This is a genomic window from Sorangium sp. So ce1504 (assembly GCF_051521635.1).
Taxonomy (GTDB): Bacteria; Myxococcota_A; Polyangia; order Polyangiales; family Polyangiaceae; genus Sorangium; species Sorangium cellulosum_B.
Genome location: NZ_CP150365.1, coordinates 5,136,098 through 5,251,440, shown reverse-complemented (window position 1 = coordinate 5,251,440; position 115,343 = coordinate 5,136,098). Strand labels below are relative to the sequence as shown.

Sequence of the window (115,343 nt, the reverse complement as noted above, 5' to 3'; positions counted from 1 at the left end):
GGCGATGGTCGGGTGCGCGGTGCCGCTCGTGCTCCAGCGCCTGGGCCGCGATCCGGCCCAGGGGTCGAGCGTCCTGCTCACGTTCACCACGGACAGCATGGGCTTCTTCATCTTCCTCGGGCTCGCCAGGGCGTTCCTCGTCTGAGCCTGCCCGCGCGCCGCGCGCTCGCGCTACGATCCTGGCATGGACGCCACCCCCGCCCCGCAACGGCCGCTCGTCGCGATCCGGTATTGCCCCAAGTGCCGCTGGCTCACGCGCGCGGCCTGGCTCGCTCAGGAGCTGCTGATCACCTTCCCTGACGAGATCGACGTGCTCCTGTCGCCGGGCGAGAGCGGCGTCTTCGACATCACGCTCGACGGCGCGCCGCTCTTCTCGCGCGCCGTCGAAGGGCGCTTCCCCGAGCCCAAGGAGCTCAAGCAGGCGATCCGCGACCGCGTCGCCCCGGAGCGCCCTCTCGGCCACTCCGATCGATGAGACGCCCGCTCTGATGAGGAGAGCGCCGCTCTAGATGTCGAAGTCGAGGATGCTGTCCAGATCGGAGGCGCCGACGGCGGGCGTGCCATGGGGCGGCGACGCGACGCGCAGCCTCGGCGCCTCGAGCGCGACGCGCTGGCCGCCGGCGACGCTCTTCGTGAGGAACACCGAGCCGCCCACCACGCTCCCCTGCCCCAGCACCGTCTTGCCGCCGAGAACCGTGGCGTTCGCGTAGATGGTGACGTTGTCCTCCACGGTGGGGTGGCGCTTCAGGCCGCGCGCGCCCCGCGAGTGCTGCGGCAAGGAGAGGGCGCCCAGCGTCACGCCCTGGTAGAGCTTGACGTGCTCGCCGATGTCGGTCGTCTCGCCGATCACGACGCCGGTGGCATGATCGATGAAGAAGCTGTCACCGATGTTGGCGCCTGGGTGGATGTCGGCGCCCGTCCTCGTGTGCGCCCACTCGCTCATGATCCGGGGCATGAGCGGCACGCCGAGGAGGTACAGCTCGTGCGCGACCCGGTGCACCGTCACGGCGAGGAGGCCTGGATAGGCCAGGATGATCTCGTCCATCGAGGCCGCCGCCGGATCGCCGTCGTAGGCCGCCTGCACGTCGAGCAGGAGGCGCCGCCGGACCTCCGGCAGCCGGGCGATGAACAGCCGCGCCACGTCGCGCCCCCGCTGCCGGCACTTCGGGACGTCGAGGCGGCCCGCGTCGACGGTCTCGTCCTGGAAGCACAGACAGCGCTCGATCTGTCGCTCCAGCTTGTCCCGCAGGGTCGAGACCAGGGTGCCCACGTGGTAGAGCAGGTCCTCGTCCGACAGGTCCTGCCGCCCGTGATAGCCCGGGTAGAAGACCTGGAGCAGGAGATCGATGATCTCGGTGATCTCCTGGCGCGACGGGGTGAAGCGCTTGTTGATGTGATGCCCGCGCGCGTCCTCCCGGTAGCTCGCGATCAGCGCGTCGACGATGCCGTGCAGGTCGGCCGTCGCTTCGGAGAGGGCTGCATCACACTTCTTGCTCACGTCGACCTCACGAGGCCTTCATGGCCTCGACCTCGGAGAACATTCCTTCGAAGAGGGGCCCAGAGAGGTACCGCTCGCCGGTGTCCGGGAGGATGACCACGATGGTCTTTCCTTCCCACTTCGGATCCTTCGCGAGCCGGCCCGCCGCGACCATGGCCGCGCCGCAGGAGACGCCGCAGAGGATGCCCTCCTCGGACGCGAGGCGCCGCGCCATGGCGATGGACTCGTCGTTCGAGACCGCCTCGACCTGGTCCACGAAGGAGAGGTCGAGGTTCTTCGGGACGAAGCCGGCGCCGATGCCCTGGATCTTGTGCGGGGACGGGGTGAGCGGCTGGCCGGCGAGCGTCTGCGAGATGACCGGCGAGTGGACCGGCTCCACCGCGACGGAGTGGAGGGCGCGGCCGCGGCCGCGCTCGAAGTAGCGGCTGACGCCGGTGATCGTGCCGCCGGTGCCCACGCCCGAGACGAGGACGTCGACGTTGCCGCCGGTGTCGTCCCAGATCTCGGGGCCGGTGGTGGTCTCGTGGATCGCGGGGTTCGCCGGGTTCTCGAACTGCCGCATCAGCACGTACCGGCCGGGGTCGGAGGCGGCCAGCTCCTCGGCCTTGGCGATGGCGCCGTTCATCCCCTTGGGGCCCGGCGTCAGGAGCAGCTTGGCCCCGAGGGCGATGAGCACCTTGCGCCGCTCCATGCTCATCGTCTCGGGCATGCTGAGCACGCACTCGATCCCCCTCGAGGCGGCGGCGAAGGCCAGCGCGATGCCGGTGTTGCCGCTGGTCGCCTCGACGATCGCCTTGCCAGGGCCGAGCACGCCCCGCTGCTCGGCGTCCCAGACCATGGCCGCGCCGATGCGGCACTTGACCGAGTACGCCGGGTTGCGCCCCTCGATCTTCGCCAGCACCGTCGCGCGCGCGCCTTCGATCACGCGGCGGATGCGCACGAGCGGCGTGCGGCCGATGCTCTGGGTGTTGTCGTCGTACACGCGGGGGAAGCTGGTCATGGGTGGCCCGTGCGGGTGAGTGGGGAGGAAAGAGGAGATCCAGAGGCGCCCCGCGCTGTCAAGGTCCACGTGCGCCCCGCCTCGGTCGCGCCGTATTTCCAGAGGCAGCGCGGCGTCGTCCGTCGCTGACGTCGGGGCGACGCATGCCGCGCCAGCTCGCCCGGCGGGCGCGCGCCGCGCTCAGGGCGTCCCCTCGTCGGTGAGCCGTTGGACGTGCAACGGTTCACCGAGGGGGCCGGCGAGACACCCCGGCGCATGGAGGTCAGTCGGTCTATGAGCGGTGCGGTCGGTACGGTCGATGGCGCGAAGTCGATTACGCGCTCTGCGCGAAGCGCAGGAGCCAACCAGATCATCCTCGGAGGGCGGACTGGCCTGCTCCGGCAGGGCCTCGACCGCACCGCCCCGGCGCTCGGGTGTCCCGAGTTCCGATGAGGCACAGGGGATGACGCAACGCGACCAAGGTGGCGGTGATAGCGGCCAATTCATGAGAGATTTTGCCGGAATGCGTCATTTTCTGATCTGCTGGCGCTTGAACATTCACGTCGTACCACGCCGTGCCACGTCGGAGCACCGGCGGCTCAGAGGTGCTCACGAATCCCGGAACCACGGTGGCTACGTGCGCAAGCAAGGTGCTTCCCTGGGCAAACGATGAACCACCATGGGACTACGTCGGACCAGGTCCACTTCCTTGACGCATGCGCATGCGAACCTATCATGTAGAATTTTAGCTCTTGCCATGAGTGGCATAGGCCTCGCATCATCGCTGACATGTTCCCCGCTGAGCCCCCTTGCGCGGAGGTCCAACTGCCCCACGACGAGGATGAGCCCACTTTAATTTTCCGTCGTCCGCCGGCGTCGATTGGGGGCATGGCGATGCCGTTCGAATCGCCGGCTCCGGTCATGGCATCTCCGACGCGGCGTTCCACGTCGCGCTTGATCGCGTTGAGCGCGGGTGCCGGCCTGGGCTTCGCGGCGGTGGTGGGCGGGCTCGTCTCGATGCAGCTCGGCGCGGCGGGCTTCGATCTCCGCGCGGGCTCGGCGCTCCAGCCTGCCGCGGCCGCCGCGGCCATCCTGCGGTCGACGGGGGTGGCGGCGCGGGTCGAGGTGAAGGCCGAAGCGGCCGCGCCGCTCCAGGCAACGCCAGCAACGGCGGCGCCGGCCCTCGCTGCCGCGGATCGCGCCGACGCGACGCTCGATCGAACGGCGGTGATCCCCATCCCCGACGGGATCATCACCATCCCCGCGTCCTTCGCCTCGGCAGATGGAGCGTACGATCTGGTGATCCACTTCCATGGGGTCAACGACGTCGTGCAGGCGGGGTTCGATCGCGCCCGGCTCAACGCGGTTGTGATGATCATCAATCTGGGCATCAGCTCTGGCGCGTATGAGACCCAGTTCTCGATCCGCTCCTATCTCCCGGCGTTGATGGCGAAGGCGCAGGTGGCGCTCGAGGCCCGTGGGCTGCGCGACGCCCGGCTCCGGCGCGTCGCGCTCTCGGCGTTCAGCGCCGGGTATGGCGCGGTTCGCGGGCTCCTGAACCAGCCGGGGTTCACCGACAAGGTGGACGCCGTGCTCCTCCTGGACGGCATCCACACCGGCTACATGCCGCTCGACCGCAGCCTGGACATGGAGCGCCTCAAGCCGTTCAGCCGCTTCGCCGAGCTGGCGGCCGCCGGCAAGAAGCTGATGTCGATCACCCATTCGGAGATCACCCCGAACGGCGATTATGCCGGCACCCACGAGAGCACGGACGCTCTCCTCAAGCTCACGGGCGCGCAGCGCTCCCCGGGCGCGGGCGCGGACGAGCAGGCGATCTACGACCTGACCGGGGAGGCGAGCGAGGCAAAGCTCCGGTTCGCCCCCCTGTCCGAGGCGCACAGGGGCGCGTTCCACGTCCGCGGCTATCCGGGCACCCAGAAGCCAGATCACGTGAGGCACCTCACCCGCATGGCGGAGACCGCGCTGCCTGATCTGGTGCGCTACTGGAGCGAGCCGCCCGCGCAATGACGGGTCGCGTGTCGGGGGCGCGCGCGCCGCCGGTACGGAGAAGCGTATTACGGAGACGAGGTCGTCTTCGTTTGAGAATTCGTCACGGGGTTGCAGCGAACGAGCTCCCCCTGCGGGACGAGCTGATCGCTTTCCTGGTCGCCCGTTCCGGGCGAGCCCTCGACGAGTTCGGCCGGTGGGTAGCCGGACGCCGGCCCATCGAGTGGGTGCTGGCCATGCTAGAGTACCTGGCGATGTCAGCGACGACCCGAGAGGAGCTCCTGTGGAGGTTCGGCAAGGCCGAGGACCCGGAGGTGGAGGCCCGGCGGCAGCGCATCCTCGAGGTGCTGCTCGAAGCGAGCCCGCAGGTCCAGGAGCGGCTCATCGAGAAGGGCATCGAGAAGGGCATCGAGAAGGGCATCGGCAAGGGACGTCTGGCCGAGGCACGCGCTGCCCTGCCCTCACGGCAGTGCTTGACCCGTTCACGCCGTCCGGGACGACCATCCGACGATCACAGCGGCGGCGACGCGCAGCACCAGCGTTGCAGCGTTCGTTCTATTGCCGATTTCCTCGAGTCCGTCCTTCCTTGATCTAAACCACCCGCGCGGTCCTGCGCACCTGTTCATTCCAGGCGCCGTGGCAGGCGTGGGAACTCGGATGTTGCGCGGGAGCCCGTGCGCCAGGATCCGAGGAGATCCGCTGCGCAGAGCCGCGGCTGGCGCGCCGGGGGTGAGGCCACGTGCGTGGCAGATCGCCGCATTCTGGGGCGCGCATGTCGAGCTCAGCCGGCCGCGCAACGTCCGGGAATCGGAAAACCACCGGGAGGCGACGATGCCATTGCGGTATCGGAATTGCTTTTTCCACCAAAAGCGACGGTGGCATGATGATGGCCGGACAAAAACAGGCACAAGGCGCGGGGCGGCGGACTCAAGCGGTGCGACAAGCAACCCTGACTGCCCGTCGCAAACGCGGGGCAACAGCGGCCGATGTGGACAGCCAGCGCTCGTCCGCGGCGACGGGAGACGCGGACACCACCGCAGCGGTCCCGCGCCCGACGCTGACCTACGCGGATGCGCTCGAGGGCGCCCGGAAAGGGCCGTTCCCGGGCGAGATCGAGCCCCAGCTCGCGACGCTCGTCACCGAGCCGCCCCCGGGCGAGGGGTGGCTCTACGAGGTCAAGCTCGATGGCTATCGCATGCTCGCGAAGCTCCGCGGGGGGCGCGTGACGCTCCTGACCCGCCGCGGCCAGGACTGGACCGAGCGGTTCGCGGGCGTGCGCGACGACCTCGCCCAGCTGCCTGCGCGGGAGGCCGTGCTGGACGGCGAGATCGTCGTCGTGAGGCCGGACGGCGTGACCGACTTCCAGGCCCTCCAGAACGCGCTCAGCGACGGGAATGGCAGGCGCGAGGGGCGCCTGATGTACTTCGTCTTCGACCTGCTCTACCTCGACGGCCGCGATCTCCGCGGGTGCACACAGGTCACCCGCAAGCGGGCGCTCGAGGCGCTGCTCGCAGAAGCGCCCGAGGAAGGGCACCTGCGTTACACGGAGCACGTCGCGGAGGACGGCTCCGCCGTCGTCCAGCACGCGTGCGAGCTCGGGATCGAGGGCGTCATCGCGAAGCGCCCGGAGGCTCCCTACCGGAGCGGGCGCGGCGACAGCTGGCTCAAGGTGAAGTGCGGCCGGCGCCAGGAGTTCGTGATCGTCGGCTTCACCGAGCCGTCCGGCGCCCGGAAAGGGCTGGGGGCGATCCTCGTCGGCGTGAACAGATCAGGCAAGCTCGCCTACGCCGGCAAGGTCGGCACGGGCTTCACGAGCAAGACGCTGACGACCCTGCGCAGCCGCCTCGATTCGATCGTACGCGCCACGCCGGCCTGTTCAGGGGCGCCGCGCATGCGGGGCGCGCGCTGGGTCGAGCCCCGGCTCGTCGCGGAGGTCCGCTTTTCCGAGTGGACGCGCGACGGACGGCTGCGACACCCCTCCTTCGAAGGGCTCCGCGAGGACCGCACCCCGGAGTCGGTCACCGTCGAGCGCGAACAGCCGCCGCCGCGATCGCCGCCCGGCGAGGCAGCGGGCGCGGCGCCAAGCAGGGCGGCCGGCGCGGCGCCGAGGAGGGCCGCGAGCACGACGGGGGGCAAGGCCCCGCGCGGGGGCCGGAGCAGCGGCGGCGCCGAGCGGGTCGAAGTCGCCGGGGTGCCGCTGACGAACCCCGACAAGGTGCTCTATCCCGCGCAGGGGATCACGAAGCTCGCTCTGGCCCGGTATTACGAGCAGATCGCCGAGCACATGCTGACCCACGCCGAGAAGCGGCTGCTCACGCTGGTCCGCTGCCCCGCAGGCCAGGGCAAGCCATGCTTCTTCCAAAGGCACGAGGCCGAGGGGCTGTCCGAGGCGATCCAGCGGATGGCCGTCGAGGAGGACGACGGCGAGCGCACCTATCTCTATATCGAGACCACCGGAGGGCTCGTGTCGCTCGTCCAGATGGGGGCGCTCGAGGTGCACCTCTGGGGGAGCCGCGTGGACCGGATCGAGCAGCCCGACAGGATGGTGTTCGACCTCGATCCAGCGCCGGATCTCCCGTGGGAGCGCGTGGCGGACGCGGCGAGGACGGCGCGGCGCCTCCTTTCGTCGCTGGGGCTACGGAGCTTCGTCAAGACGACGGGCGGGAAAGGCCTGCACGTCGTGGTCCCGATAGCGCCACGCAGGGGCTGGGACGAGGTGAAGGCGTTCACGAAGGCCGTGGCCGACGCGCTCGTGCGCCTCGATCCTGCGCGGTACACCGCGACGATGTCGAAGGCGAAGCGCGCCGGCAAGGTCTTCGTCGACTACCTGCGGAACGGGCGCGGCGCCACCGCGGTGGCGCCCTACTCGACGCGGGCGCGCCCCGGCGCGGCCGTCGCGACACCGCTCTCGTGGGACGAGCTCGACGCGCCGCTCGATCCCGCCTCGTTCACCATCGACACCGTGCCGCAGCGGATCGCCACGATCCGGGACCCATGGGCAGAGCTCACGAGCGTGCGCCAGTCGATCACCAGCGCGATGCTGAAACAGGTCGAGCTCTGACCTTCTTTCCCACGTCCCCGACAAACCCAGGAGCCGGTGAGCTCACCGAAGAAGAACGACACCAACGACACCAACGACACAGCGAATGGCTTTCACTGACGTTCCGTTCAGCGTGGTCGTAATGACGCAGAAAGGTGCCGGGCGCTTGGTTGACGGCGCTGCGCGCGCGCTGCATCGTCCCCTGGGTCGGCCATGGCCAAGGATCGGGACTCCAGCGCCCTTTCGGAAATTGCAGAGCGACTCCAGCAGTTCGATGGTGAACCGCTGCGGGTCGCGTTCCTGGCGCGCGGCATCGACGCGCTCACCCAGGTCGCGGAGCGGCTCGATCAGAGCGAGCTTGGCGAGGTGGACGCGTCGCCCAGCAACGCGGACGCCCTGGTGACGGCGCTCACGCAGCCGAGCGCCGTCGGCCTCTTTTCCGCTGCGGATCCGCTCATGCCGGCCCGCCTCCGCGGCCTGCAGGCGAGGGACGCGCTCCTCGCGGCCGAAGGGGGCACGCTCACCGCCGAGGAGGTCGGCGAGGGGCTGCACCTCTCGCCCCAGGCGATCGAAGCGCGGCGTGCCGCCGGAAGGCTGCTGGCCGTCAGCATCGGCGCTCGTGGCCACCTCTACCCCGCATGGCAGTTCGCGGACGAGGGCCTGCTGCCGGGGATGGAAGAGATCCTGGCCCTCCTCGAAGAGCACCCCCCGCTGGCGAAGGTCCGCTTCTTCCTCTCCGGCAATCTCCGCCTCGACGGCGAGCGGCCGCTCGACTGGCTCCGCCGCGGCGAGCTGGACCCCGTGCGGCTCGCCGCGCGCACCTTCGGTGAGCAAGGCGCGGCCTGAGAACGCGCCGCGATGACGACGACGCTCGGGGCGCATCCGGACCCGCCCCCCGACCTCGCGACGTCGCCGCTCCCCATCGCGATCTACCGGCGGAGCTGGTTCCGGATCCACTGGCTCACGCGTGAACCGCTCCACTTCGGTCGCTCGGGCGACAACCGCTTCGACGCGCCGGACGGCGAGTTCGGCGTGCTGTACGCCGGGAAGGACGCGCGCTGCGCCTTCATCGAGGTGTTCGGCCACGCGACCGGCGTGCGCTTCGTGGAGCAGAGCGAGCTCGCCGCGCGGGGGCTCGCGCGCATCGCGCCGCTGCGGCCGCTGCGGCTCGTGAACCTCACGGGAGAGGGGCTCGCGCGCCTCGGGGCCGACGCCCGCCTGACCTCGGGGGAGTCCTATCGGGCCGCCCACCGCTGGGCGCGCGCGATCCACGACCACCCGAGGCGACCCGACGGCATCGCGTACGTCGCGCGCCACGATCCGACCCGCGTCTGCGCCGCCCTCTTCGAGCGCGTCAGCGCGGAGCTCGAGGTGACCCGGCTCGGCTCCCTCGCGGATCCGGCGCACGCGGCGCTCCTCGCCAGGCTCCTTGATACCTACAAGTTCGGGCTCGTCTGAGCCTGGACGAGCGGACGGCGGCGCCGCGCCTGTGGCGCTCCGCCGAGCGCGATGGCGGCGCAGGGCGCGCGTGCGGGCTCCGCGCGCGCGCGCCGGCACAACCGGTGCTTCTCCCTAGAAGCAGGCGCGCCGCCGCGGCGCCGCGATGGGCGGAGATCGCGGGACGCACGGCCGAGAGGCGGGGGTCCGATGAAAATCAAGAATCTGCGGCTGGAAACTGGCTATCTCGTGGATCCCATCCCGCTCCAGAAGGGGATTTCGGTTCATCAGATCCAGATCACCACGGTGGGCGAAAAGGCGTCGTCTCGGGTCCGGATCTCGCTCGATCCCAACCGCTGCACGGTGGACAGCTTCGGCGAGGCCAAGGCGTGCACGCGGGTGGCGCCGGTCCAGATCGAGGCGGACGTGGAGCTCCTCGAGGAGTGCGACGACAAGCAGCTGCTCGCCCTCAAGTTCGAGGGGGGCAACGGGCCAGCGGTCCGGCTCGCGCTCCTGCCCCTGTGCGGCACGGGCAAGGAGGCCATCGTCGCGCGGCTCCTGATCTTCGGGGAGACCGGGGAGATCATGGCCATCGTGCCGATGCAAGGGTCGTCGGCCGGCTGCCTGATGGCGTGAGCGAGCCCGGCGCGGCACCGCCGCGCCAGGCTCGCCGGGCGCCCTGCCGACCTCAGGGACCGGGACAGGGGCGGTACACGAGGCCGTACTCGAGCCGGACCTGGAGGTCGGTCGTGTCGTTGGTCAACACCCCGGAGCTCGACGGCGCAAGCCGGTTCGTGACATAGAGGCTCGTCTTGATGTTGAGCGGCCGCACGGTGCCGCACTCGGACCAGACCGTGGTCGTGAAGGTGTCCGTGCGGGAGAAGTCGCTCGTGAACGGCCCGATCATGCTCCACATGAGCGGCCCCGAGGTGAGCGGCGACCCCGAGAAATAATACGATGTCTCGTGGAGCCCCTGGACGCCGCCCTCCAGGTCGGCGAACCCCCGGTACGTGGCGTCGAAGACCGCGACTTGCCACCCCGGATCGAACCGGAGATCCACGGCCAGCTGGCAGAACGCGCGGTTCGCGGCGCGGCCGATGCCCGGGCCGGCGTGCGCCTCGAACTGGTCGAAGATGACGGTCAACGCCTTCTGATCAGGCGAGATCACCCCCGCAGCGGAGCCGACAGGACAGCCGCTGCCAGCATAGGTGAAGTTCGCGATCCGCGTATTCTGCGCCAGCGCAGGAAACGCGAAGAAAAACGCCGAACAAAAGCCGAACGCCCATCGCAGGAACATCGTCCCCCCCTTTCGCCGTCAGGCGACATCACGTCGCCGTGCGTCGTCGTAGGCGCGCGCGTCACCGCTATCGCACGCCGGCCGACATGTCGTGACGAGCATGCGATCCCCGCGCGCTCCGCGCAACCCGCGCGGGGCCCCCTCGCCCGGCGCGGCGCCGCAGACTGGCAGGAATCCATCGAATGATGTGAGGCCTGTGGGGCACACGGACATTCGACCAGAGCCGGAGCGCAGGCGAAGCAGACGAAACGAAGGAGAGGCCTGTCACGGCGGCGCGGCGACGCGAAATACCGGGACGAGATTCACGCGCTCGTCCCAGGACGGATGGCGCTTGTAGAAGAAATCGAGGCGAGCCTTCGCGTCCTTCGCAAACGCAGGATCGCGCAGGCGCGCATTGAACTCGCTGCGCAGCGCAGGATCCGCGGCGAGCATGCTGCGCGCCTCCTCCTCGGCCACGTAGGCTTCCATGTACTCCTTGCGCTCGAAGGAGGCGTTGAAGAAGCCCCAGGCGACGAGGGAGTCGGGCGCGAGCGGCTCGAGGAGGTGCAGGACGAGGGGCGCCCGCGGCTGCGCGATGGGAACGAACAGGGAGCCGGCCGGAAGATCCTGCCGCTCCGGCCGGAAGGCGCCCTGGAGCTTCACGCGCGTCCGCCCCTCGAAGGGCCGCTCGAACGTCACCGCGTCGGCCCGGAACGCCTCGACGGCGAAGCCGGGGCGAGCCTCGGGGAGGATCTGGTAACGCACGCCGTGCAGGCGCAGCTTGTCGGCCACCCAGGCCGCGTGCGCCGCCGGGATGACGTAGCCGGCCTCGGGCGCGGTGACCGTCAGGTCCGGCTGGATGCGGTCGAACAGCGGCACGCGCCAGATCTGCGGGCGGGACTCGTCGTAACGGGTCCACGTGCCGCCCGAGATCTCCGAGGCGCGCTTCTCGTAAGCGAAGCCGCGGAACGGGAAGATGCGCGAGGCCGGCCCCGCGCGGTGCGTGAGGGCGAAGGGGACGCCGGCGAGGCGCGCGCTCGCGGCGTCCGCGCGCTCGGCCGCGGCGCGGAGGGCACCCGCGCCGGAGCCGGAGGAGACGCGCTCGAAGAGCGCCGCGAGGAGGTCGTGGACCGCGCGCACGCGCTCGGCGTGGGTGGCCCAGCTGTGCGTCTCGACGAGCACGCCGATGCGGTTGCGGGCGGCGCTGTAGGACTGCGAGAAGCGCGGCGGCCCCGGCTCGGTGGAGATCCCCGACGAGGGGTCGTCGTCCTCGCGGAAGGCCGGGTAGAACGGGAGCGGCAGGTGACCGAGCGCGGAGAGGCGCGCCTGGAGCTCCCCCGAGAGGGCGCGCGCCGCGGCGTCGAGCCCGCCGGGGTGAGGCACCGAGGGCTCCACGACCACCGCGATGTCGTGCTGGAACTTCGCGCCGTCGGTCGTGTGCAGGTCGACCTGGACCACCGGATCCCAGGCGTCGAGCAGCGCCAGCATGGCCCGCATCTCGGGCGCCTCGGCCTTCATGGTATCGCGGTTCAGGTTGAGGTTCTGCGCGGTGGCGCGGAAGCCCATCTCCTCGGGGCCGCGCTGGTTGGGCCGCTGGTTTCGACGGAACCGCTCGTGGCCGTCGACGTTGAACACCGGCACGAACACCGCCGTGGCCGCCGCGAGGGTGCCGGGCGCCATCGCGCCGTCGAGCAGCTCGCGGAGCGCCCAGAAGCCGCCGTCCTTGCCGTCGATCTCGCCGGCGTGGATGCCGCCCTGGAACAGGATCACCGGGCGCCGCCTCGCCCGCGCCGCCGCGGGGTCGAGCGTGCCGTCGTCGGAGGCGGCGATCGCGAGCATGGGCCTGCCCTCGGGCGTCGTGCCGAAACGGACGCAGCGGGCGCGGCCCGGATAGGCCTGCTCGAAGCCGCGGCATAGCCGCTCGACCTCGGCATAACGACCGGTGCGCCGGAAGCCGGTCCGCTCGGCCTCGGTGACGAGCGAGGGCGCCTCGGGACGCGCAGACGGCGCTGGCCCGCCGCCGGCCGGCGCGCCCCGCGCCGGGGCCTGGCGGGGCGCGAGCAGCGCGGCCAGCGCGATCCCGAGGGCGATGTGGCGGCGGCCGAGGGAGTCGAGGCGGCCAGGGGCCGCGATGCAGGGGCGAGACATCGGGGGAGTCGAGCAAATTCCGTGTCGAACGGCAACGGAGCGATCCCAGGCCCCAGGCAGGCCAAGCGCGATGCCGGCCAAACGAGGCGGACGCTGTTCACCCGTGACCGCGCGAATATCGAAAATCATGGTGGAGCACCGGTTCGCGAAGAGCCTGGCTGGCCGTCATCGTGCCCAGCGAGCCCAGCGAGCCTCGAGCGCAGGCCAAGGGGGGCCTCACCGCTGATCTGACAACCAGCGCGTGGGGGAAGCCACCGGCGTGAACGCGGCCCCTTGGATGCATGGAAACCATTGTTGATGCAGCGACATTTCCCAGGAGGAAGGCGTATCGCGCCAGAAAAACTCCTGTCGCCTGAGGTGAGCCTGGCGATTCGCCCTTGGTCTCCTCGAATCGTTTCGCTTTTCCTTTCCCCGGGGCGGCGCGGGTTGGTCGAGCTTGGCGCTGGTATCAGTTCTGCATGAGCGCTCGGTGGGAGCCAACAGCACACTCGAACCAAGAAATTCGATATTCGTTTGATCGCTTGCCATGTGTCACATCCGGTCACTGACGTTACCGTCACCGGTGGCGCGTTGCTGGCGCTCGGACTTGTGTCGGATCACCACACCAGGAGTACCCCGTGATCTGGAAGTCTTCACGCTCTCTCTTCACAACAGCTACCATCGGCACAGCAGCCGTCATCGGCGCGGCGACGGCTCCGCTCGTTCTGGCCACGCCGGCCATGGCCGGCGACGCCGGCGCACTGACCCGGAGCGTATCCACGCCTCTTGTCGTCTTCCGGGGAAGTGTTCCCTCGCAGGAGGAGGGCAGCGTTCCCTCCGATGACGCGGGCGAGGATCTCGCCGATGGCATCGATGTCGAGGAGGTGCAGGGTGATGCCGTGCCGACGCAGGAGGAGGCGCAGGTCGAGGCACCCAGCTCCCGATTCAGCGTGCGATCGGCTGCCGGGAGCGCCGCCGTCCAGACGTTCAGCTACACCATCGGAGGCGCCACCATCAACGTGCCTACCGGGTGCGCCCTCACCCACGTGATCAAGGGCTCCGGACGAAAGATCAGGGACCAGATCGCTGGCGTGGATTGTGTCGGTCCCGCTGCCCTCCTGAGCCGGTTCTGCAACGCCCGGATCGAATTCCACTACGCCGATACGTCCGGCAAGACGTACAGGATCACGCGCGGGCCCCTGCACACCACGTGCAAGGTTGGCACTGTGCCGACCTTCAATATCAAGAAGGACCGCACGCTCCCGAAGTACGGCAAGGCGTGTGCGCAGCTCTTCGTCAACGGCAAGCGCCGCGCCGTCCAGTGCCATTTCATCACCAGGTAGCCCCGTGAGGATGGACATGGCTCGGCCACGGTCGGCCGGCCGATGACGGCTCTTGGTGAGGACGCGAGCGCCTGGCGGGCACAGGGGCACCAGCGCATCATTCCTGATCGCTGGCGTGCCGGACGGCCGCGCAGCGTTCGGATGTTCTTCGAAGGCGTCCGCCGCGGAGGTGGGCGGCGATGGCTAGCACTACTGCGGGAAGTCAGGCGGTGGAGTGAACCGCCATCGCGCCAAGGGCGCCAAGAAAACCAGGGAAATGGGCGGGGAAAATGCCGGGACGGCACTTCCTCTCTCCCTTGGCGTCCTTGGCGCCATGGCGGTGTTTCTGCCGATCCGGGGCAACTTCCCGCAGTAGTGCTAGCCGGTGAACGGCGCGCCGTTCAGTGCGGCGCCGGGCCCCGATGGCGCCGCCGTATCCGTGGGCGCCGCCGTACCGGTCGGCGCCGGCGCCGTCGGGGCAGCGGGGGCCTCGTCTGCCGGCGCGGCGGCGGCATCGCTGGACGACGCCGCGCGGCCCGTGCGGCCCTTGTAGAGAGACGGGGCGATCGCATCGGCGTCCCCCTCGTCCCAGCGCAGGTACGTGACGGCGCGGCGGGTCTGGTCGTAGGCGTGGACGAGCAGCGAAAACGCCCGCGCCCTCCTGTCCGCGGCCTCGGTCGGCCCGGGACCCTTGCCGTGCTCCCTCACGCCGAGGGCCGCGAGGATCTGCGGCCCGATCTCCCCGGCGCGCCTCACTTCTTCCTCGGTCGCCGCCGTCCTGCCGGCGACCTCCGACCAGCTCGCAGTGAAGAGCGCCGAGAGGGCGACGAGGTCATTGGCCGTGTCGATGTACCCTTGTCCGGCGCGGATCTCCGCGACCGTGTCCGCGTCGAGCAGGCCGCGGCGGGCCAGCGCCTCGGCGTCGCTCAGCAGGTTCTCGCGCAGCGGGGCCGCCTCCGCGAGCAGCGGCTTCAGCGCGTTCTCGGCGCCTCCGCTCGACAGCCACGCGAGGTGCGCGTACCAGGCCGCGAGCGCGTAAGCCTCGAGCCGGTCGAGCGACGCGAGCTCGTGCGTCGGCAGGCGCTCCGCGATGGCGGAGCGCAGCGCGAGGAGGCCGGGCAATACGCCTAGCACCTGGGAGACCACACGGGGAATATCGAGGTTGATGGCGATGAGCCGATCGGGGCTGAGCGCCTCGATCTCGGCAGGGTCTCGTCGAACGCCGCCGCCGCCTGGGGCGGGGCCGCGGGCTTCTTGGGGGCAGGCTTCTTCTTGAGTGGAGAAGGCTTCGTCATGAGGGAATGACCTCTCGTTGTTCGTCGTCGCGGAGCAGCGGAGAACAGGTACGGTGCGCTCCTCACCCCCGCGCGCTGGACGTGTCGAGAACGTCAGGCGCACACCGGACGTTCCGGGCAGGGATAATCACCCCCGTTAAGCCGTCAATCGACCTCACGGCTGATTTTCTGACGGCGTGCCGCCGAACGTCGTAATCTTGCGCCATGGCGCTCGGGCCCGCGCGGGGCTGGATAGCGACGTCGCCCTGCCAGAACGGAGCCCGGCCCTTGCGGAGCGCGAGCCGGTGGCTCGGGTGCTGCTCGCTCCGTGACAGGCGCGCTGGATGTGGCGATGGTTGGATAGCACGCGCTGTGCCATGAACCAGAGAGCACCGTTACGGGCCACCGTCTCCCGTGCCACGAAGACTGCGGGGAGCCTCTCCCGGACCGTGTCCGGTGCCACGAAGGCTGCGGGGAGCCTCCCCCCGGACCGTGTCCGGTGCCACGAAGGCTGCGGGGAGCCTCCCCCGGACCGTGTCCGGTGCCACGAAGGCTGCGGGGAGCCTCCCCTGGCCCGTGTCCGGTGCCACGAAGGCTGCGGGGAGCCTCTCCCGGACCGTGTCCGGTGCCACGAAGGCTGCCAGACTGCCCGGTTTCTCCTAAGCTCCGCCAGAGATGAGCGCGCTCCCTTCCCGCCGTGCGCTGACCCTGGGCGCGGCCCTGATCGGCGCTGCGGCGCTCCTCACGCCGCTCGGCATCGCCTCACTACGCCACGCTTCGGAGGAGCGGGTCGATGCCCCCGCAGCGGCGGCGCCCGCGCCCCCCGGTGCAGCGACGGCGCTCGCGGATGGCGGGGACGGCCCTCTGGACGGCGACGCCGGCGCGCCTGCGCCTGCGGGCGGCGCGGCCGCCCTCCTGGACGGCGGCTGGGACGCGGGCGGCGCGCCGTTCGAGCTGCCCGCGTGGTCCGCCTCGTCGCGCGCGGCCACCTACGGTGGGCTCTCGGCCGACGCTTGCGACAGGGAGATGAAGCGCCGGGGGATCCCGCACGCCCCGGCGCGCGGCGCCCCGCTGGTCGACCGGCCGATCAGGATCACCGGCGCGTTGCACGGGGTCACGTTCCGCGGCGACGGCGTGGCGAAGCCCAGGTCGGCCTCCCCGTTCGACATCGCCGATTGCCGGCTGGTCCTCGCGCTCGACGATCTCGCCGCCTTCCTGACGACGCGCGGGATCGCCGAGGTTGTGCATTTCAGCATGCACCGGCCCGGTCCAGCGGGCGCTGTCGCTCCGGCGAAGGCGCCCGCGAAGCCGCCGGCAGGCAAGAAGACCCCGAAGGCCGTTGGCAAGGCGGCGAAACCGGGCGAGCGCGCCCCGAAGAAGCCGGCGGCGGCGCCCGGGCGCCCCAACCAGCACGCCCTCGGGCTCGCCATCGACGTCGCTGCCTTCGTGAAGGCCGACGGGACTCGACTCGACGTGAAGGCCGACTGGCTCGGCGCCATCGGCGCGCCGCCGTGCGGCCCCGGATCGGAGCCGAAGGCGCCCAGCCCCCACGCGCTCGAGCTGCGGGAGATCCTCTGTTCCATCTCCACGAGCGGGCTGTTCAACGTCGTCCTCACGCCCAACGCGAACGAGGCGCACGCGGATCACTTCCATTTCGATATCAAGCGAGACGCACGCTACTTTCTGCTGGAGTGAGCGCGCGTCACGGCGCGTGTCGCTCCGAAGCACTGGACGGATCGAGTGCCTACCGGAAGCGAAAGGCCCGCATATACGCTGACCAGCGGGCCGCATTGCGTTATCGAGAGACATTTTTCACCGGGAAATGCTCCTTGATGCGGGTTCCTGCTGGTTGACGCTGCGCGGCTGGCGCGACTACCGTGCACGCGGAATATGGGGATCCGGGGCAAAGCCACCAGGCGAGCGTCCGTTGTCGCTGTTGCGCTCTGCGCATGGACCGCGAGCACATCGACCGCGTGCACGTACTCCGATGCCTGCTGGGAGACGCGCACGTGCGCTCCGGATCCGGAGCCGCCGCCCGGACCGTGCGAGGGAGAGCCCGGCACGGCGCCGGCACTCGACGAGTGCGGGGTGTTCGTCAGCGAGCACGGCGACGACGACCACCCCGGCACGAAGGACGCGCCGGTGAAGACGCTCCAGCGCGCGGTCGGGCTGGCCGCGACCAGGCGAGGCGGCGGCGAAGCGCCGACCCGGCGCGTGTACGCTTGCGGCGAGGTGTTCGAGGAGGCGATCTCGCTGCCCTCGGGCGTCGATCTCTGGGGCGGCCGTCTCTGCGAGGGGGGCGATTGGTCGTTCGGCGGGCCCGCTCAGCGGACGACCATCGCGCCGCCCGGGGGGGTGCCGCTGCGCGTCATCGAGGGAGACGACGCGACGTCGACGATCTCCGGCGTGCGCGTCGTGGCGGCGGACGCCTCGGCGATCGACGGCAGGTCGTCGATCGCGGCGATCCTGAGCTACGGCGCCAGGGTGAAGCTGGTGTCGAGCGTGGTCATCGCGGGCAACGGCAAGGACGGGGAGCCCGGCGAGGACGCGCCGAGCGCCAGCGCGCAGAGCGGGCAGTTCGGGAACGACGGGGCGGACGCCTGCACGGAGGGCGCCGCGGCGGGCGCGCTTCCGGTCGTGACCGCGTGCGGCGAGGGCATCGAGTCGACGGGCGGGTACGGGGGCTACGGCGGGATCGAGCAGGGCGGCGACGGCGCTTCGGGACGGCCCGAGCCCGCACCGAACCCCGATGGCAAGGGCCTCGGAGGAGCCGGCGCCGGCAGCATGGCAGCATGCAGCGAGGGGAAAGATGGCGCGCCCGGCGCGGACCATGGCCGCGCCAGCGGCGCGGCCGGAATTGGTTACCTCACCGACGACGGGTGGATCGGTGTCCGCGGTGAGGACGGGGAGCGGGGCGGTGTCGGCCAGGCCGGGGGCGGCGGCGGCGGAAGCAAGTCGCGCGACGGCGTGAGTCTCCGCGTGTGCCCGGCCTCCCGACCCCAGACCGGGGCGGCCGGCGGCTCGGGGGGCGGCGGCGGTTGCGGTGGCCTGGGCGGCAAGGGCGGCGGCTACGGCGGTGCGAGCATCGGCATCGTGGCGCTGGAGGGCACGGAGCTCACGATCGAGGCCACCGAGGTGGTCACGGGCCGCGGCGGGAACGGGGGGACCGGCGGAACGGGCCAACCGGGCGGCTTCGGCAAACACGGCGGGTACGGTGGCAAGGGGTTCGTGCCCGGGATGTGGGACGCCTGCCATGGCGGCTACGGCGGCAACGGCGGCCGCGGGGGAGACGCCGGCGGCGGGCTCGGCGGCCCGTCCATCGGCGTCGCCTACGTGGTCCCCAACCTGGCCCTCCTGCCCGGCACCGTGATCAAGGTCGGAGCGGCTGGCGACGGCGGCCTCGCGGGGAACGCCGGCACGACCGATGAGGCTGGCAAAGGCGGCTTTGGTTCTTCGGCGCAGACCCAGGCGTTCAGCGGGCCGAACGAGCTGCCCCGTTAGCGCCTTGGATAGCGTGCGTCCCCAGGGACGCTTCCGGTGAGGCATGCCCATGCGCGTCAAGTCCGTGTTCCTTCCGTTCGTCGTCCTACCGCTCGCCATGGCCGGTTGCGGGAACTCTCCGGAGGTGAACGAGCCGGGCGGCGAGCCGCCGTGCGACGCTCGGTCCTCCTGTCCGGGCGATGTCGTTCCGGAGCCGGCGTGCCTCGAGGAGCTCGCCGCGGATCGCGCCCTCGACGGCTGCGGGGTGTTCGTCAACAGCGAGATCCTCGGCGGCAACGACGCGAACCCCGGCACGAAGGACCGGCCGGTTCGCTCGATCCAGCGGGGGATCGAGCTCGCTCGCACCGGGCGCGGTCGCGTGTTCGTGACCGACGATACCTTCGTAGGGGCGATCAGGCTTCCTTCCGGCGTGGACATCCATGGCGGCTTCGACTTCCTCGAATGGAGGCGCCGGAGCAGCGACGACAGCGGCCGTATCAATTCCGAGGTCGATTCGCGGATCGGGGTGATCGTCGAGCCGGCGCGCCCCGGCGACACGGGGGCTGCGGACGGGGTCTCGACGCTCGATCACGTGTGGGTCCTGAGCGGGACCCAGATCGGGGTGCTCGTTCAGTCCAACACCGCGGTGGAGATCGTCCGCAGCGAGATCAGGGCGTTCTATTACGGCAGGGCGGGCCACGACGGGGAGGAATGGCCGAGCCGAGCAGCGACCGGCCCCGATGGCCTGCTCGGTGAGGACGCGTGCTCCGCCGCCAGGATCCCCGGGGGCGCGGCGGTGACGAACCCGTGTGACGACGGCCCCGACGGCACGGCGAGCACCGGCGGCAAAGGCGGTGATGGGCTGCCCTCGGGAGCCGAGGACGGGGCCACCGGCGAACCGGTGCCGGCGGCCGACCCGACCTCAGGCCTCGGCGGCGACGCGGAGCGTGAGGAGAGCGCCTGCTGGAACGGCCAGTCCGGGCTCTCCGGGTCCTCGGGAACGGCGGGGGCGGCCGGCCGGGGCATCGGGCGCCTCACCGAGACGGGATGGGAGGGCGACAAGGGGACGGACGGCGGCAGGGGCACGCCGGGCCAGGGCGGAGGCGGGGGCGGCGGCCGGCGCGGCGGGCTCGCCGTGTGCATGGCGGCGGACAAGGGAGGGGCCGGCGGCGGCTCTGGAGGCGCTGGCGGCTGTGGCGGCCGAGGGGGTCGAGCCGGCGAGAACGGCTCGCCGTCGATCGGCATCGCCGCGCTGCACGCCAGGGTGACGGTCCGGGACAGCGTCATCAAGGCGCCCGCCGGCGGGGCGGGAGGCGACGGAGGACCGCCCCAGCAAGGCGGCAAACCCGGACGAGGCGGGTACGGCGGCGACGGCTACGACGGCGCACCGGCGTGCCGCGGTGGCAGCGGCGGTTATGGAGGCGACGGCGGCTACGGCGGCCCCGGGCGCGGCGGCGACGTGATCGGGATCGCCTACCTCGACGAGGACCAGCTCACGCTGGAGGGGGTCACCTTCGAGCTGGGCCTGCCGGGCCCAGGCGGCACCAGCTGGAGCCACGACGGCACCATGACGACCGGAGAGGATGGCGTCGCGGCGGAGACGCTGCGCTTTCCTGAGTAGGCAGTGTCGCGAGCGAGCTCTTACGCTGGCGGGCGCCTCGTCACTTCTGCGTATCAGGAGCAGATTCGGTGCCGCGACGATCGAAGATCTTCAAAATAGACTCGATCATCGTCCGCAGCTCTTGTGGAGGCTGGCGCGTAGTCGTCCACTCCAGCACCAAGCCGACCAACCTTCGGACGAAGTCACAGTCAGCCTGCCGCACGACTAGCGTCGTCGTCACCTCTCTAGATAGAATCGCATCGAAGGCGTCTCCCATCGCGCACAGAGTCCCCAACCATTCATTCGTCGGGAGCTCGGACACCGACGCACCGACATCGAGCGACTCCACGATCGCAGAGAGACAGTTAAGCCCCTCAGAGAGCGCCTGCGCCGCTTGCCGCTCACGCGTCATTTCCCCGTCCTCTACTTGTCAAACTGATATCGACAAAGCCAAGTTCCAATTGGATTGATGATGGTGCAGTTGTCTCCATTTGAATACTGATAAGAGCATGTCCACGTGGGTTTGCCACCTTTGCACCAGTACAGATCGCCAACTCCGCTGCTCGGGCTGTACGGATGCGAAGCGTGATGAACGCAGTAGGCGCCGATCGCCTCGCACTGGTCTACGCACGTATTGCTGCCGGGGGATGCGCAATTCACCTGGGCTGCTGCCTCAACGGCTTCACTGCACTCGGAACGCTCCAGCTCGTCTTGCGGATCCGGTGGCGCATCTCCGAAGCCTCCGGCCCCACCCGGGGTGATGACGCCTGCGCCGACGCCCTCACCACGACCATCCCGAAGGTAGCACTCACCCATGTCGTAGTTGCACGCAGCAACGAAGCCACAGATCAGAATTACACTGGCCTTCATGTCGCCTCCAGTCGCAAAGCTGGTCCGACGGTTGAGCTGACCGCCATATCGTCAGGGAGCATCTGCCCGCATGGAGACGACGCTATCATAGGGAGCCTCTGCATGGTGCAATGCCCACCTTAACACTATTGCTGGAGGTTGCCCCAGATCAGCAGGCAGGCCGCCATGACGCCAAGGCCGCCAAGAGGAGATAGCAAGGGCCGTCCCGGCATTTTCGTCTCCTATTTCCCTGATTTCTTGGCACCCTTGGCGTCATGGCGGTTTGCCTCCCAGCTCGACTTCCCGCAGTAGATTAAGCTCACGCCCCGCGGCTCGCCGCAGGTTCGCTGACGAGCCGCACCACTCGAGACTCTTCTCAGTCGAGCGTGGCGTCAATGGGTAACCAGGCGTACAAATTCTGTCCGTGCGCCAGTTGGGGCGGCCGGCCGAGGCATCGGGCGCCTCACCGAGACGGGATGGGAGGGCGACAGGGGGACGGACGGCGGCAGGGGCACGCCGGGCCAGGGCGGAGGCGGAGGCGGCGGCCGGCGCGGCGGGCTCGCCGTGTGCACGGTGGCGGACAAGGGAGGGGCCGGCGGCGGCTGCCTGGTCGAGGCCAGGGCGCTTCGTTCGGCCTCGCACTCATCGTCGGCAGGCGTCGTGCCCGGAGACGTGGGTGACCCGCTAGCATCCGCTGCGGCACCTGGCGCATCGTGGGGTACGGCGCGTCCGAGGAAGACGCCAAGGATGCCAGCCCCGGCAATGATGACGAACCCGAAGGCGCGAGAACTTGTCATGGCGAATTCTCACTGCGGCGGCTTCGACTATTGTTCGATCTTTCCGCCGAACATGAACTGCACGCCAGGGCTCGCAGGCTTTCCGTCGATTGTGATCGTCCCATCCGGTTCACGCTTCCAGACGCGTCGCGGAGGGATCGGAGGATCCCAGGGCCGGAATGCGTCGGGATCCGTGCGTGGTCCGGCGTCTGGCCCTGCATAGTATCCGAGCCGTCCGCTGGGCAACTTGCGCGCGACGATGTACCCATCGCCGTCATCCGGCCATTGCTTGTGCGCGTGGCGCGTCGCGCATAGAGACCCGTCCAATGAAGGCGCCAGCGACACCGGCAATGAGCGCGAACACGAGGCAGCTGCGAGTTGTCATTGCACCTCTCGCTACCACGCGCAGCCTGGGGGCACGGGCCGACAAACCGCGTGATCTTGATCAAAAGAGCACGCCCGCCGCGGTATGTCTTCCCGATGCGGCGAGACTCATCTCGCCAGAGCGCGGCGTCAATGGGTGACCAGGAGTACAAATGCTGTCCGTGCGCCAATGGGGGCGGCCGGCCAGGGCATCGGGCGCGCCATCGAGGCTGGATGGCAGGTGACGCCGCGCCGCGCCCCCGCCGACGCCGCGCCCCCTCGGGATGCTCTTCTGGGGGTGGCTCTTGGGGCGGTCGCGGCCGAGCGGCGCGGGGGCGCGAGAGCCGGGGAGAGCGGGCCGAGCTGCCACCTCGCGCGGCCCGGGTCGCGGGACGACGTTCTCTAGAGCGGTTTTCAGCTGAGCCTGGTACGAGCGTCGCAGAGCGGCGGTCACCCGCACAGGAGACGGGTCCAGATCGGCGTTTTCGGCGCGGAAGCGCACTCCAGTGCGCTGAGCACCGAAAACGTCGAGATGGGCCCGTATCCGAAGCGGGTGACCGCCGCTCTAGCGGCTCCCTCCGGCGGCGGCTCCCTCCGGCCGGGCGAGGGGGAGCGTGAAGAACAACGTGGCGCCAGCGCCGAGCTGACTCTCCGCCCAGATCCTCCCGCCGAGGGCCTCCACGAAGCCCTTCGCGATGGTGAGCCCCAGCCCGGTCCCCAGACGCGCGGTCTCCGCCACCTGCCAGAAACGATCGAAGATGTGAGGGAGCTCGTCGGCGTGGATCCCCGCCCCCGTGTCCGCCACGGTGAAGAGCGCCTCGTCGCCACGTGGCTCCGCTCGGATTGTGATGGCCCCTCCCTCCGCGGTGAACTTGATCGCGTTGCCGATCAGGTTCGCGAAGACCTGGAGGACCCTCTCGCGATCGCAGAGCACCTCGAAGTCGCCCCCGCCGCGGATCTCGCCCTCGAGCACCAGGTGCTTCTGCGTCGCCAGCGCCCGCTCCATCTCGATCGCGTCGTGGACGAGCGCGCCCGCCGCGTGCTTCCGCTTCTCCACCGACAGCCGACCCGCCTCGATGGCGGCGACGTCGAGCAGATCACCGATGATCCGGAGCATCCGCTGCGCAGCGAGGAGAATGACCTCGGCCTTCCTCCTGTCGGGCGCTCCCTGCTCGTCGGCCGGCAATGTCCGCATGAGGAGAGCCGCGGCCGTCAAGATGGCGCTCAACGGATTCTTGAGATCGTGAGAGACGATGGCGAGGAAATCGTCCCGCGTGCGAATGGCGCGCTGCGCGTGCTGGTACAGGCGCGCATTCTCCACGGCCGTGGCGGCCCGGCGCGCCACCTCCTCGGCCACCACCAGATCGGCGGCGGAGTAGCGGCGGCTCGGCTCCGTCGTCACGAACGTGAGCGTGCCGATCGTCCGCCCGCGGGCCACGAGCGGCACCACCATCACCGCTCCCGCGCCGCCTGCGCGGAGGGACCCTCGATGGCCCGGATCGTGGGCGGCGGCCCCCACGGCAGACTCGGTGATTTCAGGGATGAGGAGCGGCTCGCCGGTCCGCATCACCTTCGCCTGCGGGGTCTCCCTGCCCGGTCGTTGGCCGAAATCCTCCATCCGCTCGGTCAGCCGTTGCTTCGCGGGATCGGCGGACGTCGGCGCGAGGCGCTCGACACGGCCGTTCTCGTCGACCAGGTCGACGAAGTAGAGATCGGCCAGGGCGTGCACCGACAGGCGCGCCACCGTGGAGACCGTCTCCGCGTAATCGAGCGAGGAGGCGAGGACCGCGCTGACCTCCGCGAACAATCGCTGCACCTGCTCGGCTCGCTTCACCTCCATGATATCCCGGAAGACGAGCACCGCCCCCGAGACCTGCCCTGCTCGCTGCAGAGGGGCGAACGTGCAGCTGACGTGCAAGGCCGCTCGGTCCCGGCGTGAAACCACGTCCTCGTCGCTCCGGACCGGCTCGCCCGTGTGGATCGCCCGCAGCGCGGGGTGATCCTCGTCAGGTACGGACGTCCCAGCCGCGCGTCGAATCTGGACGACCTCCTGGACGCGCCGCCCCACGACCTCCTCCGTCGTCCAGCCGAGCAAGCGCTCGGCCGCGGGGTTGAAGAAGGTGATCCGCCCTTCGCGATCCATCGCGATCACGCCCTCGCCGATGCTGCCGGTCACCGCCCGCGTGAACTCGAGCTGCTCACGGACCCTCGCCTCCACCTCCTTCGCGGGGGTGACGTCCGTCGAGACGCCTTGAAGCCGAGGCGCGCCGGCGCTGTCGTTCACCAGGTGCACGCCGCTGTGGAGCCAGAGCACGCGACCGTCCGCCGTCCGACAGCGATGGTCGCAGCGCTGGTCCCTCTCGGCGGCCAGCGTCCTCCAGAGCGCCTGCTCGAGCTCGCCGCGATCGTCCGGCTCGGCGCAGCGGCTCCAGAAGTCGGGCTCCGCGAGCCACCGCGCGCGCGGATAGCCGAGGAGCTCCTCGGCCTGCGCGCTCACGTAGAGGACCTGGAGCGTGCGCGCGTCGGCCTCCCAGACGAACGCTCGATCGAGGTTGTCCACCAGCGCCTCGTAGCGCTGCCGCAGCGCCTCGGCGAGGGCCCGCTGCTCGTCGGCTTCGGCCTGCCTCCGCTGGGCCGCTGCTCGCGCCTCCTCCGCGACCGCCTGCTTGGCGTCGATGATCGCCTGGCGATCGAGCGCGATCGCGAGCTGGTTGACCGCCGCGTTCACGAACACGAGATCCGGCTCCTCCAGACGGGCGGCGCCCTCGATCTGGAGAGCGCCGAAGATCGGCCGGCGGTCGATGACGAGAGGGAGGACGAGGAAGCACCCGCGCTCCTCTGCCTCGGCCCGCGGGGCCCCGGCAGGCTGTCCGGAGGGCGCGTTCGTCGCGGTCGGCCCGCCGTCCAGATCGGCCTCCGAGCCGGTGAGGTAAGCGTACGAGGTCGCGGCATGGGACCTGGCTGCCTGGAGTCGATCGGCGCCGACACCTTCAGCGCTCCAGACGATGGTCTTGACCCCGGGGCGACCCGGGACCTCCAGGAGGACGAGCGCGGTGCGGAGGGGGAGCGCCCGCGCGAGGGTCGCGAGGACCGACGGGACGGTCCGCTCGGCGCCCTCGAAGCGCGTGAGCTGCTTGCTGATCTCGTAGAGGTACAGGACGCGAGGGTACGCGCGCTCGAGGCCTCCGGCGGCCGGATCCTCGCCGCCGCGCCGCGCCGGCTCCTGCTCCCCGCGCGCGTCGTCGCTCCTCGCCTCTTCCCGGCGTGCTCTCGGCGGCTCCTTCGTCCGGCGGCCAGCGCTCATCCCCGCCCCCTATTTCTTCGCTCGCCTCCGGCGCTCGATGTTGTTCGCCGCCAGAGGGGCACCCAGGCCAGCGCGCTGCCCGATACGGGCGCCGCCCTTCCCGACGGTGAAGTGGTAGGTGCCGAAATCGTGCTCGCTGCCGCGCGTCTTCACGACCATGAGGGTCGGCCTGATCTCGCCCGGCAGGAGCGTGTACCGGAGCACGACGAGGTTGTCGGCCACCGGAGAGAACCTGCGGTCGGTGACGGTCTCGCTGGAGTACATCACGCTCGATTCGAGCGTGAGCACGGTTGTCACGTCGAGCGCCTTGAACCGCGTGATCAGCGCGTAGAGGAGCTGCCGCAGCTCGTCCTCCGCGATGCCCTCGGCCGCGAGGTGGCTCACGCTGTCGAGGACGAATCGACGCGTCTTCTGCGTGCGGATCTTGTCGGTCAGCAGCGAGAGGAGCTGGCTCGGGCGGACGCGCTCCCGCGAGAGATAGATGACCTCGGCGAGCCCCTTCTCGGTCGCCTCGTGGAGCGGCAGCCCCAGCGCCTCCGCGGTCCTGATGATCTGCGCGGGCCCCTCCTCGAGGGCGAGGTAGAGCCCCGGCTCTTCGCGGCGGCAGCCTTCGAGGAGGAACTGCAGCGACAGGGTGCTCTTCCCGATGCCCGCGCTCCCGGAGAGGAGCGTGACGCTGCGCTCGAGCAGCCCTCCGCCGAGCAGCCCGTCGAGCCCGGGCACGCCGGAGGGCAGGCGCCGCGCCGTGTCGAGCGGGGGCGGCGGCTCGCCGAACGCCGCCTCCGCGTTGTAACGGGGATAGACGATGAGCCCGCCCGGGCCGATGTGGATGCTGTGCCGGCCCCTGAGGTGGGCGGTGTTCCTGAGCTTGTAGATCTCGATGTAGCGCTGGCGCTCGAGCCCTTCCTCCGTCGAGGAGAGGAGGATGACCCCGTCGACCACGGTCTCCTCGACGCCGAAGCGGCTGATCTGGTTGGTGCCGTAGGGGATGTCGGTGGCGAGGAGGCCGACCGCCTGCGCGTTGTGGATGACGCTGGCGAGCTGGAAGATCTTCTCTCGGTCTACCTGCGGGTCCTTGACCTTGTGCAGGAAGACCGAGACCGAATCGACGACCACGCGCCGCGCCTTCATGCCGAGGATCCGCTCGCTGAGCATGAGCAGGTGCCCCTCCACCAGGATGTCGGGCTGCGGGATGAAGACGATCTCGACCATCCCGCGCTCGATCTCGGCGTCGAGGTCCCAGCCGAGGCCACGGGCGGTGGCGCGCAGCCGCGCATCGCTCTCCTCGAAGGAGAAGAATATCCCCTTCTCGCCGGCCTTCGCGCCGCGGTAGATGAACTCGAGCGAGAGCACCGTCTTGCCGGTCCCCGCCACGCCGGCGATGAGGAGGCTGGAGCCACGCGGGATCCCGTCTCCGAGGAGCTCGTCGAGCCTCGAGATGCCCGTCCTGAGACGCGGCTCCTTGCCCTCGACGGCCGCCCGGTGGATCGTGAGGCGGGGCGCGAACACGTCGATGCCGGCCCGCGTGATGGCGAACGAGTGCTCCTCGCGGCTGTGGTCGGTGCCGCGCATCTTGACGATCTGGATGACCCGCCGCTGCTCGCCGGACTCCTGGCGCTGGTTGATCATGATCAGCCCGTCGACGATCGAGAACAGCGGGTTGGTCTCGATGTCGCTCTGCCCGAACTCTCCGAGGAAGAAGGTGGTGGTCTCCCACGCCATGAGGTTGATCGCGAGCTCGTAGCCGAACTTCCGGAGCTCTTCCTTGGACTTGGCGAGGTCGTCGAAGACCTTGAAGCTGTCGATGACGACCACGGACGGCTTGACCTTCTTGACGTGATCCATGACGAGCCTGGAGGCGCCGTCGAGGCCCTTCGTCCGGAGGATGGCGCCGAGGTCGACGAACTGGATTCCCCCGTCGATCTTCCCGGCGTCGAAGAAGTCGAACTGATTCAGGTAGCGCAGCGTCTTCGCGGTCGGCTCCGAGAGCGTGCTGAAGTAGAGGACCCGGGTCCTGGCCGAGGCGTTGTGGAAGCAGATCTGCTGGGTGAGGATCGTCTTGCCCGCGCCCGGCGGGCCGGCGACGACGACGATCGAGCCCTTCGGCAGCCCCCCCCCGAACAGCGCATCCAGGTTTCGCACCCCCGTCTCGATGCGCGCGATGGCCGTCTTCTTCGTCATGGCTCCACTTCCTCGCCGTCCTCGCCCTCGGAGATCCCGGGCGCGCTCTCCGACGCTCTCTCGATCCCGCCCGCCTCCTCCTGCGCGACCTTCGAGAGCTCCGCGTGGAGCGCCGGCGTGAGGATCTCCGCCGTCAGGTTTCCGAGGACCGTGAGGAACTCCACCAGGATGAACCGGAGCCCCTCCTCGATCTGGTCGCGACGCACGCCCCCGGCGCGCTCCTGGAGCTCCACGCAACAGATCCCGGCCGACTCCATCCTGAGCGACGAGAGGACCGGGGATCGCTCGGAGGCATAGTAGAGAACGCGATCCACGATGGCGCCGAGCGTGACCTCCCCGAGGGTGACGTGGGCGCGCCACCACAGGGCGTTGAACGCTCGTTCGAAGAGCTGGATGAGGCGGTCGGGCGGCGCGCCCCGAGCTGCCCGCTCCATCCAGGCGTCCACGCAGGCGCTGTGCTCGTTCGCGTCACGCATGGGCGCTACGTCGCCTCGACGGTCGCCGGGCGCCGGGGAGGGGTACGCTCATGCCGGGGCCGCATCGCGCGCTCGATCAGGGCGTCGCGCGCGGGCAGCGTCGCCATGGCGCTCGCGCTTCAGGTCGGACGGTCGCGGCGTCCGCGCTCGGGACGCTCGCCCGATCCGTCGATGGTGCGAGTTGTGCCGACCCTTCAGCTCGGCGCGGTCGCGGGCTCGAGTCCGCGCTCGATCGCCGGGCGACTCCCCGCCGAGCGCGTGGAGCGCGCCGTCCGCGGTGCGCTGCGCCGCACACAACGAGATGCCCGCCGACCTCCGCGCGGCGCGGAGGTCGTCGACCAGCTTCCGCACGCGATGGATGTCCTGCGCGCTTCCGGCGGAGGCGCGGAGCGCGATGATGGATTCGAGCTCCTCGAGGACGTGACGGACAGCGCGGCGCGCGGAGGTCGCCGCGTCAGCCGCCTCGCGCAGCATCGCCCGCGCATCCTGTGCATTTCTCTCGAGGTCTCGCATCTCGGTCATCTCGTGCGGTTCGCGAGGGTGAGGGCCGCTCGGTCCATCGCGATGCCGCTGCGGGAGGGCTCGGGGAGCGCCTGTTCGCGCTCCACGCCCGCTCGCGGCTCGACCTTGCGCGGCCTGACACCACGGGGTTCAGGCTGGCACAGCGGCCGCCCCACGTCTCTCGTTATCGCCCGGTGGCGGCGCCTCGTCCCGATTCGGGCACGGGAGACGGTCGAGCGCTGCATGGAACTCCTCTTCTTCTTGCCCCGTCCTCTGGGACGAGGGGCGCTGCCTCGGCGGTCGAGCGCGAGGTTGGCCCCCGAGGAGCGCGGCGGGCTGGCCTTGCTGACCGTTCGACGGCGGCGTTGATGAGCAGCCGCACCTGGGCGGCCGCCTGTGCGCTCGGCGCGTCGCGCGGAACGGCACGTCCAATGAAGGCGCCAGCGACACCGGCAATGAGCGCGAACACAATGCAGCCACGAATTGCAATCGCGCCTCTCGCCACGATGCGCACAGCCTGGGGGCGCAGGCTGGCAAATCGCATCATGTCGATTTGGCCACTCCTGGGGAATGATGCCCATATCGACGGAGTCACCCAGCGCGTCGGATCTGGCGCAGGGCATACCTGTATTCCCTCAGCCTCCAGATCCGCCCTCCGCGGCGCGCGTGGAAACAGCGTTCGCTCTCACAACAGAGCAAGCGCGCCAGCGTACGTCTTCCGATGCGGCGAGACTCGTCTCAAGTAGAGCGCGATGTCAACAAGTAACCATGAAGTTTAATTCTGTCCGTGCGTCAGCAGGGCGGCCCGGCCAGGGCATCGAACGCAGCACCGAGGTGGGATGACAAAGCGGCCGACTGCGGCAAGGACACGCCGAGCCAGGGAGGACGCAGGGCGGCCGCCCTCCGGGGACCACTCGAATGCGCCCAGCATGGCGTATGCCGGCGCTGCAAAACCCACACTGGGCGCGAAGCGCGCTTCGCGGCGTCCCCCCGAGCTCCCCATCTCAGCCGTGCAATCTGGACAGACGCGGCACTTCGTGCGAACTCTTGATGAAGAACATGTCGGTCACGTGTCGCAGCCATGTTCGCGTCCTCTCTGCTGGTGAGGTCCACTGGCAAGAATGGACCCCCTCCCGGAACGGCGGCGCGGACCAGCGCCCCGTGGTCCTGGTACACGGCCTGTCCGACAGCTGTCGGACCTGGAACCGCCTCGCCCCCGCGCTCGCGGCGGCAGGGCGCCGGGTCGTCGCGCTCGACCTGCCCGGCCATGGCGACTCGGCCCGGCCCGACGCGCCCTATACGGTCGCGTGGTATGCGGGCGTGGTCGCTGAATGGATCCGTGCCCTCCGGCTCGGCGATTTCGATCTGGTGGGGCACTCGTTCGGCGGCAGCATTGCAATGTGCGTGGCCACCGAGCGGCCAGGGCGCATCCACCGCGTCGGGCTGGTCGCCGCGGGCGGCATCGGGACGGAGGTCGCGCTGCCGCTGCGCCTCGCCGCCGTGACCGGGCTGATCGAGCTGGCCGCGCCGGTGCTCATGGGCGTCGGCACGCACGCGGGGGTGCTGGTGCTCGGCGGCGATTTCAACGCGGAAGAGCGCAGGCACCTCGCCCGGATGAACGCGCGGCCCGGCACGGCGCGCGCCCTGTCGCGCACGCTCCGCCACGCGATCGATCTGCGCGGCCAGCGCCATCACCTCATGGACATCGTTCATCGGCTCCCGGAGATACCGCCGCTCGCCGTCTACTGGGGCGAGCGCGACCAGGTGATCCCGGCGCGCCACGCGGCGGACATCGACCGCTACATCGAAGGCGCGGCCGTGCGGCGCTTCGCCAGGGCGGGGCACTACCCGCACCGGGAAGCGGTGAGCGATCTCGCCCCCGATCTCCTCCGGTTCCTCGACGAGCCGCGGCCCGCGCCGCGCCTGCGCACCGGGGCGCGCGCCCCGCGCGCATCCGCCGCGGCGGCTCGCGCGCCGCAGGCCAGCCCCCGGTGGCAGCCCTGGCCGGACGCCGCGGTCAGGCGCTGGGCGCGGAGCTCGCTGTCTCCGCTGATGCGGCAGACACCGCAGCAGGACACCGGCGACTCGGCATCTCCCGCCGACCTCGGGAGCCGCCCGCCGCCCGTTCCCTGTTAGCCAAGACTCGCTCCGCGTTCTCCGACATCCGAACGTGGTCGTGGTCGTCAACGGTAAGCCGTGAACGACCACGCCCTTCCCTGTTGACGCCGCGCCCCCCGGTGCGGTTCTCTCGGGCGCCGGTGCAACTCGAATGTGAGACCTGCGGCGCCTCGCTGCGCGTGGAAGCGGACCAGCGTACCGCGGTGTGCCCCTACTGCGCGTCGCCCTCGGTGGTGGAGCGGCCGCCCTCCCATGATCGGCCGTCGCCGCACTTCGTCGTGGGGTTCACCACGACCCGGGAGAGCGCGCAGGGCGCGGTCAAGGCGTGGCTGGGAAAGCGGAGCTTCTTCGTGCAGTCCAGCGTCAAGACGGCGACGATCGACGCGATCCGCGGCGTCTACACGCCCGCCTACCTGTACTCGGCGATGGCCCAGACGCGCTACGCGGCGCAGATCGGCGAGGACTACCAGGAAACCGAGACGTACACGACGACCGACGACAAGGGGAACAGCGTCACCCGGACGCGCGTCGTCACCAGGACCGAGCACCGGCACCTCGAAGGCCAGCACGCGACCTACGTCATGGACGTGCTCGTCGTGGCGTCTCGCGCCGTCCCGAACGCCGAGCTCGAGGTGATCGAGCCGTTCGACCTCCGCACGATGCGGCGCTACACGCCCGCGGTGCTCAGCGGCTGGATCGCCGAGGAGCCGACGATGACCCAGGCCGAGTGCTACGGCCTCGCGCGGCGGGAGGCGCTGGAGAAGATCGGCCGCGACCTCTCGGGCTTCATGCCCGGGGACAGCCACCACGGCCTGACGCACGAGACGCACCTCGACCGCGAGACGCTCGAGCTGCTCTATGTGCCCCTCTGGGTGCTCGCCATCCGGCACGACCCGCAGAAGCCGCCCTTCCGGGTCCTCATCAACGGCCAGACCGGCGCGATCCACGGCAAGGCCCCCCTCTCCTGGATCAAGATCGCCCTCGCCGTCGTGCTCGTGATCGCGCTGATCGCGGCGCCGTTCCTCCTCGCCGCGGCGCGCGACCAGGGCCGCGATCCGGCCGAACGGCGCGGCGCCGCGGGGCCGCCCGCCCCCGCCGCCGCCCCCGCGCCGACCGAGCGCGTCCGCCCCGGGAGCAGCCCCACACCGACCGGAGGGACGCGATGAGCGCGAGCATGGACGTCGCCTCGGCCACCACGAGCGCCACGGGGCCGTGCTGCTCGCGCTGCCAGGGGCCGCTGGAGCCGGGGGACCTGCGCTGCGCCGTCTGCGGCCTCGCCGCGCCGCAGGGCCGCGCCACGGCCCCGCAGGCGGTGCAGGTGCTGCGGTGCACCGAGTGCGGCGCCGCGGTCTCGTACTCGGCCGAGGCGCAGGCGCCGAAGTGCCGCTTCTGCGGCGCCGTCACGCGGATCGAGCAGCCGGTCGACCCGATCGATCAGGCCGACTGGTTGCTCCCGTTCGGGGTGCCCCCCGATCAGGCCGATCAGGCGCTGCGCCAGTGGATGTCGACGCTCGGCTTCTTCCGGCCGTCGGATCTCGCGTGCGCGGCGACCGTCGAGGGGCTGCGCCCGATCTGGTGGGCGGGCTGGCTCGTCAGCGCGGACGCCGTGGTGAGCTGGACGGCGGACTCGAACGCTGGCGCCCGGCTGAGCAGCTGGGCCCCGCACGCCGGACAGACGCAGCTGCCGTTCCGCAACCTGCTCCTGTCCGCCTCCCGCGGGCTCTCGCTCGACGAGGCCCGGGAGCTCGCGCCGTACTTCCGGCTCGACCTGGCGGTGCCCGCCGCGCACCGGACAGAGCAGCAGCTCGGCCCGCCCGACGCGGTGCTGGAGCAGTTCGACGCGCAGCGCTCGGCGGCGCGCAAGATCGTCAGCGAGCGGATCGCCGCCAGCGCGGAGGACGCCCTGACGCGAGGCGTGATCCCGGGGTCCACGTTCCGCAACGTGCACGTGGCGGTGCTCCTGCACGCGCTCGAGACGCGCCGGCTGGCGCTGCCATCGTACGTGCTCGCCTACCGCTACAAGGGGCGCAGCTACCGCGCCGTCGTTCACGGCCAGGACGCGAGCCACGTCACAGGCACGGCGCCGATCGCGTGGGGCAAGGTGGCGCTGGTGGTCGCCGGCGCGCTCGCGCTCCTCGTGCTCGTGATCGGGGCCCTCGTGCTCGCCCGCGCGGCGTAGCTTCACCCGCCCTCGGTCCTCTCCCCCCTCCCCGCTCCCCCAGCTCGAGCGCTGCGCGGGCGCGGCGGGCCGCGCCTGCCGCTGTGGCGGAATGCCTCGAACGCACGCTCGGTGCGGCACAGCAGAGCCATGATCCACGCCCTCCACCTTGCGCTCAGGCCATGGTCCGGATCTCGCACTGAGGCCGGAGCTCGATGGAGGAAACCATGGAAACTGGATCGCGGGAGAAGCTGCTGGAGATCCTCAAGAAGTTCCGGACTGCCATGCTCGTCACGCACGCCAGCCAGGGGGCGCTGCGGGCGCGTCCGATGGCGCTCATGAAAGTCGACAGCGACACCGGGGACGTCTGGTTCATGACGAGCATCGACTCGGGCAAGGTCGATGAGATCGAGTCGCAGCCGGAGGTGAATGTGACCCTCCAGGAGGGGCGCCGCTTCCTGTCGCTGTCGGGCCGCGCATCGATCGTGCGGAGTCGGACGAAGATCGAGGCGCTGTGGTCGGAGGAGGCGAAGGTGTTCTTCCCGCAGGGCAAGGACGATCCCTCCCTCGCGCTCATCCACGTGAGCCCGCGCGAGGGCGAGTACTGGGACAACGAAGGCGCGGCCGGGCTCCGGTTCCTCGTCGAGGCGGTCAAGGCGTACGTCACCGGGACGACGCCGAAGACCGACGCCGCCCAGCACGGCGCGGTGCCGCTGAACGGCGGGCAAGCCGGCGATGCCCGGGTGTCCGCGCGATAGCGATCCACGCCGTCGCGCCGCGGATCGAGCGGGACGGAGCGTGGCGCATCCCTTGCTCTTACTCGAGGAGGCTGCGCCGCGCACCGCTCCACCGGAGCGGAGGTGACGCGAGAGCCCGTCAGCAACGAGGTTGGGCATGGGGATCTTCACGATGTCTCGTCGAGCTCAGATGGTCGTGGTCGCGGCGGCGGCGGTCGTCGTCATCGTGGGGCTGCGCTACGCGGAGCCGTTCCTCGTGCCGGTGCTGTTCGGCGTCGCGCTCGCGGCGATCTCGTCGCCCATCGCGACCTGGGTGACCCGCCGCGGGCTGCCCGCGGCCCTCGGGGCGCTGGCCGCGCTCGTGGTCGACCTGGCGATCCTGGTCTTCGTCGGCGCGGTGGTCACCATCGCCGGGGTGGAGCTGGAGGAGAAGGTGCCGGTCTACCTGGTCCGGATGTCCTCGATGACCGAGGCGCTCGCCATGACGCTCACGGAGCGCGGCTTCCCGGTGAACCCGGAGCTCCTCTCGCGCACGCTGCACACGGCGTCCCTGGTCCCCCTCCTCGGCGGGGCCGCGGTCACGGTCGCCAGCGCGGCGTCGAGCCTCGGGGTGGTGCTCCTCGTCGTGTTCTTCGCGCTCTGCGAGGGCGCCGGCGCGGGCGCGAAGGTGCGGCGGCTGCTCTCGACCCCTGCGCGCGGGCTCCAGCACGTCGATCGCATCGTGCGGGAGGTGAAGAAGTATCTCGTGGTGAAGACGCTGACGAGCCTGCTCGTCGCCGTCCTCGCCTATGTGCTCCTGGTCCTCCTGGGCGTGGACCTGGCGCTCCTCCTGGCGTCGAGCCTGTTCGTCCTGCACTTCATCCCCAACATCGGCGCGGCGGTCGCGACGATCCCGGCCGTGCTCGCCGCGCTGGCCAGCCAGGGCCCCGGCACCGCGGCCCTCGTGGCCATCGGGTACCTGCTGATCAACCTGCTGGTGGGCAACGTGCTCGAGCCGCGCGTGCTCGGGCGGACCCTGGGCCTGTCGCCGCTCGCCGTCCTGATCGGCATGCTCTTCTGGGGCTGGCTCTGGGGGCCGGCGGGAGCGCTGCTGTCGGTGCCCATCATGATGGTCGCGAAGATCACGCTGGAGAACGTGGAGGGGCTGTCCTGGATCGCGCGCATCATGGAGCCCGCGCCCGAGGAGCCCGAAGCGGCGCCCGTCAGCGGCGAGCCGGCGCCGAGCTCACTGCTGCGGCCGAGCGTCGCGGGGGCGCGGAGATCCGGGTAGCGATAGGCGATCTCGTGCACCAGGTCTTCTCCCGAAGATCTGCCCATGTCCACGAGCCTCATCTCGAGCACGAAGCCGCATCAGCGATCGGAGAGCGAGCAGGCGCTGCCCGCGAGCGCGGATTTCCGCGCCATTTTCGAGGGGCTCCCGGGAAACTACGTCGTTCTCCGTCCGGACTTCACCATCATCGCCGCGAGCGATGCCTTTCTCCGGGCCGCGAACACGCGGCGCGAGGAGCTCCTGGGTCGCAACGCCTTCGATGCCTTCCCCGACAATCCGGACGATCTGCACGCGACCGGCACGACGAACCTGCGCGCCTCGTTCGAGCGGGTGATCCAGACGGGCGCCCCGGACAGCATGGCCGTGCAGAAATACGATATCCCGCGCCCCGAAGCGGAGGGAGGCGGCTTCGAGGAACGGTACTGGAGCCCCTTGAACTCGCCCCTCATGGGGCCGGACGGCAAGGTCGCGTACATCATCCACCGCGTCGAGGACGTCACCGAGTTCGTCCGCCTGAAGCAGCGCGGGATCGAGCAGTCACGGCGCACGGAGGAGCTGAAGACGCGGGCGGAGCGGGTCGAGGCCGAGGTCTTCCTCCGGGCGCAGGAGATCCAGCGCGCGAACGAGCAGCTCCGCGTGGCGAACGAGCAGCTCAGCCGGCTCGACGAGCTCAAGACCAGGTTCTTCTCGAACGTGAGCCACGAGTTCCGGACGCCGCTCACGCTCATGCTCTGCCCGATCGACGAGCTCCTGACCGGCGCGCCCGGCGGCCTCACGGACAGGCAACGCGAGCTCGTCGAGCTCGCGCGCCGCAATGCGCGGCGGCTCCTCAAGCTCGTGAACACCCTGCTCGATTTCGCCCGGATCGAGGCCGCTCGGATGCAGATGGCCTACGAGGCGCTCGACCTCTCGGCGCTGACCGCCGAGGTGGCGAACGCGTTCCGCGCGACCGTGGAGCGGGCGGGGCTCCGGCTCGTGGTGGACTGCCCGCCGCTCCCGGAGCGGATCTACGTCGATCGCGAGATGTGGGAGAAGATCGTCCTCAACCTGGTCTCGAACGCGTTCAAGTTCACGTTCGAGGGCGAGATCGCGATCTCGCTCCGGTGGGGCGGCGACCACGTGCTCCTCGAGGTCCGCGATACGGGGACGGGGATCCCCGCCGACGAGCTCGCCCGGATCTTCGAGCGCTTCCACCGGGTCCACGGGGCGCGCGGGAGGAGCCACGAGGGCTCCGGCATCGGCCTCGCGCTCGTGCGGGAGCTTGTCCGGTTCCACACGGGCGACGTCCAGGCGACGAGCGAGGTCGGTCGAGGCAGCACGTTCACCGTCCGCATCCCCGCCGGATCAGCGCACGTGCCCGCGGAGCACATCGGCGCCGAGCGGGAGCTCGGCATGACGGCCGTGACGCTCCAGGCGTTCGTGGAGGAAGCGTCGCAGTGGGTCTCCGGGTCCGCGCCGTCGGCAGAGCCGCCGCTGGGGTCACCGGCAAGCGCGGGAGACACGCGCCCGGCGGAGGGCCCGGCCGGCCACGTCCTGCTCGTCGAGGACAACCCCGACATGCGGAGCTACCTCCGGGACGTCCTCGCGACGCGGTGGACCGTGGAGGCCGTCGAGAACGGCGCGATGGCGCTCTGCGCTGTGCGCTCGCGTGTACCCGATCTCGTGCTCACCGACGTCATGATGCCCGGGCTCGACGGGTTCGGCCTCCTCGAGGCGCTGCGCGCCGAGCCGAGGACGAGGCTCGTCCCCGTGGTGTTCATCTCGGCGCGATCTGGCGAAGCGTCGCGCGTGCACGGCGCCGAGGCGGGCGCGGACGATTACCTCGTCAAGCCGTTCTCGGTCCGCGAGCTGCTCGCGCGGGTCGGCGGTCGCATCGAGATCGCCAGGCTGCGCCGCCAGGTCGCCGAGGACGTCGAGCGCCTGCGCGAGAGCGAGCAGCGCTTCCGCTCCCTCGCCGACTGCGCCCCCATGATGATCTGGATGTGCGGGCCCTCCGGAGGGTGCGAGTACGTCAACACGACGTGGCTGCGCTTCACGGGGCGCTCCCTCGACGAGGAGCTGGGGGACGGCTGGCTCGACGCGGTCCACGCGGAAGAGCGCCCGCTCGTCGCGAGCGCGTGCGCCGAATCGATCGAGACGCGCGAGCCGTTCACGCTGGAGTGCCAGATGCTCCGCCGGGACGGCGAGAGCCGGTGGGTCGTGACGCAGGGCGCCCCGCGCTTCGGTGCCGCCGGAGCGTTCCTGGGGTTCGTCGGCTCGTCCCTGGACATCACCGAGCGAAAGCGCGTCGAGGACGCGCTGGCCGACGCGGATCGCCGGAAGGACGAGTTCCTGGCCATGCTCGGGCACGAGCTGCGCAACCCCATGGCGCCGATCTGCGTGGCCGTGGAGCTCCTCCGGCGGCGGAGCCGCGGCGGGCCGCCGGACCAGCACGTCGAGGTGATCGCGCGGCAAGCGAGGACCTTGATGCGCCTCGTGGACGATCTGCTCGACGTGTCGCGCATCACCCGGGGGAAGATCGAGCTCCGCAAGGAGCGGATCGACGTCAAGGCCGCCGTGATGCGCGCCGTGGAGTCGACGCGCGAGCAGATCGAGGCGCGGCGGCACCAGATCCGGCTCGCGCTGCCGGCGGCCGCCGTCCACGTCCTCGGGGACGCCGTCCGCCTCGATCAGATCCTCGTCAACCTGCTCACCAATGCGTGCAAGTACACGGATATCGGGGGCCACATCGGGGTGACGGTCGAGCAGCGCGGCGACCGGGTGGAGCTGCGCGTCCGCGACGATGGGATCGGGATCGCCAGGGAGGTGCTGCCCCATGTCTTCCAGCTGTTCCATCAGGCGGATCGCAGCCTCGATCGGGCGCCCGGCGGCCTCGGTATCGGGCTGACCATCGTCCGCGATCTGGTCGCCCTCCACGGCGGGAGCATCGAAGCGACGAGCCCGGGGCTCGGGCAAGGCAGCGAGTTCATCGTGCGCCTACCGGTCGTGGCGGAAGAGCGCGTGCCCGCGGCGGCGGACGAGCGTGTGCCCGCCACGGCCGTCGGGGCGACGTTCGCGCCCTCGAAGAACGCAGAGCGGCCGTCTCCGGCGGCGAGGAAGCTCCGCGTCCTCATCGTCGAGGACAACGTGGACGCGGCGAGCACCCTCGCCGACGCCTTGCTGGCCCTCGGGCAAGAGGTGTGGATTGCCGGCGACGGCCCGAGCGCGTTGAAGGCCGCGGCGGAGCATCGGCCCGATCTCGTGCTCCTCGACATCGGGCTCCCTGGGATGGACGGCTACGAGGTGGCGCGGCGCCTGAGGGAGGCTGAGCTGTGCTCGGGCGCGCTCATCGCGCTCACGGGGTACGGGCAGGCGTCGGACCGCCGCCGCGCCGAGGCGGCAGGGTTCGACGCCCACTTCGTCAAACCGATGTCGCTGGATGCGCTCGCCGGAGTCGTCGACGCTGCCGCGGCGTCCGGAGCCCGTCAGGGCGCCGCGGGCGGCGCCGGCGCGAGCCCGAAGACGCGCTCGTGACGGGCGCTCACGTGGCAGTCCATGCACGAGGCGACCCGGCCGGCGGAGGTCACCTGGCCCGCGGGCGTGACCGTGCCGTAGACCCAGCCCGCGTCGGTGCCGGGGGTGTCCGGCGCGACCTTGAGCACCACGTAGGCGCCGGCGAGGCGCGACGCGCGGTAGACGCGATCGCCGTCGCGCAGGAGGGGATCGAAGTGGTCCGCGGCGTCCGGCGGCGTGGCGCCGGCGCCCGGGAGGGCGGCCGCCGCGCCGTCCTCCACCAGCTCGGGAACATAGCTCTCCTTGATCAGGACCTGTCCGACCGGCTGGGCGACGGGCGCCTGTCCCTCGACGAGCGGATAGCGATCGCGGTGCTTGGCGAACACCGAGTAGAGCTTGCGGGCGTGGCCGCCGTCCTCGGCGGCGCTCATGCGGACGCGGCCGGGCAGCGGCATCCGGCAGAGCCAGGGCGCCCAGCGGAGCTCGTCGTCGACGCGCCCCCAGGGCTTGTAGTCGCGAAAGGCGGCGGCGATGAGCGGGGCGAGGCGGGGGTCGATCTCGGCCTCGGCGGTGCCCGTCTCGGGCGGCGAGCCCGGCGCATTCGCCGAGGAGGAGGAGACAGGGGCCGGCGGGGGCGTTGCGCTGTCGGCGGCCGGCGCGACAGGCTCGTCCAGGGGGTGGCTGCACCCAGACGCGAGCGCGAGGATCAGGAGCAGGGTGAGGCGCATGGGGCGGATCGTACGATCGGAGCGCCGGAAAGGTCTGCCGGGCAGCACGGTTGCGCGCGCCGCGCGATCGCCGGGGGTGCTGGTGTTCGCGCACGCGCCGCAGCGCGGCCCGCCGGCGGCCGAGGTCACGGCGCGGACGGAGCAGGCCCGGCCGGCGGCGGCGCGGTGCGGGTCGGCTGGCAGCGAGGACAGAAGTAAGTCGACCGCATCATCGTTCCCTGTCGGCGCATCTGGACAGCGGCGCCGCAGTCGTAGCAGGCGCGCCCCTCGCGGCCGTACACGCTGACTGGCCTCCTGCGGTCTCCGCCGGCGCGCGTCGTGCGTGTGGTCATGTAATGTGCGGTCGGCCCACGGTACGCGCTGGCGGCGTCCCGCGGCTCGACGTTGGCTTGCAGGAGGCGGCGGCCGACGTCGAGCATCGCGGAGAGCTCCTCGTCGGAGTACGCCCGGACCGGGGCGAAGGGGTCGAGCCGCGTCCGGAAGAGGAGCTCGCTCTTGTAGATGTTGCCGATGCCCGCGATGACGCGCTGGTCCATGACGGCGACGCCGAGCGGCACCTCGTCGAGGGCGCGCAGGCGGCGGAGCGCCTCGGCGGCGTCGAAGGCGTCGCCGAGCAGATCCGGTCCGAGGCCGCCGAGGAGGCGGTCGCCGCGCAGGGCGCTCGCGCGGAGCAGCCGCGCGACGGGCGCGCGGAAGCAGACGGCGACGTAGCCCGGGACCGCGAGGATGGCCGACGCCGTCGCCTCGGACCGCTTCCAGCGCTCGCCCTCGCGGTAGAGGTGCCAGGCCCCGCTCATGCGCAGGTGTGTGTGGAGCACGGTCCCCTCGTCGAAGAAGATCAGGAGGTTCTTGCCGCGCGCCTCCACGCGCTCGACGCGGCGGCCGACGAGCCGACGGCACGGCTGGTCGCTCCGGGGCAGCTCCAGCGCGACGACGGGCGCGCCCGTGAGCGCGGGGCCGAGGGCGGCGGCGATGCGGAAGAGGGTGTCGCCTTCAGGCATGAGCGGTGTCCGGAGGCTCTGGTGCGGATTCACCGGATCGCAAGGGGCATGAGCGCGGAGAAGGCGACGCGCGCCACCGGTCGGCGCCCGTCCGCGACGCGGGCGCTTCCCTCGATGTCGCCGCGAACGGCTCGACGTCCTCGCGAAGCGGGCGAGCGCCCTTCTCGTAATTCCCTCGGATGAAGTCCCCGCCGAGCTCGGAGCGGATCTCGGTGTCTTCCGTCACGACGGTCCCATGAGCACCGACGACGGTGAGCTCGGCGTATCCGACGCTCGTCCCCACACGCTTCACCCCCGGTTGGTCCACGTACCCTCCCATCCGCTCACGCCGGCATGACGGATCGAGATGCTGTTCGCGACAGACAAACGAACAGGTGACGCTGCTCAGGCGATAGAGCACCAGGAATCTACCGACTGGCCACGCGACTTTCCGAACAGGCTTTGACCCGCAGCTTGCCGCGCAAGGGGTTGGCGTATAGCCTCGAGGCTCATGAGCGGCCCCGCGAGGTTGCTGTCGACGACTCAGACGTTCGATATCCAGGAGTCCCCGGATAGCCCGGAAATCTGCTCCTACGTCCTCATCATCGGCCCTTTTTCGTCGTACCGGCGCGCGCTCCCCCACGAAGGCATGCTCATCGTCGGGCGCAACGACGAGGCCGACGTGAGGATCGACACCGCCGCGGTCTCCCGGCGGCACGCCAAGCTCATCGCCTCCGGCGGCGAGATAGGGATCACCGATCTCGGCAGTCATAATGGGACGCTCGTCAACGGCGAGCGCATCAAGGGATCGCGCACGCTCGCCTCCGGTGATGTCGTCACGATCGGCGATGCCACGCTGATCCTCCGGCGCGAGCCGAGGTCCAGCGGTACCACCCTGATCGACATGGGCCGGCTGCGCCGGCGCGTCGAGGAGGAGATCGAGCGCGCCGCCGACTCCGGGCGGCCGTTCGGTCTGGCGGTGATATCCATTGGCTCCGTCCGAGATCGCGCGGCGCTTGCGCAGAAGGCGCTCTCTTCGCTCCGGCTCGTGGACATCGTCGCCTGGGACGGCGCCTCTCACCTGGCCATCGGGTTCCCCGAGCTCGGCGGAGAGGCGGCGCGCAGCGCGGCGCTCCGCGTGCTCGAGGTGATCGCGCCGCTGGCCCTCGAGGCGCGCGGCGGACTGGCCTGCTTCCCGTTCGACGGCGGCGACACCGAGACGCTCCTCTCGGGCGCCCGCAGCGCCGCGTCGATCGCCGTTCCGGGGGCGATCGGCGCCGCCTCGGAGACGGCCATCCGGTACGTCATCGGCGAGCGCGCCATCGTGCTCGCCGATTCGGCCATGATCCGGCTGTTCGATCTGATCCGGCGCCTCGCGGCGAGCGATCTGCCCGTCCTCGTCCTCGGCGAGACGGGAGCTGGCAAGGAGAACGCCGCGGCCGCGGTGCACCACTGGTCGCTGCGGGCCCCGAAGCCACTCATCACGCTCAACTGCGCGGCGCTGCCCGAGACGCTCGTGGAGAGCGAGCTCTTCGGCTACGAGCGAGGCGCGTTCTCGGAGGCGCGCGCGCCCAAGGCCGGCCTGCTGGAGCGGGCGCACGGCGGCAGCGTCTTCCTCGACGAGGTCGGCGAGCTGCCGCTCGGCGCGCAGGCCAAGCTGCTCCGCGCGCTCGAGGCGAAGCGGATCACGCGCCTCGGCGGCGTGCACGAACGCGAGGTCGACATCCGCATCGTCGCCGCCACCAACCGTGATCTCGAGGCCGAGGTCCGCGCCGGCCGGTTCCGGCAAGACCTGCTCTTCCGCCTGAGCGCCGCCGCCGTCGAGCTGCCCCCGCTCCGGAACCGGCGGCGCGAGATTCCGATCCTGGCCCGGATGTTCCTCGCCGAGGTGTGCGCCCGGACCGGGCGGCCCGCGCTCGACCTCTCGGAAGCCGCCCTCGCCGCGCTCTTCGCGCACCCCTTCCCCGGCAACGTGCGCGAGCTCAAGAACGCCATGGAGTACGCCGCCGCCACGACCGACGGCCCCGTGATCGAGCCGTGGAGCCTGCCCGAGCGCATCGCCGGGCTCGATGACCCGCCGCGGCCCGCTGCGGACACCTCGGCGCCGCGCGCCGCGGAGCCCCACCGCTTCCGGCCGCTCGCGGAGGAGCTTCGAGACATCGAGCGGACCCGCATGCGTCAGGCGCTCGACGCCGCGGACGGGGTGCAGAAACGGGCGGCGGTGCTCCTGGGGATGCCTGTCCGCACCTTCACGTTCAAGCTCAAGCAATACGGCCTCTCCGCGCGGGAGGGGAAGCGGAGCTCGTGAGGGGCCGGCTCCGCTCCCCGGAGGCGCGGGACGCGATGACGAGGCCTTCGTCGCCCGGACACTCGACCCACGGACACGCCTCGTCCGTCGTCCACGGCGCGCCGGGCTAGCTTTCGCCGAAGATATCCATCACCTCCGCCAGCGTGAACACATAGCCGAAGACACAGGCGTCTGCGCCCTCGGGGTCCTGCTCCGCCGCCGCCTCGAGGGTCTCCTCGAAGCGCGTGATCTCCTCGAAGCACCGCTCTTCCCACGAGGAAACGCCCTCTTCGGACGTCTCGCCGAACAACTCTTCGCAAGTCGCGTGCTGCGACACGCAAGCAAAGGCGGTCTGCATCGCCTGGACGAGCGGCCCGCAGAGAGCGTCCTGCTGCGCCTCGTCATAGAATGTGTCGATGGTGGCCTCGCACTGCGCGGTCGTGATCCCCTCCTTGAGCTTCCCGCAATCGGCTGCCTTGTCGCAGATGGCCTGCGCGTCGTTCACCGGAGCCTCCGCCGGCTGCGCTGCATGAGCATCTGCCTCTGGGCAACCCGGCAGCGCCGTCGCGACGAGACCGAAGAAGGTGGTAGAGAGGAGGACGGTCTGAATCTTTTTCATGGCTTGTTTCCTGTGTTCCCTGTCGCCGCCGGTGAACCCGGCTGGCAGCGAGTCATCGCAACCGGCGTGCCGCCTTCCGAGGGAGGCCCCGCTCTGCGAAGAGAGGGCGGCGCGGCGCGCCGATCGCGCGGCGCCGAGAGGTCGCGCCCGGCGATCGATCTCGCCCGCGGCCCGGCGCGCGCAGGCAAGCTTTGCCGCGCTGGCAACGGTTGCCCCGCCTCCGCGGGCGAGGGCACGGCAAGGATTGCCAGCGCGCGCTCCGATCCGCGCCAAGGAGACGCCGAGACGTTCACGCCCACGCTCCCGGGCGAGCGGTGCAGCCCTGTCGAGCCGGATCGCGACGCGCGAGATCTCCGTGGCACGTGGGTTGCTGGATGACTCTGCGTCCGACCCGCGAGGAGAGGACATCGTATCAACATCGAACCGCGCTCTCCGCCATTCACGGCAGGGCGCTCGCACAAGGAGCATCCACATGAATCAGGAAATGATCGTCCGTGCCTGGGAGAATCCCGTCTACCGCGCGAGCCTCGCGCCGGAGATCCTCGCTTCGCTGCCGGCGAACCCGGCCGGCGTCTCGATGAACGACCTCGGCGAGGACGAGGTCCGCGCCGCGGTCGGCGTCTCGGGGGCGCTGACCACTCATTCTTGGAACGGTTGTTCTGTCGATTGCTAGCACCACGGCTCTGTGGGGATCGTGGTTAACGAGCGAGTCGAGCGCCAGCTCGGGGCAATTCTCGGTGAGCGTTCGACGGCCCTCTCCTAGATGCCAGTAAGGCCTCTCCGACGGGGCCTGCCCATCATCCATCGAGCCATCTCCAGAGCCTCCAGTGAACGGGGGAGGCCGCCGGCTACCGGCCGGGGCTTGCGGCCTCTCTCGCTTCTTCTTCAACGAGCTTGACGGCCCGCCGAGGGCTTCGCCATGTCTTCAATCGCCGTGTCTTTGTGACAGCGGAGGGACCATGGACATTCTCCCCATGAATGATGTATGGAAAAGAGCCGCTCTTCTTCACGAGAGGGCGCCCGGACGGGCGCTGGGCGGGCCGGGAGCTCGCCCGGGGCTCCTTGAGGAGGCCGAGCGGCGAGCGATAGCGTGGCAACAGAGCATGATGAGCGACGAGGCGGCCTTCGCGGAGCGCCTTCGAAGCGCCGGGCTCGATCGCGAGGGACTCCTGCAGATCCTGGCGGATGATGGACCAGCTGCCGGCGCATCGACGGGCAGCGGGACGTGGCGCGATGGCATCGAGCAGATCCTCGAGGATCGGTGCGCCGGCGACGCCCTGCCGTCGATCCCGTCGCCGCACACGGCCCCGGCCATGCCCGCGCGACCGTTCTTTCCGGGATTCCTGCGCCCGTTCCTCCAGGCCGGTGTGGCGCAGCTACGCGCAGGGCTCGCGGAGATCGGCGCGCGCTATCCCCTCACGGGCCCGCGGCTCACCGAGGATGCCGCGGCGATGCTCGTCGCGAGCCTGGCCCGGCGACTCGAGGGCAGCGCCCTGCGGACGCTCGTGCTCGAGCTCCACATCGCAGCAATGCGGGACAAGCTCCCGCAAGCCACGTCCGAAGAGCGATTCGCGCACTTCGCGACGGCCTACTGGGAAGCGCCCGGGGCGCGGGCCACCCTGCTCTCCAAGGTGCCAGTGCTCGCGCGGCTCCTGTCCACCGACCTTTCCCGCTGGGTCGAGACGAACCTCGAGCTCCTCGCGCGGCTCGCCGAGGATGAGGCATTGATTCGCGGCGCGTTCATCTCTGGCGAACGCATCGGTGACGTGGCCGCCCTGGAGATCGGCGCGGGCGATCTGCACCGGAGAGGGCGCAGCGTCGCGCGGATCGCGTTCACCTCTGGCCTCTCGCTGGTATACAAGCCGCGCTCGCTCGCGATCGATGTCCAGTTCCAACGCCTCCTCGGGTGGCTCAACGACAATGGCCTGTCCGCTCCGCACCGGACGCTCACGGTCCTGGATCGCGGCAGCCACGGGTGGGTCGAGCTCGTGGAGGAGATGGGGTGCGAGACCCGTGTGGCCGTCGAGCGGTTCTACCGCCGCCAGGGCAGTCTCCTCGCGCTGCTTCATGTGCTCAGGGCCATCGATTTTCATCGGGAGAATCTGATAGCCGCGGGCGAGCACCCCGTCCTCATCGATCTGGAGGCGCTCTTCCACAACGAGGCACCGGTCCTTGCCGGGGACACGGCCGCTCACCGGGCGCTCGCCTTGCTCCGCGACTCCGTCCTCGACACAGGTCTCTTGCCGTTGATCTTGCCAGGCGACGGCGTCGGCGCCGACTTCAGCGGGCTGGGCGGAGAAGCCGGGCAGAGCGGTCAGCACCTGGTACCGGGTCTCGACGAGACGTCCCGCGATGTGATGAAGATCGTGCGTTGCCGGCCGCTGATCGGTGAGTCGAACAACCGCCCTCGACTCCACGGGGAGCTCGTGGATCCGGCGCCGTTCGTCGAGGAGATCGTCGATGGATTTCGAGAGACATACCTCTTCATCGTTCGCCGGCGCAACGAGCTCAGCGACAACTTCGGATCCTTTGCCGGCGTGGAGACACGACACCTCCTCCGGCAGACGATGCGGTACGCGCTCCTCCTCTCCGAGGCCACCCACCCCGATTTCCTGCGCGACGGCCTCGCGCGGGATATGCTCCTCGACAAGCTCTGGGTCGAGGCGGCGCATCGACCCGAGCTGCGCCGGGTCGTCCCGTTCGAGAGCGCGGATCTCCGGCTCGGGGACATCCTCGTGTTCACCGCGCGCCCCGGAGAGCGCCACCTCTGGAGCAGCGCCGGCGATCGCATCGACGATTTCTTCGAGCGAGACAGCCTGAGCCTGGTCCTCGATAGGCTGGCCAGCATGAGCGAGGACGGCTGTCTTGCGCAGATCTCGCTGCTCCGCGCCTCGTTCGTCGCGTTCGAAAAGGACCACATCGCCTCGGACAGAGCGCTGCTCTCGCCGGACTCCGCGCCCCGCGGGCTCGCCGAGGCAGGAGACGCCCTGGCCATGGCCGTCGCCATCGGAGAAGACCTCGTCACCAGGGCGATCCGCGGCCGTGACGACGTCACCTGGATCGGCGCGACGCTCGTCGACCTCGAGCGCGGCCGCTGGTCTCTGTCGCCCCTTCCGACGGGCCTGTACGACGGCGTCGGCGGAATGGCGCTCTTCTTCGCTCACCTCGCCGCGGCGACCGGCCGCGGCGATTTCGAGGCCCTCGCGCGCGCCTCCCTCGCGCCCATCCTGCGCGAGATCCGCGGGGACGATCGCGCGGCTCCCGCGGCGCTGGGGGCGTTCACCGGCCGGGCCTCGCACCTCCACGTGCTCGGCCAGCTCGCCGCGCTGTGGGGAGACTCGACCTTGCTCGACGGCGCGCTCTCGCTGCTGCCGGCGCTCGACGCGCAGATCGACGGCGACGAGCAGCTCGACCTCCTCGGCGGAGCCGCCGGTTGCGCGGTCGTCCTGCTCGCCCTGCACCGGCAGACGGGAGACGCGCGCGCCCTGGCCTCCGCGAGGCGCTGCGGCGAGCGCCTCCTCGCCAGGGCGGCGCCGACCCCGGACGGAGGGATCGCCTGGAAGGCCCCGCAGGCAGAGCGGCCGCTCGGAGGCTTCTCGCACGGCGTGGCGGGCATCGCGTGGGCCCTCCTCGAGCTCGGCGCCGCCACCTCCGACGAGCGCTACAGGGACGCGGCGCAGCGCGGTCTCGTCCACGAGCGGTCGCTGTTCGCGCCGGCCCGGGGCAACTGGCTGGACATGCGGAGACCGATTCCCCGGCGCTCGGGCCCGGGGGAGCGTGTCATGACCATGTGGTGCCACGGGGCGCCGGGGATCGCGCTGGGCCGCATCCTCTCGCTCCCGCACATGGACGATCCGACCGTTCGATCCGAGATCGACATCGGCCTGGAGACCACCCTGCGCGAGGGCTTCGGGCGCGGCCACAGCCTGTGCCACGGCGACATGGGCAACGCCGACGTCCTGCTCGTCGCCGCCGAGGCGCTGGACGATCCACGCTATCGGGAAGCCGCCTTCGTTCGCGCCGCGGACACGCTGGCGGAAGCTCGCCAGCATGGCTTTCGCTGCGGTGTCCCCGGAGAGCGCGAGAGCCCCTCGCTGATGGTCGGCCTGGCCGGAATCGGGCTCGGCATGCTGCGACTCTGGTCGCCCGAGACGGTGCCTTCCGTCCTCTGCCTCGGGGAGGGACGCTGGCGCCGCCCGGCATCGAACGATGGCCGAGAACCAGACACCCTCCGAGACGCCATTGCGCCGAGCCACGGAGAGGTGACCTGACGCTATTCCCTTGTCCCCCTGCAAGGTCATCGTACGATTCCTCGCCGGGGGCCGGTCGCGAGGAGCAGCCCCGACGCGGGCGCGCGAGGCAACATTGCACCTTCGCCGCCGGCGCTCGGGCAACACGGCATCTCCGCACGCGAGGAGGCTTGGTGTCCGGGGCAGACGGCGGCGAGAGGTGGCCGCCTGAGGAAATCGAGGAGTATCGGCTCCTCCGGCAGCTGGGCCGGGGGGGGATGGGCGTCGTCTACCTCGCCGAAGATCGGCTGCTCGCCCGGCTCGTGGCCATCAAGCTCATCGACGCGCCCTCGCCGAGCGAGGCGGCTCGATCGCGCTTCTTCGCCGAGGCGCGCGCGGTCGCCCGGCTGTCGCACCCCAACGTGGTCTCGGTCTTTCGCGTCGGGGAGGTGCGCGGGCGCCCGTTCCTCGTGTCCGAATACGTGCGCGGGCAGAGCCTCGCCGAGCTCGACAAGCCGATCGAGCCGCGCCGCGCGCTCGCCATCGCCGTCGAGCTCGCGCGCGGCCTCGCGGCCGCGCACCGCCGTGGCGTGCTCCACCGCGACATCAAGCCGGCCAACGCGATGATCGGCGAGGACGGCACGGTCAAGCTCCTCGACTTCGGGCTGGCCGAGCTCCTCCCGGGGGCCGGCGCGGAAGGCGGCGATGCTGCACAGGCCATGATCCATTCAGGGGGCGCCGAGGCGGAGTCCCTGCGCGACAGCGCGCCGGCGGCGCTGCCCGGCGGCGCCGGCGCGATCTCCACCGCCGATCTCGTGTCTCGCCCGGATCGAGCGGCCCCGCCCGGCGCGGTCCCGTTCGCGTCCACCCTCGACGTGGCGCCGCTGCTCTGCGCCACGACGCCCGCGCCCACGGCGGACGCCGCGCCCCGCCCGGCGCCGCGGCGCCTCGCAGGAACACCTCTCTACATGGCCCCCGAGCTCTGGCGCTTCGAACCGGCCACGCCGGGCGCCGACGTCTACGCGCTGGGCGTGCTCGTCTACGAGCTGTGCTGCGGCGCGCCCCCGCACGCGGGCCTGCCCCTCGCCGCGCGGTTCCATCAGGCCCCGCCCTCGCTCTCCAGGGCCGCGCCAGGCGTCGATCCCGGGCTCGCCGCGATCGTCGATCGGTGCCTCCGCCACGATGCGTCGCTCCGCTACCCCGACGGCGACGCGCTCCGCGCAGCGCTCGAGGCGCTCGCCGCGCCGGCAGTTACGAAGGACGCCGTCCTCGAGGGCAACCCCTACCGCGGCCTCCTCGCCTTCGAGGCCGAGCACCGCCGCATGTTCTTCGGCCGGAGCGCCGAGGTCCTCGCCATCGTCGACCGGCTCCGCGCCGACCCCTTCGTGCTCGTCGCCGGCGACTCGGGCACCGGCAAATCATCGCTCTGCCGCGCCGGCGTGCTCCCGGCCGTGGCCGACGGCGCGCTCGGCCGCCCCGTCGCGGTGGCGACCGCCCTGCTCGGCCGCGACCCCCTCACCGCGCTCGCGGCGGCGCTCGCCCCGCTCCTCGACGGCGACGAGACCGCCGTGGCCGAACGCCTCCGCGCGGAGCCGGCCGCCGTCGCGCGCGATCTCGTGCGGCGCCACGGCGCCGCGCTCCTGTTCGTCGACCAGCTCGAGGAGCTCTCGACCCTCGCCTCCCCGCCGGACGCCGCGAGCGCCGCGGCGGCGCTGCACGGCCTCGCTGGCCGTACAGGCCGCGTGCGCCTCCTCGCCACCGCGCGCAGCGATTTCCTCACGCGCCTCTCCGCGCTCCCGGATCTCGGCGACGATCTCCCGGCGGCGCTGTACCTGCTTCGCCCGCTCACCGGCGAGCGGCTGCGCGAGGCCGTGGTCGGCCCCGCCGCGGCCAAGGGCTTCTCCTTCGCGTCCGATGCCGTCGTCGAGGCCCTGGTCGTCGAGGCCCTCCGCGCCCCGGGCGGCCTGCCGCTGCTCCAGTTCGCGCTGGCCGAGCTGTGGGAAGGGCGCGACGAGGCGCGCCGGGTGATCCCGACGGCGCGGTTCGAGGCGCAGGGCGGCGTCCCCTCGGCCCTGGGCCGCCACGCCGACGGCGTGCTCGCGCGCGTGCCGCCGCCGCACCGCGCCGCCTTCCGGGCCATCCTGCTCGCCCTCGTCACGGCGGAGGGCACGCGGGCCCGCCGCGGCGAGGCCGAGCTGCTGGCCGCAGCGCGGGGATCGCCGGGAGGGTTGCCGGGGGCGCGCGCGGCCCTCGACGCGCTCGTGCGCGGGCGGCTGCTGGTCGCTCGCGAGGGCGAGGACGGCGACGGCTCGGTCTATGAGCTGGCGCACGAGGCGCTGCTCTCCGGGTGGGACACGCTGCGCGGATGGCTCGGCCACGACGCCGAGGGCCGCGCGCAGCGGCAGCGGATCGAGCGGGCCGCGGCCGAGTGGGATCGAGCCGGTCGCCCCGTGGACGCGCTGTGGGGCCCACGGCTCCTGGCCGAGGTGGCGGCGGTCGACGAGCGGAGCCTCGCCCAGCGTGATGCCGCGTTCCTCGCCGCGTCACGGAGGTCGGATCGACGGCGCCGGTTCGGGCGCTGGGCAGCGGCGCTCGCGGTGCCGCTCGCGATTGGCGCGGGGATCCTCGGCGTGCGCGTCGAGGCTGCGATCGACATGGGCCGGCGCGTGGACGAGGCCCGGCGAGCGCTCGATCGCGCTCGCGCCGCCCGCGGCGAGGCCGACGAGCTGCGGCGGATCGCGTTCGCGCGCTTCGACGCCCACGACCTGGCGCAGGCCGAGCGAGGCTGGACCGAAGCGCTGGACAGCGGCGCCGAGGTGGAGAAGGCGTTCGCCGAGGTCTGCGGTCGCCTGGAGCACGTCCTCCAGCAGGACGCGGATCGGGAGGACGCGAGGGCCTTGCTCGCCGATGCGCTCTACGAGCGCGCGCGCCTCGCCGATCGGGACGGCCACGCTGCCGAGCGCGACGAACTCGCGCGGCGGCTCGCGGTGACCGGCGAGCCCGGCGCGGCGAGCCCCTGGGACCGCCCCGCGCGCCTCGCGATCGAGACCACGCCGCCGGGCGCCGGCGTGGCGCTCGATCGCTTCGCGCTGCACGGGGAGCGCTGGGTCGCGGTGCCCGAGGCGTCGCTCGGGCCGACGCCTGTGGCGGAGCGCCCTGCCGCGCCGGGGTCGGTCGTCCTCGTGTTCTCGGCTCCTGGCCGCGCCTCCGTGCGCTTGCCGCTCGTGCTGGAGCGCGGCGAGACGTGTCGGATCGCGCTCGATCTGCCCCCTGCCGCGGCGGTGCCCGAGGGCTTCGTGCTCGTCCCGCCGGGCCGCTTTCTCTACGGGAGCGCGAGCGCGGAAGCGCGGGCGTTCTTCGGCACCCAGCCGATCCATCCCGTCGAGACGGGCGCGTACCTCATCGCCGAGAACGAGACCACGTTCGCCGAGTGGATCGCCTTTCTGCGCGCCTTGCCCCCGGCCGAGCGGAACCAGCGGATGCCGAGGGCCGGTGGTGCAGGGTTCGTTGCCGCGCTCGCCGAGCTGCCGGGCGGGGAGTACGAGCTCACCTTCGGCCAGGAGACGCACCGCGCCACCGCCCGGATCGGCGAGCCGCTTCGTTACCTCGGCCGCGATCGCCGGACGACCCAGGACTGGATGCGCTTTCCCGTGTCCGGGATCCTGCTCGACGACGTGCTCGCCTATGCGGCGTGGCTCGATCGCACCCGCCGGGTCCCCGGCGCGCGCCTCTGCACCGAGCACGAGTGGGAGCGGGCCGCGCGCGGCGCGGACGGCCGCTCGTATCCAGGAGGCGAGCGGCTCTTCGCCGACGACGCGAACATCGACGTGACCTATGGCCGCAGCCGCCTTGGATTCGGCCCCGACGAGGTGGGATCGCACCGCGCCTCCGACAGCCCGTTCGGGCTGCGTGACATGGCCGGCAACGTCTGGGAGTTCACGTCGTCGGTCGCGGATCCCCGCGAGCCCGTGGCGCGCGGAGGGAGCTCCTTCCAGATCGCCGTGGACGCCCGCGGGGAGAACCGCGCGCCCCAGAGCCGTGACCAGCGGGATCCGTTCATCGGAGCGCGCATCTGCGCGACGCCCGGGACCCCGTGAGCCTGGACGCGACGTCTCTCCTCTCGGCCTCGGGACGGCGCCACGGCAATCGTTGCCAGCAAGCAGAGATTGCCGGTACGGCGAAGGCAGAAACTGCCTGTTGACGACGGCGCCTTCAGCCGAGACGCGGGCCATGCGAGCGGCGTGAACCACAGAAACTCGCGCGATGCGCCCGTGTAGAGAGCGGCACGCGATGTGCTCATTCTGGACGACAAAAGCCGACGCTCGATGAACGACGGTGGCTTGCTCGGCCGTTCTGTACCGCCATGGACGTCCACGCGGAGCCCCCTCTTCAGGATCTCGGAAGGTAGGAGAATCATGGATTCATCGTCTTCGCTACACGTTCGTCGACGTCGATGGGATCGGTCGTCGCCGGTCGCCGCAACAGGCGTACATGGGAGTCGACTGACTCGACCGTGGCCTTGCGCAATGGCCGCTCCGGTCCTCTGGCTGTTGGCGGGCTTGCTCCAGGGGTGCAGCGACGACGGCAGCATCTCCGCACCGGAAGCGGCGGGCACCGCCACCGGCGCCGCGATGCCCGATCAGGCAGAGCCGTTCTTCGTCGACTGGGAAGCGTACCGCCACGGCAGGCAGAGCCGGATGCAGCGGGTACCGGACGAATACGAAGGACACTCGGGGACGAATGGCGATCTGCCTGGACATACACCTCATCATTCCGGACAAACAACTCTTCATAAGTGTCAGACGCACTGGCGCTACCTGCCGGACCCGGTGAGCCCGAGCTCCATGTCCGAGCTGCATGCTGCCTGTGTACGCATGGTGAGCGCCGACTATTGCGGCGACGGCACGAGCGCGACCATCGAGGGCACCCCCATCGACGTCTGGGACACCGCGGGCGTCCACACGAAGGAGCCGGACTCGCCGGGCCACGGGTTCGAGGCGGCGTGGACGAGCAAGGGCGCTGTTTGTGTCGATCATCTGCGCTGGCCCGAGCTCGGGCGGCAGTGCGCCTCCGCGCTCCCGATCTGCCGCTCACCGGAAGAAGCGAAGGCGATCGCGAAGCAGAAGGGGCTCGGCGAGGTGCTCCTCTTCAACGCCTCGTGCAAGGGCCATCATTGCCGCCACGCCCCCGTCAGAGCCCCCTGACGAGGCGACCGTACCACGGCCCCTGCCAGCCGCCGGGCAGCGTCCGGATCTTCTCGTGAGTCCGCTCATCAAGGCCAGGTTCGGACACCACCGGCCGCCGAGGGGCCGGTCGAGGAGCTGGTCGTCCTGAGCATACCAGCGCTCGATGTGAAAAACCTCACCCCCAGTGCCGGCAGTGTTCGTCCGGGATGCTGGCGCCGGGGCGTGCTTGGATGCATCGAGGTGGCGGGTGGTCGGGGCGCAGAGGCTCCTGAACGTGTTGATGTCGCACGTGGCGCGGTCACGAGGTGACACGTGGGACGGTGCGAACGCCTGTTGCGCCCATACGCCCGACTCCACTACGCTGTTGGTGCCTTGCTGGGGGAGCTCTTCGGCGCAAAGTACCGGGTAATCCGCCTGCTCGGCCAAGGGGGAATGGGCGCGGTCTACGAGGCCGAGCACGTCGAGACCGGTGAGCGCATCGCGCTGAAGTGCATCGACGGAACCCTCGTCGTACCGGGCAAGAACGGCCTCCAGCGCTTCCAGCGCGAGGTGAAGGCCATGGGCGCGATCGACACCGAGCACACGGTCCGTGTGCTCGACGCGGGGACGGATCCGGAGCGCAAGGTGCCCTTCATGGTGATGGAGCTCCTCGAAGGAGAGGACCTCCAGCACCTGATCGACCGGGTGGGGAGCCTCGAGCCCGACACCGCCCTCCGGATCGCGGCGCAGGTCTGCCTCGGCCTCCAGAAGGCGCACGAGGCGCGCGTCGTGCACAGGGACATCAAGCCCGCCAACCTCTTCCTCGCCCGGCGCGCCGATGGCGAGATCGTCGTCAAGATCCTCGATTTCGGGATCGCCAAGATCAAGCCGGAGCCGAGCCAGGGCGGCCCCACGACGGGCCTCACCCGCACCGGAGGGATCCTTGGCTCGCCCCTCTACATGTCACCCGAACAGGCGCGCGGCCTCAGCGACATCGACTACCGCACCGACATCTGGTCGCTCGGCATGGTGCTCTACGTCTCCCTCGCGGGGGCGCTCCCCCACGAGCACATCTCTGCCTTCGGCGACCTGATCATGGCGATCTGCGCGCAGGCGCCGCGCTCGGTCCAGGCGTTCGCGCCCTGGGTCGCGCCGGAGGTGGCGGCCGTGGTGCACGGCGCGATCGGCCTCGACACCGGCGAACGATTCCCCACCGCGGCGGCGATGCTCGACGCGATCCGTCCGCTCTTGCCCGGCGGCTTTGCCCTCCGGGACGGGCATCTGGTCCCCGTCAGCCCCGAGACCCGCGCCAAGGTCGCTGAGAGGTTCTCGCTGGTCCACGCCGCAGACGACGCGCACCGGCGGATCGCGCGCATCGTCGTGCAAGGGGGCATCGGCGGCGGGGACACGACGGCGACCGTCGACGCGCCCGGGACGGCTGGCGGGCCGACCGCACGTGCGTTCAACACCACGACGGCGGACGCGAACATCGCCACGAGCACGACCCGTGACCGTGAGTCGACCCCGCAGGCGCGCGACACGAGCGCTCCTCGATCGCGCAGGCCGGGGAAGGCGGCCGCGGCGGCGGGGGTCGTCGCGGCCGGCGGTATCGTCGTGGCCATTCTGGTCCAATGGGCGCGCCAGCCACAGCCAGGGAGCTTGAGCGTGCTCGGTCCCGCGGTGAGCGCGGAAGCAAGGCTTCTTGCGGAGCACATCGGCCGAGCGGGCGTGCCGCCGCCTGCGAGCGCGCCGCTGTCCGCCGTCCAGCGCGCGAAGCTGCGCGTCGCGCCAGCCGACGTGTCGGTCGAGATCGACGGGAGGCGGGCGGAGGTCCGGGGCGGAGAGGTGGCGATCGAGGGCGCGCCGGGGAGCAGGCATCAAGTCCGGCTGGTCAAGGGGAAGGCCGAGCTCCGGGTCGAGGTGATCATCACCGATACAGGCCCCTCCCCTGCCTCGCTGCAGCTCGATCCAGAGAAGCCCGGCCACGCCGAGACACCAGGCGCGAAGCCGCCTCCGGGCGTGAAGGCGCCGCCGGGGACGAAGGCAACGGGAGCGCAGCGAGGGACGGGGCGGCCGGAGCCCCAGAGGCCGCCCGAGCCGGAAGATCCGTTGATCCCCAGGGAGTTCAAATAGGCACGCTCGGGCACGCGTGATGCATATCGCGAGAGAGGCCCACAATGCACCCTTGCAGCGCAGCAGCGCTGGCGATCCTTCTTGCTTCAGCGCTCCTCTCGCACGGGCTCGCGCTTGCCCAGCCTGTGCAGGATGCTGGCGATCGCGCCGAGGACGGGATGAGCGAGGCAAAGGCCCATTTCGTCAAGGGCATCAAGCTCTACGACCAGGGGGCCTTCAGCGCGGCGCTCGCGGAGTTCCAGGCATCCAGGGCGCTCTATCCCGGCGAGAGCGCCACGATCCGCGCGGCCACGTGCCTCGATCTTCTCCATCGCTTCGACGAGGCCCTCGACCTGTTCGAGGTTGCGCTGCGTGCTTTCTCCAGCACCATGGCCCCCGAGACCAGGGCCGCCGTCCAGCGCAAGGTCATCGAGCTTCGCGGCCTCGTCGGCACCGTCGAGATCGAGGGCGCCGAGCCCGGCGCAGCGATCACGGTCGACGGGCAAAGGCGGGGGGAATTCCCGCTGCTCGCGCCGCTCCGGGTCGCGGCGGGCAGCTACGGTGTGCGCGTCTACAAGGAGGGCTTCGAGCCGTTCGAGGCGCGCGTCGATGTGGCCGGCGGGCAGACCGCGCGCGTCTCGGCGCACCTGCGCCGGCTGCGGCAAACGGGGACGCTCCAGGTCACCGAGGCGCGCGGCCGGGAGCTGGAGGTGGTCGTCGACGGCATCCCCGTCGGCAAGACCTCCGCGGCGCCGCTCGCGCTGCCGCTCGCCCCGGGCAAACACGTGGTGTTCCTGCGCGGCAAGGGGCGCCTGGGCACTGTGCCGGCGAACGTGACGGTTCGAGTGAACGAGGTCGAGCCTCTGCGGATCGAGGCCGAGGTGCTCGACGCCACGCTGCGCGTCACGCCCGTGCCGGTGGGCGCGCGCGTGTCGATCGACGCCGTGGAGCTCGGCCGCGGCCTCTGGGAAGGGCAAGTCCGCGCGGGCAAGCACACGGTCGAGGTCGCGGCCGAGGGGTTCTTGCCCGAGAGGCGTGAGGTGTCGCTCCGGCGCGACGAGCGGAGGGCGCTGACGGTGCCCCTCTCGCGCGACCCCAGGTCGCCGTTCTGGCGCAAGCCGCCGCCGCCGCCGCATTTCCTCGTGGAGCTCAGCACGGCGGTGCTGTTCGTGCCGGACTTCCAGGGCGACGTCGCGGGCAACTGCCCTGGGGAGTGCCGCCGTACCGTCGGCGTCGGGAGGTACGGCGTGCTGCGCGGCGGGTACGAGCTGAGCTCTGGTCTCAGCCTCGGCGCCTCGCTCGGCGTGCTCTCGGCAACGCAGAACATGAGCGGCCGGAGCACATCGCTGAACATCGTAGGCGGGTCGCCGAAAACCATCGATGTCGACGACGTGCTCAGGCTCGGCGGTCTCTTCGTGGGCGGGTGGCTCGGCTATGCGATCGACGCTGGCCTGCCGATCCGCCTCAGGCTAGGCGCTGGCGGGCTGTTCGGGTCGATGTCGGACGCGCGGCGAGGCGCCTTCGACGCGAGCGACCAGGTGCGCCACGAGATAGGCACCTTTGTGCAGATCCAGCCTGCCCATTTCGTCTTCGTCACGCCCGAGGTGCGCGTGGGATTGCCGCTGGGCCGGCATGTCGAGCTGAACGCCGGCCTGGAGCTGCCCGTGCACGTCGCCGTGTCTCGGCCGAGGTGGAGCGAGGCGAAAGGGGTCCACGCCGGGCCCGACGGCTATGGGTGGTTCAACGACGATGCGCTGGTGGGCGGCTTGTTCTTCAGCGTGGCGCCGGCGGTGAGCGCTCGCTTCGACCTCTGACGTTTCCGGGGAGGGCTCATGGGTTCACGGTGCTCGTCGCGGGGCGCGATGCTCCTCTGGTTCGCGCTGCTGCTCGGCGCGCTCGCCGGATGCAACTCCGGGGGCGAGCCGGCGCCGGGGTTGAGCGAGGTGCTGCGCGCTCGCTTCCCGGAGCAGGTGACGCAGGTGCTCGAGGCGGGGGCGGGATTCACCGCCGCTGGCGAGGGGTTTGTCGCCCGGCCTCGCGGTGCGGCTGGCGGCTTCCGGCCTGCTGGCGAGACGATCGAGGCGATCCTGCCCGCGAAGGGCGAGGAAGGGCTGCGCTTCCGGGGCCAGGGCGGGTTTGCGATCACGGTGCGCGAGCTCGGCGCGGCGGGCGAAGGGGCGATCGAGGGCGGTGCGGTGACGTACGCCCGGGCCGGGGGCAGGTCCTACTGGACGGCGAACGCGGGCGGGGGCGCCGAGGAGTGGCTCTTGCTGGAAGCGGAGAGCGTGTCGAGCGATGCGCCCGTAGCCGTGTGGGAGGTGCAAGGGGCAGCGCTGCGGCAGCAGGGCGACGGGGTCGAGGTGGTCGACCCGTCCGGCAGAGCAATGCTCCGCGTGACCGCGCCGCGGGCCTTTGCGGAAGGGGGGCGGCCCATCGAGGCGCGGCTCGTGGCAAGCGCAGCGCGGATCGAGCTATGGGTGGTGGCCAGCGAGGGGGCCGTGCTGGTGGATCCCCTGTGGCTGCCGGCTGGCGCAATGCACGATGGCCGCGTGGGACATACAGCGACGCTGCTGCCGAGCGGACAGGTACTGGTCGCGGGTAACCACGACTCCAATTTCGTTGACAGGAGCGCAGAGCTGTACGACCCGGCGAACCGCGGCTGGTCGTCAGCGGCCGCGATGGGCGCCGGCCGCGGGTATCACACTGCAACGCTGCTGCCGAGCGGAGACGTGCTGATCGCGGGCGGCATCGGCTACAGAGGCTCTCTCGCGAGCGCGGAGGTATACGACCCGCCGACCAACCATTGGATACCAGCCGGCGACATGAGCGTCCCCCGCGGGTACCACACGGCGACGCTGTTGCCGAATCGGCGGGTGCTCGTCGTGGGCGGCCACGATTCTAGCTCTGTTCCTCTCGCGAGCGCGGAGCTGTACGACCCGGAGACCGCCAGCTGGCTGCCAGTCGGCGCGATGAGCGCTGCCCGCTCGTACCACACGGCGACGCTGCTGCCGAACGGGCAGGTGCTCGTCGCAGGCGGCCGCGATCCCAGCGGTGCGCCCCTCGCGAGCGCGGAGCTGTACGACCCGGAGACCGCCAGCTGGCTGCCAGTCGGCGCGATGAGCGCCCCCCGCGACGAGCACACGGCGACGCTGCTGCCGAGCGGGCAGGTGCTCGTCGCAGGCGGCCGCGGCCCCGGCGATGCGCCTCTCGCGAGCGCGCAGCTGTACGACCCGGAGACCGCCAGCTGGCTGCCAGTCGGCGCGATGAGCGCCCCCCGCGACGAGCACACGGCGACGCTGCTGCCGAGCGGGCAGGTGCTCGTCGCAGGCGGTGACGCCCTCGTTCATTCTCTCGCGAGCGCGGAGCTCTACGACGCCGCGACCCGCAGCTGGCTGCCAGCTGGTGCCATGAGCGAGGGCCGCGAGCACCATACCGCGACGTTGCTGCCGAGCGGGCAGGTGCTCGTCGCGGGCAGCCGAGATCCCATCAGCGACGATTCGCGCAGGAGCGCGGAGCTGTACGATCCGGGGACCGACCGTTGGCTTCCAGTCGGCGCGATGAGCGCCGCCCGCGACAGCCACACCGCGACGCTGCTGGAGAGCGGGCAGGTGCTCATCACGGGCATGCGAAGAGGTGGTCCTCCCGTGGGCCCAGAGCTGTACGATCCGGCGGCCGACCGTTGGTTGCCAGCTGGCGAGATGAGCGCCGTCCGTCGGTATGATACCGCGACGCTGTTGCGGAGTGGGCGGGTGCTGGTCGCAGGCGGCATCGGCTCCAATGGTGAGGGTCTCACGAGCGCGGAGCTGTATAACCCGGAGACCAACGGCTGGCTACCAGCGGGTGACATGGACGCTGTCCGCAGCTCTCACACCGCGACGCGGTTGCTGGACGGGCGAGTCCTGGTCGCGGGCGGCTACGACGCCCGTCATGAGCCTCTCGCGAGCGCGGCGCTGTATGACCCGTTAGCGGCCAGCTGGCTGCCCGCTGGCGAGATGCGCGCCGCCCGAGTGTTTCACACCGCGACGCTGCTGCCGAGCGGGCAGGTGCTCGTCGCGGGCGGCTACGACCCCCGTCTTGTCCGTGCTCATCTCGCGAGCGCGGAGCTCTACGACCCGGAGAACGACCGTTGGCGGCCAGCCAGCGCGATGAGCACCGCCCGCAAGTCTCACACCGCGACGCTGCTGCCGAGCGGGCAGGTGCTGGTCGCGGGCGGCACCGGTCCCCCCGCTTATTCGTCTCTCGCGAGCGCAGAGCTGTACGACCCGCTGACCGACGGTTGGCTGTCAGCCGGCGCGATGAGCATCGCCCGCACGTCTCACACCGCGACGCTGCTGCCGAGCGGGCAGGTGCTGGTCGTCGGCGGCTCCGGCCCCGATGGAGCTTCCGTGAGCGCAGAGCTGTACGACCCGGAGGCCCCGACCCACACCTGGCTGCCAGCTGGCACGATGAGCTTCGGCCGCAGCGTTCATACCGCGACGCTGCTTCAGAGCGGACAGGTGCTGGTCGCGGGTGGCGACGGTACGCGTGGCGCGCCTCTCGCGAGCGCGGAGCTGTACGAAGCAGCTGGCCGCTGGGCGAGCGCTGCTTCGATGGACCGACGCCGTGTGCATGCTACCGCGACGTTGCTGCTCGACAATGACGTGCTGATCGCCGGAGGCATCAGCACCGTCGGCTACGACGCGAGCGTGGAGATCTATTCCCCGGCAGCCGAGACCTGGCGCTTTGCCAGCACGATGGACGATGGCCGTGGATACCACACGGCGACGCGGCTACCGAACGGGCAGGTGCTGGTCGCGGGCGGCTACGGTGATGGTGGCTTTCTCGCGAGCGCAGAGCGGTACGACCCGGAGACCGGCCGCTGGCTAACAGCCGGCGCGATGAACGCTGCCAGGGCCTACCACGCGGCTGTCGCGCTCGACGATGACGATGGCCGGGTGCTGGTCGCCGGCGGGTGGGGCGACGGCGGCGCTCGCAAGGACGTCGAGGTATACGACCCGACGCAGGATCGATGGACGCCCAGCGGCGACATGCACATCTCGCGCTGGCAGTCGACCGCGACGCTGCTGTCGAGCGGTCATGTGCTGATCGCCGGGGGGTCGGGGGACATCGGCATTCTCGAGGACGCGGAGGTGTACGACCCGACCCAGGGGCGATGGACAACCATTGAAGGAGGGATGATCACCGCCCGCACCGGTCACACCGCCACCCGTCTGCGGAACGAGAAAGTCCTCCTCGTAGGCGGCGTGGGCGGCAATGGCGTCCTCGCCCAGGCGGAGCTGTTCGATCCGGCGGCCAAGACCTTTGCACCCGCGGCCCAGATGCTCCACGCGCGCACAGGCCACGTCGCCATGTTGATGCCCAACGATCGGGTGCTGGTCGCCGGCGGCGCCGACGCCGGCGGTCCGCTCGCGAGCGCCGAGGTGTACGATCCGGACAGGAACGTCTGGCTGCAGGGCCGGCCGCTGACGAAGCCCCGGAGCGAGCCTCTGGGGACCTCGCTCGAGGATGGGACTGTGCTCGTGCTCGGCGGCCTCGGTGAAGACGGCGTTCGCCTCGCGACCGCCGAGCTGTTCAAGCTCCTCGACGACGGTACGCTCTGCAACGGAGCGGCCGACTGCCAGAGCGGCTTCTGCGTCGATGGCGTCTGCTGCGACACGGCCTGCGACGCCGGCCCCTGCGATGTCTGCTCGGTCCGCACGGAGATCACCTTCCCCTTCGGCGCCAAACGGCCTGGCAAGTGCGAGCTCCTGACGGATCCGACGTGCGATGACGGCGATGCGTGTACCCGGACGGACTCCTGCAAGGCAGGGATTTGCACGGGCGAGGCCCCGGTCGTGTGCTCGGCCGCAGACGCGTGCCGGGAAGCGAGCCTGTGCGACAAGCTCAGCGGGAGCTGCCTTGCCGGAGAGAACAAGATGGACACACTCCCATGCGACGACGGCAATGAGTGCACCGCGGAGGACTCCTGCAAGGCGGGCGCCTGCGTCGGCGCGAAGGAGGTCAACTGCGCTTGCCCAAGCTGCGCGCCTTACGTCTGCTTCGGCGCCTCGCGGACGTGCAAGAACACATGCGACTCGGTCAACGACTGCGCGCCCGGCTACGTCTGCGATCAAACCCACGCCTGCGTCGACCCGCCGCCCGACACGTACAAACTGGACAACACCGGCTGCGCCCTCGCCCCTCCCCGCGCACCGCAAGGCTCGTCCCGAGCTCCCTCGGCGCTCTCGTTGCTCGCCCTCGGCGCGCTCGGCGTCCGGCGTCGCAGCCGCGCGCCCGCCCGACCGTCCCCAACCCCCTCCCAGAGATCGCCCGCCTGGCCTCCCGCTCGCCTGAACATGTATGCTCCCCTCCCCCATCACGGCAGTCCAGCGAAGCGACCACGGAGATCCCCTCGATGCCTCACCCGACCTGGTGCCCCGCCGTCCTGCTCGCAGCGTCGCTCTGCGCATGCGCCGCGCCTGCGCCCGCGCGCGCGCGCGGGGCGACCGAGCGCGCGACCGCCATACCCATCGCGCCCGCGGCGCCGCCCGTCGCTCCGGACGCCCCGCCCGACGCAGCCTCGCCGCCGGAGGTCGAGATCCGAGGCCACCAGATCCTCCTGGACGGCCGGCTCGTCGGCGACGCGAAGAGCATCGCCGAGCTCGGCCGGTTGACCAAGGTCGATGAGCTGTTCGTGCAGCTGGAGGCGCGCCGCGCCCGCGAGAGCGACCGCGGCGCGCCCGCGCAGGGCGAGATCGCCGTCGTGGCGGACGAAGCGGTCGCCTGGATCGTCATCGAGAGCGTCTCCCGCACGGCGGCCTTCGCGGGCTACCCCGTGGCGCTGCTGCGCACCGGCGTGGGCGGGCTCCGTTTCCGCGCGCCCGTGCCCGGATCTCCCGGTGAAGACGCATCGGAGCCGCCGTGGCTCGAGATCGCCGTCGATGTCCGCGAACGTGACGTGGAGCTGAGCCTCTTCGAGCTGACCGTCGCTCCGCCGAGCGCCTCGGAGGGCGGCGGCTTCGTCCGGACGCTCGTGAAGCGCGAGGTCGTGGGCCCGCAGCGGGAGCGCGCCTCCGCCGCGCTCGCGGAGCTCGCCGAAGCCGCGTGCGCGAAGGCGCCGCGGACCTGCCTCGACCGCATCGGTCTGCGCGCCGTGCCAGGAGCGAGCCTCGCGGACGTCAAGGAGGTCGTGTCGACCACCCTCGCCCGCGCGCGGCAATGGAAGGAGCGACCGCCCGGCTCGAAGCCAGAGATCCTCATGCTCGGAGCCCTCCCCCGCGAAGGCCGGTTCACCGGCCCGAAAGGAGCGCCGCCCTCGTTTCGCGCGCTATCGATGGAAGTCTCGGGCCGGCTGCCACCCACGGAGATCCAGCAGGCCGTGCGCGCGCGGTTCGGTGGGCTGCGCAAATGCTACGAAGACGGGCTGCGCCGCGATCCCAACCTCGCTGGCCGGATCGCTGTGCGCTTCGTCATCGGCAGGGACGGCAAGGTGACCGCCGTCACCGAGGGCGCTCTGCCGCCGGCCAGCTCCCCGCCGTCGGCCGCGAGCGCGCCCATGCCGGATCGCGCGGTCGTGAGCTGTGTCCTGCGCGAGTTCGAGAAGTTCACGTTCCCGGCGCCCGCGGGCGGCGTCGTCACGGTGGTGTATCCCCTCATGTTCTCGCCAGGCTCGTGACGCCGGCGCGGTAGCGCAAGCGGCCGTCTCGCGCGGCGCGGACGGCTCCGCCGCGCTCAGGCCTTTCGATCCGCGCGCGCGCTGATCACATACCCCTTCCGCGCCAGCGCGTGCCGGAACCCGGCTTGCAGGTCCCGGTGCGTCGCGAGCTTGCCGAACTCGATGCCGAGCTCGATCACGGTGCGGGCGATGCTGGGCGAGGCGCCGACGACGCTGCACTCGGCCCCGAGGAGCCCCGCGGCGCGCGTGGCCTGGAGCAGGTGGTTGGCCACCGCGCTGTCGACCGACGTGACGCCGGTGATATCGATGATGACGAACTCGGCGTGGTGCCGCTCGACCGCGGCGACGAGCGACTCGACGAGCTGGGCGCCGCGCGAGCTGTCCATCTGGCCGACGAGCGGGACGACGAGGATGCCCGGGTGGATGGGGATGCTCGGCGTCGAGAGCTCCTGGACGAGCTCGATCAGCCGCCGCTGGGTCTCCAGGAGGATCGACTCCTGGCGCTGCGCGTCCTCGATCCTCTTGCGCTCGGTGACGTCCTCGATGAGCCCGAGGAGATAACGGCCCTTGCCCTTGGCGTCCTCCATGGGGATGAACCGGGCGCGGCCGATGCGGTCCCCAAAGCGCTTCGAGGGGACGCGGAGCTCCGGGACCTCGACCGGCACGCCCCCCGCGAGGACGTCGCGGCTCTCGGCGTCGATCTTCGCGGCCAGCGCCTGCGGCAACAAGTCGCTGGCGCGCAAGCCGATCAGCTCTCCTGGCGCGTGGCCATGGAACTCCTCGAAATTCCTGTTCACCCGCACATAGCGGAGCTCCGCCGCATCCTTGACGAAGAGCATGAGCGGGAGGTGCTCGATGATGCCGTCGAGGAGGAGGCGCGCGCTCTCGAGCGACGCCTCCGTCGCCCTGCGCTCGGTGACATCGTCGTAGACCACGGCGACGCACTGATCGCCCACCGGGAACGACCACGTCGTCATGACGCGCGTGCCCACTTCCTGGGGGAGGATCACCTCGCTCTCGTCGGTCTCGCCGCTGCGGATCAGCTCCGCCAGGCGCTGAGGAATGCCGATCTGCCGAAGGCTGGGGACGCTCTCGTCCATGGTCCGGCCGAGCATCGCCGCGGTGGGCCTGCTGGCGATCCGCTCGGCGGCAAGGTTCATGTAGACGTACCGGAGCGACCGGTCATCCTCCGGGGCATCGAGGGCGAGGAACGTGCAGCCGAGGTGCATGGACTCGACCACCTGCGCGCACCGGCGCTGGTGCTCCCGGACCCCGCGCTCCCCCCCATCGACGAGGCGGAGCAACGCGCCGCGGCCGCCGCCGATCGTGCAGGCGAGCCCGCGAAGCATCCACCGCGGCGCGCCGCGGCCCTCGTCCGGCAGGTCGATCTCGGCTCGATCGACCTCGCCCGAGAGGAGCGCCTGGATCCGGGCGACGTCGGCGGCCGCGGGCGCCAGCGACAGGAGCACGCGATCGCCCTCCGGCGACAGCGGCAGGCTCGGCGCCCCGAGCCCCGAGAGGAGGCGATCGAGCTGCTCGTTCTTGCACAGGACGGCGCCCCGCGCGTCGATGACGAGCGCTGGGTCGTCCAGGGCCTCGATCAGGAGACGTGGGTCGATGTGAAGAGTCTCTGCGCGATCTTCGGCTGTCGTGTGCACGCACCCACCCCGTGAGCCCGATGCGAGGGCCGAGCGCGGCCCCCGCTGCTGAACCGTCACAACCGGGCGGCATCATCGCTCCGTTCTCGCGCTTCCGCACCCTCCGGGTGAGCACATCCGTCGAAAAAGGGAGCCGGATACCGGGCAGGCGAGGCCGAACGGCGCCGGGGCGCTGCGCGTGGGGCCCAGTCAGCTCGCGGTCACGCTGGCGCGGCTCTCCTGCGGCGGCTGCGGCGCCATGCGCCGGATACAGTAGCTCAGGGCAGCTCGCAGATCGCGTTGCGTCGAGATCGTCGAGAGATCGAGCCCCAGCGCGACCATCGTCTGCGCGACGTTCGGCTTGATGCCGGCGACGATGCCTTCGGCGCCGAGCAGGCGGATCGCCGCCACGAGCTCGATGAGATGGCTCGCCACCTTCGTGTCCACCATGTCGACCCCGGTCAGATCGAGGATCGCGAAATGGGCTTGTTTCTCCATGATGCGCGCGAGCAGCGTATCCATCACCTCGGCCGTCCGCACGCTGTCGACCACGCCGATCATGGGGAGCGTCAGCACCCCGTTCCATACCTCGATGATCGGCGTGGAGAGGTTGCGAATCACCTCCTGCTGCTTCTCGATCTGAGTGAGCCTGGCCCGCAGCTCTTCCTGCGCGCGCTTCACCGCGGTGACGTCGAGCGAGAACCCGAGCACCGCGTCGACCTCGTCGCGCCTGTTGCGCACGGGGACGGCCCAGCTCTCCCAGTGGACGCCGTGCGCCGTGGTGTGATCATGGGCCATCGTGCCGGCGATCGCCGCCCGCAAGGAGGCGCGCTCTCTCTCGGGATAGAGCTCGATCAGGTTCTTCCCGAGGAGCTCGCCCCTCGCGAGCCCGGCGGCATCGAGCCCCTTGCCGTCGTGGTAGATGATGGTCCCCTCGGTGTCGATCGCCCAGATGACGACCTCCAGGCTGTCTGCCAGACCGTCGAGGAGCCGCTCCTTGAGGCTCGGCTCTGCCGGGCCGCGCCTGCCGTCGGCGTCGGCCTGCCGCAGCGACCCGTGGATCGTGCCCCCTTCGGGCGCCCGGCTCGCGTTGCACGTCAGACGCCGGTAAGCGCCCTGGGCGTCCATCAGGCGCACATCGACCTGCACCGGCTCTGTTTGCTCCTTCAGCCGGATCCACGCAGCGGCGAAGTCGGCGCGATCCTCCGCATGGACGAGCGCCGTGAGCGAATTGCCATCCGCTATCCCGGCCCCCAGCGCCCGACGGAGCGCGCCGCTCGAGTGCAGCACATCCCCATCGATTCCCGCGATGAAGAGCATCTCTGGACAGGATGCAAAGAATGTATGCAGCAGCCCCGAAGTGGCGTCCATTTCGTTCGCCATCGTTTCCCTCCCGTATGTCCCCCCTCAACAAGATGGCTTGTATCAGAAGCGCATCGCTGTTGGGAAGCCGCGCTCGCAAAGGGATGATGTTGGTGCGATGGACAACGGATCGCGTTTGCTGCGGTCAGCGGCGCGGCCGCACCTTGAACCAGAGCTCGAGGTCCACGCGGCCGTCCTTCGGCTCGTCCGTGACGTAGTGCTCGTGGGAGGTGAAGTCGTCGGGCGCGAGGCTGCTCTCCCTGAACCAGCACGAATAGATGCTGCGATACGCCTCTGGGATCCCGGACACCTCGCCGGCATAGCGGAAGACGGCGTAGCGGCCCTCGCTCATCCGGCCGCGGAAGAGCGGGGGCGGCAGCGGGACGGCCTCCGGACAGGGCACGCAGGCGTGGTATCGGCACAGCTCGGGGGCCGTGATCTGCGGGCTGTCGTGCGGTATACCCCAGGCATCCACGGCGTCTTCGCAGAGCCCGAGCTGCCGGGCGGCAGCGATGAGGTCCGACCAGAGGCGCTCGAGGGCCGGGACGTCGTACCCGCCCGGGCTGGCGAGGCATGCGAAGTCGAGCCCGCTCGTGGTCTCGAAGCGGACCCGCGCGCTCCACGCCGCCGCCTCGAGGCGCCGCTCGTCGACTCCGCGCTCGGGCGGGAGCGTGTAGAGCTCTTCCGGCCGAAAGTCCTTCCCGTAGAGCGACGTCAGCTTCCCGATCGCGACGGGGAGGCCGCGCTCCGGGCTCCGCACCTGCGACGGGCTGCAGCCGAAGTGCGCCGCAAACGCCTTCGAGAAGTTCGAGGCGGACGAGTAGCCGGACGAGAGCGCCACGTCCATGATGCTGCGGTCCGGCTCGTACGCGAGCCGCAGCGCCGACTGCTCGAGCCGCCTCCGGGTGATGAACCGCCCGATCGGCTCGCCGACCGCCGCGTGGAAGACCCGGTGGAAATGGAACTCGCTGAGGCGCGCCGCGCGCGCGACGTCCGCGACCGTGATGGGCCTCTCGAGGTTCGCGGCGATGAAGCGGAGCGCGCGCTCGATCTCGGGCCGGTGGGCGGACTCCGTCACGACGACCTCCGCGAGGCGGCCTCAGCGAGGGCGAGCGGCGTGCCCGGAGCGCGCGGGCCTTCGAATCGCATGCCCGCATTCTAGAGCGGCTCCGGCCGGAGAGGCGCTCTCCGGCGCTCCGAGGTCGGGGCGACCTACCTGTTCACCCCCGGCGCGGCTACGCTGGCCGCTCCAGACCACCCCGAGCTGCGCTGCCGATGCACCCCACCCTCGATCTCCTCGACCTCAATGTATGCTACGCTTACACGCATGCTGTCCGGCTCCTCAGCCTGGACAGGGTGACGCCTTTCTGGCCCGATCTAGGGCTCCGCCTCGACGACGTCGAGGCGGTGAAGACGGCCGCGCGCCGCTGCGCTCGGGCGGAGATCGCGATCGAGGCGCTGGACGACGAGGAGCGGGACTACGAGGCCATGATCGCGGTGCACCTCGCGGCGTTCCTCGCCGAGGTGGAGCGCTCCCAGGGCACGGCGGCTGCGGCGCAGATCCGCGCGTGGATCGAGGAGCGCTACTTCGTCCTCGACCGGCTGCCGGACTGGCGGACCATGTGGCAGGTGCTCGTCGTGTGGCTATCGCGCCGCAAGGAGCACCGCGTCGCGCGGTTCGGCCTGCCGCTCGACAAGATCACCAAGCTCTTCCAGATCGCCCGAGCGTGGGCGGAGTCCGAGGACACGCTGGATCGGCGCATCGCCGAGGCGGAGGCGCTCCCGCTGGAAGGATGGGACGCCGAGGCCTACGCGGCGTACCGAGGCGACGACTCCGACCTGAGCCCCCTCACCGCGCTATCGCAGCACCTGTCCGCGCTCGAGTTCGAGCGCACCTGGGGCGCGATCCGGCGGCTGCTCGGCCCGGCGGAGATGGACGCGCTCGAGCGCTGGGGTCAGGTCGAGGTGCTGGCCCACATGGAAACGATCTCGCCCCACTCGGCGTGGATCCCGCCGGAGAGCCGCAGCCTGTCGTGAGCGCGACGCTCGCCGCGGGAGCGCCTCCGTCCCGTGCGCCGGGCCGTACGTTTTTCAAACAGACCCGAAGAGCTCCCCGCAATTCTGGGTATGAGCACCCACGTTCCTTCCGCCGCTGACGCCTCCCGCGCCGCTACCTGGAATTCCGTTCACACCGCAGCGCTCGAAACCCTCCCGCGCTCGCTCCGGCTCCTGGGGGTCGCCGCGCCCGACATCGACGACCTGGTCCAGGAGGTCCTCCTTGCGGCGTACGAGAGCCTGGATCGGTTCGATCCCGACTACCCCGCCTCCGCCTCGTCGTCGCCTCCGCGCGAGGCCGACCCGGCCGCCGATCCGCCGCAGCGGGATGGCCGGCGCCCGCGCGGCAGCGCGGAAGCCCGATGGCTCTTCGGGATCGCGTGGCGGAAGGTCAGCAAGCACCTGGAACGCGCCTACCGCCGCCGCGAGGTGCCGGACGGCTTGCACCCCGCGCCGCGCGGCCAGGCGGTCGATCCCGCGCCGAGCAGCGAGCAGCGCGTCGCGGAGCGGGAGCGGCTGGAGCTCGCGATCGACGTGCTGAGCACGATCGCCCCCGAGCGGCGGGTCCTGCTCGTCCTGCACGAGGCCTGCGAGGTGCCGATCGTCGAGATCGCGCGCGAGCTCGGCATCAACTACAACACGGCCGCGAACCGGCTGCGCCTGGCCCGTGAGGACTACCGCGCCGCCGTCGCGCGGCTCCGCCCGGAGCAACGGCAGGCGCTGCGCGGCTGCTGGCTCGCGTTCCCGGTGGCGTCGGAGTTCCTCGCGCGCGACGGCGGCGCGAGCACCACGGCGCTGGCGGCACCGCCGCCGGCGCCTGCTCCGCCTGCGACACCCGGACCGCCGGCACCCCCGCCGACAGCGCCTGCGCCGCTGGCTCCGCCGGCACCCCCGCCGCGTTCGCCTGCCACCGCGACGCTGCCACGGAGGCCAGGAAGGATCGCCGTCGCCCTCGGGTCGGCTGCGGCGGGCGTCGCCGGAACGGTCGCTGTGCTGCTCGCCCTCGCGCCGCCGCCGGCCCTCTGGGCTCGCCGCTTCGGGCCGGTGCTGCCCGAGCTGCTGCCCGCGGGCGGCGCCTGCCTCGCAGCGACCCCGCCGCAGCAGGCGCCCGAGCCGGGGCCCGTCGCCCCCGCGCCCGAGGCGCCGCACCGCCCGTGCCCTGCTGCTCCGCGGGCGGCGCCGCGGGCCAGCGAGGCCAGCGAGCGCGATGACACGTTCGCGGAGGAGCTGCGGCTGCTCACCGCGGCGCGAGAGCGCCTCACCGCCGGTGATGCGGCCGGGGCGCTCCGGCAGATCGCCGTGCACGAGCAGCGGTTCCCCGGGGGCCAGCTGAAGAACGTGCGGGAGCGGCTTCGCACGGTCGCCCTGGCGCGCCTCGCCGCTCCGAAGCAGGGCGCGCCGGGGAGCGAGCCGTCGCGATGAGCGGGCCCTGCGGTAGACCGAGGCTCGGCGCGCGCCTGGCCCGGTGCGCCATCGGTCCGCGCGGGGGCGCGGGGTGGCTGGCGCGCGCCGCCGGCGCGGCGGCCACGGCGGCCATGGTCCTGCTGTGCGTCGCCGCGGCGCGCGCCGCGCCGGATCTGCCACGGGCTGCGATGCGGCTGGAGGTCGTACGAGGCCCCGGCGCCGAGGGCTGCGCCGACGGGGCGCTCCTGCGCGCGGAGGTGGCGCGCGGGCTCGGCGGCGATCCGTTCGAGGACGACGCGCCGCGGGTGCTCACGGTCAGCATCGCGCGGGACGGGCCGGAGCTCACGGCCTCGATGGCCCTGCGCGAAAGCGAGGGCGCGGTCGAGACAGCCTGGGCCGAGGGGTTCAGCACCCGGCGCGGCTGCGCGGCGCTGCTCTCCGGCGTGGCCCTCGCGATCGTGGCGCAGATCCTGACCGCGCCGGAGCGGGCGTCACCGCCCTCCGAGCCCTCGCCGCCGGCTGCACCGCCGCTTCCGCAGGTGCGCCGGACCGCGTCGAAGCCACCGCTGCATGAGGCGATGCCAGCGCCGACAGGACGCTGGCGGCTGGAGGCAGGGCTCGGGGCGACCCTCGGCCTGGGGATCACGCCGGGGGCCGCGGCGGGCATGACCCTATTCATCGGCGTCCGCCGGCCCGACTGGTCGGTCGCCGTGGAAGGGCGCGCGCTCGTGTCCCTCGCGCAGGAGGTGAAAGACATGACCATCAGCACCAGGGCCTTCACGGCGGCTGGTGTGGGCTGCCTGCACGGCCACCACCTCTTCGGCTGCGGGGTCGCGACCGTCGGCTTCGTACGGTTCGTGCCCCAGTATCCGTGGGACATGACGGTACGCGACAACCGTCTGTTCAGCGTTGGAGCGCGGCTTGGCAGCGCCTGGGCCCTCTCGGACAGGTGGAGCGCCCACGGATACGCCGAGGCCAGCGCGATCGTGGATGACACGGTGCTCCGGCGCGGGGGCCAGCGGCGCGATACCGCTGGATCCATCACGTGGTCCTCACCTCCGGTCGGCGCGGCGCTCGGACTCGGTATCACGGCGACGTACTGAACGCCATCGTGGACCCCGGCTCTCCTCGCCAACGACGTGAGAATTTTTGAAAGGAAACCGCAATGCTCGATGCAGTCGACTGTCTCGCGAAAGCTGCCCGTTGTGGGCGTGGGCCATCTCTACGTATCTTGTCCGCCATGCGAACCCTCATCCTCCTGCTCGTAGGATCCCTCTTCTTGCCTGGCTGTGCCGAAGAAGATCCGACCGTCTACGGTCCCTGTCAGCCTCAGGAGTACGGCAACCCAGGTTGCCCGTGGCCCGAGGAAGGCGGCGGCGGGGCTGGTGGCGATGGTGGGGGCGGCGGGGGAACCGGCGGAGCCGGCGGGACCGGCGGCGGCGATGAGACAGCCTGCGCCGGCGATTGCGTCCCACCGGCGCCGCTCGGCTGGTTCGGCCCGGCGCTGCTCTGGTTCGGCCCGCGGGACCAGGTGCCGGACTGCCCAGCCGCCGCGCCGAACATCGGCTACGAGGGGTTCGCCGACCTGGCGCCCGCACCGCTCGCCTGCGCGGCCTGCTTGTGCGATGCGCCTGACGCGGCCACCGCCTCGTGTCAGCTCCCGCTGGGCTGGTCGGTGCACACGGCGACGACGTGTGCTGGCGACCCCGGCAGCGTCACGAGCCCCTTCGCGGCGCCCGATGGCTGGGACGGCGCCTGCACCGCTGCGAACGCGATCCCCGCCGGCCAGGACTGCGGCGGGAGACCGTGCGTGCAGTCAGTCTCCATCGAGGCGCCAATCGTGACAGCGACCGGCGCATGCACGCCCAGGGTGGACGAGCCGCCGCCGCCGGCGCTCCTCGATCCGTGGCAGACCCGGGCGCTCGCCTGCGTGCCCGGCGCCTACACGGAGTGCCTGGGCGACCGGAGCACCTGCATGCCCTCGCCGGACCAGCCCGGGATCCCGCCGCCCGGCGGCTTCCTGACGTGCATCTTCCACGAGGGCGACGTGACGTGCGAGGAGCCCTACCTGGTCAGGCACGTCTTCTACGGCGGCGCCGAGGACACGCGTGGCTGCTCCGAGTGCGGCTGCGGGGAGCTGGAGGGCGCGTCGTGCACCGTCATGGCCTCTGTCTACAGCGACGGCGCATGCGGGGAGGCGCTCGCGTCGATCGTCGTGAGCTCGACGACGCCGTTCTGCGGGGTCACACCGCCCGGCGTCGCCCTCGGCAGCAAGTCGGCAGAGGTCGTGGCCGTGGACCCCGGCAGCTGCGCTCCGAGCGGCGGCGAGCCGTTCGGCGAGCTGCTGCCGGCCGAGCCGTCGACCTTCTGCTGCCAGGCATAAGGCCCGCGAGAAGAACAGGCGATCATCGCCTCGCGCTCGGCAGCAGCTCCACCCGATCCGCGAGCTCTCCGCGCTCCTCGTGGCGGAGGGCCGCGACCAGGGCGCCTGCGAGCGGCCCCGAGCCGACCATCGGCCCCACCGGCTCACGCACCCAGAATGCCATCATCGACCCCGCGAGCGCGCCGCGTCCCTCGGCTCGAAGCCGCTTCAGGGCCGCGTAGGCCCGGACAACCGAGGGGCGGCAGCGCGCCAGGGAATGGGGGCGCTGCCAGCGAGCGTTCGCGGCGTGGACCGCGCGAACCGATTGGCCCCTCCGTCGATCCCCTGGAAGCGAAGCGAGATTGTCCGCGACCGGCCACGCGAGTCATCGCCTGCTTCCGACGTCCTGGACATCTCGCGCGCGCCTCGGCGAGCTTGACGCGCTCGCTCGCGACGCCCGATCGTGGCCATACGCACGGATTCATCGAAGAACGACAGCGCTTCCTTTATCCGCCTGCCTGCTTCTTGAGACAAACGCAAGACACCATCAGATGCCCCTGGGAGAAAGAGCCTATGACCGCAGCAACCCGTCGTCCAAGAACGACCCGCCCCGGCCTCGCCCAGCTCATCTCCGCGACGGTACTATCTCAAGCCGGATGCATGATCCTCGATAGAAAACCAACACCGACGTGCATAGATCCATCCCCCGAGTGCCAAGCGCTGTGTGCACAAGAGACCGTCCGGCCTCAGCCAATCTACTGCGAGAACACGCTGCCGCTACAAGACCGATTCCTCCTCATACTAGCCACGAAGCATGCTATGAATGGCGCGAGTCATTGCTACCCGTTAGCGGCCCCTCGCTAATCATCACCCCGCAGGATGTCGGGATAACGCCGACCAAGATGGATCCCTGCCACTACTAGCTCACAGCGCCCGGAGACTCATCCACACCTCACCAGCTGCGACTCCGACGACAATCGCCATCAATCCGCAAGGCTCGTCAGATGAAAATGTCACCGAAACCGACAACATGGATTGGATTGGGGTTCATCGCCGTCGCCGCCTTGGCAGCGTACAACCTGGGAAGAACCTCAACGACGAGCGATAACCGGCCTCAAACGCGCCAGAACGTCAGAAAGAACAAACCCGATCTTCGGTCAACTCTGAGCGCCACCCAGCAAAGGTTGGCCATCTGCGAAGAGACCCGCCAGCGTCGCGACCAGGATCCTCACGAGGGAGCGAGGAAGCCCTACAGCAGCGAAGGCATCCCCACACCTTCACCTGAGAGAGGGCTCTCGAAGCGATGCATCATCGCGATGCAAGCGAAGGATCTGAATATAACGGGCGCGCAGTGCAGGAACTTCAGAAGACACTTCGATGCATACAAGGCAATCCTGGGGAACAGCACCGTCAGCTGCGAAACCGTCTTGAGCATTCGAGATCTTGCTCGGAGACAGCGCCAAATTTGCGCTCTCATTACAAGAATCAATGAGGAGCCCGGAACCCAGGACGCGACGAGCGACCCTCTCGCCATCGGCGCGATAGAAGACGCCTACACAATCAGCAGCAAATACGGCGACGTCGACATGAACAAGCTGGTAAATAACCCAGCGTGCATAGCCCGCATGCAGGCCGAATAACTCAAATTCACTCCTCCGCTCAGGTCGCCGGAGCCATCGCCCCGCCGGCCGAACAGGCCAAGGCCGCCATTCGCGAGTGCCGTTAAAATTTCAACCCGCGACGTTCGACGCATGGAAACATCATCGAAACCGACAAGATGGCTTGGGTTTGGGGTCGTCGCGATCGCCGCGTCGGCGGCAGCATACAATCTGGGACGCGCCTCGGCGGGGAGCGACGACCAACATCAATCGCACCAGGACGCCGCCAGGAATAACGACTCCGATGTTCGGTCAGCTCTGAGCGTCACCCGGAGGAGGTTGATCAGCTGCGAAGAGACCCTCCAGCGTCGCGACCACCAACACCAGAAGAGAGAGGGAAAGCCCCACGCTCGCGAAGGCAGCCCCACGCCTCCACCTGAGCCAGCGCTTTCAAAGCAATGCGACATCGCATCGCGAGCGGCGGAGCTCAACAGGATGGCCGAGAGCTGCAGGGACTTCAGGTGGCAATTCAACGCGTACGAGGAAATACTGGGCAATCTCACAATCGACTGCGAATCCGTATTGAACATTCGAGAATTGGCGAGAGAGCAATTCTCGATCTGCTCCGCCGTCATAAGACACTTTGAGAGCGCGTCGCAGCCAGACGTCACGAGCGACATTCGCGGAATCAACGCAATGGAAGGCGCCTATATGACCAAAGACGAGTACGGCGACGTCGACATCGACGAACTCGTAAAAAACCCCGAGTGCATCGCCCGCATGCAGGCCGAATGACTCGAACCCATCTCGAGCCGCCGTTCATCTCGTGGGAGCCATCGACCCGCTGTCCGAACGGGCGAGGGCCGCCATTCTTGCGCGCGCTGTCAGGTCTTGCAGTATTCACCCTCGCCGCTCCGGCATCAGCGCAAGAGCCACGGCCCCCCAGAGAAATTCTATTGGGACGGCCTCCGTCTCAACGGTATCGTTCAGACAAAGCTCCCCCATCTCGCAAGGCTCGGAGTCACGTACGGCGGCGGAACTGCTCCGGGGGCTGTCCATACGGTCATGGTGAGCTTCGGGCAGACCGCGAGTCCCACCCAGGTGCTCAATATCGGGTACTTCATCGGCGTCGGCGTGGGCAAGGAGAACATGTCGACGATCGAGGACAAGAAATTGGGGATCCACGGCACGTTCGAGGCCGGACGGTTCCGGGCGAGCGCGGCCACGACCCTTCAGTTCTACCAATTGGTCGGCGCCGTTCTTCCCGTGTTCACCACGACCTTGAGGCCCCAGGGGACCCTTATCCGGACCACACACGTCGATTTGTTCCTCGGCGCAGACGTCAACTCCTTTAATCTCAACACCCAGATCGGGCTCACGCTCGGGCTGCGATTCAGGGACATAAGAATCTTCGATCGAAGCATCGACGGGCTCTTGTCGATCACGGAGATGAATGCCTGGATCAGCGTTCCAGGACATGGAACCCTCTGGGCGGCCTACGTCGAATCGCGCCTCGGGATTGTCGTCGATCTGGAGCCCGACAAGGGAGACAAGGGAGAAGAGCGCGACCGGATCCGTGAGTATGGGCAGCTCTGATCGGTCGCGCCCGGGACGCCGCTCGCCTCGTCGCTCGCGCTCAGGCGGGTTGCGGTGCGGTGCTCAGGGCGCCTCGCCCTCTCCCTCTCCCTCCCCCGTCGCGTCGTCCGCGATCGCCTCCGGCTCCTCCTCCAGCGCCTCCTCGACGGCTTGCGCGGAGGCGGCCCGCGAGAGCAGGCGCGGCGTGACCGACTCGAAATCGTCGCCGTGGAAGTAATACCCCACCTTCCGGAGCGCCGGGTGCCGCCGCAGGAGCAGCGTCCACAGCCGATCTCTCGTGTCCTCGGCCGCGCTCTTGTCCTTCTTCTTGACCTCTACCCGGGCTCCCGCCGGGGTCAGGTTCTCGAGCAGCCACTCGCTCGTCCGCCGGAGGTTCTCGATCTCCTCCCTCGTGAACGGGTGGAGCCCCTTGAGCGCGCCCGCGTGCTGCGTGAACAGCGCCGCGAGCTCCATGCCGTCCCGCGCCATATCGTATTTCCCCGAGCCGGCCCGGATCTGCGCGACACGCTCCTTGTCGAGGAGGCCGCGCCGGGCGAAGAGCTCCGCCTGGGTCAGGAGATCCTCGCGCGGCCCGCCGATCTCCTTCAGCGCCTTCTCGATCTCCTTCGGGCCCGCCGCCCGGGGCAGCGCCTCGCGCGCGGCGAACAGGAGCGCCCGCGCGAGGTCCGGCAGCTCCAGGAGCTCGCCGACCGCGATCCTGGGCAGGTGCTCGCGCACGGCCTTCACCTGCTCCTTCGTGCCTGTTGACGCTCAGGCTGGCTGATGGTCCGCCGAGCAAGCTGCTTGATGGCCATCGCGGGCGTGCACGGTTGCGGTCAAGGAGAGCGATGGCCATCGCTCGGACGCGCGCCGCAGGGCAGCTCGCAATGGCCATCATGGTTGGTGGCCGTCGGCGCCGGCGAGGTGTCCCTTTACCAGCGCCGAGGTGGCGCCCGTCGTGTGGGTCAGCGTCAGCTGCCGTCCGTCCCCAGGTCGCCGACGATGCGCGCCATCACGTCACGCTCGACGAGTTTCTTCTTCCGTCGCGCCGCCTCGCGCAGCGCGGCGGTGGCCATGCGGTCGATCTCGCGCAGGCTCGAGCCAGCCGCCTCGTGGAGCAGCGTCAGAGCGTCCGCGGTGAAGACGTCGCGATCGGCGCCGGCACGGCTCATCCGGAGCCGCACGTACTCTCCGGTATCGTCGGGGACCATCGCACCAATGGACAGACGCCGCTCGATGCGGGAATATAGCGAGCGGTTTTTGCGCAGCTCAAGCCGGTCTTGGAGGTCAGAGAGCCCTACCAGGATCAGCGACAACAGGGCGCGGCTGTCCCATTCGTAGGTGGGTGGGCGGCCGGCGCCGTGTCTGGCTTGCGCCAGATCGGTTTCCGGCCGCCCCCCTCCGAACCCGGCGTGCACCTTTCGTTATGCACCGGGCTCTCCATCGACGCTTGTAGCGAAGTACGGCGCGTGCATCCAACCCAGCTTGTATTGCTCAACGGTGAGCCGGGAGGTCTCGAAGAGGACAACCTCTCCGTCCCTCCAGCGCACGCATCGGCCGCCTGGCTTTCGCCAGCCGTAGCGGCTGGCGAGGCGCTTCAGGGAGAGCCGATGCTTCTTCTTGAGCCAGCGGGCGACCGTCCACCAGACATAGTGGTCGAGGAAGTTGAACACCTTCTTCGCACCCCAAGCATGCCGGTAGAAGTTCGCCCAGCCTCGCAGCATGGGGTTGAGCTTCCGGAGTTGCTTGCTCAACGACTGGTTCTTCGTGGAGTTCGAGAACAGCCGCTTCACGCGCTCCCGAAAGAGCTTGCTGCGTTCCTTCGGAACGAGGCTGGCGCTCACCATCCGGCGGTGGCCGGGATGTCGCCGTACCAGGATATGGTGGCCCAGGAAGCGCATGGGTCTCGTGATCGGGGTCACGAGCGTTTTCGCTTCCGACAGCTCCAATCCTAACTCGTTCTTCAGGAAGGCGGCCAGCGCAGACTTCTCCTCGTTTGCATATCGCTCGGCGTCCGCTTGTTGCTGCGGGCCGGGCGGTGCGCCGACGAGAAGGATGAAGTCATCCGCATACCGAATAGGGACGAACACCGGGAGACCGCGCCGCCTGTCGGTGGTACGTCTCTCGTTGGCCCGCCGTGTAATCGTCTCCGGATCGGTGCGAAGCGTCGGCGTGCGGCGTGGCCACACGTGTCGCTCGTACCGTTCCTCGATCACGCTGAGCGCGATGTTCGCGAGGAGGGGAGACAGGATCCCACCTTGCGGGGTGCCTGCCTCCGTCCGGGAGAATTGCTCCTCGGACAGGACGCCCGCCTTCAGGAAGGCGCTCACCAACCGATTCACCTTGAGATCGCCGATGCGCCGGCGCACCCGGTTCATCAGCGCGTGATGGTTGATGTTGTCGAAGCACCCCTTTATATCTCCCTCAATGGCCCATTGGTATGGAAGCCGATTCACAGCCTTGCCCTGTTCGCGGATAGGCCGGGGACGCAGAAGCATCCGGAGATGCTCCAGCGCTCCATGGACGCCGCGCCCAGGACGGAAGCCGTATGAGACGGGGAAGAAGTCCGCCTCAAAGATCGGCTCGAGGATGCTCTTCAACGCTGCCTGCACGACACGATCCTGGACGGTGGGGATGCCCAGCGGACGGTACTTACCAGGCTGACCTGTCTTCGGGATGAGCACCCGACGCACTGGACTCGGCCGGTAGGTTCGGCACCTCAACTCCTCCCGCAGTTTCTGCGCGAAGCTCTCCGCGCCGATGTCCCGGATGAGGCTCCCCATCGTGATTCCGTCTACGCCCGCCGTGCGGCTCCCACGGTTGCGAGCCACGCGGTGAAGGGCGCATCGCAATGTGCGAGGATCGACAATGAACCCCCACAACTTGCGAAACACGTAATCCGGATCTTCTCTACTTCGCCGGTGTAGCTCACGTTGTACGCTCCGGAGCCAGTCCAGATCGGACTGAGATGCCGCATACACGGCTTTCCCCGGCGCAGCGTGAGCCGTCCCCATCGACTGCCCCCCTTCGCCTTGTACGCGGCTTTCCCGCGCTCCGACTACTACGGGGGCTCCGCCCCTCGTCCGAGACATGGCCGGACCTGTCGGCTTGCCAACGCTTGCGGCGCTGGCGCCCGGATCGAGGTTCCCGTGTTCACTGATACAACCCGTGGTGCGGTAGGTGGTCGGCTTTGCCCCTGGCAGCGCGGACCGGTCTCCCGTTCGAGGCTGGGAGCCGGCGTGCCCAGGCTGGGCACACCCAGTCGTTTTCAACTGACAACCAGGCTCTGGCTGCAAACCCGCGCGAGGCGGGGCATCCTTCCGTACAGAGGGTTCCAACACCGACTTCGATTTGCCTGAACGATCGTTCATGCGGCTCTCACCGTGGCACCTTCGGTCACCGGCCTCGGTCGCCAATGGCTCCCTGCGCCGGCTCTTCACGCCGCTCGGCTGTTGCAGGCCTCCGGTCCAGTCCCCGGAGACGTTCGCGGCGCCCTTCTTCACCCAGCTCGACCCAGGTGAGGGGGACCCCTTGTGGTCCCCGGTCGTATCAGCGCCTCACGGCGCACGTTGAGCAAGATGTGGAGATGATCGAGCGTGTCTTGGTGGAGCAGGTGCGCTTCGTCCAGCAGGAAAACCGGGTGGATGCGCTCGCGGCCGAGGGTCTCGATATGCGCGCTGACAGCGTAGAATACGGCCGCCGCGGTCGCAGCGGGGTTGAGGCCGAGGGCATGGCAGAGCTGGCGATAGAAGTCGCGGCGGCCCAGCGTGGCGTTGTGGCAGTAGGTCAGCCGGAAGCCGGCCTGCGGCAATCGATGACGCACGGCCCGTAGCACACACGTCTTGCCGGCACCGGGCTCGCCGACCAGCAGCACTTGGGCGTGCTCGTGCACGGCCTCGCACACCTCCTCGACGAGCTGCTCCTTCGAGGGCGGCAGCCACAGCTCGCCGTCCTGGATCTCCTTGGAGAAGGGTGCGGCGGAGAGGGTGAAGAAGCGGACGTAGGACTCGCTCACGTCTCTCCTCCGCGCTCGCTCGTGTCAGCGCCAGTGCCTATCGAGCGGCCGAGCGTCCGCGCGGGGTTGAAGTCCACGGGGCGAGTCGGCTTGTTCACCGCAGGCCCGCCGCACGGCAGCCGCTTTCGGCGCGCGTTGCGCTGCGGGTCGACCGGATGCAGCACCAAGCGCTTGCCCTCGTGCTCGACCCACGGCGGCTCGTCGGGCGCGACGAAGCATCGGGCGACGGAGACGATCTGGCCGGCGAGGTAGCCTTGATCGAGCTGCCAGGCGACGCCGTCGACAGAGACGATGTTGTCGCCCGAGACGCGGCGCCGGGTGCGCTCGGTGAGCGCGACGCGCAGCGCCCTTTCGTCGACGCCGCCCTCGGCGGCGGGGCGGGCCGCGTAGACCTTCGCCGGGGTCTGGCCGAGCAGGCCCCCGTGCGGCGCCGGGTGGTAACGCCTGTCGAGGAAGGCGCGGAGCGTCGTGTTGATGTCCACGAGCGACGCCAGGGCGCCGAGATAGGTAAGGCACCCTTCGCGCAGCGTGCGCCAGAAACGCTCCATCTTGCCACGCGCCTCTGGGTCGTACGGCTTTGCGTGCAGGAGCGTGATGCCGAGCCGCGCGCACGCGGTTTTGAGGATGTCGCCGCGGTAGGTGGAGCCGTTGTCGAGATAGAGCGCGTCGGGCTTGCCGTGGCGGCGCAGGGCGTCGACGGTCATGGCGAGCATGTCGACCTCCTTCTCGGTCGTGTGCGCCTCGAGGGCCACGACGTAACGAGAGGCGTCGTCGAGCAGCCCGTGGATGCGGAGCGGCATGGCTTTGCCGCCGACGGTGCAGCCGGTCACGTGGCAGACATCGCCGTGCCAGAGCGCGCCGGGGCGCTCGGCTTGCCAGCGCAGCCGCGTCTTCGGCTCTCCCTCGGCGCGCGCGGCGCGGCGGCGAAGGCCGTGCGCCGCGTACAGTCGCCGTACGGTGGGCTCGGAGATCTGGGTGGCTTCGAGTCGCCCCTCGTCCACAAGCGTCTTGAGGATGAGCGGCACCGAGGCGTCGGGATGCTCGCGCCGAATGTCGAGCAGCAGCGTACGCAGCTCCTCCGACAGGTCCTGCGCGAAGCCGCGATCGCTGCGTGGCTGTGGGCGCAGGCCGTCGAGGCCAGCGGAGCGATACGCGTACAGCCAGCGCTCGAGCGTGGGCACCGAGTAGGTGCGGGTGCTGTGCGCGCCCGGCGGTCGAAACCGCTGCTCGCTCAGCGCACGCAGCGCTGCGGCGAGCTGGCCGTGAGTGAGTACGCGGTGCATGAGAGGGCCGATGACCGTGGCGCGATAGATCGCGACGGTCTCGGCGTGGTCGGCGGGGCCGAGGGCCATTCGGACAGGTCCTTTCTGCGCCTTGCTGGCGCGCGGTCCTTGTCCGGGATCGGCGGCGTTTTTGGCAGGGATCCTCTCAGGTGGGCTGTACGATCGGGGCTCCTCGGGGGCAAAGGCCCTCACGCCGCATGCGCGGCGCCGAAGAAGGCGCGCTGCTCGATCGGCAGCGCCCGGGTCGTCGGGTCCGCGGTTGCCGCGAGCGATGTCGCGACGGCGGCTGCCCTCTTTCGGAGCGAGGCGGACGGGCCTGGGTCGGGGGCGTCCGAAAACAGACGTCGCTGCGCGACGTCGCGCGCCCACCGACGCAGCGTGGCCCAGCCGGCGACGGCGCTGTCGCCGAGGATCTTCGCTGGGCCCACGCGCCGACGGACCTCGGCCGCCGTCGCGAGCGCCAGGCCCCAGAGCGCGAGGGCGAAGCCGATCGCGGCGGCGCTGTATACGCGAAGGCCGAGCACTCCGCGAGGAACGACGAGCAGCACAGCGCGGCAACTGAGGCAGCGGTAGCGGCGAGCTGTCACCGAGAGCACCTCGGGGCGTTGGTCCGGGCTGGTGGGGCCCCAGACCTGCCGCTCGCGCCTGCCGTGGCCTTGGAGCCGGATGGCGCCGCCCAGCGGACAGCTCGCAGCGCCGCAGACGGGGCAACGCGCAGGCCGCGCTTCGACGACCGTGGGCGGCTGCTGCTGCCAGCGCTTGATGTCGATGGCGCTCTGGATAACACTGCGACCGCTTCGATTCCTGGGCACAAGAACCGGAGCACGACGAGGAGGCTGTCCGCCAAGATCAGGTCTCCTCGTCGCCTATTTTGTGGCCGGCACCGCGCCGCTGCTCCGCTCCTGCGGTCGGCCTAACCCGTCGTGAGGCGGGCGTGGGAGCGACGAGGGGTGGTAATTTTTGACCGATGGACGGAAGTCGGGCGCCCGCGAGGGAAGGGCTTGTTTGAACCGACGCAACCGTGCTCAGAGGGAACGGAGATGAGAATCTTGAGAGGCCGGAGGTAATGCGTCGTGTGTCGCGGCGCTCCGGAGTCGTCGTCCCGGGCTGCGTACGCGGAGCGAGCATCCTCCTTGATGGCCAGCCTCGTTGGGCAGAACCCCTCACCATCAAGCAGCACGCTCGATGCGGTGCGCTGCCGCATCGATGAGAGGGCGCGGTAATAGTGCCGAGCACCGCCGCGACGCCGCGCTTCACGTTGACCAGCGCGAGGCGCGGATCGGCGCGGCACGCCTGCACCTCGTCGGAGGGGAGCCCCGCCCCGATCGGCTAGTAGTGCCTGTACAGGGCCTGGTAGCTCCGGGCCCCCTCCTCTCCCCTGGCGTTCGCCGGGGACTTCTCCGGTTGAATCTTGGGTTTCGCCATGGTCTCCGACGCTACCAGGCTCGACCAGGAGCCAGGAAGCCCTCCCGCGCCGGACCTCGAGGCCCCCAATCAGGCACCCCTGCCTGCGCGGGAAGGCGCGCGACCGCTGGAGGAGGCAGGTTTGTATCCCAGACCACACCACACCCCTCGTCTCGCGGCCTATCGTGGGTGCCAGCTCACATCAAAGTCCAGCAGGGCAGTCTGATCTGCCTGATTTTTTGCTTCCGACCGCGCTCCCGGAGCCACGTCTGCCTACTCTCTTACTCCTGGATGCGGCCCGGCAGGCCCTGGTGCATGGCCGTCCCTGTCGTGTGGCTCTCGGCTCACCGTCGTGCGCGCGGCGACCTACCCGCTCACCCCCGGCGTCGCTAGGCTGGCCGCTCCAGACCACCCCGAGCTGCGCTGCCGATGAACCCCACCCTCGATCTCGCTAACCTCGATGTATTCTACGCTTACAGGACCGCTATCCGGCTCCTCAGCCTGGACAGAGTAACGCCCTTCTGGCCCGATCTCGGGCTCCGGCTCGACGGCGTCGAGGAGGTGAAGACGGCCGCACGTCGCTGCTTCCGGGCGGAGATCGAGCTCGAGGCGCTGGAGGACGATGAGCGGGACTTTGACGGCATGATGGCGGTGCACATCGCGGCGTTCCTCACCGACGTGGAGCGGACCCAGGGCACGGCGGCCGCGGCGCAGCTTCGCGCGTGGATCGAGGAGCGCGTGTACTTCCTCGGACTGGAGCCGGAGTGGCAGATGATGTGGCACGTGCTCGTCGCGTGGCTACCGCGCCGCAAGGAGGACCGCGTCGCGAGCTTCGGACTGCCGCTCGGCAAGGTCGCCAAGCTCTTCGAGATCGCCCGAGCGTGGGCGGAGACCGCGGACGCGCTGGATCGGCGCATCGCCGAGGCGGACGCGCTCCCGCTCGAAGGATGGGACGCCGAGGCCTACGCGGCGTACCGCCGCGACGACCCCGACCTGAGCGCCCTCGCCGGGCTGTCGCAGCGCCTGGCCGCGCCCGCGTTCGAGCGCACCTGGGGTGCGATTCGGCGGCTGCTCGGCCCGGCGGAGATGGACGCGCTCGAGCGCTGGGGTCAGGCGGAGGTCCTGGCCCACATGGAAAGGATCTCGCACCACTCGGCGCGAATCCCGCCAGAGAGCCGCAGCTTGTCATGAGCACGACGCTCACCGTACCTCGGGAACCGCAACGACCCTCGGCGTCAGCGTCTTGGCGGTTCGCGCAGGACTGGACACACTCGCAGACGCTCGACGGCAGCGAATCACAGGACGCACTCGGACCAGGCGCGCTTCCCATTGACGGTGGGTGTGCCGGGCTTCGCCTCGGATCCGCGCTCGGCGCCCCCTCGGCAGGTGGTGCGGGCGCGGAGGTCACGGAGCGCGGCTGCGGTGTCTAGCTAGGCCGGCGCGACGCCGCGCTCGTCCGCCTCCGGTGCGCTCAGCGGGAGCTCCACCACGAACGTCGCCCCGGCGCCCGGCTTGCTCTGCACCCGGATGGATCCGCCGTGCGACGCCACGATCGAGCGTGCGATGTAGAGCCCGAGCCCGATGCCGCCGAAGTTGCGCACCGACACCGCGCGCTCGAAGCGCTCGAAGATCCTGCCCTGATCGGCCTCCGCGATCCCGATCCCCTCATCCCGGATCACGAGCAGCGCGCGATCCGCCTGCCGCCGCACGCCGATGAAAATAGGCCCGCCTGCGCCGTACTTCATCGCGTTCGACAGCAGGTTGATGACGACCTGCTCCAGGCGATCCGGATCCCAGTCCCCGACCGCGGGCGCTCCCAGATCCAGCTGCGTCGGGCAGCGGGCGTCCGCGAGCTGGGGGCGCATCCGCTCGACGACCTCACCCACCAGCGCCGCCAGATCGACCGGCGCCCGCGTGAGCGTCAGCCGCCCGGCGTTCATCCTCGTGACGTCGAGCAGCTCGTCGACAAGGCGCCCGAGCCGCGACGTCTGGCGGCCGAGGATACGGAACATCGCCTCGATCCGCGCCGGGGGAACGCCCGCGAGCGAGCCTCGGCGCAGCAGGCGCTCGGCCGCCTGCACCTGCATCTGCATCGAGGTCAGCGGGGTCTTGAGCTCGTGAGACGCGACGACGAGGAACTCGTCCCGCCGCTCGATCGCCTCCTGGGCCTCGGTGTACAGGCGGGTATTGTCGAGCACGAGCGCCGCGCGGCGCCCCAGCTCCTCGGCCAGCCGCAGGTCGGCGGGGCCGTAGCGGCGCTCGGGCGCGGTCGCCAGCAGGGTCATGACGCCGAAGTACCGGTCGCGCGCGAGCAGCGGAACCCGCAGCAACGCGTGGACGCCGAGCCGCTCCCAGGGGGGCCTGACCCGCGGGTCGAGCGAACGCACCTGCTGCACCAGCGGCGCGGCGCGGCCATCGACCCCCTCGGATCCGGCCGGCGGCGCTTCTGCCAGAGCGCGCAGCGCGTCCTTCAGCGCTTCCAGCTGCTCGCCGGGCACCCCTGCGACAACCGTCGGGCCCGGTGTCCTGTCCGCCGAGAGCACCTCGACGACACACTGATCCGAGAGCTCGGGCACCGGGAGCTGCGCCACGCTCTCGAAGGTCGCGCTGTAGCCGAGGGCCATCAGCTTGCAGCTCGCCTCGGCCAGGAAGTGCTCGGCCTGCTCCGCCCGCTTGCGCTCGGTGATGTCGGTGGAGATGCCGCAGAGCACGCCGGGCATGACCCCCTCGCCGAGAGGGAATTTGATCGACAGGAACGTGTGCAGCCCGTCCTCCAGCGGCACCGTCTCCTCCCACTCCATCGGCGCACCCGCCTCGAGCACCTTCCGCTCGTGCTCGCGGACCACCTCGGCGAAGGGAGCAGGGAAGAGGTCGGCGTCGGTCCTCCCGAGGAGCTGCTCGCTCGGCATGCCCAGGAGGGCGCCCACCTGCCGGTTGGCGAGCAGGAATCGGCCCTCTCTATCCTTGACGTAGACGCTCGCCGCCGAGTTGTCGACGATGGCCTGGAGCATCTGCTGATTGGCCTTGAGCGCCTGCTCCGCCCGACGCCGCTCGGCGTTCTCCTGCTCCACCTCGGCATAGAGCGTCGCGTTCTCCAGCGAGAACGCCGACTGCGAGGCGAGCAGCTCGACGACGCTGAGCCGCCCGGGGGTGAACGCCCCGGTGGCGAGGTTGTTTTCCAGGTAGAGCAGGCCGATGAGCCGGCCCTGGCGCACGATCGGGAGGCACAGCACCGATCTCGGGCGCTTGCGCCGGAAATACTCATCCTCCACGAAGGGGTGCCGGCCGGCGGCGTCGTCGAGCAGCACGCGCTCGTGGCTCCGGCGAACATAGTTGAGGACCGACTGCGGCAACGCCGCCGAAGGCGCCTCGCCCGCATCCAGCAGCCGTACCGCGCCCCCTGGCGTCTCGATCGCCGCGAGCCACAGCTGCTCCTCCCGGACCAGGAGGACACAGCCCTCCTCGGCGCCCGCGTGCTCGACCACGATGCGAAGCAGCATCTCGAGCAGCCGCGAGAGCTTGAGCTCGCCAGAGATGCTCTGCGCGGCCTTCACCACCGACAGGACGTCGAACTGCTCGGCCCGTACGGCGAAGGTGACCGTGGGGGCGATCGGCTTGCGCTCGACGAGGTGAGGGTAGCGCTGATCGAGCTGCTCCACCTTGGCGCGGGCGCCCCAGCGGAAATAGCCGGCGCGGGCGCTTCGCAGGTAGCTGTCGGCGGGTATCGAGAGGCCGCGCGCGCGGTAGAACTCCGCGGCGAGCTCGCAGGCGATGGCCTCATGCTGGACGAAGCCGCCCTCGCGCGCCGCCGCGATGGCCTGCTCGTAGAGCCGGCTGGCCTCCGGCTCGCGCCCCAGGAGCCGGGCGATCTCGGCGCGGACCAGGGCGTGCTTGTGGAGGAAGTTGTCGGGGCCGCTCCTGGCCCACGCGCCGAGCTGCCGCTCGCACTCGAGGAGCTCCTCGGGGAGCTCCCACAGGGCGGATGGCTGCGCCTCGTCCGCGCCGTGCGGCGCGTCGAAGAGGGCCGCGAGCGCGAGCGCGCGATAATAGAAGCTCTCGGCGATGAGCGCGTGCGGACCGACCCTGGGGGGGTGCTCGGCGATCGCGCGGGTCGCCGCCGCGAGCGCCTCTCGGGGAGCGCCGAGCACGAAGAGCGCCTGCGCCTTCAAGCTGTAATAGAAGTCGCGCGCGGCCTCCAGAGCTCCCCCCTCCTCCAGCCGCGCCTCGAAGGCCGGCGTATCCAGCTCGGACCCGTCCGGCATCGAGAAGCGGACCGGCCTCCCGCGCAGCGCCTGGATCATGGCGTGGCCGCCGAGCAGGGCGTTTTGCGCGAACGTGTAACCGACCTTGCGCACGAAGCCGAGGCGCTCCGTGACCTCGTGAAGCACGTCCTCCAGCGCCTCGCCGGAGAGCAGCGGGAACAGCGCGGCCCAGATGCAGTTGAGGCACGCGTTGTTCAGATTGCCGGACTCGACCGCGGCGCCGAAGCCTTCTCGCGTGTACGGATACGTCTCTCTGTAGTGGCGTGTCCAGAAGACGACATAGTGTCCGAAGAGGATGACCACCACCGATTTCGTGGTGAGGAGGCCGCTCTTCTGCGCCAGGTCGTGGCCGAGCCTGCCGAACAGGTGAGCCTCCTGATATCGCCCGAACCTCGAGCTGATCACCATCGCGAAGGCGGCGTACGCGACGGCGGAGTGCTCGGCGTTGCCGTGGCGCAGGCTGAGCTCGACCATGCGCATGACGACGAGGTTGTACAGGTTCGGGTCCACGAAGAACGCAGGGAGGGACACGCTCTGCAGCACGCCCATCGTGATCTTGATCCCCGGGTGCGTCATGGGCGGCAGGTGGATCAGGTCCTCGATGGCCCGATTGCCCAGGGCCCTCCAGACGCTCTCGGTCTCCTCCTCGACCTGTGCGTCGGTGGGGTGGAGCGGCAGATCGACGTCGCACGCGCGGAGGCACAGGAGCGCGATCTCCACCGCGCGGGCGTATTGCCCGCGGGTGACGCTCAGCGCGACGGCGAGCTCGACGACAGTGGCCGTCTCCTGCCGGGTCCTCGCGCGATCCATGAGCTCTTCCACGCGCCCCTCGGCTTCCTTGAAGCCGCCGGTGATGTACGCGATGTGCGCGCGCTCGAAGGTCAGGCCGTAGGTCAGCTCGTGGCGCGTCTCCCACGAGGCCGGCGCGAGCAGCGAGAGGCCAGCCGCGAAGAGCGTGGCGGCGGACTGGAACGCCGCGGCCGCCTTGGCCTTCCTGCCGGCGCGGAGGTTCAGCGCGGCGACGTCGTCCCGCTCCGCCTGGGAACGGATGAGCGCGGCGCCGCGGTTGAGGTGGCCGACGACGTCGAAGAGCGACTCGTCGCGCTCCTCGGCGCGTTGTGCCTTCAGGAGCAGCCGCCCGATCCGGAGGTGCTTCTCGGCGAGCTGTCCCGCCGGGATGAGCGAGTAAGCGGCTTGCCGCACCCGGTCATGGAGGAACCGATAGGCGCCGCCTCGGCGGAGCAGCAGCCCCTCCCGCACGGCCTCCTCGAGCGCATTGCGGAGCTCCTCCGCCGGACGGCCCGCGACCACCGCGAGCGGGTCGAGGTCCAGGCTGCTGCCGAGACACGCGGCGAGCGTGAGCGCGTCGCGCGTCGGGACCGAGAGCCGCTTCAGCTTGCCCGCCATCAGCTCGACGACGTTGTCGGTGAACCCCTTGTCCCGGATCGCGGCGATGTCCCACCGCCACCTGCCCTCCTCCGCGTCGAAGGTGATGAGCCCCTCCTGGTGCAGCGCGATGAGGAACTGGAGCACGAAGAACGGGTTGCCGCCGGTCTTCTCGTGGACCAGCCGCGAGAGCGGCTCGGCCTGCTCCGCGGGCGCGTGCGGCGCGTGGACCGTCTCGGCGACGAGCGCCCCGACATGGGCGGCCGAGAGCGGCTCGAGGACGAGCTCGGAGACAGCGGCGCCGCGCTTCCGCGCCTCGGCCAGCGTGAGCCGCAGCGGGTGCGCGGGGCCGACCTCGTTGTCGCGGTAGGCGCCGATCAAGAGGAGGTGCTCGGACCCGGCGTAGGTGGCGAGCTGCTCGAGCAACTGGAGGCTTCCCGCGTCGGCCCACTGCAGATCGTCGAGGAAGAGCGCGACGGGGTGGTCCTTCTGGGCGCATGCCGAGACGAAGCGCTGGAGCGTCGCGTGCAGCCGGCTCTGGGCCTCGGCGGGCGGCAGCTCGGGCACGGGCGGCTGCGGGCCGAGGAGCAGCGTGAGCTCGGGGAGCACGTCGGCGAGCAACCTGCCGCTCTCGCCGAGGGCCTCGCGGAAACGCTGTCTCCAGCCCTCGACCTGCTCCTCGCTCGCGCAGAGGATCTCCTGAAAGAGCGCCCGGAACGCCTGATGGAAGGCGCTGTAGGGGACGTCCCGCGCGGCTTGCTCGAACTTGCCGGACAGGAAGAAGCCGCGCTCCCTCACCACCGGCCTGTGCAGCTCGGCGACGAGCGACGATTTGCCGATGCCCGAGTAGCCCGACACGAGCACGAGCTCTGGCCGGCCGCTCGCGACCACGCGCTCGAACACGGCGAGCAGCGCCGTAACCTCGCGCTCGCGCCCGTACAGCCGCTGCGGGACCTGGAACCGGTCGGAGAGATCGCGCTCCCCGAGCGCGAAGGGGGGAATGGATCCGCTCGCCCGCCATCTGGCGAAGCACTCGTCCAGGTCGTGCCGCAGGCCCGCCGCGCTCTGATAACGCTCCTCGGCGGCCTTGGAGAGCAGCTTGAGCACCACCGCGGAGAGCTGCCGGGGAATCGAGGGGACGAGCGCGTGCGGCGGGGCCGGCTTCTGCGCGATGTGGCAATAGACCCACGCGACGGGATCGCCGGCCTGGAACGGCAGCGTGCCCGTCAGCATCTCGTAGAAGACGACGCCCAGGGAGTAGAGATCGGTCCGCTGGTCGATCCAGCGGTTCATCCGGCCTGTCTGTTCCGGGGCCATGTAGGCCAGGGTCCCCTCGATGAGCTCGATGTGCTCGAGGTGCTGGAGCTCGCGGGGTATCCGGGACGCAATCCCCAGGTCGGTGATCTTCACCTCGCCGGTGGCGGGGTTGAGGAGCACGTTCTGCGGCTTGATGTCCTTGTGGACGACGTCGTGCCGATGCAGCCCGGCGAGCGCCTCGACCAGGCGGATGGCGACGGGGAAGAAGCGCTCGAGCGGCGTCGGCCCAGCCTGGAGCCGATCGAGCGACACGCCGCCGAAATCCTCCAGGACCAGCGCCGGCTGTTCGCCGAGCATCGCGAGCCCACAGGGCTTGACGATGGCCGTTGTGTCGAGCGCCCGAGCGATCTCGTATTCGTGGCGAAGCCGCTCGGCGGCGCGAGGGCTCGCGTGATCGCGCCGGAGGACCTTGAGCACCACGGGATGGCCGTCGTCCTCGCGTACACCCCGGTAGAGAAGGGTGTCTGAGCCCTCGTAGAGGGTCTCGATGATGGCGTAACGGGACGAAGACCCGTGATCGGACGAGACGGGATTGGTGCCCACGTGAGCCCTGATGCGGGTGATGCGCGACACATGCTGCCATGGTCGGCGCGCGTCGCCAGCGCTTTGAGCGGGCGACCCGCCGGCCCTCATCCGTCCTCCGCGAACCCCGGCGCGCGCCACGCCCCACACCGGCCCCACACCGGCGCCGCCCTGTCGATGACATCGTGGCAGGACCTCTGCCCCGCACGCTGGATCGGGAATGCCGTCACCGTCTGCCGCTCGAAACCATTGGACTCTCCCGGTCGCAGCAGGACGTCAGTGCTCGCCTCGCGCGTCGTTCCGCTCGTTCCGCTCGTCAGCGGCGCACAAGCGCCTCGCTCCCCGCCAGCGTGCCGCCCAGGGTCCCCCATCGCCCCGCGAGCTGCCGGCCCGCGATCGCATAGCTGACCACGCCGACCTGCTGGCTCGGCGACCAGCCCACGACGAGCTGGTCGCCCGAGCGGATGCCCACCCCCTTGAGCGCGCCGGTGCTCAGCGCCCACGTGACGGCGTACGTCTCGCCCGTGGGCACGATGACGACCGTACCCTTGCGAGCGCCGTCGACGATCCGGTAGCTGCCGACCAGCCCTTCAGGGCCCTCCAGCTCCTCCGCCATCACCTGGCCGGGCCGGTCCGTGGCGATCCACTGCCCGCGGAGGCGACCGCCGTCGATGCGGTAGGCGGCCGCGCCGTAGGGGCCGCCGCTCGCCCACCCCACGGCGAGCGTCTGCCCCTGCACGAACGCGATCCCCTCGTAGCCCGCGCCCTTCGTGATGATCCAGGAGATGCGGTACGCGTCGCCGCTCCGGGTGAGGAGGACGTTGCCCGAGTAGCTGCCCTGCCCGCCCGGGTTGCGCGACGATACGATGTCGTACGTGCCGGCCAGATCGACGTCGCTGCTCGCCGCGGCGCTCGAGGGCCTGGCCGGCGGCGTCGGCGCCCCGCCCGCGGGCGCATCGCCGCTGCCGTACAGAGGCGCCGGCGGCGCGCTGTCGGCGGCGCGGTCCGCCGCGCGGAGCCGCTGGAAGGCCATGAAGCCGAAGGCCATGAGCGCGGCGACGGCGACCAGCCCGCCGCCTGCGATCGCGAGCAGCAGGCCCCAGGGGGCCCTGCGCGGGGGCAACGCCGGCACCGGGACGAGCGTGCCGCCGGCCATGCCGCCGACGTCGGTGCGGTAGACCCCCGGCAGGGTCGGCGCGGTGGTCGGCCCGGAAGGGCCGGAATACACCGGCGGTGTGGGCATGGATGGCACGGCCGGCAGCGGCGCGGACCTGTGGGCAGCCGCGGCGAGCACGGGATCGAGCGCCGCCATGGCCTGCGCCGCGTCGGCGAAGCGAGCGCGGACGTCGCGGGCGAGGCACCGGGCGAACCAGGCGTCGAAGCCGGGGGGGATCAGGTGCGCGCAGCCGAGCTGCGCGGCGCGGGCGGACGGCGGATCCAGCGGGCCGAAGAGCACCTCGCGCATGAGCGACATGACCGAGGCGCTTTGCCCCCGGCTCGGCTCGACCCAGTAGACGCGCGCGGTGAGCAGGTAGAACGCGAGCAGCCCGAGCGCCCAGACGTCCGACGCCGGGACGACCTGCGCGGCGAGCTCGGTCTGCTCGGGCGCCATCCAGAGCGGCGTCCCGACCGACGCGGTGATCGACGTCGTCGCCCGCGCCTCGGCCACGATCTTCGCGACGCCGAAGTCGAGCACCTTCACCTTGAAGCGGACGTTCTGCTGCCGCGGCCGCGCGATGAAGATGTTCTCGGGCTTGAGATCGCGGTGGACGACCCCCGCGCGGTGCGCCGCGCCGAGCGCGTGGCACAGCTGCCCCATCAGCTCGCGCACCTCGTCGGGCGGCAGCGCGCCGCGCTGCGCCATCACGGCCGAAAGGTCGGCCCCGTCGAGCAGCTCCATGGCCAGCCAGGGCGTCTGCGTCGCGGGATCGACCCCCGCGGCGACGACCTCGACGACGTGATCGCTCTCGATCCGCGCCCCTACCCTCGCCTCCTGCTCGAAGCGCTCGCGGAAGCGCGGGTCCTGCGCGAGCTGCGCGTGCATCAGCTTCACCGCGCGCGGCTTGCCCGTCGAGAGCTGCTCGGCGACGAACACGGCGCCCATGCCCCCCTGGCTCAGGGGGCGGACGACGCGGAAATCGCCCCCGAGGACGGCGCCGGGGGCGAGCGGTGCGGCTGTCGTGGGATCGACCATGGCGAACGGGAACCCTCCAGGCGACGTCGGGGGATGCGGGACGCGCGACGCGCTCCTGTAGCGTACCCAAAGACGCGCGATCCAGGGGCTCCGCGGAGCGCCCGCGCGGCAGCACGCGCCATCGCCGGCGTCGGGCCTCCCCCCGGGCGCGGGGCGGCCGGCGCTCAGCCCCCGCCGCCCTCGATCCGCACCAGGATCTGGTTCGTCGCGCTCAGGCGGACGGGATAGGTCTTGAGCCCCTCCCCGCCGCTCAGGGCCTCTCCCGTCTCCAGGTTGAACTTCTGGGCGTGCAGCGGGCAGATGAGCGTGCAGCCGCCGAGCAGCCCGTCGACCAGCGGGCCGCCCCGGTGCGGGCAGCTCGCCTGCGTGGCGAACACGCGGCCATCCCGCGCGACGAACACCGCGATGCGCTCCGATCCGACCTCGAACGCGCGCCCCTCGCCCGGCGGGATCGCCGAGAGGGGGCCCAGGGTGATCTCCATGTCGCGCCCCCTCATTGCACGATCGGCAGGACCGATCGGAACTGGTTCGCCGTCTTCGGTGAATTCGCCTCTCGCCACGGATCGCGGTACGCCTCGACCGTCTTCCGCATCTCCTCGTCGAGGCGCGCCGCGATGCCCTCGCTGTCGTCCACGACCACGGCGCGGATCTTCTGGATGCCGACGCGCTCCACGAAGCCGTACGTCCTCTCCAGGTACCTGGCGTTCTCGCGGTAATACTGGATGAAGCGGCCCATGAGCCGGAGCACGTCCTCGTGCGCGTCGACCACACAGAGCACGTCGCCCTTGCGCACGTGGGCGCCGGCCGCGCCGCCGACGTAGATCTCCCATCTGCCGCCCTCCACCGCGACGGCGCCGACGTCCTTCACCATCGCCTCCGAGCAGTTGCGCGGACAGCCCGCGGTCGCGAGCTTCAGCTTGGCCGGCGTGTCCATGCCCTGGAAGCGGTCCTCGATCTTCAAGGCGAGCGCGATGCTGTCACCAAGCCCATACCGGCAGAAGTCGCTCCCCACACAGCTCTTGCACGTGCGGTACGACTTCCCGTAGGCGAACCCAGAGGGCATGTCGAGATCGCGCCACACGGCCGGCAGGTCCTCCTTCTTCACGCCGAGCAGGTCGATGCGCTGGCCGCCGGTGAGCTTCACGAGCGGCACGTGGTACTTGTCGACGACGTCCGCGATCCGCCGGAGCTGCGCGGCCGACGTGACGCCCCCCGCGATCTGCGGGATCACGCTGAAGGTGCCGTCCTTCTGGATATTCGCGTGAACGCGGTCGTTGATGAAGCGGGCGTCGCGCTCGTCGTCGTAGTCGTGGTGCCATAACGTGCGGAGCAGCGACGCGAGCCCCGGCTTGCTCCCCGGGTCCTCGCTCCCGCCCGCGAGCTCGCGGAACACGGCGGACACCGACCGGAGCCCGCGCTCGCGGATCGCCTGGACCAGCTCGGGCTTGCTCAGCGGGACGCCAGGCACGTAGTAGCTGGCCGCGGGGTCCTGCTCCGCCGCGCCCCCGCACGCCCACGCCACGACCTCCGAGACGAGCTGCTTGCAGGCCCCGCAGCCCATGCCCGCGCGCGTCGCGTCCATGATGGTCCGGAGGGTCCGCTTGCCGGAGCGCACACACGCGACGAGGCCCTCCTTGGTGACGCCGTTGCAGTTGCAAACCTGCATCCCCTGCGGCATCTCCTCGATCGTCGCCTGCGCCGAGGGCGCCCCGATGTCGAACAGCAGCGACAGCCGCTCTTCCGGGAGCGGCGTGCTCTTGTCGAACGCCTGCATCAGGTACGCGGCCTTGCTGACGTCGCCAAGGAGGATGCCGCCGAGCAGCCTGCCGTCGCGGATGATGAGCTTCTTGTACGTGCCCTTCTTCGGCTCGAGGAACTGCACGATCTCGTCGCGGTCGTCGGCGGGCTCGGTGATGCCCATCGAGGCGAGCTGGATGCCCATGACCTTGAGCTTCGTGGAGACCTTCGAGCCGGCGTAGGAGGCCTTCTCGTTGCGCTTCGTGATGTGATCGGCCAGCACCTTGCCCTGCTCCCAGAGCGGCGCCACGAGCCCGTAGACCTGCCCCCGGTGCTGGCAGCACTCGCCGACGGCGTAGATCCTCGGGTCGTCGGGCGAGCGCATGTGGTTGTCCACCACGATCCCGCGCTCGACGGTCAGGCCGGCGCGCAGGGCGATCTCCACGTTCGGCCGGATGCCCGCGGAGATCACCACGAGATCGCAGGCGAGCGCCTCGTCGTCGGCGAAGCGGAGCCCCGTCACGCGATCCTCTCCGAGCACCTCCTTCGTGTTCTTGTTGAGGTGCACCGTCACGCCGAGCTGCTCGAGCGTGGTCCTCAGGATGCCGCCCGCCGTGGCGTCGAGCTGCTGCCCCATCAGGTGACCGCTGATGTGGACCACGTGGACGTCGAGACCGAAGTTCTGCAGCCCGCGCGCCGCCTCGAGCCCGAGGAGCCCGCCGCCGATGACCGCGGCGCTCCGCTTGCCCTTCGCGTACTGGGCGATCTTGTGGCAGTCATCCAGGCTGCGGAACACGAACACACCGGGCTTCTCCTTGCCGCCCTCGAGCCGCAACCCCTGGATCGGCGGGATGTACGCCGAGCTGCCCGTCGCGAGGATCAGGTTGTCATACGGCGCCACGACCCCGTGATCGCCCGTCACCTGGCGCGAGTGCCGGTGGATGGCCCGCGCGCGCACGCCCGCGTGGAGCTGGATGCCGTTCTCCCGGTACCAGGCCAGGGGGTTCAGGAAGATCTCGCTCGGGTCCTGGGAGCCGTTCAGCACCTCCGAGAGCAGGATGCGGTTGTAATTGCCATACGGCTCGTCGCCGAAGATGGTGATCTCGAACTGGTCGGCCCCGCCCCGCGCGAGGATCTCCTCGACCGTGCGGACGCCGGCCATCCCGTTGCCGATCAACACGAGCTTTCGCTTCTTCTGCATGGCTCAGATCTCCGCCAGGCCGATGTCGATCGTCGCGAGCCCGCGCGCGCCTTCGGGCGCGCCCACGCACAGCTCGATCACGCTCTCCGGGTGGATGTCCTCGACGATCACGAGGGGCACGTGGATCGCCGCCTTGGCGCCGATCGGGAAATAGCGCATCGGGTGGCCGTCGCGCTTGAGGAGCAGGTAGATGAGCTCGGACGTGGAGTTGCCCGCGCGCAGGTAGATGAGCTGAGCGCGCTTGTCCCGCGGGACGGTGTACCCGACCGCCGGACGAAGGGGCACCGGCTGCTCCAGGCCCTGCCCCTCGAACGAGTAGACACCCTGTATGAACCTCGGTGTTTCCAATGTGGCCTCCCGGGCGGATCATCGGACCCTCGGACGGGCGCGCGCGCCGTACGCCGCCCGGCGCGCGCCGCTCTGGCGCCGCATGAAGGTCATACAGCGAGGACAGTTTCGAGGGTTCGTTGCCCGGCGGCGCGATCCCGTGTAGGTCGAGTTTCCAAGGTGTTTCGAACGTCAACGTCCTCTTCCCCCCGCCCCGCCGGCGCCGCGGAGCTCGTCGTCGTCGGGGCCGGCTCGGCGGGCGCCGTGATCGCGGCGCGCGTCACGGAGCGCGCGGATCGCGAGGTCCTGCTGCTCGAGGCGGGCCCGGATTACCCGGACCCGGAAGGCCTGCCCGCCGATCTGCGGGACGGCACCCGCAACTCGTGGCTCGCGCACGACTGGGGCTATCGCCACCGGCCGACGCCCGGGCAGATCATGTTCCTCTTCCCGCGCGGGAAGGTGGTCGGCGGTTCGTCGGCCGTGAACACGTGCATCGCGGTCCGCGGCCAGCCTTACGATTACGACGAGTGGGCGGCGCTCGGCCTGCCCGAGTGGGGCTTCGACGCCTGCCTGCCCTATTTCAAGCGCCTCGAGGACGATCTCGACTTCGGTGAGCCCTGGCACGGCAAGGGCGGCCCGGTGCCGATCCGACGCGCCCGGCGCGAGGAGCTCGTGCCGTGGCAGGCGGCGTTCGTCGACGGGTGCAGGGCGCTCGGCCACCCCGAGTGCGCGGACACCAACGATCCGCGCGCGCCCGGCGGCGTCGGGCCGCACGCGATGAACAAGATCGACGGACAGCGCATGAGCGCGGCGCGCTGCTACCTGACCGCCGAGGTGCGCCGGCGCGAGAACCTGCGGCTCCGGCCGCGCACGACGGTGCGGCGGGTGCTCGTGCGGAACCGCCGGGTCGAGGGGGTCGAGATCGAGACGGACGGGCGCGTCGAGGTCGTCGCGACGCGGAAGGTGGTGCTGAGCGCCGGCGCGATCGCGACGCCCGGGATCCTCCTGCGCAGCGGAATCGGGCCGCGGGCCGAGCTCGCGCGCCTCGGGGTCGCGCTCGTGTCCGACGTGCCCGCCGTGGGGGCGCGGCTGCTCGATCATCCGGGGGCCGTCATCGGCCTGTGGCCGCGCCGCCGCGGCCTGATCGACGTCCTGCGCCAGCCGCTCGTCCAGACGATGCTCCGCTACACGTCGCGCGGGAGCCAGTACCCGAACGACGTGATGCTCCAGCCGGGCTCGTTCTTCCCGCTGCACCCGCGCCTCACGGTGCCGGCGTTCGCGATCGCGTGCTGCATCGGCAAGCCGCGCGGCGTCGGCCGCATCGAGCACGTGAGCGCCGACCCGCACGCGCGGCCCCGCATCGTCTCGAACATGCTCGTCGACCGGGACGACCTGTCGCGCGCGGTCGACGCGCTCACGCTCGCGTACGAGATCGCCCGCACCGCGCCGATGCGCGAGCTCGGCTGGTTCGTCTGGCCCACGGAGCGCACGCTGATGCGGCGGGAGGCGCTGGAGCGGTGGATCACCCGGAGCTGCGGCTCGGGCTACCACCCGTGCGGGACGGCCCCGATGGGGCCCGAGGGGGACCTCTCGGCGGCGGTCGACGGGCGCGGGCGGGTCCGCGGCGTCGAGGGCCTCGTCGTCGCGGACGCGAGCATCATGCCGACCATCCCGAGCGTGAACACGAACCTGACAGCGCTGATGATCGGCGAGCGGTTCGGCGAGTGGCTCCGCGACGGCGCGGTGTAGCCGCCACCGGGGGCGAGAGACCCGCTGACAGCGTTCGGCGCGCGCTCGAGGGTCGACCGGCGCTAAGGTCGCTCTCATGACGTCCACCGTGACCCGCAACACGGGCTCCACCATCAAGTACGCCGTCATCACGGCGGTGCTCGCCGGCCTCTCGTTCCTCTGTTTCCGCGCGATGATCGGCCGCTCCGGTCTGCTGTGGCTGCTCTGTCTCGCCGGCGGCCTCGGGTTCGCGGTGTTTTCGCTCGGGTCGCTCCTGGCCGCCAAGGACCTGGCCGGCACCGCGACGTGCCCGCGCTGCCAGGCGACGCTCGAGGAGATCGAGCTCAACCATACCGACGACCCGGCGTTCTGCGACAAGTGCCAGGCCGCGTACCTCGTCGACAAGCGCGTCCTCACCGTGCTCGCCGACGACTACGTCCACCCGACGCCGGGCTTTCCGGTGCCGGTGACGAGCGAGACGATCAGCTGGCCGGCAGGCTGCTGCGTGTGCGCGAGGCCGGCGACCCGCGGCGTCGAGGCGAAGGCGCACGACGGCGAGACCGGGACCAACGCGGCCGTCGCCGCGGCCGGGCTCGCGCTCGGGAGCATCGCGGTGCGCACCGGCGGCGGCACGACCTACACGCTGCGCATCCCGCACTGCGCCGAGCACGACGACGGCGCGAAGCTCGAGATCGAGAGCAACAACAAGCCGCCGCTGAAGATCCGCTTTCGCTCGTACGCCTACCAGCGCCGCTTCCTCGAGCTGAACCCGAAGCCGGCGAAGGCCGCGTAGATCCGGGCCCCCCGCTCCCGGCGGGACGAGCTCAGGACGGGCTGGACGAGGGGCAGGAGGCGCCGCCCGCGGGAGCGCTCAAGGCGCCGTCGCGCAGCCGCGACCGCGGAAGACGACCAGACCGTCGAGCTGGACGCCCACGACGTCAGGGCACCCGTTGCAGTCAAAATCGGTGATGCCGACGCCGAAACCGTCGATGTTTTCGAAGGTGCCTGGGAATGGAGCCGCCTCGGCTTCGAACGTGCCCTCCTGGGTCTGGAGGAACGACCACATCTCGGCGGTGTTTCGGCTGACCGCGACGAGATCGCTCCGCCCATCGAGGTTCAGATCGGTGATCTGCAGGCCCCCTGAGACGAAATATTGGTGGTCATCGATGGTGAGCAGCGGCTGCGGCGCAGTCAGGTGGCCGAGCCCGTCTTGCAGCAGGATCCAGACCCGCATCGGCCCGTCGGAGTACTCGTGTGTGACGGCGGCGACGTCCTGGCGTCCGTCGTTGTTCACGTCGCCCACCGCGACCGAGACGAACGAGACGCCTGAGCTCGGCGGCGTCGTCTCGAAGAAGACCTGCTGTCCGGTCGTGTCGAACCCGCTCTCGATGTCGTGCGGAAAGACGGCGATGCCCGCGCCCACGCCGGTCATCGCGATCACCGCGTCGGCGTGGCCGTCCCCGGTCACATCGCCGGTGACGATGCCGGACATGAACACGCCGGCCGGCAGCTCGTGGGCCAGCTCGAAGCCGCCGCCGCCGTCGCCCCGGTAGACGAGGATCTTGCTGTGATAGCCGAGCCCGACGATGTCGAGGACGCCATCCCCGTCATGGTCCACGGCGTTCGGGGAGAACGTGGTTGGCGCGGTGATCATCCTCGGGGGCTCGAAGGCGCCGCCGCCCTGGTTGCGGAGGAAGGCGAGCCCTTCCTGCTGCGCGACGACGACGTCGAGCGCGCCGTCGCGGTCCGCGTCGAGCAGCAACGTGTCCTCGACCGCGTTGGCCGGCGTGGAAGGGGTGTAGATGACTTCGCCGTTCAGGTCCCGTACCCGCGGATGCGTCTGCAAGTACAGCGCTTTGCGATCCGTGCTCACGAAGTCGAAGCGCCTGTCCCCGTCGATGTCGCCCAGCGACAGCTGACCCATGTACACGCCCGAGGACTCCGCGGGATAGAGGAGACCGGGCTTCAGGTAGTAGCCGCTGCCGTCGCTCGGCTCCGCGCCGGGGAACGGGCCCGCGCAGCGATCACCCGCGCCGCCGCCGTTCGGCTTCGGCACATCCGCGCCGCCGCCGTTCGGCACATCCGCGCCGCCGTTCGACACATCCGCGCCGCCGCCGTTCGGCACATCGACGACACGCTCGGCCGTCCCCGACCGGGCAACGGGCCTGTCCGGCGAGCCGACGTCAGCCGCCTCCTCGTCCCGCGGCGGATCGACCGGATCGTGCTGGGGAGATGGCTCTGGAAAAACAACCGAGCTCTCGCACCCCGAGCTGAATCCGATGAGCAAACAACAAGCTACCAGCATGCGTCCGCTGCTGTGTCGCGCACACCTCATAGGTTACCTCCGCAAGACAAGTGAAACCCACGAACCTGAACGTCTCCAGGACACGCCCGTCCCCCACACCATCGGCGGCTCGGCGACTACGATGCAATGAACGGGCTGCGCATTCATCGGAGCAGGAAAATCGCAGCGCGTCATCCGGGCCGCGGCGGCACGTTCTTGCCCGGCGCATCGCGTCGCCGAGCCGGCCACGACGGTTCTCCCTGCCGGCAACGCGCCGCGGTGTAATTTTTCACCACAGCGCGCTGTCAGCTTCGTCGATCCCCGCCTCGAAGACCGGGAAGGCGCTCAGCAGATCATCCCCTGGCCGCGCATCTCGGCGAGATCATCGTCGCTCGGCCGGCGGTGCCGCCCGAGGAGCAGGTCGCCGAGCCGTCTGGATTGCGGCCTGACAAATCCCTCATTTGCTGGCATTTCAGCAGAAATTGAACGGGGAGACGTGGAGATTTTTGGGATTGTACTCCCCGTCTCCCCGTCTCCCCGTCTCCCCGCCTCCCTGTGAAATCCCCCGAAAGAAAATCGAGAGCGCCGCGGATCCCCGGGCCTGGCCGTGTCAGACGCTCGTCGTCTGCGACGTCTTCCCGGGACGCGGGACTCGGCACCTCTTCGCCAGGAAGCGGAATCACAGAGGCGCCGAGGACTCCGAGGGGATCGCAGAGAATCGCTGTGCGCTCCTTGCCCTCTGTGCTCACTGCACCTCCCTGCCCCGGATCCCGGGCACTCGATCGACGGGGGCGAAAGGCATCTCCCGCAGGAGGCCCGAGGCTTGCTCTCTCCAGCGCAGGTGCGTCGATGGCACCGGGAGGGGCGCATGTGGACTTCGAAGACGGGGAGAACCAGCGGTAGGTCAACAAGGGGGAAAGGCGTCGTCCAGGGGCTCGCCGGGCTTCTCGGGCTCGGCCTCTGTCTCGGCATCTCCAGCGCTTCCGCCGCTGACGCGACGCAGGCGGCCTCGCCTCAGGCCATCTCGCCTCAGGCCCCGGCGCAGGGTCGTGCCGAGCCTCCGCAGCGGGCCGCGACCATCACGCAGCGCGCCCCGCAGCAGGCCGCAACCATCACGCAGCGCGCCCCGCAGCGGGTCGCGACCGCCGCCTACGTCGCGAACCCGCGGAGGGCGCGCTGGATCATCGCGGGCGCGTCGACCCTGGGCGGCTTCTGGGTCGCGTCGGCCGTCCGCGGCGCGACGCTCTCCCTCGCGCAGCCGGAGGTGCGGATCCGGCTGGTGCCGCAGTGCTCCCAGGGCGCCTGCTTCGTCGTCCGGCGTCACGAACGCACCTCGGCCAACCCCGCCTCGCTGCTGATCCCCCTCGCGGGTCCGTGGATCCACCTCGGCACGGGGCGGCCGACGGCGGCCAGCGCGGTCGGCCTCTCCCTCCTCGGCGCCGGGCAAGCCGTCGGCCTGGGGATGCTGCTCGGCGGCATCGCCATGCCTCGGCAGGTGCGCGTGCCGCTGCAGCGCGGCCAGGTCCTCCAGATGGGCGCAGCCCCGCTCGTCACCCCCGGCGGGCTCGGGCTCTCGATCAGCGGATCGCTGTAGGCGCGCCCGTCACCGCGGGAGGCCCAGGATCGCCCGCACGCGCAGCCGCTCCTCGGGCGTGAACGAGCCCTCGATCAGCGCCTCCTCCTCGGCGCGCCGCGCGTCGGGATCGGCCACCGTCGCCTCGATGTCCGCGCGCGCGCCGGCGAACGCGTCGAGGCGCTGCTGCCAGGCCGCCCGCTGCCGGTCGAGCTCCGCGAGCCGGTCCGCGGCCTCGGGGCCCACGGTCGCGACCCGGTGCGCGCGCAGCGCCTCGTCCGAGGCGCCTGCGTCCCGGAGCGCCTGCTCCTCGGCCTGCTGCGCGAGCGGGCGCGTCGCCGCCTCCCGCGCCTCGCGGACGGCCTCCGGGAGCGCCGCCTCGACCTCCGCGATCCGCGCGTCGCGCTCCTCCGGCGAGAGGGCCTTGTCCGCGAGGATGCGGGACTCCTCGATCGCCGCCTCGATCTCCCGCTCCTCGTCGCCGAACAGCCGCGCCGCGGCCGCCTCGCCGAACCATGCGCGCCGGATCGCGCGCAGCGCGTCGAGGCGCGCCGCCGGATCGGCCTCCTGCTCGACGCGCGCCCCGCCGGCCGCCTCGCGGTAGCCGAGGTACCGGTCGAACAGCGCGATCGCCTGCTCCGCCGCGCGCCCCGTCGCCCGCTCCCGGATCGCCGCGACGACGCGGGCCCTGATCGCCGGCGCCGGCTCCTCGCCGGTGGCGCTGAGGAAGTAGTCGAACAGCCCGAGCAGCTCCGGGCCGACGACCAGATCGCCGCGCTCGTCGGCGATCACCGCGCCGTCGACGCCGGTGCCGCGGAGCGAGGGCGGCGCGGTGATCGCCGGCGGGCGCGGCGCCGCGTGAGGCCGCGAGACCGACAGCGCCTGCCGGAGGCGCGTGGGGGCCGGCGCCACCGACAGCGCGGGCAGCGCCTCCTTCCGACCGGGGCGCGCGGCCCCGTCATTCGACCTGCCAGAGGGCGCCGCCGGTCGAGGCCGCTCCCCCGAGAGGAGGCGCCCCACGCCGACCGTCGCGACGAGCGCCATTGCCACGAAGAAAGCGGTCCTGCCACGACGCGCCACGAAGAGCCCTCCAGAAGGTTAGAGGCCGACGGCCTTCAGCCGGCTCGCGTGCGACCGGAACACGGACTTCGGGTTCGGGCCAGACAGGTTGATAAACCCGAAGAGCTGATTGACCTCGTCGAGGTGGTTCATCGCATAGTCGTCGCGGACCACCTCCCCGAAATGGGAGCTGCACCTGCCCACCATCCCGTCGTTCGACTCCGAATACAGCGTGGAGATGAGCTTGAGCGTCAGGTCCGTCGGATCGATGAGGCTCGTGACGACCGCTGTCCCCGACCACGAGAAGAAGCGCACGCCGCCCTCCTCGGCGGGGCCCTGCCCGCACCGGCCGCCGGGCAGCCCGGCGGGGTAACGCGCGTTGAACTCGCGCATCCCGGCGGCGGACAGCGATCGGACGGCGGCGATCGCGTCCTGAGGCGCCGTGTGCCCGCTGAGCAGGCTGAGCACCGCGCCGAGGCCGTTGGCGAGGAACGAGAGCGCCCCCTCCGCGAACCCGCCCTCCCGCAGGTTCTCCTGGAGGAAACTGGCGAGCTCGGCCCCCTGATGCGGAGACCCGATGGTGGTCACCGAGGCAATGAGATCCGGCCGCACCGCGGCGACATACCGGGCGTCGAGCCCGCCATGGCTGTGCCCGACCAGGTTGACCTTCCCGCTCCCGGTGCGCGCGACGATATCCTCGACCTGCGCGAGCAACGCCTCCCCCCGCGCCTCGGTGCTGTCGAACTGGGGCACCTCGGTGACGTACACCTCCGCTCCGCCGGAGCGCAGCGCCGCCGCGATCCCACCGAAGTAGTCGATCACCCCGAACATCGCCTTGAAGCCGGCCATCCCGTGACAGAGCACGATCGGATACCGCGTCTGCGCATAGCTCTTCATCGCCAGCGCGCCCTCGCCGACCTCGGCGCGCTCCACGTCCGCCGGCTCGTCCATCGACGCGACGCATCCTTGCGAGAGCAGCACCACGACAGCTCCCGCCGTGCACCGCAATGCGTCAATCCATGTCCGGCGCCCGGCCCATCGTTTTCTCTCGACTCTCTGATTTCGAGCGGGTGTGACGGCGGTGGGTCGTGCAGCGCGCATGCTGGAGGAATGAGCTCGTCTGATCACCTGTCACCTCTGATAGAGTATTTGTTTAATTCGAATCAAGCAGAACTCACAGGCTCTCAGCGCGACAGGCACCTCGCGTATCCTGGACAATCGGAAGCCCGGTGTCCTCCCCTTCACGGGGTCACGTCGGTCCAGGCGGCGCGACAGGGCATCAGCGCGGGGGCGCAGAGCCGCCCATGTCGCGGCGAGGGCCGGGGGCACGCGGACGGGCGAGGCGGAGGGCGCGAGCCCTCGGGTCGGCTAGGTCGCCGTCGCACCGCGCGCGCCGAGGACGATGCGCGCGTTCTCGGGCACCGCCGTCAGGAACCGCTCGCGCCGCCGCGGGTCCGCGATCCGCCGCGCCCGCGCGAGCAGGAGCTCCCTGGCCTCCGAGAGCACCGTGGCCGCCTCGCCGTGGGCGCCGGACGCCGCGAGCGCCTCGGCGTAGGCGAGCCGCACGAGCGACTCGCCTTCTTCCAGGGATCCGAGCGCCGCGAGCTCGCCGAACGCCGCCCGCGCCGCGCCGAGCGCCGCCGCGACCTCGCCCGCGGCGAGCAGCGCCCGCGCGCGCACCGCCACGGCGGCCGCGCGCAGCCGGGGGGCCACGTGCAGCGCCGCCTCGGCCGCGCGCGCCTCCCGCTCGGCGGTCGCGGCGTCGCCGGAGAGGAGCGCGATCTTCGCGAGGTAGGTCCGCGCCACGCCCTCCATGCGGAGGTCGCCCCGCTGCTGGAACGCCTCCACCGCGCGCCGCTCGACGAGCTGCGCCTCGTCGAGCTTTCCGAGCTGCCCGAGCGCGTGGCCGAGGTTGTGCAGCGCCACCGTCTCGAGCTCGCGCAGCCCCATCCGGTCCGCGGCCTCCAGGGCCGCGCGCAGGACGGACTCGGCCGCCCCGAGCTCGCCGAGCTCGGCGTAGATGAAGCCGAGGTTCGCGCCGATCACGCAGGCGCTGCGCCTGTCCCCGGCCTGCTCGAAGGCCGCGAGCGCCGCCTCCAGGCCCTCGAGGCACGCCTCGGGATCGCCGCCGGCCGAGGCGCGGATCGCGCGGAGCTGCTGCGCCATCGCGACGAGCTCGGCGTCCGGCGGCGGATGCGCGCGGAGGTCCTCGTCGATGCGCGCGAGCAGCGCGTCGGCCTCGGCGTAGCGGCCGCCGAAGACGAGCTGCGCGCCGCACTCGCAGAAGCACGCGATCCGGGCGCGGCGCAGCGCGGCCGCGCCGGAGGACAGCGCCGCGGACGCGGCGGACGCGGGCGCCGGGGGCGCCGCGGAAGGCGGCCCCGCCGACGCCGCAGACGTCGGCGCCGGCGGCGCGCAGGACGGCGGCGCAGCGGACGCGTAGGAGGGCAGCGCCGCGGACATCCCCTCGGCGACGGCGGCCCACCGCGCAACGCGGTCGACCGCGCCGAGCTTCCCGGCCGCGGCGGCGATCTGGGTGACCGCACGGAACCACCCGGCGCAGCCGGCGGGGAGCAGCTCGGCCGCGGACGCGCCCAGCTCCTCGGCCGCCGCGAGGTCGCCCGTCCAGACGTTGACCTCGGCCGCGACCAGCCGGAGCGCGCCGAGATCCTCGCCCTCGGCGCCGCACGCCTCGCCGCACGCGGCGCGCTCGATCGCGGCGCGCAGGTCGTTCGCCTCGAGCGACTGCTCGGCCGCGCGGCGGTACCAGCGCACCGCGCGGCCGGGCTCTCCGCCGCGGCGGAAGTGCTCGGCCACGCCCCGCGGATCGGCGGAGGCGCTCCGCTCGAGCCACGCGCCCGCGAGCCGGTGGCCGAGGGCGCGGTCGCGCTCGGTCAGCATGGCGTACGCGGCCTCGCGGACGAGCGTGTGGCGGAAGACGTAGTCGGCGGCGTCGGCGAGGCCCGCCGACGCCGAGGCCGGCGCGACGAGCTCGCGGTCGGCGAGCGCCGTCAGCCAGGCCTCCACGTCGGCGAGGCGCTCCTCGCCGCCGAGCAGCGCCGCGACGCCGCGCTTCGAGAAGCGATCGCCGAAGATGCTGGCCGCCCGGAGCACGCGCTTGCCCTCGTTGCCCTCGGCGTCGAGCCGCGCCTCCACCGTGCCGAGCACCGAGTCGGGCAGGAGCTCCTCCTTGCCGCTCGCGACCGCGCGGATGAGCTCTTCCAGGTAGAACGGGTTGCCGCCGGCGCGCTCGACGAGGTGCGCGACCACGCCCTCGGGCACGGGCTCGCCGAGCGCGGCGCGCACGAGCTCCGCGCTCGCGCGGCGCGGCAGCGGGCCGAGCTTGATCGTCTGCACCTCGCGCTCGGCCCACAAGCTCGGGAACAGCCGGTGGACGTCCGGGCGCGCGAGCGCGAGCAGGATGAGCGGGAGCTCGCGGAGGTTCCGCAGCGTCGCGTCGAGCAGGCGCACGGTGGCGGCGTCGCCCCAGTGGAGGTCCTCGAGCGCGAGGAGCACCGGGCGCGCGGCGCACTCGGCGGCGAGCCAGTCCTCCCAGGCGGCCCCCACGCCGTCGCTCATGCCGGTGGCGCTCTGGCGCGCCGCCCGCACCAGGCGGGCGTGCTCTGGTGACGGCGCGCCGCTGATCTCGCCGAGGAACGCCGCCGCGCGATCGAGCGCCGGGCCGCCCAGGTGACGCCCGAGCCGCTGCTTCAGCTTGCGCTGCCGCGCCCACGCCGGGTCGCGCGCGCGGAGGCCGGCGGCCCGGCAGAGCACGTCCGCGATCATGCCGAACGGCGAGCCGGGAGAGCCCGAGTCGGCGCGGCCCCAGAGGATCTCGATCGGCTCGTCCCGCTGCCGCAGGGCGGCGAAGAGCTCCAGGCGGAGCCGGGACTTGCCGGCGCCGGGCGGCCCGAGGACGAGCACCGCGCTCGCGAGCGCCTCGGAGATGCAGCCGGCGAGCACGCCGTGGAGCATCGAGAGCTCGCGGGCGCGGCCGACGCACGGGGTGCGCTTCCCGAGCAAGGCGGGGGCGATCTCGTCCACGGCGCGCTCGCCGTAAAGGAAGAGCGGCCCGCCCGGCGCCGAGGGTGCGGCGTGCGCGACGATGAAGCGCGGGCCGAGCATGTCGGCGGTCGCGCCGTCGATGCGCACCGCGCGCACCTCACGCTCATCGAGCGCCGCGCGGAGCTCGGCGAGGCCGCGGTCGATCACGTCGCCCTCGGCGAGGCCCGCGGAGAAGACGCCCCGCCCCGTGATGACGCAGAGCGGTGCGCCCGGGAGCTCGGTGCGGAGGGCGAGCGCGCACTGGGCGGCGCGCTCGGCGCGATCCACGGCGCTGCCGGGGCCGGACATCATGACGATCTCCACGCCCGGGACGAGCTGCGTGAGCCTGCCGCCGTGGAGCTCGATGAGCGAGCGGATCTCCGCGGCCCGGGCGCTCGACGTGGACGGCTGCGACCTGCTCGATCCGGGCGGCAGCTGCGACCTGCGCGAGGCGGGCGGCGGCTCGCCAGGGGCCTCCTGGGGGGCCTGCGGGGCGGGCTGGGGCGCCCGGGCTGCGCCGTGGCCGGGCTCGCCGAGGAAGACGAGGCTCACGACGCGCTGCTCGCCCAGGGTGAGCGCGGCGCGGTCGCGCGGGGCGAGGCCGTGGGCCGGCGCATCGGGCGGCGCGCCGCCCGCGAGCGTCGGCGCGTCGGGCGGCGCGGTCCACCTGCCCCGCATCGCGGCGATCCGGTCGAGCTCGGCCGCGACCTCGGAGCCGTCGCGCGGGCGGTCGCCGGGCTGCCTGGCGAGCATGCGCGCGACGAGCTCGTCGAGCGGCGCCGGCGCGTCCGCGCGCACGTCGCGGAGGCGGGGCGGGCTCATCAGCAGCACCCTGCTGAGCGAAGCCATCGGGCTCGCGCTCGCGAAGGCGGGCTGGCCGGCGAGGCACTCGAAGAGGACGCACCCGAGGGAGAACACGTCGCCGCGCGGGTCGGGCACGCTGTGCGCCTCGACCTGCTCCGGGGCCATGTACCCCGGCGTGCCGAGGACGCCGCCGGTGACGGTGACGCGCCCCGCGTCGCTGCTGGGCCGCGCGATGCCGAAGTCGACGAGCTTGACCCGCCCGGCGTCCCCGCCCGGAAGGAAGAGGTTGCTCGGCTTGATGTCGCGGTGGACGATGCCGCGCGCGTGCGCGAACGCGAGGGCGTCGGCGGCCCGGCGCACGAGCAAGAGCCCCTCGCTCGCCGGCAGGACGCGGCGCGCGAGGCGGGCGGCGAGGTCCTCGCCGTCGAGCCACTCCATGGCGAGGTAGCGATCGCCTTCCGGGGTGCTGCCGTGCGCGACGTAGCGCACGATGCCCGGGTGGACGAGCGCGGCGAGGAGGGCGGCCTCCCGCTCGAACCGCTCGATCTGGATCTCGTTCCTCAGCCGGACGATCTTGAGGGCGACCGCCGCGCCGCCGAGGCGGTCGTACGCCTTGTAGACGGTGCCCATCCCTCCGGAGGCGGCCTCGCCCTCGACGACGAAGCGCCCCGCGATGATCTCCGCGTGGCCCACGTCAGCGCAGGAACACGGTGACCGAGCCGGGGTTCGGCGTCCTCTCGACGATGAGCTTGCCCGAGCTGCTGCGGATCTTGCCGCGGCAGTTCGAGAAGCTTCCGTCGCTGTTCGGCTCGTCGCACAGGCTGTCGCACGAGCCGGCGACCTGGATCGCGCACGTCTCGAGCGAGGGCCCGCAGGCGCGCGCGAGCGACGACGGCTCGGGGGGGAGGCACGCGTGGTAGCGGCGCTGCGGCGCGAAGACGTTGCCGTAGTAGGTGGCCTCGCGCCTCGGATAGGCCGCGCGCTCGACCTTGTCGGCCTGGAGCTCCTCGCGATCTCCGCGGACGGAGATGTTCACCTTGTGCCCGAGGTAATTGACGCGGGCGAGGACGCAGCCGCTGACCCAGGACCGGCACGCTTCGTCGCAGGCGCCGCCCTCCTCGCCCCAGCTCGCCGCGAGGCCGAGCTCCCCTGGGAAGGAGAACTCGTCCCCGTCCACGGCGACGGTGAAGCCTTCACCCGCGGGCAGCGCGCAGCCCGCGACGTACTTCAGCAGGGTGCGCGCGGCCGGGTCGCGGAGCGCCTCGGCCGTGAGCGGGTGGCCCGAGAGCGCCTCGGCCGTGAGCGCGTTCGACGTCAGCGCCTTCGACGCCAGCGCGTTCGACGTGAGCGCGTTCGACGTGAGCGCGTTCGACGTGAGCGCGTTCGCCGTCTGGGCGGCCTGGGACGCGGCGTCCCCGGCGTCCTCGGCCGGAGCGTCCGGATCGAGCGCCACCGCGCACGCGCTCGCGAAGAGCGCGGCGATGGCCAGGAGGAGTGCAGCTAGCTTCGGCGAATGCTCCATGGATAACGCCCCCCTGGGATGCCCATGAGCGCATGGCCCACGAGCTCCCGAAACGACCGGCGCCGAGGCGCGGGCCAAGGGGTGCGCGCATCGAACACCGGTGCGTGATCTTGTTCAGATGCACGAGCCGCGAAGAAGCCCACGAGTCGGAGCGGCCGATCGGGCCATCTCCGCTACAGAGACAAATGGAAAGATGTCACTGATACCCCGCCGGGCAAAGACCGACGCGCACGCAATGATCTCTTTTTTTGTGTCGCGGCGCGATCGCTCTGTTGGCGCTGTTGGCGCGAGACTCCTGCTCTGTCCAAGGCATCATGGACAGCGATGCTGGCACCGGGGACGGAGGAGCGATGGGGTGCGGTCGAAGTGCGATGGTGGCGACACGATGGCCTGTCGCTGACAGCCAACCTCCTCGCCGGGAGGCGCCCGGAAAGGCGCTCGGCGGGAGCGATCCATCCGAGCGGACGACGGCCTGGGCCTGCGCCTCCCAGGTCCCGCCGTCGACTCCCTGAGCTCCCCCGGCGGGCCCGCTGGCCGCCGGGGCGGCCGGCAGGGGGCGCCGAGGTCGGCCGAGCCGGCCGGTGCGTTGCGCCCCCGGCCGTCCGCAGCGGTCGCGCGACGGAGGGCGTTGGGGGCGGGGACGTTGGGGCGGGGGCGTTGCGGAAGGACGGCGGCTGGACGGGCTGCTCGGCGCGGTGCATCGGCGCCCTTGACGTCGCTGCGTGTTGATCATTACATGCCCCGGACCATGAAGGGCCACGCGCGCAATCTGATGACCGAGCGCGTTATCGCTTTGGAGCAGGGCACGCCGGTCACCGACATGTTGCAGCTGTTCGCCAACCATCACCTGAGCGGCGCGCCGGTCATCGACGGGGGGCACCACATCGTCGGGTTCGTCAGCGAGACGGATCTCCTGGGCGTGCTCCTGCGCAAGGAGTACGCAGGCATGACGGCTGCAGACGTGATGAGCACCCCGCCCATCTGCGTGGACGAGTTCATGCCCACGGACGAGGTGATGACCCTGCTGCGCGCGAACCGGATCCACCATCTGCCGGTGGTGCGCGAGGGGCGCCTCGTCGGGATCATCACCCCGCAGGACATCCTGCGCTATTTCGTGGAGTGCGTGATGCCGCTCCCGCCGACCTCCGCCTGACGTCGCGCGCCTGCCCGCGCGAGGCGCCGGTCAAGCCGAGGACGCCTCCCCGCCCGGCGCTCGACGCTGGCGCGGGCGGTGGATCAATGTAGACGAGAGGTCACGAACCACTCCGGGGAGATGTATCCGTCGGGGCTCGAGATGGGGATCGTGCAGGTCCCGTCGAGCGCGGTATAGGACTCGATCCGCGTCTCCGTGTCGAGGTACCCGACCGTCGATGCGGTGTTGCACTCATCGTACCCGGGCGGCGCGCCGCCCCCGTCGTCGAAGCGCGCGCACTCGGCGTGGGAGAGCACCGCGTAGTGCAGGTGCGAATTGCCCGGATCGCAGGGGAAGCTGTCCTCCGCCGGGCACTCCGTCCACTTGGTGTCGCAATAGAGGTTGTGTTGTCTCGGGATGTCGTCCCAATAGGCGATCTTCCCGAGCGGCGTGTCGGTGCCGATGTCCTGTCCCACGAGGGTCATCGCCAGCTCATCCACGTCGAGGTGCCCGTAGAAGGAGCAGAACCGCTTCTCCTCGCCGTTCTCCTTGAAGCGGTGCTCGACGAGCGCGATGCCGAGGTACTGCGAGCAGTTGATGCCCGCCCGGAGGAGCTTGCCAGGGGCGATCGGGAAGACGTAGGTGCCCTCCGTCCGGCCGCTCGCCTTGCCGATGTCCTCGCCGAGGTGCCGGCCCTCATTCCAGCCCGGCTTGTGGCCTATGTTCTGGATCATCTTGTGGTCGGGGAACGGGAACTGGAGGTTCCCCGTGGGCGCGATGCACGCGTCGTTCACCCTCTCGTTGACCTTGCACCCCATCGGGCAGTAGGTCGCGTGATCGAAGCGGTAGACCCGCGTCCTCTCTCGCCCGTTCTGGCCGTCGCCTTCGCGCCCCTCGCACGGTACCCAGCGCGTCGCCGCGCCCTCCTCGCGCTCGCAATACGCCTTGCACGTGTAGAGCATCCATGGGTCACCCGCGGCGTGCAGGCCGGGGTTGTGGCCGCAGTAGGCAGGGTCGTTCAGGAGGACGTCATCGCTGTTGTTGCACAGGATCGCCTCCGGTTCGGCGGTGATGTCGCTGCACGTGTTGCCGAAGAACTCCGTGATCGATCTGCAGAACGAGCTCTGGGCCCCGTACGGATCCGGGCCGCAGATCCCGCACGCGGTGCCGCACGAGATCCCCGTGGCGTGCCAGCCGTCGGGGCGGTAGAGCTGCCGATCGCGGCACTCGAACACCTGCCCGCCGCGGCCGCAGACGCTCGCGCCCCGCCGCCGCGACGCCGGAGGGACCTCGTTGTCCTGGTAATCGCGGATGGCGTCGCAGCGCGACGACGGGCTCGGCTCGGGCGCTGGATCCGGGATCCCGAACGGCTCCTGATCCGACGTGGCATCACACACGTCGTTTCGGCTCTTGGTGTCGAGCGGCATGCACGCCACAGAGCACTCCTCGTAGGGCACCGGACGGCCCACGACGGCGCGCGTGGACTCCGCCGACGGCGGACAGTACGTCCAATCGTCGTAGGCGCACTGGTACAAGGTCCCGACGCGGCCGGTGATCCCGTGTTGACCGCAGAACAGATGGCGGCAGAAGCGATTGCCGTCCGGCCCCACCCTCGTGTACACCGCGTCGGTGACCGTGGGGCACGCCTCGTCGCAGCGGTCCCAGTCGCGGATCGTCCTGGCGCCGTCCTGGGGCTGCGCGCCGGTGACCTCGTGGTAGTGCATCGCCGGCAGCTCCCGCACGGTCTTGCACTCCCCGGTGCCGCCGAGCGCTGAGCAGTCCCGGTAAGGCACAGGGCGGGCGCCCGGCCCGGGGCAGGCGAAGAGCTGCGTCGCCTTTCCCTTGATCTGGATCAAGGGCTCGCCAAAGCTCCGCGCCAGGTCGTTGTTCCAGGGGCTACGAAAGACCTGATCACCGCAGAAGGTCTGGCCTTGCTCGACCGACTTCCATTTCCCGTCCTTGTCCTGGAACTGCTCCGGACAGCGACCGAACTCCGCGCCCTCCTTCTCCGGCTTGCCCGGCTCGCAGGGGCGATTGAGGTCGAGCCACCCCGCTTCTCCGCAGATCCATTCGCTGCGGTTGCCGTGGCCGAGGCCGCAGATCGTCTCGCCGCACGCGGTCGTGGTGACCTCGTTGTCGAAGCTGTCCTGCACCCCGCGGCAGGCGTTGCAGGTGCCCGCGCGCTGCGTGCACGAGAGCCCCAGGCTCTGCCACCCGTCCGCGGTGCACACCATCTTCACCCCGTCGCTGCCAGCCCCGGTCGGGAAACACACGCGTTGCCCACAGGTGCGCGGGATGTGCTCGCCGCCGGCGACGGGCGGGACCTCGCACGGGCACTCGCTCGTCGCGGCGTCGGTGCACGCCCCGCGGCGGCAGCCCCCCTCGCAGATCGTCCACTCGAGCGGGATCTGCCCCGCGCCCGCGCACTGGTACAGGGCCGCGGGCTCGCCGTTCACGACGTCCGCGCCGCAGAAGGTCCCTGCGCCGGGACAAGCGAGATCCCCGCACCTGTTCCCCGGGAAGCTGCGCCAGTTGTCGTTCGCGCCGAGGTCGACGCAGTGATAGGCGATGAGGTCGCGCCCGCACACGAAGCTGTCACACCGGGTGTCCTCGATCGGGATCGCCTCGCCGTTGTAATAGAAGCCGCCGCTGCACGCGCACGCGTCGTCGTTCGCCTGCGCGCCCAGGGGCGGCGCCGCGACGGCGGGAGGGGGCGGTTCCTGGCCGCAGCCCATGCCCGCCACCACCCCGGCGGCGAGCAGCACGGCGAGCGTCCCGAGGAGGCGCAGCGCCGGCGCACGCCGGAGGCGGCTCGAGACAGGGCTTCGGTGCGACGGACTGCCCTCGACGCGATCATGCATGCGCTGCATCTCCCGGCTGCTCTTCAGCTCACTTCGCGATCTTGCGGACGTCCCCCGCCCGGGTCGCCCAGTAGACGAACGCCTCGTCGACGGCGATCGCGATCGCGTCGAGCTGGCCGACGGCGAGCGTCGTCACGGCGCCGCCCGCCTTCGGGACCTTGCGGATCGAGCCGACGCGGTTGGCCCAGTAGACGGCGCCGCCGTCGCCGGGATCGACGGCTATCCCGGCGGGGTTCGGCTGATCGTCGGCGAGCACCGTGAGGTCGGCGCCGTCCTTGGCGAGCCGGAACACGAACCCGTTCGGGCTGCTCCAGAAGAGGTGTTCGGCGTCGACGGCGAGGGTGTGGGGCGTGAGGTTCGTCGTGTCCACCACCTGTCCGGACGCGATCTGGCGCCGCTCGGTGCCGTCCTTGCGGAGCTTCACGACGGTGCCGTCGGTCCGGGACCAGTAGAGGTGCTCCGCGTCGCTCGCGAGCGCGCCCCCGGGCTCGGAGAACACGCCGGTGATCTCCTGCGCGCGCTGGCCGCTCGTGAGGGCGTCGACGCGGTAGATCCCGCCCTGAGAGAGCGAGGTGAACCAGACGTCGCTGCCGTCGGTGACGACCGCCCAGGGGTCGGGGATCGCGGTGGTGAGGGGGATCGCGGCGCCGCCGGACAAGGGGTACCGGAGCACGCCGGATGACCCGGTGACGATGGCGTCGGCCCCGAGCAGGGCGATGTCCTCGAAGCGGTCGGCGCTGCAGCCCACGACCCCGGGAGGAGCGCCGTTGGCGAGGCACGTCGCGCCGCCGGAGAGCTTGTCGACGCGGACGGCGATGCCGCCGGCGTGCTGGAAGCCGACAAGGTAAAGGGCGCTGTTGTCGACGACGAGGGCCGACGGCACCGCGAGGCCCGAGGCGAGCGACGTGGCGCCCGGGGCGCACTCCCCGGCGTCGCAGAGGCCGCCCGCGCAGTCGTTGCCGCACGCGCCGCAGTGGAACGGGTCCGAGGCGAGCGCGACCTCGCACCCGGTGAAGGCGTCGCCGTCGCAGTCCGCGTACCCGGCGTCGCACGCGACCTCGCAGGCGCCCGCGACGCAGGTGGCGGCGCCGTGGCGCGCGCTGCATGTGTTGCCGCAGGCCCCGCAGTTGTCCGCGTCGCCCTCGACATCCGCCTCGCAGCCGTTCGCAGGCTCGCCGTCGCAGTCGGCGTGGCCGAGGTCGCACGCGAGCGAGCACCGGCCGGCCGCGCACGAGGGCGTCGCGTGCTGGTCGCCGCAGACGTTGCCGCAGAATCCGCAGTTGTCCACGTCGCTCGACGTGTCCCCGCAGTCGTCGCCGCCGCCCCCCGCGCCGTCGCTGCCGAGGCAGAGGCCGAACGCGCGGATCGAGCCGGTGAACGCCTCGCAGCGGGCATGGACGCCGGACATCGCGGCCAGATCGCACTCGTACGCAAGCTCAGGCTCGAGCGTCGCGCAGCACGTATCGAGCAGCGCGTCGCACGGGGCCGCGCTGAACGGCTCGTCCGGGGCGAGCCTCGGACAGCGGCCCGCGTCCGCCGCGCCGCCGAGGTAGTCGAGGCACCGCGCCGCGTCGGACTCTCCCGCGAGGGCGGCGCAGCGCTCGCGCGCCCCCTCGGGGAGCGAGGGACAGCACCGCTCCGACAGATAACCGCAGCTCTCGGCCGCGGGGTCGACGTCGGCGCAGAAGCCGTTGTCCTTGGCGTCGCTCTCCAGGAACCGGTGACACAGCTGCTCATTGCCCCGGAATCCGGTCGCGTGGCACGCTTCCCTGAGCTGCGCCGGCAGCGCCGCGCAGCACGCGTCGAGCAGGCCGGCGCAGCTCGGGCCATAGGGGACCACCGGCGCCCCACCCTCCCCGGGCCCTCCGGTGCAGAGATCGACCGCGTTGGCGCTCGCGAGGAAATCGTCGCACGCGGCGTCGTTCGCCTGGCTCGCGGCGGCGTCGCAGCCCGCGACGAGCTCTTCGGGGAGCGCGGGACAGCACGCTTCGCCGAGGTGTTCGCACCCTCGTCCAGAGCCGCTCGCCACGGGGGCACACGCGCCGAACGCGGTGCCATCCGCGTTGCACTGCTGCGCGCCGAGCGACCCGTCGGCGAGGAAACAGGCGGACAGGGCGCCTGGCGAACAGATGGCATCGTCACCGCAATCGGCGCCGAACAAGGCGAGTGCGAGGAGGAGAGCGGGGCGGAGGCGTGAGTCGTTGCGACGCATGACGGTCGAAATAACGCTAAAGCGCCCCCGAATGAGGTGTCAATTGGCGTTTCGAGCCGACGCACGCCTGAAAACGACGATCGGAACCGGGCATTGGAATGGAGCGGATCTGTCGGCCGATTCCCGACCTCAATTTCCCGCTCGGGCGCTCTCCGCCCCCTACCGCCGGTCGAACTGGTACCGCGCCCGCTCCGCGCCCTCGATCTCCACCACGATGCGCTTCGGGCCGAGCCGCACGACCGCGTGCGCCGCGGCGGGGCGGCCCGGCGCGTCGTCGTCGAGGTTCTCGATCAGGCTCTGGAGCGTCACGTACGGGATGCCGCGGATCACGTCGAGGTGGTTCCAGTGCAGGTGGCCGTTGAAGACGGCGAGCACGCCGTGCTCCTCGAAGAGCTTCCGCATCGCGCGCCGCTCGCGCACGAGGCAGATGTGCGGGCTCCCCTCGAACCAGCGGTTGCCCCGGAGATCCTGATCGGCCGCGCTGTGGTGCATCAGCACGATCTTGGGCAGCGGGGACGCCGCGAGGTCCTCGCCGAGCCAGGCGAGCTGCTCTGGCCCGAGCGAGATGTCGTGATCCTTGCGCTCGCGCGTGTGAAGGACCGTGAAGTGGAAGCCGCCGCGGTCGAAGGCGTAGTGGAGCCGCGTCGCCTCGGGTCTGCCCCAGGCGGACAGCAGCTCGGCCTCGCTCAGGTGGATCACGTCGTGGTTGCCGGCGACGTGGAAGAGCTCGGCCTTCAGGCCGCCGAGCGCGGCCATGCAGGCGCCGTAGCGCTCCCGGTCCGCCTCGGGCCCCTCGTCCTCGATGTCGTCGCCCAGGTTCACGACGAGATCGGGCCGCGTGATCTCGTTCATCCGCCTCACGAAGGCGCGGGTCAGCTCGGGCGCCTCGCCCGTGAGCTTGCGCAGCTTGCCCCCGAACGACGCCTCCGGGCCGAAGTGCAGGTCCGAGACGAGGGCGACGACGAGCTCCATGCGCGCCTCGCCGCTCAGCCCGACTTGGCGCCGGGCTCCGGCGCAGCCTTGGAGCCGCCCAGGCACGGGGGAGAGCGGAAGTCCGCGCCCCCCTGCCGCTCCCACTCGTCCGGCGTCATCGCGCGGATCGTCAGGGCGTGCAGCCCGGAGCGGAACTCCTCGCGCACCAGCTCGTTGACCCGGCGGTGGCGATCGAGCGGGCTCAGGCCCCGGCATGCCTCGCTCACCACGAGCACCTTGAAGTGGGTCTCCGAGCCCACCGGCACGCTGTGCATGCGGCTCTCGTTCTCCACCTCGATGTGCACGGGATCGAGCGCGCGAACGAGCTTTCCGTGGATCGACTCCTGCTTCGTCCCTGTCGTCATGGCCGCGCGAAGCTTACCCTCCGCCGCGCCGCCGGTCACCCGTGGGACGCGGTCCCTCGCCGGCAAAGGGATCGCCCGGCGCCCCCGCCAGCGGACGAGCCGCCCGGCGCGCCCCGGCCGAGCGTCACTTCGCCTGCGGATCGGCGCGCGGCAGACCTCGCTCATCGAACAGGAGAGCGATGTCGACGTGGAACTGCGCTCTGCGAGAGGACGGCGGCGCTTGATGGGAGCTGGGCGGCGCGCGATGGGAGCTCGGCGGCGCGCGATGGGAGCTCGGCGGCGACGCGGAATGACCGCCGTGCGCCTCGCCGTCCTGCGAGCCCATCGCGAGCGCCTCCCGCTGCGGGGGCGCCGCGCCTGGCTGCAGGCCGATGTTCTCCGCCCACGGCTGCGCGTCGCGCTGCTCCCACGGCTGCGCGTCGCGCTGCGCGGCAGGCGACGGAGGCACCTGCCGCGGAAGCGCATGCGCCGCCGGCGTATCCCGACGCGGAACCACCCCGGCCTGCTGCCGCGAGCTCGGAACGGCCTGCTGCGGCAGCGGAGCCGACGCCTCCCGCCGTGCAGACGTCGCGGCCGGCGCATCCCGACGCGCGTACGCCCCGGCCTGCTGCGAGCCAGCCACCGGCGTATCCCGCCGCGCGTATGCCTCGGCCGGATGCGAGCCTGCCAGCGGCGTATCCCGCCGCACGTACGCTCCAGCCGCCGGCGATGCCTGCACCGGCCTGGACGCGTCTCGGCGCGCAACCACCGGGCCAGCGGCCGGCGGCGGCGGGAGCGGCGTCGGAGCGGGCAGCTCACGGCGCGCCCGCGACGAGGGCGGCCCCACCATGACCCCCAGGCGCTCCGAGCGCGGCACCGGCGCCTCGCGCGGGCGGTACGCCGCCTCCCCCGGCGCCTCCGCGCGTGAGCGCTCCGGCCGCTGCGCAGCCATGGCAGCCGCCACGCGCTCGCGGTACGCGAGCTCCTGCGCGCCCGCGCTGCGCGGCCCCGAGCGCGGCAGCGGCGTCGCCTCGGGGTCGCGCCGCGACGCCGGGTCCGCCTTCATCACCCCGATGGTCAAGCGCTCCGACCGCGGCACCGACGCGCTCTCGTCCGCCGGCATCATCG

77 protein-coding genes (2 of these 77 running past the window's edge) are annotated in these 115,343 nt (G+C 71.0%); 39 read left to right on the top strand and 38 right to left on the bottom strand.

Translation table 11 applies throughout. From position 1 onward, the window contains the following. Positions 1-145, top strand: partial view of a magnesium transporter gene (gene mgtE, locus WMF39_RS19700; RefSeq protein WP_437747031.1) — the 3' portion only. 1,289 nt of this gene lie to the left of the window's left edge; the window shows 145 of its 1,434 coding nt (coding positions 1,290-1,434); its start codon lies off the left edge, out of view; the stop codon is at positions 143-145. A 39-nt stretch (positions 146-184) separates the two neighbouring features. Further along, the gene (locus WMF39_RS19695; RefSeq protein WP_437747030.1) at positions 185-475 is read left to right on the top strand and encodes a SelT/SelW/SelH family protein; all 291 of its coding nucleotides are present in this window, start codon (positions 185-187) and stop codon (positions 473-475) included. Positions 476-505: 30 nt separating this feature from the next. Here the strand turns inward: WMF39_RS19695 and WMF39_RS19690 are convergent, their stop codons facing one another. Both WMF39_RS19690 and cysK read right to left on the bottom strand, forming a co-directional pair. Further along, positions 506-1,498: a serine O-acetyltransferase gene (locus WMF39_RS19690; RefSeq protein ID WP_437747029.1), complete on the bottom strand. Its 993-nt coding sequence runs from the start codon at positions 1,496-1,498 to the stop codon at positions 506-508. Between the two features lie 7 nt (positions 1,499-1,505). Then, positions 1,506-2,498, bottom strand: coding sequence for a cysteine synthase A (cysK, locus tag WMF39_RS19685; RefSeq protein WP_437747028.1), 993 nt, complete (start codon positions 2,496-2,498; stop codon positions 1,506-1,508). A 768-nt stretch (positions 2,499-3,266) separates the two neighbouring features. On the opposite strand from cysK, the gene WMF39_RS19680 reads away from it, so the two are divergent. The 6 genes from WMF39_RS19680 to WMF39_RS19655 all read left to right on the top strand — a co-directional run bounded on the left by WMF39_RS19680 (position 3,267) and on the right by WMF39_RS19655 (position 9,597). Continuing rightward, the gene (locus tag WMF39_RS19680) at positions 3,267-4,505 is read left to right on the top strand and encodes a hypothetical protein (RefSeq protein WP_437747027.1); all 1,239 of its coding nucleotides are present in this window, start codon (positions 3,267-3,269) and stop codon (positions 4,503-4,505) included. A gap of 71 nt (positions 4,506-4,576) precedes the next feature. Further along, positions 4,577-5,074: a hypothetical protein gene (locus tag WMF39_RS19675; RefSeq protein WP_437747026.1), complete on the top strand. Its 498-nt coding sequence runs from the start codon at positions 4,577-4,579 to the stop codon at positions 5,072-5,074. A gap of 398 nt (positions 5,075-5,472) precedes the next feature. After that, a complete protein-coding gene (gene ligD / locus WMF39_RS19670; protein ID WP_437747025.1) occupies positions 5,473-7,545 on the top strand; it encodes a DNA ligase D in 2,073 nt (690 codons plus the stop codon). Between the two features lie 192 nt (positions 7,546-7,737). Continuing rightward, positions 7,738-8,370 carry a hypothetical protein gene (locus WMF39_RS19665; RefSeq protein WP_437747024.1) on the top strand — a complete coding sequence of 211 codons (633 nt, stop codon included), beginning with the start codon at positions 7,738-7,740 and terminating at the stop codon, positions 8,368-8,370. Between the two features lie 12 nt (positions 8,371-8,382). Continuing rightward, the gene (locus WMF39_RS19660) at positions 8,383-8,982 is read left to right on the top strand and encodes an RES family NAD+ phosphorylase (RefSeq protein ID WP_437747023.1); all 600 of its coding nucleotides are present in this window, start codon (positions 8,383-8,385) and stop codon (positions 8,980-8,982) included. Between the two features lie 189 nt (positions 8,983-9,171). Next, positions 9,172-9,597 carry a hypothetical protein gene (locus WMF39_RS19655; protein WP_437747022.1) on the top strand — a complete coding sequence of 142 codons (426 nt, stop codon included), beginning with the start codon at positions 9,172-9,174 and terminating at the stop codon, positions 9,595-9,597. 52 nt (positions 9,598-9,649) lie between these two features. On the opposite strand, the gene WMF39_RS19650 is transcribed toward WMF39_RS19655, so the two are convergent. Then, positions 9,650-10,258 carry a DUF4360 domain-containing protein gene (locus WMF39_RS19650; RefSeq protein ID WP_437747021.1) on the bottom strand — a complete coding sequence of 203 codons (609 nt, stop codon included), beginning with the start codon at positions 10,256-10,258 and terminating at the stop codon, positions 9,650-9,652. Between the two features lie 264 nt (positions 10,259-10,522). Further along, positions 10,523-12,385, bottom strand: a complete 1,863-nt coding sequence (locus WMF39_RS19645; RefSeq protein ID WP_437747020.1) for a M14 family zinc carboxypeptidase — start codon at positions 12,383-12,385, stop codon at positions 10,523-10,525. 617 nt (positions 12,386-13,002) lie between these two features. Between WMF39_RS19645 and WMF39_RS19640 the strand changes: the two genes are divergently transcribed. Beyond that, positions 13,003-13,707, top strand: coding sequence for a hypothetical protein (locus tag WMF39_RS19640; RefSeq protein ID WP_437747019.1), 705 nt, complete (start codon positions 13,003-13,005; stop codon positions 13,705-13,707). Between the two features lie 357 nt (positions 13,708-14,064). On the opposite strand, the gene WMF39_RS19635 is transcribed toward WMF39_RS19640, so the two are convergent. Then, complete coding sequence (locus WMF39_RS19635; RefSeq protein WP_437747018.1) at positions 14,065-14,820, bottom strand: hypothetical protein; 756 nt, start codon at positions 14,818-14,820, stop codon at positions 14,065-14,067. Positions 14,821-15,635: 815 nt separating this feature from the next. Here WMF39_RS19635 and WMF39_RS19630 point away from each other — a divergent pair. The 3 genes from WMF39_RS19630 (at position 15,636) to WMF39_RS19620 (ending at position 20,061) form a co-directional block, all read left to right on the top strand. Beyond that, entirely contained in the window at positions 15,636-16,655 is a 1,020-nt protein-coding gene (locus WMF39_RS19630; RefSeq protein WP_437747017.1) for an extensin family protein, read from the top strand. A gap of 393 nt (positions 16,656-17,048) precedes the next feature. After that, the gene (locus WMF39_RS19625; protein ID WP_437747016.1) at positions 17,049-18,461 is read left to right on the top strand and encodes a hypothetical protein; all 1,413 of its coding nucleotides are present in this window, start codon (positions 17,049-17,051) and stop codon (positions 18,459-18,461) included. 49 nt (positions 18,462-18,510) lie between these two features. Beyond that, on the top strand, positions 18,511-20,061 hold the full coding sequence (locus tag WMF39_RS19620; RefSeq protein ID WP_437747015.1) for a hypothetical protein: 1,551 nt from the start codon (positions 18,511-18,513) through the stop codon (positions 20,059-20,061). A gap of 40 nt (positions 20,062-20,101) precedes the next feature. Here WMF39_RS19620 and WMF39_RS19615 read toward each other — a convergent pair whose 3' ends face one another. From WMF39_RS19615 to WMF39_RS19595, 5 genes are all read right to left on the bottom strand, one after another. Then, a complete protein-coding gene (locus WMF39_RS19615; protein WP_437747014.1) occupies positions 20,102-20,452 on the bottom strand; it encodes a hypothetical protein in 351 nt (116 codons plus the stop codon). An 11-nt stretch (positions 20,453-20,463) separates the two neighbouring features. Next, positions 20,464-20,910 carry a hypothetical protein gene (locus WMF39_RS19610; RefSeq protein WP_437747013.1) on the bottom strand — a complete coding sequence of 149 codons (447 nt, stop codon included), beginning with the start codon at positions 20,908-20,910 and terminating at the stop codon, positions 20,464-20,466. A gap of 1,683 nt (positions 20,911-22,593) precedes the next feature. After that, entirely contained in the window at positions 22,594-25,332 is a 2,739-nt protein-coding gene (locus WMF39_RS19605) for a sensor histidine kinase (protein WP_437747012.1), read from the bottom strand. Between the two features lie 9 nt (positions 25,333-25,341). Continuing rightward, complete coding sequence (locus WMF39_RS19600) at positions 25,342-27,513, bottom strand: ATPase domain-containing protein (RefSeq protein ID WP_437747011.1); 2,172 nt, start codon at positions 27,511-27,513, stop codon at positions 25,342-25,344. Further along, positions 27,510-27,989 carry a hypothetical protein gene (locus WMF39_RS19595; protein WP_437747010.1) on the bottom strand — a complete coding sequence of 160 codons (480 nt, stop codon included), beginning with the start codon at positions 27,987-27,989 and terminating at the stop codon, positions 27,510-27,512. Before WMF39_RS19595 ends, WMF39_RS19600 begins: the two co-directional genes overlap by 4 nt. A 1,560-nt stretch (positions 27,990-29,549) precedes the next feature. Here WMF39_RS19595 and WMF39_RS19590 point away from each other — a divergent pair. The 6 genes from WMF39_RS19590 to WMF39_RS19565 all read left to right on the top strand — a co-directional run bounded on the left by WMF39_RS19590 (position 29,550) and on the right by WMF39_RS19565 (position 38,286). Beyond that, positions 29,550-30,626, top strand: a complete 1,077-nt coding sequence (locus WMF39_RS19590) for an alpha/beta fold hydrolase (RefSeq protein ID WP_437747009.1) — start codon at positions 29,550-29,552, stop codon at positions 30,624-30,626. Positions 30,627-30,709: 83 nt separating this feature from the next. Next, complete coding sequence (locus tag WMF39_RS19585; RefSeq protein ID WP_437747008.1) at positions 30,710-31,774, top strand: hypothetical protein; 1,065 nt, start codon at positions 30,710-30,712, stop codon at positions 31,772-31,774. Continuing rightward, positions 31,771-32,787 (top strand): zinc ribbon domain-containing protein, encoded by a 1,017-nt coding sequence (locus tag WMF39_RS19580; protein ID WP_437747007.1) that lies wholly within the window; start codon positions 31,771-31,773, stop codon positions 32,785-32,787. Before WMF39_RS19585 ends, WMF39_RS19580 begins: the two co-directional genes overlap by 4 nt. A gap of 206 nt (positions 32,788-32,993) precedes the next feature. Continuing rightward, positions 32,994-33,524 carry a pyridoxamine 5'-phosphate oxidase family protein gene (locus tag WMF39_RS19575; RefSeq protein WP_437747006.1) on the top strand — a complete coding sequence of 177 codons (531 nt, stop codon included), beginning with the start codon at positions 32,994-32,996 and terminating at the stop codon, positions 33,522-33,524. A gap of 151 nt (positions 33,525-33,675) precedes the next feature. Continuing rightward, a complete protein-coding gene (locus tag WMF39_RS19570; protein ID WP_437747005.1) occupies positions 33,676-34,773 on the top strand; it encodes an AI-2E family transporter in 1,098 nt (365 codons plus the stop codon). A 45-nt stretch (positions 34,774-34,818) separates the two neighbouring features. Beyond that, positions 34,819-38,286 carry an ATP-binding protein gene (locus WMF39_RS19565; RefSeq protein ID WP_437747004.1) on the top strand — a complete coding sequence of 1,156 codons (3,468 nt, stop codon included), beginning with the start codon at positions 34,819-34,821 and terminating at the stop codon, positions 38,284-38,286. Here the strand turns inward: WMF39_RS19565 and WMF39_RS19560 are convergent. Next, on the bottom strand, positions 38,238-38,993 hold the full coding sequence (locus WMF39_RS19560) for a hypothetical protein (protein ID WP_437747003.1): 756 nt from the start codon (positions 38,991-38,993) through the stop codon (positions 38,238-38,240). The genes WMF39_RS19565 and WMF39_RS19560 overlap by 49 nt on opposite strands. 125 nt (positions 38,994-39,118) lie before the next feature. After that, entirely contained in the window at positions 39,119-39,994 is an 876-nt protein-coding gene (locus WMF39_RS19555) for a DNA-formamidopyrimidine glycosylase family protein (RefSeq protein WP_437747002.1), read from the bottom strand. A 490-nt stretch (positions 39,995-40,484) separates the two neighbouring features. On the opposite strand from WMF39_RS19555, the gene WMF39_RS19550 reads away from it, so the two are divergent. After that, positions 40,485-42,281 carry a sigma 54-interacting transcriptional regulator gene (locus WMF39_RS19550; RefSeq protein ID WP_437747001.1) on the top strand — a complete coding sequence of 599 codons (1,797 nt, stop codon included), beginning with the start codon at positions 40,485-40,487 and terminating at the stop codon, positions 42,279-42,281. A gap of 106 nt (positions 42,282-42,387) precedes the next feature. Here the strand turns inward: WMF39_RS19550 and WMF39_RS19545 are convergent, their stop codons facing one another. Beyond that, positions 42,388-42,879, bottom strand: coding sequence for a hypothetical protein (locus tag WMF39_RS19545; RefSeq protein WP_437747000.1), 492 nt, complete (start codon positions 42,877-42,879; stop codon positions 42,388-42,390). A 472-nt stretch (positions 42,880-43,351) separates the two neighbouring features. On the opposite strand from WMF39_RS19545, the gene WMF39_RS19540 reads away from it, so the two are divergent. From WMF39_RS19540 to WMF39_RS19505, 8 genes are all read left to right on the top strand, one after another. After that, a complete protein-coding gene (locus WMF39_RS19540; protein ID WP_437746999.1) occupies positions 43,352-43,552 on the top strand; it encodes a mersacidin/lichenicidin family type 2 lantibiotic in 201 nt (66 codons plus the stop codon). Positions 43,553-43,985: 433 nt separating this feature from the next. Next, the gene (locus WMF39_RS19535; protein ID WP_437746998.1) at positions 43,986-47,150 is read left to right on the top strand and encodes a type 2 lanthipeptide synthetase LanM family protein; all 3,165 of its coding nucleotides are present in this window, start codon (positions 43,986-43,988) and stop codon (positions 47,148-47,150) included. Positions 47,151-47,302: 152 nt separating this feature from the next. After that, positions 47,303-51,205 (top strand): nSTAND1 domain-containing NTPase, encoded by a 3,903-nt coding sequence (locus WMF39_RS19530; protein ID WP_437746997.1) that lies wholly within the window; start codon positions 47,303-47,305, stop codon positions 51,203-51,205. A gap of 429 nt (positions 51,206-51,634) precedes the next feature. After that, a complete protein-coding gene (locus WMF39_RS19525; protein WP_437746996.1) occupies positions 51,635-52,312 on the top strand; it encodes an ADYC domain-containing protein in 678 nt (225 codons plus the stop codon). 354 nt (positions 52,313-52,666) lie between these two features. Continuing rightward, positions 52,667-54,406: a serine/threonine protein kinase gene (locus WMF39_RS19520; RefSeq protein ID WP_437746995.1), complete on the top strand. Its 1,740-nt coding sequence runs from the start codon at positions 52,667-52,669 to the stop codon at positions 54,404-54,406. Positions 54,407-54,450: 44 nt separating this feature from the next. After that, the gene (locus WMF39_RS19515; RefSeq protein WP_437746994.1) at positions 54,451-56,199 is read left to right on the top strand and encodes a PEGA domain-containing protein; all 1,749 of its coding nucleotides are present in this window, start codon (positions 54,451-54,453) and stop codon (positions 56,197-56,199) included. A 48-nt stretch (positions 56,200-56,247) separates the two neighbouring features. After that, positions 56,248-61,038, top strand: coding sequence for a kelch repeat-containing protein (locus tag WMF39_RS19510; protein ID WP_437746993.1), 4,791 nt, complete (start codon positions 56,248-56,250; stop codon positions 61,036-61,038). Further along, entirely contained in the window at positions 61,035-62,039 is a 1,005-nt protein-coding gene (locus tag WMF39_RS19505; RefSeq protein WP_437746992.1) for an AgmX/PglI C-terminal domain-containing protein, read from the top strand. Before WMF39_RS19510 ends, WMF39_RS19505 begins: the two co-directional genes overlap by 4 nt. Before the next feature lie 56 nt (positions 62,040-62,095). Here the strand turns inward: WMF39_RS19505 and WMF39_RS19500 are convergent, their stop codons facing one another. The 3 genes from WMF39_RS19500 to WMF39_RS19490 form a co-directional block, all read right to left on the bottom strand. Then, the gene (locus WMF39_RS19500; RefSeq protein ID WP_437746991.1) at positions 62,096-63,697 is read right to left on the bottom strand and encodes a PAS domain-containing protein; all 1,602 of its coding nucleotides are present in this window, start codon (positions 63,695-63,697) and stop codon (positions 62,096-62,098) included. A 189-nt stretch (positions 63,698-63,886) separates the two neighbouring features. Further along, positions 63,887-65,059, bottom strand: a complete 1,173-nt coding sequence (locus WMF39_RS19495) for a PAS domain-containing protein (protein ID WP_437746990.1) — start codon at positions 65,057-65,059, stop codon at positions 63,887-63,889. Between the two features lie 124 nt (positions 65,060-65,183). Next, positions 65,184-66,116: an AraC family transcriptional regulator gene (locus WMF39_RS19490; protein ID WP_437746989.1), complete on the bottom strand. Its 933-nt coding sequence runs from the start codon at positions 66,114-66,116 to the stop codon at positions 65,184-65,186. Between the two features lie 197 nt (positions 66,117-66,313). Here WMF39_RS19490 and WMF39_RS19485 point away from each other — a divergent pair, with 197 nt between their 5' ends. The 4 genes from WMF39_RS19485 to WMF39_RS19470 all read left to right on the top strand — a co-directional run bounded on the left by WMF39_RS19485 (position 66,314) and on the right by WMF39_RS19470 (position 70,880). Then, positions 66,314-67,075 carry a hypothetical protein gene (locus tag WMF39_RS19485; protein WP_437746988.1) on the top strand — a complete coding sequence of 254 codons (762 nt, stop codon included), beginning with the start codon at positions 66,314-66,316 and terminating at the stop codon, positions 67,073-67,075. Positions 67,076-67,165: 90 nt separating this feature from the next. Continuing rightward, entirely contained in the window at positions 67,166-68,515 is a 1,350-nt protein-coding gene (locus WMF39_RS19480) for an RNA polymerase sigma factor (protein ID WP_437746987.1), read from the top strand. Further along, positions 68,512-69,600, top strand: coding sequence for a hypothetical protein (locus tag WMF39_RS19475; RefSeq protein WP_437746986.1), 1,089 nt, complete (start codon positions 68,512-68,514; stop codon positions 69,598-69,600). Before WMF39_RS19480 ends, WMF39_RS19475 begins: the two co-directional genes overlap by 4 nt. A gap of 137 nt (positions 69,601-69,737) precedes the next feature. Beyond that, positions 69,738-70,880 (top strand): hypothetical protein, encoded by a 1,143-nt coding sequence (locus tag WMF39_RS19470; protein WP_437746985.1) that lies wholly within the window; start codon positions 69,738-69,740, stop codon positions 70,878-70,880. Positions 70,881-70,902: 22 nt separating this feature from the next. Here the strand turns inward: WMF39_RS19470 and WMF39_RS19465 are convergent, their stop codons facing one another. Next, positions 70,903-71,043, bottom strand: a complete 141-nt coding sequence (locus WMF39_RS19465) for a hypothetical protein (protein WP_437746984.1) — start codon at positions 71,041-71,043, stop codon at positions 70,903-70,905. 820 nt (positions 71,044-71,863) lie between these two features. Between WMF39_RS19465 and WMF39_RS19460 the strand changes: the two genes are divergently transcribed. From WMF39_RS19460 to WMF39_RS19450, 3 genes are all read left to right on the top strand, one after another. Then, positions 71,864-72,499 (top strand): hypothetical protein, encoded by a 636-nt coding sequence (locus tag WMF39_RS19460; RefSeq protein WP_437746983.1) that lies wholly within the window; start codon positions 71,864-71,866, stop codon positions 72,497-72,499. A gap of 111 nt (positions 72,500-72,610) precedes the next feature. Further along, positions 72,611-73,252 carry a hypothetical protein gene (locus tag WMF39_RS19455; RefSeq protein WP_437746982.1) on the top strand — a complete coding sequence of 214 codons (642 nt, stop codon included), beginning with the start codon at positions 72,611-72,613 and terminating at the stop codon, positions 73,250-73,252. Positions 73,253-73,522: 270 nt separating this feature from the next. Next, positions 73,523-74,053, top strand: coding sequence for a hypothetical protein (locus WMF39_RS19450; protein WP_437746981.1), 531 nt, complete (start codon positions 73,523-73,525; stop codon positions 74,051-74,053). A gap of 63 nt (positions 74,054-74,116) precedes the next feature. On the opposite strand, the gene WMF39_RS19445 is transcribed toward WMF39_RS19450, so the two are convergent. From WMF39_RS19445 to WMF39_RS19420, 6 genes are all read right to left on the bottom strand, one after another. Further along, complete coding sequence (locus WMF39_RS19445) at positions 74,117-74,779, bottom strand: hypothetical protein (RefSeq protein WP_437746980.1); 663 nt, start codon at positions 74,777-74,779, stop codon at positions 74,117-74,119. 224 nt (positions 74,780-75,003) lie between these two features. Further along, complete coding sequence (locus tag WMF39_RS19440) at positions 75,004-75,450, bottom strand: hypothetical protein (protein ID WP_437746979.1); 447 nt, start codon at positions 75,448-75,450, stop codon at positions 75,004-75,006. A gap of 6 nt (positions 75,451-75,456) precedes the next feature. Continuing rightward, a complete protein-coding gene (gene ltrA / locus WMF39_RS19435; RefSeq protein WP_437740579.1) occupies positions 75,457-77,046 on the bottom strand; it encodes a group II intron reverse transcriptase/maturase in 1,590 nt (529 codons plus the stop codon). 485 nt (positions 77,047-77,531) lie between these two features. Continuing rightward, positions 77,532-78,047 carry an AAA family ATPase gene (locus WMF39_RS19430; RefSeq protein WP_437746978.1) on the bottom strand — a complete coding sequence of 172 codons (516 nt, stop codon included), beginning with the start codon at positions 78,045-78,047 and terminating at the stop codon, positions 77,532-77,534. Beyond that, the gene (locus WMF39_RS19425; protein WP_437740783.1) at positions 78,044-79,399 is read right to left on the bottom strand and encodes a DDE-type integrase/transposase/recombinase; all 1,356 of its coding nucleotides are present in this window, start codon (positions 79,397-79,399) and stop codon (positions 78,044-78,046) included. Before WMF39_RS19425 ends, WMF39_RS19430 begins: the two co-directional genes overlap by 4 nt. A 119-nt stretch (positions 79,400-79,518) precedes the next feature. Then, the gene (locus WMF39_RS19420; protein ID WP_437740782.1) at positions 79,519-80,142 is read right to left on the bottom strand and encodes a hypothetical protein; all 624 of its coding nucleotides are present in this window, start codon (positions 80,140-80,142) and stop codon (positions 79,519-79,521) included. 1,021 nt (positions 80,143-81,163) lie between these two features. On the opposite strand from WMF39_RS19420, the gene WMF39_RS19415 reads away from it, so the two are divergent. After that, positions 81,164-81,925, top strand: a complete 762-nt coding sequence (locus WMF39_RS19415) for a hypothetical protein (RefSeq protein ID WP_437746977.1) — start codon at positions 81,164-81,166, stop codon at positions 81,923-81,925. A gap of 239 nt (positions 81,926-82,164) precedes the next feature. Here WMF39_RS19415 and WMF39_RS19410 read toward each other — a convergent pair whose 3' ends face one another. From WMF39_RS19410 to WMF39_RS19390, 5 genes are all read right to left on the bottom strand, one after another. Continuing rightward, the gene (locus WMF39_RS19410) at positions 82,165-88,242 is read right to left on the bottom strand and encodes an AAA family ATPase (protein WP_437746976.1); all 6,078 of its coding nucleotides are present in this window, start codon (positions 88,240-88,242) and stop codon (positions 82,165-82,167) included. Between the two features lie 295 nt (positions 88,243-88,537). Next, positions 88,538-90,415 carry a serine/threonine protein kinase gene (locus tag WMF39_RS19405; protein WP_437746975.1) on the bottom strand — a complete coding sequence of 626 codons (1,878 nt, stop codon included), beginning with the start codon at positions 90,413-90,415 and terminating at the stop codon, positions 88,538-88,540. 164 nt (positions 90,416-90,579) lie between these two features. Next, on the bottom strand, positions 90,580-90,897 hold the full coding sequence (locus tag WMF39_RS19400) for a Rieske (2Fe-2S) protein (protein WP_437746974.1): 318 nt from the start codon (positions 90,895-90,897) through the stop codon (positions 90,580-90,582). A gap of 11 nt (positions 90,898-90,908) precedes the next feature. Beyond that, the gene (gene nirB, locus WMF39_RS19395; RefSeq protein WP_437746973.1) at positions 90,909-93,353 is read right to left on the bottom strand and encodes a nitrite reductase large subunit NirB; all 2,445 of its coding nucleotides are present in this window, start codon (positions 93,351-93,353) and stop codon (positions 90,909-90,911) included. 3 nt (positions 93,354-93,356) lie between these two features. Further along, positions 93,357-93,701: a hypothetical protein gene (locus tag WMF39_RS19390; RefSeq protein ID WP_012236117.1), complete on the bottom strand. Its 345-nt coding sequence runs from the start codon at positions 93,699-93,701 to the stop codon at positions 93,357-93,359. 159 nt (positions 93,702-93,860) lie between these two features. Between WMF39_RS19390 and WMF39_RS19385 the strand changes: the two genes are divergently transcribed. Next, positions 93,861-95,429: a GMC family oxidoreductase gene (locus WMF39_RS19385; RefSeq protein WP_437746972.1), complete on the top strand. Its 1,569-nt coding sequence runs from the start codon at positions 93,861-93,863 to the stop codon at positions 95,427-95,429. A 76-nt stretch (positions 95,430-95,505) separates the two neighbouring features. After that, positions 95,506-96,201 (top strand): hypothetical protein, encoded by a 696-nt coding sequence (locus tag WMF39_RS19380; RefSeq protein ID WP_437746971.1) that lies wholly within the window; start codon positions 95,506-95,508, stop codon positions 96,199-96,201. A 78-nt stretch (positions 96,202-96,279) separates the two neighbouring features. On the opposite strand, the gene WMF39_RS19375 is transcribed toward WMF39_RS19380, so the two are convergent. After that, complete coding sequence (locus tag WMF39_RS19375) at positions 96,280-97,713, bottom strand: FG-GAP repeat domain-containing protein (RefSeq protein WP_437746970.1); 1,434 nt, start codon at positions 97,711-97,713, stop codon at positions 96,280-96,282. 847 nt (positions 97,714-98,560) lie between these two features. Here WMF39_RS19375 and WMF39_RS19370 point away from each other — a divergent pair. Further along, positions 98,561-99,286 (top strand): hypothetical protein, encoded by a 726-nt coding sequence (locus WMF39_RS19370; RefSeq protein WP_437746969.1) that lies wholly within the window; start codon positions 98,561-98,563, stop codon positions 99,284-99,286. Between the two features lie 9 nt (positions 99,287-99,295). Here WMF39_RS19370 and WMF39_RS19365 read toward each other — a convergent pair whose 3' ends face one another. The 4 genes from WMF39_RS19365 to WMF39_RS19350 all read right to left on the bottom strand — a co-directional run bounded on the left by WMF39_RS19365 (position 99,296) and on the right by WMF39_RS19350 (position 106,694). After that, positions 99,296-100,309, bottom strand: a complete 1,014-nt coding sequence (locus tag WMF39_RS19365) for a lipase secretion chaperone (RefSeq protein ID WP_437748001.1) — start codon at positions 100,307-100,309, stop codon at positions 99,296-99,298. A 54-nt stretch (positions 100,310-100,363) separates the two neighbouring features. Then, positions 100,364-101,275, bottom strand: a complete 912-nt coding sequence (locus WMF39_RS19360) for an esterase/lipase family protein (protein ID WP_437746968.1) — start codon at positions 101,273-101,275, stop codon at positions 100,364-100,366. 417 nt (positions 101,276-101,692) lie between these two features. After that, positions 101,693-105,865: a serine/threonine-protein kinase gene (locus WMF39_RS19355; RefSeq protein ID WP_437746967.1), complete on the bottom strand. Its 4,173-nt coding sequence runs from the start codon at positions 105,863-105,865 to the stop codon at positions 101,693-101,695. A 1-nt stretch (position 105,866) separates the two neighbouring features. Beyond that, positions 105,867-106,694: a hypothetical protein gene (locus WMF39_RS19350; RefSeq protein ID WP_437746966.1), complete on the bottom strand. Its 828-nt coding sequence runs from the start codon at positions 106,692-106,694 to the stop codon at positions 105,867-105,869. Between the two features lie 736 nt (positions 106,695-107,430). On the opposite strand from WMF39_RS19350, the gene WMF39_RS19345 reads away from it, so the two are divergent. Beyond that, positions 107,431-107,847 (top strand): CBS domain-containing protein, encoded by a 417-nt coding sequence (locus WMF39_RS19345; protein ID WP_437746965.1) that lies wholly within the window; start codon positions 107,431-107,433, stop codon positions 107,845-107,847. An 83-nt stretch (positions 107,848-107,930) separates the two neighbouring features. Here the strand turns inward: WMF39_RS19345 and WMF39_RS19340 are convergent, their stop codons facing one another. The 5 genes from WMF39_RS19340 to WMF39_RS19320 all read right to left on the bottom strand — a co-directional run. Continuing rightward, on the bottom strand, positions 107,931-110,696 hold the full coding sequence (locus WMF39_RS19340; protein ID WP_437746964.1) for a hypothetical protein: 2,766 nt from the start codon (positions 110,694-110,696) through the stop codon (positions 107,931-107,933). A gap of 19 nt (positions 110,697-110,715) precedes the next feature. After that, positions 110,716-112,899: a hypothetical protein gene (locus tag WMF39_RS19335; protein ID WP_437746963.1), complete on the bottom strand. Its 2,184-nt coding sequence runs from the start codon at positions 112,897-112,899 to the stop codon at positions 110,716-110,718. 159 nt (positions 112,900-113,058) lie between these two features. Then, positions 113,059-113,871: a metallophosphoesterase family protein gene (locus WMF39_RS19330; RefSeq protein WP_437746962.1), complete on the bottom strand. Its 813-nt coding sequence runs from the start codon at positions 113,869-113,871 to the stop codon at positions 113,059-113,061. Between the two features lie 14 nt (positions 113,872-113,885). Beyond that, positions 113,886-114,236: a BolA family protein gene (locus tag WMF39_RS19325; protein ID WP_437746961.1), complete on the bottom strand. Its 351-nt coding sequence runs from the start codon at positions 114,234-114,236 to the stop codon at positions 113,886-113,888. Between the two features lie 124 nt (positions 114,237-114,360). After that, on the bottom strand, positions 114,361-115,343 hold the 3' portion of the coding sequence (locus tag WMF39_RS19320; protein WP_437746960.1) for a hypothetical protein. It continues 364 nt past the right edge of the window; only the last 983 of its 1,347 coding nucleotides appear in the window; the start codon falls outside the window, past its right edge; its stop codon occupies positions 114,361-114,363.

Coding starts and splice junctions, on each gene's coding strand:
- WMF39_RS19695 (WP_437747030.1), top strand. CDS start 185: ATGGACGCCACCCCCGCCCCGCAACGGCCGCTCGTCGCGATCCGGTAT.
- cysK (WP_437747028.1), bottom strand. CDS start 2,498: ATGACCAGCTTCCCCCGCGTGTACGACGACAACACCCAGAGCATCGGC.
- WMF39_RS19680 (WP_437747027.1), top strand. CDS start 3,267: ATGTTCCCCGCTGAGCCCCCTTGCGCGGAGGTCCAACTGCCCCACGAC.
- WMF39_RS19665 (WP_437747024.1), top strand. CDS start 7,738: ATGGCCAAGGATCGGGACTCCAGCGCCCTTTCGGAAATTGCAGAGCGA.
- WMF39_RS19660 (WP_437747023.1), top strand. CDS start 8,383: ATGACGACGACGCTCGGGGCGCATCCGGACCCGCCCCCCGACCTCGCG.
- WMF39_RS19655 (WP_437747022.1), top strand. CDS start 9,172: ATGAAAATCAAGAATCTGCGGCTGGAAACTGGCTATCTCGTGGATCCC.
- WMF39_RS19650 (WP_437747021.1), bottom strand. CDS start 10,258: ATGTTCCTGCGATGGGCGTTCGGCTTTTGTTCGGCGTTTTTCTTCGCG.
- WMF39_RS19645 (WP_437747020.1), bottom strand. CDS start 12,385: ATGTCTCGCCCCTGCATCGCGGCCCCTGGCCGCCTCGACTCCCTCGGC.
- WMF39_RS19630 (WP_437747017.1), top strand. CDS start 15,636: ATGAGCGCGCTCCCTTCCCGCCGTGCGCTGACCCTGGGCGCGGCCCTG.
- WMF39_RS19620 (WP_437747015.1), top strand. CDS start 18,511: ATGCGCGTCAAGTCCGTGTTCCTTCCGTTCGTCGTCCTACCGCTCGCC.
- WMF39_RS19615 (WP_437747014.1), bottom strand. CDS start 20,452: ATGACGCGTGAGCGGCAAGCGGCGCAGGCGCTCTCTGAGGGGCTTAAC.
- WMF39_RS19610 (WP_437747013.1), bottom strand. CDS start 20,910: ATGAAGGCCAGTGTAATTCTGATCTGTGGCTTCGTTGCTGCGTGCAAC.
- WMF39_RS19605 (WP_437747012.1), bottom strand. CDS start 25,332: ATGAGCGCTGGCCGCCGGACGAAGGAGCCGCCGAGAGCACGCCGGGAA.
- WMF39_RS19600 (WP_437747011.1), bottom strand. CDS start 27,513: ATGACGAAGAAGACGGCCATCGCGCGCATCGAGACGGGGGTGCGAAAC.
- WMF39_RS19595 (WP_437747010.1), bottom strand. CDS start 27,989: ATGCGTGACGCGAACGAGCACAGCGCCTGCGTGGACGCCTGGATGGAG.
- WMF39_RS19590 (WP_437747009.1), top strand. CDS start 29,550: ATGTCGGTCACGTGTCGCAGCCATGTTCGCGTCCTCTCTGCTGGTGAG.
- WMF39_RS19580 (WP_437747007.1), top strand. CDS start 31,771: ATGAGCGCGAGCATGGACGTCGCCTCGGCCACCACGAGCGCCACGGGG.
- WMF39_RS19575 (WP_437747006.1), top strand. CDS start 32,994: ATGGAAACTGGATCGCGGGAGAAGCTGCTGGAGATCCTCAAGAAGTTC.
- WMF39_RS19570 (WP_437747005.1), top strand. CDS start 33,676: ATGTCTCGTCGAGCTCAGATGGTCGTGGTCGCGGCGGCGGCGGTCGTC.
- WMF39_RS19565 (WP_437747004.1), top strand. CDS start 34,819: ATGTCCACGAGCCTCATCTCGAGCACGAAGCCGCATCAGCGATCGGAG.
- WMF39_RS19560 (WP_437747003.1), bottom strand. CDS start 38,993: ATGCGCCTCACCCTGCTCCTGATCCTCGCGCTCGCGTCTGGGTGCAGC.
- WMF39_RS19555 (WP_437747002.1), bottom strand. CDS start 39,994: ATGCCTGAAGGCGACACCCTCTTCCGCATCGCCGCCGCCCTCGGCCCC.
- WMF39_RS19550 (WP_437747001.1), top strand. CDS start 40,485: ATGAGCGGCCCCGCGAGGTTGCTGTCGACGACTCAGACGTTCGATATC.
- WMF39_RS19545 (WP_437747000.1), bottom strand. CDS start 42,879: ATGAAAAAGATTCAGACCGTCCTCCTCTCTACCACCTTCTTCGGTCTC.
- WMF39_RS19540 (WP_437746999.1), top strand. CDS start 43,352: ATGAATCAGGAAATGATCGTCCGTGCCTGGGAGAATCCCGTCTACCGC.
- WMF39_RS19535 (WP_437746998.1), top strand. CDS start 43,986: ATGAGCGACGAGGCGGCCTTCGCGGAGCGCCTTCGAAGCGCCGGGCTC.
- WMF39_RS19525 (WP_437746996.1), top strand. CDS start 51,635: ATGGCCGCTCCGGTCCTCTGGCTGTTGGCGGGCTTGCTCCAGGGGTGC.
- WMF39_RS19515 (WP_437746994.1), top strand. CDS start 54,451: ATGCACCCTTGCAGCGCAGCAGCGCTGGCGATCCTTCTTGCTTCAGCG.
- WMF39_RS19510 (WP_437746993.1), top strand. CDS start 56,248: ATGCTCCTCTGGTTCGCGCTGCTGCTCGGCGCGCTCGCCGGATGCAAC.
- WMF39_RS19495 (WP_437746990.1), bottom strand. CDS start 65,059: ATGGCGAACGAAATGGACGCCACTTCGGGGCTGCTGCATACATTCTTT.
- WMF39_RS19485 (WP_437746988.1), top strand. CDS start 66,314: ATGCACCCCACCCTCGATCTCCTCGACCTCAATGTATGCTACGCTTAC.
- WMF39_RS19480 (WP_437746987.1), top strand. CDS start 67,166: ATGAGCACCCACGTTCCTTCCGCCGCTGACGCCTCCCGCGCCGCTACC.
- WMF39_RS19475 (WP_437746986.1), top strand. CDS start 68,512: ATGAGCGGGCCCTGCGGTAGACCGAGGCTCGGCGCGCGCCTGGCCCGG.
- WMF39_RS19470 (WP_437746985.1), top strand. CDS start 69,738: ATGCGAACCCTCATCCTCCTGCTCGTAGGATCCCTCTTCTTGCCTGGC.
- WMF39_RS19465 (WP_437746984.1), bottom strand. CDS start 71,043: ATGGCATTCTGGGTGCGTGAGCCGGTGGGGCCGATGGTCGGCTCGGGG.
- WMF39_RS19460 (WP_437746983.1), top strand. CDS start 71,864: ATGAAAATGTCACCGAAACCGACAACATGGATTGGATTGGGGTTCATC.
- WMF39_RS19455 (WP_437746982.1), top strand. CDS start 72,611: ATGGAAACATCATCGAAACCGACAAGATGGCTTGGGTTTGGGGTCGTC.
- WMF39_RS19450 (WP_437746981.1), top strand. CDS start 73,523: ATGGTGAGCTTCGGGCAGACCGCGAGTCCCACCCAGGTGCTCAATATC.
- ltrA (WP_437740579.1), bottom strand. CDS start 77,046: ATGGGGACGGCTCACGCTGCGCCGGGGAAAGCCGTGTATGCGGCATCT.
- WMF39_RS19425 (WP_437740783.1), bottom strand. CDS start 79,399: ATGGCCCTCGGCCCCGCCGACCACGCCGAGACCGTCGCGATCTATCGC.
- WMF39_RS19415 (WP_437746977.1), top strand. CDS start 81,164: ATGAACCCCACCCTCGATCTCGCTAACCTCGATGTATTCTACGCTTAC.
- WMF39_RS19405 (WP_437746975.1), bottom strand. CDS start 90,415: ATGGTCGATCCCACGACAGCCGCACCGCTCGCCCCCGGCGCCGTCCTC.
- WMF39_RS19400 (WP_437746974.1), bottom strand. CDS start 90,897: ATGGAGATCACCCTGGGCCCCCTCTCGGCGATCCCGCCGGGCGAGGGG.
- nirB (WP_437746973.1), bottom strand. CDS start 93,353: ATGCAGAAGAAGCGAAAGCTCGTGTTGATCGGCAACGGGATGGCCGGC.
- WMF39_RS19380 (WP_437746971.1), top strand. CDS start 95,506: ATGACGTCCACCGTGACCCGCAACACGGGCTCCACCATCAAGTACGCC.
- WMF39_RS19375 (WP_437746970.1), bottom strand. CDS start 97,713: ATGCTGGTAGCTTGTTGTTTGCTCATCGGATTCAGCTCGGGGTGCGAG.
- WMF39_RS19370 (WP_437746969.1), top strand. CDS start 98,561: ATGTGGACTTCGAAGACGGGGAGAACCAGCGGTAGGTCAACAAGGGGG.
- WMF39_RS19365 (WP_437748001.1), bottom strand. CDS start 100,309: ATGGCGCTCGTCGCGACGGTCGGCGTGGGGCGCCTCCTCTCGGGGGAG.
- WMF39_RS19360 (WP_437746968.1), bottom strand. CDS start 101,275: ATGGACGAGCCGGCGGACGTGGAGCGCGCCGAGGTCGGCGAGGGCGCG.
- WMF39_RS19350 (WP_437746966.1), bottom strand. CDS start 106,694: ATGGAGCATTCGCCGAAGCTAGCTGCACTCCTCCTGGCCATCGCCGCG.
- WMF39_RS19345 (WP_437746965.1), top strand. CDS start 107,431: ATGCCCCGGACCATGAAGGGCCACGCGCGCAATCTGATGACCGAGCGC.
- WMF39_RS19340 (WP_437746964.1), bottom strand. CDS start 110,696: ATGCAGCGCATGCATGATCGCGTCGAGGGCAGTCCGTCGCACCGAAGC.
- WMF39_RS19335 (WP_437746963.1), bottom strand. CDS start 112,899: ATGCGTCGCAACGACTCACGCCTCCGCCCCGCTCTCCTCCTCGCACTC.
- WMF39_RS19330 (WP_437746962.1), bottom strand. CDS start 113,871: ATGGAGCTCGTCGTCGCCCTCGTCTCGGACCTGCACTTCGGCCCGGAG.
- WMF39_RS19325 (WP_437746961.1), bottom strand. CDS start 114,236: ATGACGACAGGGACGAAGCAGGAGTCGATCCACGGAAAGCTCGTTCGC.